Origin of the sequence: Sphingomonas koreensis (assembly GCF_002797435.1) — a bacterium.
Taxonomy (GTDB): domain Bacteria; phylum Pseudomonadota; class Alphaproteobacteria; order Sphingomonadales; family Sphingomonadaceae; genus Sphingomonas; species Sphingomonas koreensis.
The window spans coordinates 2,012,835-2,122,311 of record NZ_PGEN01000001.1 but is presented as its reverse complement, the minus strand read 5'-3'; the positions used below and the strand labels follow the sequence as shown (position 1 = coordinate 2,122,311).

Annotated in this window: 121 protein-coding genes and 2 tRNA genes (2 of these 123 only partly in view); 54 read left to right on the top strand and 69 right to left on the bottom strand. The window is 67.2% G+C overall.

Translation table 11 applies throughout. The features are described from left to right. Together BDW16_RS09970 and BDW16_RS09965 are read left to right on the top strand one after the other, a co-directional pair. On the top strand, positions 1–1,642 hold the 3' portion of the coding sequence (locus BDW16_RS09970) for a dipeptidyl-peptidase 3 family protein (RefSeq protein ID WP_066581272.1). 17 nt of this gene lie to the left of the window's left edge; 1,642 of the gene's 1,659 nt are visible here — the last part of the coding sequence; its start codon lies off the left edge, out of view; the stop codon is at positions 1,640–1,642. A 52-nt stretch (positions 1,643–1,694) separates the two neighbouring features. After that, a complete protein-coding gene (locus tag BDW16_RS09965; RefSeq protein WP_066581274.1) occupies positions 1,695–3,113 on the top strand; it encodes a glycosyltransferase 87 family protein in 1,419 nt (472 codons plus the stop codon). Positions 3,114–3,119: 6 nt separating this feature from the next. On the opposite strand, the gene BDW16_RS09960 is transcribed toward BDW16_RS09965, so the two are convergent. Genes BDW16_RS09960 through BDW16_RS09950 form a run of 3 tightly spaced genes read right to left on the bottom strand, consistent with a single transcriptional unit; the run spans position 3,120 to position 5,781 of the window. After that, complete coding sequence (locus BDW16_RS09960; RefSeq protein ID WP_066581330.1) at positions 3,120–4,313, bottom strand: glycosyltransferase; 1,194 nt, start codon at positions 4,311–4,313, stop codon at positions 3,120–3,122. Positions 4,314–4,321: 8 nt separating this feature from the next. Further along, on the bottom strand, positions 4,322–4,846 hold the full coding sequence (locus BDW16_RS09955) for a DUF2141 domain-containing protein (RefSeq protein ID WP_066581276.1): 525 nt from the start codon (positions 4,844–4,846) through the stop codon (positions 4,322–4,324). Next, entirely contained in the window at positions 4,843–5,781 is a 939-nt protein-coding gene (locus BDW16_RS09950; protein WP_066581277.1) for a hypothetical protein, read from the bottom strand. Before BDW16_RS09950 ends, BDW16_RS09955 begins: the two co-directional genes overlap by 4 nt. Positions 5,782–6,004: 223 nt before the next feature. On the opposite strand from BDW16_RS09950, the gene BDW16_RS09945 reads away from it, so the two are divergent. After that, entirely contained in the window at positions 6,005–7,096 is a 1,092-nt protein-coding gene (locus tag BDW16_RS09945; RefSeq protein WP_066581281.1) for a glycosyltransferase, read from the top strand. Here the strand turns inward: BDW16_RS09945 and BDW16_RS09940 are convergent. Genes BDW16_RS09940 through pyrE form a run of 7 tightly spaced genes read right to left on the bottom strand, consistent with a single transcriptional unit; the run spans position 7,081 to position 13,492 of the window. Further along, positions 7,081–9,084, bottom strand: a complete 2,004-nt coding sequence (locus BDW16_RS09940; RefSeq protein WP_066581283.1) for a TonB-dependent receptor — start codon at positions 9,082–9,084, stop codon at positions 7,081–7,083. The two genes, BDW16_RS09945 and BDW16_RS09940, sit on opposite strands and share 16 nt — an antisense overlap. Beyond that, a complete protein-coding gene (gene maiA / locus BDW16_RS09935) occupies positions 9,081–9,707 on the bottom strand; it encodes a maleylacetoacetate isomerase (protein WP_066581284.1) in 627 nt (208 codons plus the stop codon). The genes BDW16_RS09940 and maiA overlap by 4 nt, the downstream gene beginning before the upstream one ends. After that, complete coding sequence (locus BDW16_RS09930; RefSeq protein WP_083954447.1) at positions 9,704–10,840, bottom strand: AI-2E family transporter; 1,137 nt, start codon at positions 10,838–10,840, stop codon at positions 9,704–9,706. Before BDW16_RS09930 ends, maiA begins: the two co-directional genes overlap by 4 nt. A 6-nt stretch (positions 10,841–10,846) precedes the next feature. Next, entirely contained in the window at positions 10,847–11,728 is an 882-nt protein-coding gene (lepB, locus tag BDW16_RS09925) for a signal peptidase I (RefSeq protein WP_066581285.1), read from the bottom strand. A 3-nt stretch (positions 11,729–11,731) separates the two neighbouring features. After that, the gene (gene acpS, locus BDW16_RS09920) at positions 11,732–12,136 is read right to left on the bottom strand and encodes a holo-ACP synthase (RefSeq protein ID WP_066581287.1); all 405 of its coding nucleotides are present in this window, start codon (positions 12,134–12,136) and stop codon (positions 11,732–11,734) included. Between the two features lie 43 nt (positions 12,137–12,179). Beyond that, the gene (locus tag BDW16_RS09915) at positions 12,180–12,911 is read right to left on the bottom strand and encodes a pyridoxine 5'-phosphate synthase (protein WP_066581289.1); all 732 of its coding nucleotides are present in this window, start codon (positions 12,909–12,911) and stop codon (positions 12,180–12,182) included. Continuing rightward, positions 12,908–13,492, bottom strand: coding sequence for an orotate phosphoribosyltransferase (pyrE, locus tag BDW16_RS09910; RefSeq protein ID WP_066581294.1), 585 nt, complete (start codon positions 13,490–13,492; stop codon positions 12,908–12,910). Before pyrE ends, BDW16_RS09915 begins: the two co-directional genes overlap by 4 nt. 232 nt (positions 13,493–13,724) lie before the next feature. Here pyrE and coxB point away from each other — a divergent pair, with 232 nt between their 5' ends. Together coxB and ctaD are read left to right on the top strand one after the other, a co-directional pair. After that, on the top strand, positions 13,725–14,885 hold the full coding sequence (gene coxB, locus BDW16_RS09905; protein WP_241230440.1) for a cytochrome c oxidase subunit II: 1,161 nt from the start codon (positions 13,725–13,727) through the stop codon (positions 14,883–14,885). A 3-nt stretch (positions 14,886–14,888) separates the two neighbouring features. Beyond that, the gene (ctaD, locus tag BDW16_RS09900) at positions 14,889–16,565 is read left to right on the top strand and encodes a cytochrome c oxidase subunit I (protein WP_066581295.1); all 1,677 of its coding nucleotides are present in this window, start codon (positions 14,889–14,891) and stop codon (positions 16,563–16,565) included. A gap of 60 nt (positions 16,566–16,625) precedes the next feature. Here ctaD and BDW16_RS21320 read toward each other — a convergent pair whose 3' ends face one another. Beyond that, positions 16,626–16,790 (bottom strand): hypothetical protein, encoded by a 165-nt coding sequence (locus tag BDW16_RS21320; protein WP_157081432.1) that lies wholly within the window; start codon positions 16,788–16,790, stop codon positions 16,626–16,628. Between the two features lie 120 nt (positions 16,791–16,910). Here BDW16_RS21320 and BDW16_RS09895 point away from each other — a divergent pair, with 120 nt between their 5' ends. The 9 genes from BDW16_RS09895 to BDW16_RS09860 all read left to right on the top strand — a co-directional run bounded on the left by BDW16_RS09895 (position 16,911) and on the right by BDW16_RS09860 (position 23,649). Further along, positions 16,911–17,594 carry a YoaK family protein gene (locus tag BDW16_RS09895; RefSeq protein ID WP_066581297.1) on the top strand — a complete coding sequence of 228 codons (684 nt, stop codon included), beginning with the start codon at positions 16,911–16,913 and terminating at the stop codon, positions 17,592–17,594. Between the two features lie 10 nt (positions 17,595–17,604). Next, complete coding sequence (locus BDW16_RS09890; protein ID WP_066581299.1) at positions 17,605–18,507, top strand: heme o synthase; 903 nt, start codon at positions 17,605–17,607, stop codon at positions 18,505–18,507. Beyond that, positions 18,504–18,650, top strand: coding sequence for a hypothetical protein (locus tag BDW16_RS21485; RefSeq protein ID WP_164513670.1), 147 nt, complete (start codon positions 18,504–18,506; stop codon positions 18,648–18,650). Before BDW16_RS09890 ends, BDW16_RS21485 begins: the two co-directional genes overlap by 4 nt. Further along, positions 18,647–19,186 (top strand): cytochrome c oxidase assembly protein, encoded by a 540-nt coding sequence (locus BDW16_RS09885; protein ID WP_066581301.1) that lies wholly within the window; start codon positions 18,647–18,649, stop codon positions 19,184–19,186. Before BDW16_RS21485 ends, BDW16_RS09885 begins: the two co-directional genes overlap by 4 nt. Before the next feature lie 80 nt (positions 19,187–19,266). Beyond that, positions 19,267–20,172 (top strand): cytochrome c oxidase subunit 3, encoded by a 906-nt coding sequence (locus tag BDW16_RS09880; RefSeq protein WP_066581303.1) that lies wholly within the window; start codon positions 19,267–19,269, stop codon positions 20,170–20,172. Next, complete coding sequence (locus BDW16_RS09875) at positions 20,135–20,572, top strand: DUF983 domain-containing protein (protein ID WP_083954448.1); 438 nt, start codon at positions 20,135–20,137, stop codon at positions 20,570–20,572. Before BDW16_RS09880 ends, BDW16_RS09875 begins: the two co-directional genes overlap by 38 nt. Then, the gene (locus BDW16_RS09870; RefSeq protein WP_066581306.1) at positions 20,569–21,213 is read left to right on the top strand and encodes an SURF1 family protein; all 645 of its coding nucleotides are present in this window, start codon (positions 20,569–20,571) and stop codon (positions 21,211–21,213) included. The genes BDW16_RS09875 and BDW16_RS09870 overlap by 4 nt, the downstream gene beginning before the upstream one ends. Before the next feature lie 43 nt (positions 21,214–21,256). Further along, complete coding sequence (gene thrC, locus BDW16_RS09865) at positions 21,257–22,657, top strand: threonine synthase (RefSeq protein WP_066581308.1); 1,401 nt, start codon at positions 21,257–21,259, stop codon at positions 22,655–22,657. Between the two features lie 122 nt (positions 22,658–22,779). Next, on the top strand, positions 22,780–23,649 hold the full coding sequence (locus tag BDW16_RS09860) for a class I SAM-dependent methyltransferase (RefSeq protein WP_066581312.1): 870 nt from the start codon (positions 22,780–22,782) through the stop codon (positions 23,647–23,649). Between the two features lie 5 nt (positions 23,650–23,654). On the opposite strand, the gene BDW16_RS09855 is transcribed toward BDW16_RS09860, so the two are convergent. Genes BDW16_RS09855 through BDW16_RS09840 form a run of 4 tightly spaced genes read right to left on the bottom strand, consistent with a single transcriptional unit; the run spans position 23,655 to position 25,574 of the window. Further along, positions 23,655–23,939, bottom strand: coding sequence for a hypothetical protein (locus tag BDW16_RS09855; protein ID WP_066581313.1), 285 nt, complete (start codon positions 23,937–23,939; stop codon positions 23,655–23,657). Positions 23,940–23,944: 5 nt separating this feature from the next. Next, entirely contained in the window at positions 23,945–24,589 is a 645-nt protein-coding gene (locus BDW16_RS09850) for a heme exporter protein CcmB (RefSeq protein ID WP_066581315.1), read from the bottom strand. After that, on the bottom strand, positions 24,586–25,170 hold the full coding sequence (ccmA, locus tag BDW16_RS09845; RefSeq protein ID WP_066581317.1) for a heme ABC exporter ATP-binding protein CcmA: 585 nt from the start codon (positions 25,168–25,170) through the stop codon (positions 24,586–24,588). The genes BDW16_RS09850 and ccmA overlap by 4 nt, the downstream gene beginning before the upstream one ends. Beyond that, a complete protein-coding gene (locus BDW16_RS09840) occupies positions 25,167–25,574 on the bottom strand; it encodes a metallopeptidase family protein (RefSeq protein WP_066581319.1) in 408 nt (135 codons plus the stop codon). The genes ccmA and BDW16_RS09840 overlap by 4 nt, the downstream gene beginning before the upstream one ends. Positions 25,575–25,613: 39 nt before the next feature. Between BDW16_RS09840 and BDW16_RS09835 the strand changes: the two genes are divergently transcribed. From BDW16_RS09835 to BDW16_RS09825, 3 genes are all read left to right on the top strand, one after another. Beyond that, a complete protein-coding gene (locus tag BDW16_RS09835; RefSeq protein WP_066581323.1) occupies positions 25,614–25,904 on the top strand; it encodes a 4a-hydroxytetrahydrobiopterin dehydratase in 291 nt (96 codons plus the stop codon). Positions 25,905–25,993: 89 nt separating this feature from the next. Then, positions 25,994–26,770 (top strand): SDR family oxidoreductase, encoded by a 777-nt coding sequence (locus BDW16_RS09830; RefSeq protein WP_066581325.1) that lies wholly within the window; start codon positions 25,994–25,996, stop codon positions 26,768–26,770. Between the two features lie 8 nt (positions 26,771–26,778). Beyond that, complete coding sequence (locus BDW16_RS09825; protein ID WP_066581326.1) at positions 26,779–27,354, top strand: hypothetical protein; 576 nt, start codon at positions 26,779–26,781, stop codon at positions 27,352–27,354. Here BDW16_RS09825 and BDW16_RS09820 read toward each other — a convergent pair. From BDW16_RS09820 to BDW16_RS09810, 3 genes are all read right to left on the bottom strand, one after another. Beyond that, positions 27,351–27,974 carry a class I SAM-dependent methyltransferase gene (locus BDW16_RS09820; RefSeq protein ID WP_066581327.1) on the bottom strand — a complete coding sequence of 208 codons (624 nt, stop codon included), beginning with the start codon at positions 27,972–27,974 and terminating at the stop codon, positions 27,351–27,353. The genes BDW16_RS09825 and BDW16_RS09820 overlap by 4 nt on opposite strands. A 20-nt stretch (positions 27,975–27,994) precedes the next feature. Further along, positions 27,995–29,230: a BtaA family protein gene (locus BDW16_RS09815; RefSeq protein ID WP_066581329.1), complete on the bottom strand. Its 1,236-nt coding sequence runs from the start codon at positions 29,228–29,230 to the stop codon at positions 27,995–27,997. A 187-nt stretch (positions 29,231–29,417) separates the two neighbouring features. Next, entirely contained in the window at positions 29,418–29,888 is a 471-nt protein-coding gene (locus tag BDW16_RS09810; RefSeq protein ID WP_198585786.1) for a hypothetical protein, read from the bottom strand. A 104-nt stretch (positions 29,889–29,992) separates the two neighbouring features. Here BDW16_RS09810 and rpiB point away from each other — a divergent pair, with 104 nt between their 5' ends. The 9 genes from rpiB (at position 29,993) to aguB (ending at position 38,600) form a co-directional block, all read left to right on the top strand. Further along, a complete protein-coding gene (gene rpiB / locus BDW16_RS09805) occupies positions 29,993–30,430 on the top strand; it encodes a ribose 5-phosphate isomerase B (protein ID WP_066579100.1) in 438 nt (145 codons plus the stop codon). A 13-nt stretch (positions 30,431–30,443) separates the two neighbouring features. Continuing rightward, the gene (gene glyA / locus BDW16_RS09800; protein WP_066579098.1) at positions 30,444–31,751 is read left to right on the top strand and encodes a serine hydroxymethyltransferase; all 1,308 of its coding nucleotides are present in this window, start codon (positions 30,444–30,446) and stop codon (positions 31,749–31,751) included. A gap of 121 nt (positions 31,752–31,872) precedes the next feature. Continuing rightward, the gene (gene nrdR, locus BDW16_RS09795) at positions 31,873–32,361 is read left to right on the top strand and encodes a transcriptional regulator NrdR (protein WP_066579140.1); all 489 of its coding nucleotides are present in this window, start codon (positions 31,873–31,875) and stop codon (positions 32,359–32,361) included. Then, positions 32,358–33,098 carry an RNA methyltransferase gene (locus BDW16_RS09790; RefSeq protein WP_066579096.1) on the top strand — a complete coding sequence of 247 codons (741 nt, stop codon included), beginning with the start codon at positions 32,358–32,360 and terminating at the stop codon, positions 33,096–33,098. The genes nrdR and BDW16_RS09790 overlap by 4 nt, the downstream gene beginning before the upstream one ends. A gap of 154 nt (positions 33,099–33,252) precedes the next feature. Next, positions 33,253–33,867, top strand: a complete 615-nt coding sequence (rpsD, locus tag BDW16_RS09785; RefSeq protein WP_066579094.1) for a 30S ribosomal protein S4 — start codon at positions 33,253–33,255, stop codon at positions 33,865–33,867. 127 nt (positions 33,868–33,994) lie between these two features. Beyond that, positions 33,995–35,647 (top strand): M28 family metallopeptidase, encoded by a 1,653-nt coding sequence (locus BDW16_RS09780; protein ID WP_066579093.1) that lies wholly within the window; start codon positions 33,995–33,997, stop codon positions 35,645–35,647. 6 nt (positions 35,648–35,653) lie between these two features. After that, positions 35,654–36,619, top strand: coding sequence for an agmatine deiminase family protein (locus tag BDW16_RS09775; protein WP_066579087.1), 966 nt, complete (start codon positions 35,654–35,656; stop codon positions 36,617–36,619). Between the two features lie 233 nt (positions 36,620–36,852). Then, positions 36,853–37,668 carry a hypothetical protein gene (locus BDW16_RS09770; protein ID WP_125958777.1) on the top strand — a complete coding sequence of 272 codons (816 nt, stop codon included), beginning with the start codon at positions 36,853–36,855 and terminating at the stop codon, positions 37,666–37,668. A gap of 77 nt (positions 37,669–37,745) precedes the next feature. Then, the gene (aguB, locus tag BDW16_RS09765; RefSeq protein WP_066579082.1) at positions 37,746–38,600 is read left to right on the top strand and encodes an N-carbamoylputrescine amidase; all 855 of its coding nucleotides are present in this window, start codon (positions 37,746–37,748) and stop codon (positions 38,598–38,600) included. Between the two features lie 335 nt (positions 38,601–38,935). On the opposite strand, the gene BDW16_RS09760 is transcribed toward aguB, so the two are convergent. Further along, complete coding sequence (locus tag BDW16_RS09760) at positions 38,936–39,592, bottom strand: uracil-DNA glycosylase (protein ID WP_066579137.1); 657 nt, start codon at positions 39,590–39,592, stop codon at positions 38,936–38,938. Between the two features lie 23 nt (positions 39,593–39,615). On the opposite strand from BDW16_RS09760, the gene folK reads away from it, so the two are divergent. Together folK and BDW16_RS09750 are read left to right on the top strand one after the other, a co-directional pair. Then, positions 39,616–40,083 carry a 2-amino-4-hydroxy-6-hydroxymethyldihydropteridine diphosphokinase gene (folK, locus tag BDW16_RS09755; RefSeq protein ID WP_066579079.1) on the top strand — a complete coding sequence of 156 codons (468 nt, stop codon included), beginning with the start codon at positions 39,616–39,618 and terminating at the stop codon, positions 40,081–40,083. Positions 40,084–40,257: 174 nt separating this feature from the next. Next, a tRNA-Lys gene (locus BDW16_RS09750) sits at positions 40,258–40,333 on the top strand. 26 nt (positions 40,334–40,359) lie between these two features. Here the strand turns inward: BDW16_RS09750 and BDW16_RS09745 are convergent. The 6 genes from BDW16_RS09745 to BDW16_RS09720 form a co-directional block, all read right to left on the bottom strand. Beyond that, positions 40,360–41,283, bottom strand: coding sequence for a helix-turn-helix domain-containing protein (locus BDW16_RS09745; RefSeq protein ID WP_100362744.1), 924 nt, complete (start codon positions 41,281–41,283; stop codon positions 40,360–40,362). Positions 41,284–41,415: 132 nt separating this feature from the next. Further along, positions 41,416–42,321 (bottom strand): hypothetical protein, encoded by a 906-nt coding sequence (locus BDW16_RS09740; RefSeq protein WP_125958778.1) that lies wholly within the window; start codon positions 42,319–42,321, stop codon positions 41,416–41,418. Positions 42,322–42,358: 37 nt separating this feature from the next. Beyond that, positions 42,359–43,876, bottom strand: coding sequence for an NAD(P)(+) transhydrogenase (Re/Si-specific) subunit beta (locus BDW16_RS09735; protein ID WP_066579073.1), 1,518 nt, complete (start codon positions 43,874–43,876; stop codon positions 42,359–42,361). 4 nt (positions 43,877–43,880) lie between these two features. Beyond that, positions 43,881–44,159, bottom strand: a complete 279-nt coding sequence (locus BDW16_RS09730; protein WP_066579070.1) for an NAD(P) transhydrogenase subunit alpha part 2 — start codon at positions 44,157–44,159, stop codon at positions 43,881–43,883. 24 nt (positions 44,160–44,183) lie between these two features. Next, on the bottom strand, positions 44,184–45,305 hold the full coding sequence (locus BDW16_RS09725) for an NAD(P) transhydrogenase subunit alpha (protein ID WP_066579063.1): 1,122 nt from the start codon (positions 45,303–45,305) through the stop codon (positions 44,184–44,186). A gap of 1 nt (position 45,306) precedes the next feature. Next, positions 45,307–45,495: an aa3-type cytochrome c oxidase subunit IV gene (locus tag BDW16_RS09720; RefSeq protein ID WP_255265771.1), complete on the bottom strand. Its 189-nt coding sequence runs from the start codon at positions 45,493–45,495 to the stop codon at positions 45,307–45,309. Positions 45,496–45,581: 86 nt separating this feature from the next. On the opposite strand from BDW16_RS09720, the gene BDW16_RS09715 reads away from it, so the two are divergent. Next, the gene (locus BDW16_RS09715; RefSeq protein WP_066579060.1) at positions 45,582–47,012 is read left to right on the top strand and encodes a sigma-54-dependent transcriptional regulator; all 1,431 of its coding nucleotides are present in this window, start codon (positions 45,582–45,584) and stop codon (positions 47,010–47,012) included. A 30-nt stretch (positions 47,013–47,042) separates the two neighbouring features. Further along, positions 47,043–47,798 (top strand): SDR family NAD(P)-dependent oxidoreductase, encoded by a 756-nt coding sequence (locus BDW16_RS09710; RefSeq protein WP_066579057.1) that lies wholly within the window; start codon positions 47,043–47,045, stop codon positions 47,796–47,798. A gap of 11 nt (positions 47,799–47,809) precedes the next feature. On the opposite strand, the gene BDW16_RS09705 is transcribed toward BDW16_RS09710, so the two are convergent. After that, positions 47,810–48,361: a cytochrome b gene (locus BDW16_RS09705; RefSeq protein WP_066579053.1), complete on the bottom strand. Its 552-nt coding sequence runs from the start codon at positions 48,359–48,361 to the stop codon at positions 47,810–47,812. 111 nt (positions 48,362–48,472) lie between these two features. Between BDW16_RS09705 and BDW16_RS09700 the strand changes: the two genes are divergently transcribed. After that, complete coding sequence (locus BDW16_RS09700; RefSeq protein ID WP_066579049.1) at positions 48,473–49,015, top strand: hypothetical protein; 543 nt, start codon at positions 48,473–48,475, stop codon at positions 49,013–49,015. Positions 49,016–49,053: 38 nt separating this feature from the next. Here BDW16_RS09700 and folP read toward each other — a convergent pair whose 3' ends face one another. Both folP and BDW16_RS09690 read right to left on the bottom strand, forming a co-directional pair. Further along, positions 49,054–50,142, bottom strand: a complete 1,089-nt coding sequence (gene folP, locus BDW16_RS09695) for a dihydropteroate synthase (protein WP_066579046.1) — start codon at positions 50,140–50,142, stop codon at positions 49,054–49,056. A 114-nt stretch (positions 50,143–50,256) separates the two neighbouring features. Beyond that, a complete protein-coding gene (locus BDW16_RS09690) occupies positions 50,257–51,405 on the bottom strand; it encodes a site-specific DNA-methyltransferase (RefSeq protein WP_066579042.1) in 1,149 nt (382 codons plus the stop codon). A gap of 343 nt (positions 51,406–51,748) precedes the next feature. On the opposite strand from BDW16_RS09690, the gene BDW16_RS09685 reads away from it, so the two are divergent. Further along, entirely contained in the window at positions 51,749–53,344 is a 1,596-nt protein-coding gene (locus BDW16_RS09685) for an isocitrate lyase (protein ID WP_066579039.1), read from the top strand. 209 nt (positions 53,345–53,553) lie between these two features. Here the strand turns inward: BDW16_RS09685 and BDW16_RS09680 are convergent, their stop codons facing one another. The 4 genes from BDW16_RS09680 to BDW16_RS09665 form a co-directional block, all read right to left on the bottom strand. Next, positions 53,554–54,177 carry a ribonuclease HII gene (locus BDW16_RS09680; RefSeq protein WP_066579133.1) on the bottom strand — a complete coding sequence of 208 codons (624 nt, stop codon included), beginning with the start codon at positions 54,175–54,177 and terminating at the stop codon, positions 53,554–53,556. Then, entirely contained in the window at positions 54,170–54,949 is a 780-nt protein-coding gene (gene thiD / locus BDW16_RS09675; protein ID WP_066579035.1) for a bifunctional hydroxymethylpyrimidine kinase/phosphomethylpyrimidine kinase, read from the bottom strand. The genes BDW16_RS09680 and thiD overlap by 8 nt, the downstream gene beginning before the upstream one ends. A gap of 313 nt (positions 54,950–55,262) precedes the next feature. Then, entirely contained in the window at positions 55,263–55,886 is a 624-nt protein-coding gene (locus tag BDW16_RS09670; protein ID WP_066579032.1) for an FMN-binding negative transcriptional regulator, read from the bottom strand. Positions 55,887–55,957: 71 nt separating this feature from the next. Continuing rightward, positions 55,958–56,851 carry an EamA family transporter gene (locus BDW16_RS09665; RefSeq protein WP_066579029.1) on the bottom strand — a complete coding sequence of 298 codons (894 nt, stop codon included), beginning with the start codon at positions 56,849–56,851 and terminating at the stop codon, positions 55,958–55,960. A gap of 92 nt (positions 56,852–56,943) precedes the next feature. Between BDW16_RS09665 and BDW16_RS09660 the strand changes: the two genes are divergently transcribed. Beyond that, positions 56,944–57,435, top strand: a complete 492-nt coding sequence (locus BDW16_RS09660) for an Lrp/AsnC family transcriptional regulator (RefSeq protein WP_198585785.1) — start codon at positions 56,944–56,946, stop codon at positions 57,433–57,435. Between the two features lie 7 nt (positions 57,436–57,442). On the opposite strand, the gene BDW16_RS09655 is transcribed toward BDW16_RS09660, so the two are convergent. The 4 genes from BDW16_RS09655 to glmM form a co-directional block, all read right to left on the bottom strand. After that, the gene (locus BDW16_RS09655; RefSeq protein WP_066579027.1) at positions 57,443–57,796 is read right to left on the bottom strand and encodes a DUF6463 family protein; all 354 of its coding nucleotides are present in this window, start codon (positions 57,794–57,796) and stop codon (positions 57,443–57,445) included. Positions 57,797–57,800: 4 nt separating this feature from the next. Next, entirely contained in the window at positions 57,801–58,025 is a 225-nt protein-coding gene (locus tag BDW16_RS09650; RefSeq protein WP_066579025.1) for a DUF1272 domain-containing protein, read from the bottom strand. A 4-nt stretch (positions 58,026–58,029) separates the two neighbouring features. After that, positions 58,030–58,737 carry a DUF4253 domain-containing protein gene (locus BDW16_RS09645; protein WP_157926338.1) on the bottom strand — a complete coding sequence of 236 codons (708 nt, stop codon included), beginning with the start codon at positions 58,735–58,737 and terminating at the stop codon, positions 58,030–58,032. A gap of 143 nt (positions 58,738–58,880) precedes the next feature. Further along, a complete protein-coding gene (glmM, locus tag BDW16_RS09640) occupies positions 58,881–60,221 on the bottom strand; it encodes a phosphoglucosamine mutase (RefSeq protein ID WP_066579129.1) in 1,341 nt (446 codons plus the stop codon). A gap of 71 nt (positions 60,222–60,292) precedes the next feature. On the opposite strand from glmM, the gene BDW16_RS09635 reads away from it, so the two are divergent. After that, positions 60,293–61,624 (top strand): dicarboxylate/amino acid:cation symporter, encoded by a 1,332-nt coding sequence (locus tag BDW16_RS09635; RefSeq protein ID WP_083629285.1) that lies wholly within the window; start codon positions 60,293–60,295, stop codon positions 61,622–61,624. A 3-nt stretch (positions 61,625–61,627) separates the two neighbouring features. Here the strand turns inward: BDW16_RS09635 and BDW16_RS09630 are convergent, their stop codons facing one another. Next, positions 61,628–61,966 carry a cupin domain-containing protein gene (locus BDW16_RS09630; RefSeq protein WP_066579021.1) on the bottom strand — a complete coding sequence of 113 codons (339 nt, stop codon included), beginning with the start codon at positions 61,964–61,966 and terminating at the stop codon, positions 61,628–61,630. 11 nt (positions 61,967–61,977) lie between these two features. Further along, positions 61,978–63,324, bottom strand: a complete 1,347-nt coding sequence (gene gor / locus BDW16_RS09625) for a glutathione-disulfide reductase (RefSeq protein WP_066579020.1) — start codon at positions 63,322–63,324, stop codon at positions 61,978–61,980. Positions 63,325–63,477: 153 nt separating this feature from the next. Between gor and BDW16_RS09620 the strand changes: the two genes are divergently transcribed. After that, positions 63,478–63,813 carry a hypothetical protein gene (locus BDW16_RS09620; RefSeq protein ID WP_100362743.1) on the top strand — a complete coding sequence of 112 codons (336 nt, stop codon included), beginning with the start codon at positions 63,478–63,480 and terminating at the stop codon, positions 63,811–63,813. A gap of 142 nt (positions 63,814–63,955) precedes the next feature. On the opposite strand, the gene BDW16_RS09615 is transcribed toward BDW16_RS09620, so the two are convergent. Together BDW16_RS09615 and pgi are read right to left on the bottom strand one after the other, a co-directional pair. After that, entirely contained in the window at positions 63,956–64,255 is a 300-nt protein-coding gene (locus BDW16_RS09615; protein ID WP_066579015.1) for an alkylphosphonate utilization protein, read from the bottom strand. Continuing rightward, positions 64,252–65,745, bottom strand: coding sequence for a glucose-6-phosphate isomerase (gene pgi, locus BDW16_RS09610; RefSeq protein ID WP_066579012.1), 1,494 nt, complete (start codon positions 65,743–65,745; stop codon positions 64,252–64,254). The genes BDW16_RS09615 and pgi overlap by 4 nt, the downstream gene beginning before the upstream one ends. 115 nt (positions 65,746–65,860) lie before the next feature. Here pgi and lepB (BDW16_RS21625) point away from each other — a divergent pair, with 115 nt between their 5' ends. Then, entirely contained in the window at positions 65,861–66,727 is an 867-nt protein-coding gene (gene lepB / locus BDW16_RS21625) for a signal peptidase I (RefSeq protein ID WP_066579008.1), read from the top strand. Next, positions 66,724–67,389 carry a ribonuclease III gene (gene rnc / locus BDW16_RS21620; protein WP_066579006.1) on the top strand — a complete coding sequence of 222 codons (666 nt, stop codon included), beginning with the start codon at positions 66,724–66,726 and terminating at the stop codon, positions 67,387–67,389. Before lepB (BDW16_RS21625) ends, rnc begins: the two co-directional genes overlap by 4 nt. Here rnc and BDW16_RS09600 read toward each other — a convergent pair. Next, complete coding sequence (locus tag BDW16_RS09600) at positions 67,386–67,820, bottom strand: nuclear transport factor 2 family protein (protein WP_066579003.1); 435 nt, start codon at positions 67,818–67,820, stop codon at positions 67,386–67,388. The two genes, rnc and BDW16_RS09600, sit on opposite strands and share 4 nt — an antisense overlap. 93 nt (positions 67,821–67,913) lie before the next feature. On the opposite strand from BDW16_RS09600, the gene era reads away from it, so the two are divergent. Continuing rightward, positions 67,914–68,816 (top strand): GTPase Era, encoded by a 903-nt coding sequence (gene era / locus BDW16_RS09595; RefSeq protein ID WP_100362742.1) that lies wholly within the window; start codon positions 67,914–67,916, stop codon positions 68,814–68,816. A 155-nt stretch (positions 68,817–68,971) separates the two neighbouring features. On the opposite strand, the gene BDW16_RS09590 is transcribed toward era, so the two are convergent. Next, positions 68,972–69,688, bottom strand: a complete 717-nt coding sequence (locus BDW16_RS09590) for an NAD-dependent deacylase (protein ID WP_066578998.1) — start codon at positions 69,686–69,688, stop codon at positions 68,972–68,974. Beyond that, complete coding sequence (locus BDW16_RS09585; protein WP_066578994.1) at positions 69,681–70,010, bottom strand: YnfA family protein; 330 nt, start codon at positions 70,008–70,010, stop codon at positions 69,681–69,683. Before BDW16_RS09585 ends, BDW16_RS09590 begins: the two co-directional genes overlap by 8 nt. 63 nt (positions 70,011–70,073) lie before the next feature. Between BDW16_RS09585 and BDW16_RS09580 the strand changes: the two genes are divergently transcribed. The 3 genes from BDW16_RS09580 (at position 70,074) to pdeM (ending at position 74,203) form a co-directional block, all read left to right on the top strand. Further along, positions 70,074–72,482 (top strand): ligase-associated DNA damage response DEXH box helicase, encoded by a 2,409-nt coding sequence (locus BDW16_RS09580; protein ID WP_066578992.1) that lies wholly within the window; start codon positions 70,074–70,076, stop codon positions 72,480–72,482. Between the two features lie 76 nt (positions 72,483–72,558). Further along, positions 72,559–73,509, top strand: a complete 951-nt coding sequence (locus BDW16_RS09575; RefSeq protein ID WP_066578990.1) for a retroviral-like aspartic protease family protein — start codon at positions 72,559–72,561, stop codon at positions 73,507–73,509. A gap of 31 nt (positions 73,510–73,540) precedes the next feature. Beyond that, positions 73,541–74,203: a ligase-associated DNA damage response endonuclease PdeM gene (pdeM, locus tag BDW16_RS09570; protein WP_066578988.1), complete on the top strand. Its 663-nt coding sequence runs from the start codon at positions 73,541–73,543 to the stop codon at positions 74,201–74,203. 3 nt (positions 74,204–74,206) lie between these two features. Here pdeM and BDW16_RS09565 read toward each other — a convergent pair whose 3' ends face one another. The 6 genes from BDW16_RS09565 to BDW16_RS09540 all read right to left on the bottom strand — a co-directional run bounded on the left by BDW16_RS09565 (position 74,207) and on the right by BDW16_RS09540 (position 79,920). Next, positions 74,207–74,908 (bottom strand): head GIN domain-containing protein, encoded by a 702-nt coding sequence (locus tag BDW16_RS09565; RefSeq protein ID WP_066578985.1) that lies wholly within the window; start codon positions 74,906–74,908, stop codon positions 74,207–74,209. A 150-nt stretch (positions 74,909–75,058) separates the two neighbouring features. Beyond that, the gene (locus tag BDW16_RS09560; RefSeq protein ID WP_066578980.1) at positions 75,059–75,784 is read right to left on the bottom strand and encodes a head GIN domain-containing protein; all 726 of its coding nucleotides are present in this window, start codon (positions 75,782–75,784) and stop codon (positions 75,059–75,061) included. Between the two features lie 108 nt (positions 75,785–75,892). Further along, on the bottom strand, positions 75,893–76,426 hold the full coding sequence (locus BDW16_RS09555; RefSeq protein WP_066578977.1) for a CarD family transcriptional regulator: 534 nt from the start codon (positions 76,424–76,426) through the stop codon (positions 75,893–75,895). Positions 76,427–76,696: 270 nt separating this feature from the next. Next, positions 76,697–77,038, bottom strand: coding sequence for a ferredoxin FdxA (gene fdxA, locus BDW16_RS09550; protein WP_066578973.1), 342 nt, complete (start codon positions 77,036–77,038; stop codon positions 76,697–76,699). A gap of 103 nt (positions 77,039–77,141) precedes the next feature. Beyond that, on the bottom strand, positions 77,142–77,441 hold the full coding sequence (locus BDW16_RS09545; protein ID WP_066578971.1) for an RNA-binding S4 domain-containing protein: 300 nt from the start codon (positions 77,439–77,441) through the stop codon (positions 77,142–77,144). Then, positions 77,434–79,920 (bottom strand): helicase-related protein, encoded by a 2,487-nt coding sequence (locus tag BDW16_RS09540; protein ID WP_066578967.1) that lies wholly within the window; start codon positions 79,918–79,920, stop codon positions 77,434–77,436. Before BDW16_RS09540 ends, BDW16_RS09545 begins: the two co-directional genes overlap by 8 nt. Positions 79,921–80,131: 211 nt before the next feature. Between BDW16_RS09540 and BDW16_RS09535 the strand changes: the two genes are divergently transcribed. Both BDW16_RS09535 and BDW16_RS09530 read left to right on the top strand, forming a co-directional pair. Beyond that, complete coding sequence (locus BDW16_RS09535; protein WP_066578966.1) at positions 80,132–81,643, top strand: M23 family metallopeptidase; 1,512 nt, start codon at positions 80,132–80,134, stop codon at positions 81,641–81,643. Continuing rightward, a complete protein-coding gene (locus BDW16_RS09530) occupies positions 81,633–82,334 on the top strand; it encodes a LamG-like jellyroll fold domain-containing protein (RefSeq protein ID WP_083954320.1) in 702 nt (233 codons plus the stop codon). Before BDW16_RS09535 ends, BDW16_RS09530 begins: the two co-directional genes overlap by 11 nt. On the opposite strand, the gene BDW16_RS09525 is transcribed toward BDW16_RS09530, so the two are convergent. The 6 genes from BDW16_RS09525 to rpoZ all read right to left on the bottom strand — a co-directional run bounded on the left by BDW16_RS09525 (position 82,335) and on the right by rpoZ (position 88,722). Beyond that, positions 82,335–83,951 carry an ATP-binding protein gene (locus BDW16_RS09525; RefSeq protein WP_371836701.1) on the bottom strand — a complete coding sequence of 539 codons (1,617 nt, stop codon included), beginning with the start codon at positions 83,949–83,951 and terminating at the stop codon, positions 82,335–82,337. Between the two features lie 123 nt (positions 83,952–84,074). Then, complete coding sequence (locus BDW16_RS09520) at positions 84,075–84,797, bottom strand: TIGR02186 family protein (RefSeq protein ID WP_066579121.1); 723 nt, start codon at positions 84,795–84,797, stop codon at positions 84,075–84,077. Positions 84,798–84,883: 86 nt separating this feature from the next. Continuing rightward, a complete protein-coding gene (locus BDW16_RS09515) occupies positions 84,884–85,798 on the bottom strand; it encodes a sulfite exporter TauE/SafE family protein (protein ID WP_066578964.1) in 915 nt (304 codons plus the stop codon). A 60-nt stretch (positions 85,799–85,858) separates the two neighbouring features. Then, positions 85,859–86,863, bottom strand: coding sequence for a hypothetical protein (locus BDW16_RS09510; protein ID WP_066578963.1), 1,005 nt, complete (start codon positions 86,861–86,863; stop codon positions 85,859–85,861). Then, positions 86,860–88,233, bottom strand: coding sequence for a glycosyl transferase family protein (locus tag BDW16_RS09505; protein ID WP_241230557.1), 1,374 nt, complete (start codon positions 88,231–88,233; stop codon positions 86,860–86,862). The genes BDW16_RS09510 and BDW16_RS09505 overlap by 4 nt, the downstream gene beginning before the upstream one ends. Before the next feature lie 144 nt (positions 88,234–88,377). Then, entirely contained in the window at positions 88,378–88,722 is a 345-nt protein-coding gene (gene rpoZ / locus BDW16_RS09500) for a DNA-directed RNA polymerase subunit omega (RefSeq protein ID WP_066578961.1), read from the bottom strand. A gap of 124 nt (positions 88,723–88,846) precedes the next feature. On the opposite strand from rpoZ, the gene BDW16_RS09495 reads away from it, so the two are divergent. Beyond that, the gene (locus BDW16_RS09495) at positions 88,847–90,067 is read left to right on the top strand and encodes a phospholipase D-like domain-containing protein (protein ID WP_066578958.1); all 1,221 of its coding nucleotides are present in this window, start codon (positions 88,847–88,849) and stop codon (positions 90,065–90,067) included. A 30-nt stretch (positions 90,068–90,097) separates the two neighbouring features. On the opposite strand, the gene BDW16_RS09490 is transcribed toward BDW16_RS09495, so the two are convergent. From BDW16_RS09490 to BDW16_RS09470, 5 genes are all read right to left on the bottom strand, one after another. Further along, positions 90,098–90,421: a hypothetical protein gene (locus BDW16_RS09490; RefSeq protein ID WP_066578957.1), complete on the bottom strand. Its 324-nt coding sequence runs from the start codon at positions 90,419–90,421 to the stop codon at positions 90,098–90,100. Positions 90,422–90,482: 61 nt separating this feature from the next. Further along, the gene (locus tag BDW16_RS09485; protein ID WP_066578954.1) at positions 90,483–91,322 is read right to left on the bottom strand and encodes a metallophosphoesterase; all 840 of its coding nucleotides are present in this window, start codon (positions 91,320–91,322) and stop codon (positions 90,483–90,485) included. After that, positions 91,319–93,367, bottom strand: a complete 2,049-nt coding sequence (locus tag BDW16_RS09480; RefSeq protein WP_066578952.1) for an NAD(+) synthase — start codon at positions 93,365–93,367, stop codon at positions 91,319–91,321. Before BDW16_RS09480 ends, BDW16_RS09485 begins: the two co-directional genes overlap by 4 nt. After that, positions 93,367–93,879 carry a CinA family protein gene (locus tag BDW16_RS09475; RefSeq protein WP_066578951.1) on the bottom strand — a complete coding sequence of 171 codons (513 nt, stop codon included), beginning with the start codon at positions 93,877–93,879 and terminating at the stop codon, positions 93,367–93,369. The genes BDW16_RS09480 and BDW16_RS09475 overlap by 1 nt, the downstream gene beginning before the upstream one ends. Before the next feature lie 45 nt (positions 93,880–93,924). After that, on the bottom strand, positions 93,925–94,641 hold the full coding sequence (locus BDW16_RS09470) for a murein L,D-transpeptidase catalytic domain-containing protein (protein WP_066578948.1): 717 nt from the start codon (positions 94,639–94,641) through the stop codon (positions 93,925–93,927). A gap of 283 nt (positions 94,642–94,924) precedes the next feature. On the opposite strand from BDW16_RS09470, the gene BDW16_RS09465 reads away from it, so the two are divergent. Continuing rightward, positions 94,925–95,668: a L,D-transpeptidase family protein gene (locus tag BDW16_RS09465; protein WP_066578945.1), complete on the top strand. Its 744-nt coding sequence runs from the start codon at positions 94,925–94,927 to the stop codon at positions 95,666–95,668. Here BDW16_RS09465 and BDW16_RS09460 read toward each other — a convergent pair. From BDW16_RS09460 to BDW16_RS09430, 7 genes are all read right to left on the bottom strand, one after another. Then, positions 95,665–96,510: a lysophospholipid acyltransferase family protein gene (locus BDW16_RS09460; RefSeq protein WP_066579116.1), complete on the bottom strand. Its 846-nt coding sequence runs from the start codon at positions 96,508–96,510 to the stop codon at positions 95,665–95,667. The two genes, BDW16_RS09465 and BDW16_RS09460, sit on opposite strands and share 4 nt — an antisense overlap. A gap of 56 nt (positions 96,511–96,566) precedes the next feature. Beyond that, positions 96,567–96,989, bottom strand: a complete 423-nt coding sequence (locus BDW16_RS09455; RefSeq protein WP_066578943.1) for a Fur family transcriptional regulator — start codon at positions 96,987–96,989, stop codon at positions 96,567–96,569. Positions 96,990–97,110: 121 nt separating this feature from the next. Next, complete coding sequence (locus tag BDW16_RS09450) at positions 97,111–97,527, bottom strand: Ros/MucR family transcriptional regulator (RefSeq protein WP_066578940.1); 417 nt, start codon at positions 97,525–97,527, stop codon at positions 97,111–97,113. Between the two features lie 109 nt (positions 97,528–97,636). Continuing rightward, entirely contained in the window at positions 97,637–98,113 is a 477-nt protein-coding gene (locus BDW16_RS09445) for a GNAT family N-acetyltransferase (protein WP_066578937.1), read from the bottom strand. After that, on the bottom strand, positions 98,110–98,754 hold the full coding sequence (gene tsaB / locus BDW16_RS09440) for a tRNA (adenosine(37)-N6)-threonylcarbamoyltransferase complex dimerization subunit type 1 TsaB (protein WP_066578935.1): 645 nt from the start codon (positions 98,752–98,754) through the stop codon (positions 98,110–98,112). The genes BDW16_RS09445 and tsaB overlap by 4 nt, the downstream gene beginning before the upstream one ends. Then, positions 98,747–99,340: a malonic semialdehyde reductase gene (locus BDW16_RS09435; RefSeq protein ID WP_066578930.1), complete on the bottom strand. Its 594-nt coding sequence runs from the start codon at positions 99,338–99,340 to the stop codon at positions 98,747–98,749. The genes tsaB and BDW16_RS09435 overlap by 8 nt, the downstream gene beginning before the upstream one ends. Then, a complete protein-coding gene (locus BDW16_RS09430) occupies positions 99,340–99,912 on the bottom strand; it encodes a NifU family protein (protein ID WP_066578928.1) in 573 nt (190 codons plus the stop codon). Before BDW16_RS09430 ends, BDW16_RS09435 begins: the two co-directional genes overlap by 1 nt. A 152-nt stretch (positions 99,913–100,064) precedes the next feature. Between BDW16_RS09430 and infA the strand changes: the two genes are divergently transcribed. From infA to BDW16_RS09405, 5 genes are all read left to right on the top strand, one after another. After that, the gene (gene infA / locus BDW16_RS09425) at positions 100,065–100,283 is read left to right on the top strand and encodes a translation initiation factor IF-1 (RefSeq protein WP_066578926.1); all 219 of its coding nucleotides are present in this window, start codon (positions 100,065–100,067) and stop codon (positions 100,281–100,283) included. A 58-nt stretch (positions 100,284–100,341) separates the two neighbouring features. Beyond that, positions 100,342–100,911, top strand: coding sequence for a Maf family protein (locus tag BDW16_RS09420; RefSeq protein WP_066578923.1), 570 nt, complete (start codon positions 100,342–100,344; stop codon positions 100,909–100,911). Beyond that, complete coding sequence (locus BDW16_RS09415; protein WP_066578922.1) at positions 100,904–101,839, top strand: ribonuclease; 936 nt, start codon at positions 100,904–100,906, stop codon at positions 101,837–101,839. Before BDW16_RS09420 ends, BDW16_RS09415 begins: the two co-directional genes overlap by 8 nt. Further along, entirely contained in the window at positions 101,836–102,030 is a 195-nt protein-coding gene (locus BDW16_RS09410) for a DNA gyrase inhibitor YacG (protein ID WP_066578919.1), read from the top strand. Before BDW16_RS09415 ends, BDW16_RS09410 begins: the two co-directional genes overlap by 4 nt. A gap of 56 nt (positions 102,031–102,086) precedes the next feature. Further along, a tRNA-Phe gene (locus BDW16_RS09405) sits at positions 102,087–102,162 on the top strand. Positions 102,163–102,183: 21 nt separating this feature from the next. On the opposite strand, the gene epsC is transcribed toward BDW16_RS09405, so the two are convergent. Together epsC and BDW16_RS09395 are read right to left on the bottom strand one after the other, a co-directional pair. Next, positions 102,184–103,110 (bottom strand): serine O-acetyltransferase EpsC, encoded by a 927-nt coding sequence (gene epsC / locus BDW16_RS09400; protein ID WP_066578916.1) that lies wholly within the window; start codon positions 103,108–103,110, stop codon positions 102,184–102,186. A gap of 87 nt (positions 103,111–103,197) precedes the next feature. Next, entirely contained in the window at positions 103,198–103,686 is a 489-nt protein-coding gene (locus BDW16_RS09395; protein WP_066578913.1) for an asparaginase domain-containing protein, read from the bottom strand. A 169-nt stretch (positions 103,687–103,855) separates the two neighbouring features. Here BDW16_RS09395 and BDW16_RS09390 point away from each other — a divergent pair, with 169 nt between their 5' ends. The 4 genes in view from BDW16_RS09390 to BDW16_RS09375 are tightly spaced (at most 9 nt apart) and all read left to right on the top strand, a layout consistent with a single transcriptional unit that may run on beyond the window. After that, positions 103,856–106,015, top strand: a complete 2,160-nt coding sequence (locus BDW16_RS09390; RefSeq protein WP_241230558.1) for a polysaccharide lyase 6 family protein — start codon at positions 103,856–103,858, stop codon at positions 106,013–106,015. Beyond that, positions 106,012–108,186, top strand: coding sequence for a heparinase II/III domain-containing protein (locus tag BDW16_RS09385; RefSeq protein ID WP_066578911.1), 2,175 nt, complete (start codon positions 106,012–106,014; stop codon positions 108,184–108,186). The genes BDW16_RS09390 and BDW16_RS09385 overlap by 4 nt, the downstream gene beginning before the upstream one ends. Continuing rightward, positions 108,183–109,454, top strand: a complete 1,272-nt coding sequence (locus BDW16_RS09380) for an MFS transporter (RefSeq protein ID WP_083954317.1) — start codon at positions 108,183–108,185, stop codon at positions 109,452–109,454. Before BDW16_RS09385 ends, BDW16_RS09380 begins: the two co-directional genes overlap by 4 nt. 9 nt (positions 109,455–109,463) lie before the next feature. Continuing rightward, on the top strand, positions 109,464–109,477 hold the beginning of the coding sequence (locus BDW16_RS09375) for an SDR family NAD(P)-dependent oxidoreductase (RefSeq protein ID WP_066578905.1). It continues 739 nt past the right edge of the window; 14 of the gene's 753 nt are visible here — the first part of the coding sequence; the start codon lies at positions 109,464–109,466; its stop codon lies beyond the right edge, outside the window.

The window sequence follows — 109,477 nt, the reverse complement described above, 5'->3', positions numbered from 1 at the left end:
CGCCGCGCTGCTTCTCGCCACTGCCGCCTGCAATCAGACGCCGTCCGCTGGGAATGACGCCAGCGCCGCTGCCGAAAGCTACGACCTCGCCGCGCAGAAGGCGAAGCTCGCGGTGATCGAGATGAAGCCGGACACCAGCTTCCTCACCGATGAGGAGCGGCAGGTGGTCAATCTGCTGATCCAGGCGTCGGATATCATGTCGACCATCTATCGTGCTCAGCGCGACGCGAACTGGCAGGCGACGCGTGCGGGGATCGAGAAGCAGGGCGATGCGCTCAAGCTGGAGATGTACGACCGCAATTTCGGCCCGTGGGACGAGGTGGCGGACCTTCACCCCTTCGGCGGCGGCGCCAGGATGCCGGAGGGCGCGGGCTTCTATCCCGCCGATCTGACGCGTGAGGAATTCGACGCCTATCTCGCCAAGAATCCGGGCGAGAAGACCGCGCTGACCAGCCCCTATACCGTCGTCGTCCGCGACGGCGTGAAGCTCAAGGCGATCCCCTATTCGGTCGCGTACAAGACCGAGCTGACCCAGGCGGCGAAGCTGCTCGATCAGGCCGCGGCGATCACCACCAACGCCAGCCTCAAGAAGTTTCTGACGCTGCGCGCCAGGGCGTTCCTGACCGACGACTATTTCCAGTCCGAACTGGCGTGGATGGACCTTGAGGGCACCCCGATCGAGGTCGCGATCGGCCCATATGAGGTCTATACCGACCGGCTCCACGGCCAGAAGACCGCGTTCGAGAGCTTCGTTACGCTCAAGGACCCGGCCGAGTCGGCGGCGCTCGCCAAGTACAAGCGCTATCTGCGCGACATGGAAGGGAACCTCCCGGTCCCGGCCAAGTACAAGAATTTCCAGCGCGGCTTCGAGAGCCCGATCGCGGTGGCCGAGCAGATCCGCGGCGGCGGCGACAATGTCCCGGGCGTCCAGACCATCGCCTTCAACCTGCCCAATGACGAGCGCGTGCGCGAGGCCAAGGGCGCGAAGAAGGTGATCCTCTCCAACGTGCTCGGCGCCAAGTACGAGCGGATCCTGAGCCCGATGGCGCCGCTGGTGCTGGTGCCCGATCAGGCGAGCCTGGTCGCCAAGAAGTACATGCAGCTCGAAACGCTGTTCCACGAACTGTCGCACAGCCTCGGGCCGGGGACGATCGTCGTGGACGGCAAGCGCACCACGGTGAGCGAGGCGCTCAAGGACCAGGCGTCGGGGCTGGAGGAAGCCAAGGCCGACGTGATGGGCGCGTGGAACATCCTGTTCATGATGCAGAAGGGCGAGCTGCCCGCGTCGGAGAAGTCGCAGCTGTTCGCCACCTATCTTGCCGGCACCTTCCGCGCCATGCGCTTCGGGATCGAGGAAGCGCATGGCAAGGGTGCCGCGATGCAGTACGGGTATTTGAAGGCCAAGGGCGCGTTCGTCTGGGACGCCAAGGCCGGCCGCTACCGGATCGACGATGCCCGGTTCGAGCTGGGGCTGCGCGATCTGCTGCGCGACATGATCGTGCTCCAGGGCAATGGCGACTATGACGGGGTCAAGGCGTTCATGGCGAAATGGGCGGTGCTCGACGACAATGCCCGCGCCGTGATCGCGTCGATGAAGGCGATCCCGGTCGATATCGTACCCGTCTACCCGAACCGGGTATAGGCGGCGCGCGCCGGGAAGTGACAAGCTTTCGAGCGCCTTCTAAGGGGCCGCAATGATCACATCGGCTAACACGCGCCGCCTGGCGCTGATCGTGCTGGTTGCCGTTGCGGCGCGTGCGCTCGCGCTCGGCAATCCGATCGTCCAGGTTGACGAGCAATTCTATTTCTCGGTCGCGCACGCGATGTGGTCCGGCGCGGTACCCTTTGTGGATCTTTGGGACCGCAAGCCGGTCGGGCTGTTCCTGCTGTTCATGCCGGCGGCCCTTCTGCCGGGCATGGCCGGGGTCTGGGCGTATCAGCTGATGGCGCTGGCCGCGGCGGTTGCGACCGCATGGATCGTGGCCCGCTTCGCCGATCTGGCGCAATGGCAGAAGGGCGCGATCTGGGCCGCGATCGCCTATATCCTGTGGCTCAACCTGCTGGGTGGCGTGGGCGGGCAATCGCCCGTCTTCTACAACCTGCTGATGGCCTGCGCCGCGCTGCTCGCCAGCCGCCCGCGCGCCGACGGGCATGCCTGGCGGCGCGGCATGTGGGCGATGCTGCTGATCGGGCTGGCGCTTCAGGTCAAATATTCGGTGGTGTTCGAGGGGATCTTCATCGGCCTCTGGCTGATGTTCGTCGAGTGGAAGGCGACGCGCAGTCTCCGCTCGGTGCTGGTCTATGGCTGCGTGCTGGTCGCTATCGCGCTCGTGCCCACCGCGCTGGTGATGGCGTGGTACGCCTGGATCGGCGCCTTCGACGCATTCTTCTTCGCCAACTTCATGGCGATCTTCGCGCGCAAGCCCAACCCGATCGGCGAGGCGCTGGAGAATCTGGGCGTGCTCGTCGGCGTGCTGGCGCCGCTCGTCGCGCTCGGCCTGATGAGCTGGCGCAAGCGGCGCGAGGCCGAGCCGGACCTGCGCACCTTCCTGCTGCTGTGGCTGCTGGCATCGGCGTTCGGCGTGCTCGTCTTCGGCACCTGGTACGAGCATTACGGGCTACCGGTCGTGGTGCCGGCGGCGGCATGCGCGGCCGGGTTCATGGCGGTTCACCGCAAGTGGACGGTCGTGATCCTGCTTGCCGCCGCGATTGGCGGCCAAGTCAAGGTCGGGCTGGAGCGGATCAATCGCGGGACACCGGCCGAGTTTGCGCGCCTGATCGAAGCAGTCGGCAGCGGGCCGGGTTGCCTCTACGTCTATTCGGGGCACACGATGCTCTACACGCTGACGGAGCGCTGCCGGCTCACCGCCTATATCTTCCCGTCCTTCCTGATCCGCCCGCGCGAGAATGGCGCGATGGGCGTCGACCAATGGACCGAGGTCAAGCGCATCATCGCGCAGCGTCCCGAGGTGATCGTGATCAGTCCGCCCTATCGCGTCGAAACGCTCGATATCCGAGCTTATGTCGAGGAGATCGTCCGCCGCGACTATGACGCACCGGAGGTCGTCAAGCTCGGCAATGGCGAGGTGAAGGTCTACCGCCTGCGCCGGTAGCGGGCGCTACACCCTCTGGCGGCGCGCAACCCCGCCGGCACGCTCGGCGATCAGCTCGGAATAGAGATCCACCAGCGCGATCGCATGGTCGCGGTCGGACAGGACCTGTCCCGCCGCGTGCCGCGCTGCGGCGCGCAAGATGGCAGGCTCGCGCGCGAACAGCCGCCGGATCGCTGCCGCTGCCGATTTCGAATCGCCGCCCTGATAGGTTTCGGCGAACAGCGGATCGGCGACCTCGGCGCAGCCGCCGTCATTGGGGACGATCAGCGGCAGGCCCGAGGCGAGCGCTTCGGACGCGACCAGCCCGAACGGTTCCTGATCCGATCCGTGGATCAGCGCATCGGCGCTGGCCAGGATGCGGCTGAACCGCTCGCGGTCATAGACCGGACGGAACAGCCGGATATGGGTGTTGCCGGCGATCTGGCGTTCGAGTGCGGAGCGTTGCGGGCCGTCGCCGAGCAGCATGAGGCCGACCGGCATCTGCGCGCCTGCGCGCTCGACCGCGTCGATCACCACCGGCCAGCGTTTCTCCTTGTGGTGGCGTCCGAGCCCGATGAGCAAATGCCCCTCTGGCGGCAGATCGAGCTGTGCGAGCATCGATGCACGCAGCTCCTCGTCGCGCAGCCCGGGCGAGAAATGGTTGCGATCGATGCCGAGCGGCATCGCCGCATCAACATGGATGCCGCGGCGGCGATAGCGTTTCGCGAGCGCCGGACCGTTGGTCACGAAGGCGTCATAGCCCTCGAGAAACTTGTTCATGTAGCGCGTGTACCAACCGAACATCTGCTCGATCCGGTCGGGGCTGGCAAAGGGCGCCAGCCAGCGCTGCGGATAGGCGCCGATATTGTCGTTGTGCGCGAAAAAGACCTTGAGCGCGTCGCCCTGCCAGTTGCCGACGCCCCAGGCCGGGCGCCAGGGCGAGCTGTTCTCGACGACGTCGGGTTTCAGCTGATCGAGCAGCTGGATGACCGGTGCCATGTCCTTGAACAGCCAGTAGTTGCGGTCGACGATCAGCGGCGGTGCCTTGACCCAGTAGATGCGCCCGCCATCCGGGCGATCCTCGATCCGGTCCTCTTCGAACGGGGCGATGACGATCAGCTCATGGCCGAGCTCGGCCAGGATGCGCATCTTGCGGTCGAGATAGGTCCGCACGCCGCCGCCGGTGGGCGAATAATATTCGTTGACGTCGATGATCCGCATCGCGCGCTTCAATCGTTCGGATCATAGGGCGCGAAGCCCGAAAGGCCGCGCAGATACTGGGCGTGGATCGCGATCGTCGTCACGCCGGCCCCCACATTGATGACCGCTTCCTTGAGCTGCGGACGGCTGCGGCCGAGCTTGCGGTTGCTGGCGAAGCCGGCGCCGTCCTTCCAGAAATTGAACTTGTTCTTGCCGTCGCGGTCGTGGGTGAACAGCAGCGCGTAGCGGCCCGGGCGCGGCGCGCGGATGCACAGCGAGACCGCCCCTGCCTGCGGCGTCTGTGTCCACAGCCGGGCGAAGAACTTGCCTTCGTTCTTCAGCTTGGTGTCGTCCTTCAGGAAATCGTCCTCGGTCGCCGGATAGAGTTCGAGCTTGAGCCGTCCGCTGCGATCCTTGAGGCCGGTGATGTTCACGCGCACCGACGGGCTCGATCCGTTGCACATGGCCGCAGAGCCCTCCAGCAACTGCGCGGCGGCGGGAGAGATCGGCATTGCAACGGCGGCGAGAAGCGGGGCGGCGAAACGAATGGTCATATATCCTTCCTGATCAGTCCCAGCAGCCCGAAGCCGGCGAAGAGCACGACATGGACCAGCAGGGTGAGCGCCGCCGTGAAGGCGAGCAGCTCCGACAGGGCCTGACCCTGCCCGATCAGTATGATCGCGAAGTTGGCGAAAAGAAGATCCTTGTTGGGCACGAAGGGCAGGCGCGACACCAGCATGCGGGCCGCGGCCAGGATCAGCCACATGCCGATCGACACATCGGGCATCGCGAAATGCCAGGCCAGGGCGATCAGGATCGAGCCCACCACCAGACGCAGCGAATGGATGCCGAAGATCCACCAGAGCGTATTCTTCCGCAGCGAGAAGACGCGCTTCGAGAAGATCAGGAAGGGGACCGACATGCCGATCATGATCGCGATCGAGGCGAGCGCGGTGTTGAACTGCGCCGGGGTCAGCAATTCGGTGGCGAGCGGCAGCGCGAGCGCGAGCATCGCCAGCGTGATGGCGTTGCCGGCGATCGCCGAGAGAATCGACACGTCCTTCACCGCGCCGAACGGGGCTGCCACCATCTGGGTGCGCTGACGCGCCCAGGCGTAGAAATAGGCCTCGCCCGAATAGCCGAGCACAACCTCGTTCGCGATGCGCTTGCGGTGCAGAGCGACCATGCCCGAGGCGGGGATCTTCCACAGCTTGCGGAAGATCACATAATCGAAGGTCGGCGGGCCGAGATAGAAGAGCGCGAAGAACAGGTAGAAGACCCAGCTGCTCGGCGCCATTTGCGACAGGCCGGTCAGGCCCTTGTCGAACAGTTCGTTCGCAAGCCCGGCGATCATCAGCAGCGACAGCACCGCGCCCAGCAATGCGGGCCAGCGGCGCTTGATCTTCTGGATGGGCTCCAGTCCCGCGAGATCGGGCGCCGCGAGAGGCGCCGCAGCGATCGGGGCGGGATTTACGACAGACGTGCTCATTGAAGCTTCCGCTCCCGGTGGTTCAACATAGGCCAAACTGGTGCCCTTCTCCGGAAACGCAACGTTCTTGGCGCGCCTTTAGCTGAATCCGGGCTGAACCCCCAGAGTACAACATTTCCCCGTCAGGGGCCGCGCGCAGCCTGCCCCTGCCAGCAAAATACGGTTTCTTCCGGGAGTGATTTGGGCTTTAGCTGGGCAGCCTTCAACCCCACCCCGGATCGCCGTGCCCGATCAGCCCCCCGCCGCAGCGCATATTCTGAGCTTCGCCCAGACGCTCAAGGGCGGCGGCGTCGAGCGCGCGTTGCTGCGCATGGCCGATGGCTGGGCGCGCGCCGGGCGGCGGGTGACGCTGGTGATCGGCGATACCGGCGGTGCGCTGGCGCACGAGATTCCGCCGGGTGTCGAGGTGCGCGAGCTGGGCAGTACCGCATATCGCGCGCTGTTCGGGCTCCACGCCATCGTCCGTGAACTCAGGCCCGACATCGTCTTCTGCCCCGGCAATCATTACACCGGCGCCGCCTTCTGGCTGCATGCGCGGCTGGGCAAGGCCTGCCCGCCGATCGCGGGCAAGGTCTCCAACGCATTGGTGCGCCCCGATCTGCCGCGCGGTGCGGGGGCGGGCTATCGTAGCTGGTTGCGCATGCATCCGCGCTTCCTCGATGCCGTGGTGGCGATGACGCCGGCGATGGCAGGGGAGGCGGTCGGCGCGATGGGACTGCCTTCTTCGCATGTCCATGTCATCCCCAACCCACCGGCCCGGCCCATCCCGGGCGCGCCGCCGCCGGTGCTGCCCGAGGGGCGCTTCCTGCTTGGCGTCGGCCGGCTCGCGCCGCAGAAGCGCTGGGAGCGGCTGATCGCCGCGATCCCGCGTCTCCACGACCCCGACGTCAAGCTGGTGATCCTGGGCGAAGGCGAGGAACGCGCTACGCTCGAGCGGCTGGTCGAACGGTCCGGGCTGGAAGGCCGGGTGCTGATGCCGGGTCACGCGCCCGATCCGCTGCCCGCGATCGAGCGCGCGGCGGCGGTGGTGCTGACCAGCGAGTTCGAAGGCGTGCCCGGCGTCATCCGTGAGGCGATCGCCGCGGGGACCCCGGCCGTCGCCACCGATTCGAGCGTCGCGATCCACGAACTGATCGATTCGCCCGCGCGCGGCACGATCGTCCCGCCCGGCGACCGCGCCCGGCTGGTCGGCGCGCTCAACTACTGGCTGATGCCCGGCCGTGAGCGCCCGGAGCCCCGGCCCGAGAGCGGCCCGGATCCGGTGCAAGCCTATCTCGACCTGTTCGATGATCTCGCCGCTCACCGCCCCCGGTAGCTGAACCCGATCCACAGCGTGCGCGGTGTCGCGCGTTCGATGATGCCGCCGCCGGTGATGGCAGTTTCCACCCGGGCATCGGCGAGATTCTCGCCGCGTGCCTCGATCGCGAGACCTGCAGTCAGGGGCACGGCGATCCGCGCGTCGATCGTGAAGGCGTCGGCCAGCTCGCGCGCATTCTGGTCGTCCTCGAACTGCCTGTCCGCATAGCGGCCCGTGACCGAGACCAATGCGCCCTTTCGCGTCCAGCCGAGAGTCGCCGATCCCTGATGGCGCGCAACCTGGGCGGGCCGCATCCCGTCCAATGCCGCTGCGGGGCCCGATGCCTCGACGCGGGCATCGGTGAACGCCCAGGATGCGCCTGCGCGCCAGGGCCCGGACCGCCAGCGCAGATCGATCTCCGCGCCCTTGGCGGTGATCGCATCGAGATTGAACCGCTGGCGATTTGCCCCGCCGCCCGGAGCGGTGCTCAGCGTCACATTGCCGATCGCCCCGCGGATACGGTTCCAATAGCCGGTGGCGGCGAGCGTCAGCGTCGAGGCGAGGTCGAGGTCGATACCGGCTTCGGCGCCGGTCAGCCGCTCGGGATCGAGCAGCGGGTTCGCGGCGGTGGCGTCGGTGCCGGCGCGGAACGGGCGGTAGAGTTCGTTGAGCGTCGGCAGCCGCCAGCCGGTATAGGCAGCGCTGCGGATGGAGACCGCGGGTGCAAGCTTGACGGCAACCCCCGCCCGGCCGCTCGCTTCCCAGCCGCTGCGATCGGCGAAGCGCGTGTCGGTCAGAGCCGCGCCGCCCGCCAGCGGCGCTTCGAACAGCGAACCGTTCGAGATCGTCCAGCGATCGACACGCCCGCCCGCACTCAGCGTCAACGGCCCGCGCTCGACGCTCAGATCCGCGAACACGCCCCCGGTCAGGGTCTCGCCGCCTGCGGTGCGCCGTCGCGTCGGCCTGCCAGCGGAATAGAGATAGAGTTCCTGCGTCCGCCCCGATGTGTGGCGCAGATCGCCGCCCAGCCGCAGCGTCGCCCCGTTACCGACCGGCGGCTCGATCTCCACCCGCGCGCCCGCGCCGCTGGCGGGAACATGCTGATCGAGTGTAGGGGAAGCGCTTGCGCGCCCGGCGGCGATGCTGGCGAAGCCGCTCGAGAAATCGCGGTGTTGGAGATAGGCGAGCGCCGACCAGCGCCACGCGCCGCGCCCGACCAGCCGCACGCTGGCGTCGGCACCCTGGCTGGCGATCGGGGTGAAATCGGTGCCGCGGTCGCGTTCGTCGCTGAAGCCCGACAGGTTCGCTTGCAGTTCGATCGTGCCGCTCAGCGGAAACACCGATCGCAGCGCGAGGCTGGCCTGGCGATAGGGAGCGGCGCGATCGGCCGCGCCGCGATCCTCTGCGACGATAGGAACGAAGCCGTCGCCGCGCGCAAACTGCCCCGCCACTGTAAGCGATCCCGCGCCGAGCCTGGCGCCGCCCGTCGCCGTCAGGTCGATCGAGTCGCGGCTGCCGTAGAAACCGGTCAGCGCGAACGGCCCGAGCGTCGCCGCGTCCGCGCTGGTCAGCTCGACCGTTCCGGCAAGCGCACCCGCGCCGTGATAGCCGCTGCCGCCGCCGCGGGTGACGCGCACCGATGCCAGCCGCTCGGGCAGATAGGCGGGGAAGGGGACCCAGCCGCCGAACGGATCCGCCTGCGGCACCCCGTCGAGCAGTAGCAGCGCGCGGCTCGATGCGTTGCCGCCAAGGCCGCGCAGGGTGATGCCCTGCGCCGTCGGATGCGCCGATCGCGAATCCGCGCGGCGGAACTGCGCGGCGCCCGCGACGTCGCGCAGCACGTCCTCGAACCGCCCGCTCGCGCTCTCGGTCAGCCGGTCGCGGTCGATCTCGGCCACGGCATAGGCCGCCTCGCCCGGCGGCGCGTCGAGCCCGCGCCCTGTTACCACGATTTCCTGGGCAATGGCGGGAACAGGAAGGATCAGCAGGGCCCAGACGGCCCTCATTCGGGTTTGGCCCGGTCCGGATGCGCCGCGGCGAAAGGCGCGAGCGCGGATGCGGCGGCGTCGGCCGCGACCAGCCTGGGATAGGGATCGAGCGGCAGTTCGAACCGGCGCGCATTGTACATTTGCGGTACCAGCAGCACGTCGCTCACATCCGGCGCGCCGCCGCCAAGGAACGGGCCGCTCCCCGCCATCGCCTCCAGCGCCGCGAAGCCCTCGGCGATCCAGTGGCGGTACCATTCGCCCTTGGCCGCCTCGTCCGCGCCGAACTGGGTCTCGAGCCGCTTGAGGATGCGCAGATTGTTCACCGGGTGGGTGTCCGCGGCGATCGTCAACGCGCGCGCCATCGCATCGGCGCGGGCGAGCGGGTCGGCCGGGATCAGCCGCGGTTCGGGATAGACCGAATCGAGCCATTCGATGATTGCGAGGCTCTGGGTCAGGATATGCCCGTTGCCGATATCCAGCGCCGGGACGAAACCCTGCGGGTTGCGCGCGACATGCTCGGGCGAGCGCTGCTCGCCCTTGACCAGATGCACCTCGCGGCGCTCGGCCTCGACACCCTTGAGGTTGAGGGCGATCCGCACGCGATAGGCGGCGGACGAACGGAAATAATCGTACAGGATCATGCGGACTTCCGGGGAACGGCACGGCGCGCGCGCGGCCTTGACGGTGGCGGGACGGGGTCGGGTTCGGGATCGGCGCCGATCCCGGCGGCGACCGCCTGCTCGGACTTGCGCTCGAGCGCGACCTTGATCATCGCCACGATCGGGTCGGCGAGCGCAAGGCCGAGGAAGCCGAACAGCGTGCTGGCCAGAATCTGCGACGAGACGGTGAGCGCCGGCGGCATGTCCACCGTATGCTTGGCGACCAGCGGCAGCAGCACATAGCCGTCGAACGTCTGCACGCCGAAGTAGATCGCGATCGCCCACAGGCCCTGTTCGGGCCCGGCGCTGAAGCCGACCGCGACCATCAGCACGCCCGAGATGAACGCGCCGATATTGGGGATGAAGGCGAGGATGCCGGTGAGGATGCCCAGCAGCAATGCCATCGGCACGCCTGCGAGCGACAGGAGTATCCAGGTCAGCGCGCCTTCGAAGATCATGCCGAGGATACGCCCGGCGAGCAGAACGCGCATCGTCCGCGCCATGCGTGCCAGCGTGATCGCGAACTGGTCGCGAGACGCCATCGGAACCATCCATTGCAGCCCGCGCTCGTAGATGCGCGGCTCCATCGCGACGAACAGACCGATGACGAGCACGAGGAAGAAGCTGCCGATCGCGCCGATCGCGCCGCCGATGAACGAGGTCACCCGGCCGACCGAGCCGAGCGCCTGTTGGGCAAGGCCGGTCAGGTCCGATGCCGCCGGCATGATGCCGAGCTCGCTCAGCCATGCGCTGACCCGGTTCGCCTGCGCTTCCAGCGTCTGGCGCAGCTGTTCGGCCTGCGCGGCGATCTCGACCCCGGTGAGGTAGATGACACCGCCGACGAAAGCGATCACCAGCAGCACGGCGATCGCCAGTGCGAAGCCGCGCGGGATCGGCAGGATCTTGCGGATCAGACGCGTACCGCCGTCGAGCATCGACGCGACGACAAGGCCCGCGAAGATCAGCAGCAGCGGCTGGATCAGCAGCACCACCAGCGCGGTCGCGATGGCGAGCCCGAACCACACCGATGCCCGCCGCAACTCGGCGCGCATCACCGGATCGCGCATCTCGTTGGGGCCGGGTTCGCGGATGATCGAGACGTTGTCCTTGCTCATGGCCGGTTACTCCGCGGGGCGTTCGGGGTGGAGTGAGCTGCCCGCGCGGCCCGAGCGGAACGAGCCCGCCCAGCTCAGCGGATTCCAGCTCGCGCTGCCATCGAGGCTGAAGGTGATGAACTCGGCGCGTCCGCCGATATTCTCGATCGGCACTGCGCCGCCAAGGCCGTTCTGGGCGAGGGTCATGCGGCTGTCGGCGCTGTTGTCGCGGTTGTCGCCCATCAGGAAGACGTGGCCGGCGGGAATCCGGATCGGTCCGAAATTGTCGCTGCCGGTCATCGCAAGATCGATCGTGTCGTAGCTTGCGCCTTCGGGCAAGGTCTCGCGCAGGATCGGCACCTTGCAGAACTGCTTGCCCGACGCGTCGGTCACCACGCGGCCCTCATAGAGGTTGCGTTCGTCGGGTTGCGTATCGAGGCCGCAGCGGGTGTTGGCGTCGATGGGGATCAGCCGGTCGCCTTGCCGCGTGCGCGTCACCTGGCGCCCGTTGATATAGAGGATGCCGCCATGCATCTCGATCAGGTCGCCGGGCAGACCGATCACGCGCTTGATATAGTCGGTGCGCGCGTGGGTCGGCGTGACGATCACGATGTCGCCGCGCCTGGGCAGGCTCCCGAACAGCCGCCCCTTGATGAAGGGCAGGACGTGGAAGGTGGGGGTGACGTAGGAATAGCCATAGGGATATTTGGTCACCACCAGCCGGTCGCCGATCAGCAGCGACGGCATCATCGATTCGGAGGGGATGTAGAAGGGCTTGGCGACCAGGCTGTGAAAGCCGAGCACCGCCAGGATCAGCCAGAGGATGCCCTTGATCTCGCCCCACCAGTCGGTGCCAGCCTTGTCCGTCTTCAGGTCCGTCTTCGCACTCAACGCCAACTCCTCGGCCATTCGCTACGCCTCCGGCAGCGCTTCGATCACCACCAGTGCCTGCGCCCAGGGGTGATCGTCGGTCAGCGTCAGATGCACCTTCGCGACGTGACCGGCGGGCGTCATGGCGTCAAGCCGCGCCTTCGCGCCGCCGGTCAGCGCCAGCGTCGGCGCACCGGACGGGGCGTTGACCACGCCGATGTCGCGCATGAACACCCCGGCCTTGAATCCGGTGCCGACCGCCTTGGAAAAGGCCTCTTTCGCGGCGAAGCGCTTGGCCAGCGTGGCGGCATAGTTGAGCGGGCGCTTCGCCGCTTTGCGCAGCTCGACATCGGTGAAGACGCGCTGCTCGAAGCGCATCCCGAACCGGTCGAGCGTCGCCTGGATCCGCTCGATGTTGCAGAGGTCGGAGCCGATGCCGATGATCACGCTTGCTTGTCCGCTATCGCGGAGCCGCGCGCTTCAGCGCACATCACCGCGCCGCATCCATCAGCGCGCGCATCCTTTGCACCACCGGGGCGAGTCCGTCGAAGATCGCCTCGCCGATCAGGAAATGGCCGATGTTTAGTTCGGCAAGCTGCGGGATCGCGGCGACCGGCACGACATTGTCGAAGGTCAGGCCATGTCCGGCATGAACCTCGATCCCGTTCTTTGCGGCCAGCGCGGCGGCGTCGGCGATGCGGCGCAGCTCGGCGGTCTGGGCCTCGCCCTCCAGCTCGCAATAGCGGCCGGTATGCAGCTCGACCACCGGCGCGCCGAGCCGCACCGCCGCCTCGATCTGCGCGGGGTCGGGCTCGATGAACAGCGAGACGCGGATATTGGCGTTGCGCAGCTGGGTCACCATCGGCGCGAGCAGATTATGCTGCCCGCGCGCGTCCAGCCCGCCCTCGGTCGTGCGCTCCTCGCGCTTCTCCGGCACGATGCAGGCCGCGTGCGGCTTGTGGCGCAGCGCGATGCCCAGCATCTCCTCGGTCGCCGCCATCTCGAGGTTGAGCGGCACCGGCAACTCGGCCGAGAGGCGCGCGATGTCGTCGTCGGTGATATGCCGCCGGTCCTCGCGCAGATGCGCGGTGATCCCGTCCGCCCCGGCCTGCGCCGCGAGCAGCGCCGCGCGCACCGGATCGGGATAGCCGCTGCCGCGCGCGTTCCGCACGGTGGCGACATGATCGATGTTCACGCCGAGGCGCAGGTGCGGCGCGGTCATGCTCCCACGCGGCTCCCCGGCTTGATCGCCGGAATCGCCGCCAGTTCGGGCGGGAGCGAATCGGCTTCGTAGCTCGGCACGTCGAGTCGGATCAGCGGGAAGAAGGGAACGCCGAGATCGGCGGTGCCGTTGGACCTGTCGACCAGGCTCGCCGCGACGATCACCTCACCGCCAGCGTCCTCGATCGCCTTGATCGCCTCGCGCGACGACAGCCCGGTGGTGACGACGTCCTCCATCATCAGCACCTTCTGGCCCGGCGACAGGCGGAAGCCGCGACGCAGTTCGAAGGTGCCGGTGGGGCGCTCGACGAACATCGCATCGACGTCGAGGGCGCGCGCCACTTCCTGTCCGGCGATGACGCCGCCCATCGCCGGAGCGACGACCGCGCTGATCTGGGCCCGGAGCTCTGCGGGAATCTTCGCCGCGACGGCTTCCGCCAGCCGGCCGGCGCGCGAAGGGTTCATCAGCACGCGCGCACATTGCAGGTAGCGCGGGCTGCGCAAGCCCGACGACAGGATGAAATGACCTTCCAGCAGCGCTTCCGCGGCGCGAAACTCGTCCAGAACCTCTTCGTCAGTCATCCGTCATCCCACCTTTTTGCCCGGCTTCTTCGCGCTGTCCGCATCTAGGCGCGGCCTGCCTGCGCCGCAACCACGGCTTCTTCCGGCGGGGAGCGGGCTGGTACCGCGAGCTAAAAAGAGGCGCGACTAGCTTGAGACACGCGATCTTGCTGCTATAGGCCTGCGCCAACGGGCGAGTTGCGTCCGCACGACCGGAGACCCGGCGTGCCCTCGAAAGGGGGGTGAAGGAAACATGGGGTACAACGACAAGATGCGCATGCATGGATTGAAGGCGATCGTCCTGGCCGCTGGCCTCGCGCTCGCCGGCGGCATGGCCCAGGCCCAGACCGCCCCCGCGGCGGCTCCGAGCGTGCCGGCCGCCGAAGCGCCCAAGGCGCCCGCGCCGGTCGCGGTCGAATCGCCGGCTGCTGCTGCGGCGCCGGCTGCCGCCACCACCGAGGCTGCTGCGCCCGCCGCTGCGACTCCCGCGGACCCGACGCTCAATCCGGACGGCACGCACAAGAACGGCCCGACTCCGGGCATCGGCCAGCCGGTCGACAAGCATATCGGCATCCAGCCGCAGGTGACCAAGCTCGGCGAGAGCGCGGCGCATTTCCACAACTGGATCCTGCTGCCGATCATCACGATCATTTCGGTCTTCGTGCTGATCCTGCTCGGCTGGACGATCCTGCGCTATCGCCGCAAGGCGAACCCCAATCCTTCCAAGACCAGCCACAACACGCTGATCGAGATCATCTGGACCGTGGTTCCGGTGCTGATCCTCGCGGTCATCGCCTGGCCGTCGATCTCGCTGCTCGCCAAGCAGTTCAAGCCGGCGCCCGACAATGCGGTGACGATCAAGGCGATCGGCAACCAGTGGTACTGGAGCTACGAATATCCCGACCATGGCGCGATCTCGATCACCGCGAACATGCTCAAGGAAAAGGGCGATCCGACGCTGGCCAAGGGCGCGCGCTACCGTACCGACGTCGATGGCCCGCGCCTGCTCGCGGCCGACAACCGCATCGTCGTTCCGGTCGGCACCCCGATCCGCCTGATCGCCACCGCCAACGACGTGATCCACAGCTGGGCGATCCCGGCCTTCTGGATCAAGATCGACGCGGTCCCCGGCCGCCTCAACGAGACCAGCTTCATCGTCGACAAGCCCGGCGTCTATTTCGGCCAGTGCTCCGAACTCTGCGGTGCGCGCCATGCCTATATGCCGATCGTGGTCGAAGCGGTCGAGCCTGCGGTGTTCGCGCAGTGGGTCGCGGCCAAGGGCGGCAAGATGCCCGAAGCGGCCAAGCCCGCTGCTGCCGCGGCTCCGGCGGCCGCGCCTGCCGGCAACACGGCTGAAACGCCTGCCGACAACGCGGCCGAAGCGGCCGCCACCACCAATCAAGCGGACCAGTAAGCCATGACCGACGCAGCCCGCGACGCCCACGCCTTCACGGCGCATGACGACCACCACCATGACGCGGATCACAAGCCCGGCTTCTTCGCGCGCTGGTTCCTGTCGACCAACCACAAGGATATCGGCACCCTCTACCTGATCTTCGCGATCATCGCGGGGATCATCGGTGGCGCGATCTCGGGCGTGATGCGCCTCGAGCTCGCCGAGCCCGGCATCCAGCATCTCGGCTATATCGCCGAATGGGTGCATGGCGGTCCGCAGACCTTCGACGAAGCCCAGCATTTCTGGAACGTGCTGATCACCGCGCACGGCCTGATCATGGTGTTCTTCATGGTCATGCCCGCGATGATCGGCGGCTTCGGCAACTGGTTCGTTCCGATCATGATCGGCGCGCCGGACATGGCGTTCCCGCGCATGAACAACCTGTCCTTCTGGCTGCTCATCCCGGCCTTCGTGCTGCTGCTCGCTTCGCCCTTTATCGGCGGCGGCGCAGGCACCGGCTGGACCGTCTATGCGCCGCTCTCCACCTATGGCGAGCCGGGGCCGTCGGTCGATATGGCGATCCTGTCGCTCCACCTCGCGGGCGCCAGCTCGATCCTGGGCGCGATCAACTTCATCACCACCATCTTCAACATGCGCGCGCCGGGCATGACCCTGCACAAGATGCCGTTGTTCGTGTGGTCGGTGCTGATCACCGCCTTCCTGCTGCTGCTCGCGCTGCCGGTTCTGGCCGCGGCGATCACCATGCTGCTGACCGACCGTAACTTCGGCACCACCTTCTACGATCCCGCCGGCGGCGGCGATCCGGTGCTCTACCAGCACCTGTTCTGGTTCTTCGGTCACCCCGAAGTGTACATCATGATCCTGCCGGGCTTCGGCATCATCAGCCAGATCGTCGCGACCTTCAGCCGCAAGCCGGTGTTCGGCTATCTCGGCATGGCCTATGCCATGGTCGCGATCGGCGTGGTCGGGTTCGTCGTGTGGGCGCACCACATGTTCACGACCGGCATGAGCGTGAACGTGAAGATGTACTTCACCGCCGCGACGATGATCATCGCGGTGCCGACCGGCGTGAAGATCTTCTCGTGGATCGCCACCATGTGGGGCGGCTCGATGAGCTTCAAGACCCCGATGGTCTGGGCGATCGGCTTCATCTTCATGTTCACCGTGGGCGGCGTTACCGGCGTGGTGCTCGCGAACGGCGGCGTCGACGACTATATGCACGATACCTACTATGTCGTCGCGCACTTCCACTATGTGCTCTCGCTGGGCGCGGTGTTCGGCCTGTTCGCCGGCTTCTACTACTGGTTCCCGAAGATGTTCGGGAAGATGTACAGCGAGTTCCTCGGCCAGCTGCACTTCTGGGTGTTCTTCGTCGGCGTGAACGTGCTGTTCTTCCCGATGCATTTCCTGGGCCTGCAGGGTATGCCGCGCCGCTATCCCGACTATCCGGATGCCTATGCATATTGGAACGAGATCGCGAGCTGGGGCTATGTGCTGATGCTGATCGGCGTGGTGATCTTCTTCATCAACGTGATCTGGTCGCTGATCGCGGGCAAGAAGGCGCCGGCGAACCCGTGGGGCGAGGGCGCGACGACGCTCGAATGGACGCTGTCCAGCCCACCGCCGTTCCACCAGTTCGAAACGCTGCCTGTCATCGACGACGACAAGCACCACTGAGTTTTCAGCGACGGCTGAAACGGAGCGCCCCGGAGGAAACTCCGGGGCGTTTTCGTTAAGTCAGGCCGACGCAGCCATCCGCGCCTCGTGCGCCTTGCCCCAGTCCGACATGGTGCCGACCGCCGCGTTGAGCGACAGCCCGGTCGAAGCGCTGCCCGGTGCGATCTCGATGTCGATGGGTTGTCTGATCGAACGCGATTCTCCTCCGCCGGTAGCGATCCACAATCTGCACCGCGCCCCGCAATGGCTCGCGCTTGAGGCCTTCACCGGGCGGAGTGAGCAACAGGCTCCCGTCTGCTGGGTAGCTTGCTCGCGCACATGCCCTCCGCCAGCTATAGGGAACGCATGACCAGCCTCGATCGCCGCCGCCAGTGTGTTGCCATCGCCCTCTCCTTCCTGGCGGGCTATGTCGATGCGATCGCGTTCATCGCGTCGGGCGGCTATTTCGTGTCGTTCATGAGCGGCAACTCGACCCGCCTCGGTGTCGCCGTTGCGGGCGGGGAAATCGTCGGAGTTGTCTTGATGCTGATCGCGGCGTTCGTGAGTGGCGTCGTCGCGGCCACGCTGGTGGCAGGGCGGCGTCCCGGACGCAGGCGGCGGGTGATGCTGCTGGTCTTCGGCCTGCTCGTCTGTGCCGCGGCCAGCATCGGGCTGGTCCCGGTCCCGGTTACGCTCGCCTTTGCCGCCGCCGCGATGGGGGCGGAGAATGGCGTGTTCGCCGACGGCGGCGATGCGATCGGCCTCACCTACATGACCGGCGCGCTGGTCAAGATCGGCCAGCGGATCGCGCAGGCGATGACGGGAGGTCCACGGTTCGGGTGGCTGCCCTACGCGCTGCTATGGACCGGGCTGATCATGGGCGGAGTCGCCGGCGGACTCGCCTATGCCGCGGCGGGACTCCAGGCCCTCTGGGCGGCGGCTGGCTGCGCCTTGCTGCTTGTCCGTTTTGTCGGCGAAAGCGGGGCCATGTGCGTCCCGCATGGGATCGAGGTCCAGCACCCTTCCCCCGAACGTCAACCCGGCCTATAGGCCCGGGCAAATGTCCGTCGCCAACCACGCCCTGATCCTGCCCGCCGACTGGCGCGACTTCCTCGCGCTCACCAAGCCGCGGGTGATGACCCTGGTCGTGTTCACCGGGCTTTGCGGCATGCTTGCTGCGCCGGTTTCGATCAATCCCGTGCTCGGCTTCACCGCGATACTCTGCATCGCATTGGGTGCCGGCGCGGCAGGCGCGCTCAACCAATGGTATGAGGCGGATCTCGATTCGAAGATGAAGCGGACCCAGGGCCGCCCGCTTCCTGCCGGCCGCATGGACCGCCAGTCGGCGCTGCATTTCGGCGTCGGGGTGGCGGCGCTCTCGGTCATCCTGATGGGGCTTGCGGTCAACTATGTCGCCGCGGGCATTCTGTTGCTGTCGATCCTGTTCTACGTCCTCGTCTACACCGTCTGGCTCAAGCGCCGCACGCCGCAGAACATCGTCATCGGCGGCGCGGCGGGCGCCTTCCCGCCGCTGATCGGCTGGGCTGCGGCGACCGGCGACGTCGCGCTCCTCCCGGTGCTGCTGTTCGGTCTCGTCTTCCTGTGGACCCCGCCGCATTTCTGGGCGCTCGCGCTGTTCGTGAAGACCGACTACGCCAATGCCGGCGTGCCGATGCTTCCGGTGGTCGCCGGCGAGAAGGCGACGCGCGTCCAGATCGGGCTCTACACCATCCCGATGGCGGTCGCCGCGATCGCGCCCTGGCCGCTCGGCCTCACCGGCGCGCTCTACGGCATCACCGCAGTGGCGACGACCGCATTGTTCGCGCTCTTTGCGCTTCAGGTCGCGATGCGCATGGCCGGTGAGGGCGATACCATGAAGCCCGAAAAGCGCCTGTTCGCTTACTCGATCTCCTATCTGTTCATCCTGTTCGCGGCAGTCGCGGCAGACCGGTGGCTGGCATGACTCCCGAAGAAGAAGAAATCGTCCGCGCGCGGCAGAAGTCGCGTGCCCGTGTGATGGCGCTGTTGCTGCTCGCCTTCGTCGTGCTGGTGTTCGCGATCAGCATCGTGAAGATCAGCCAGGGCATCCCGTTGAGGGCGACATGAGGATCGACCGCAAGCTGCGTACCGCGCTGCTCGCGGTGCTGGGCGTCTGCACCATGACCGGCGTCGCCTTTGCCAGCGTGCCGCTCTATCGCCTCTTCTGCCAGGTGACGGGCTTCGGCGGCACCACCATGCGGGCCGAGGCTGCGCCGGGCGCGGTCGATGCCAAGATCACCGTGGCGTTCGACAGCAATGTCAGCCCCGCGCTGACCTGGAAGTTCAAGCCCGAAATGGCGTCGGACCAGATCGCGATCGGCGCGCGCGACATGGCCTTCTACACCGCGACCAACACCGGCACCGTGCCGGTCACCGGCACTGCGACGTACAATGTGACGCCCGAGGCGGCCGGAAAATATTTCAGCAAGATCCAGTGCTTCTGCTTCACCGAGCAGACGCTGAAGCCCGGTGAGACGGTGCGCATGCCGGTGATCTACTTCGTCGATCCCAAGATCCTGACCGATCCGGACACCAGGGATATCGAGAAGATCACCCTCTCCTACACCTTCTATCTGGCCGACAAGTCCCGACCGAAGGGCTGAGGGCGCTCAACCACCATTGCACCCGCCAAGCTCACCCCTTAGGGGAGGCTGGAAACACGCCATTAGAACAGGGACGGAAAATGGCCGGCGCCAAGAACCACGATTACCATATTCTCCCGCCCAGCCCGTGGCCGATGCTCAGCTCGCTCGCCGCTTTGTGGCTGGCGACCGGCGGCTTGATGTGGATGAAGGAGCATCCGCACGGCATGTGGGTGTTCCTGACGGGCCTTGCCGCCACCCTGTTCTGCATGGCGTCCTGGTGGGTCGATGTGATCAAGGAAGCCAATGCCGGCGATCACACCCCGGTCGTCCAGCTTCACCTGCGCTACGGCATGATCCTGTTCATCGCCTCGGAAGTGATGTTCTTCGTCGGCTGGTTCTGGGCGTGGTTCGATTTCGCGCTCTTCCCTGCGGCGATCGCGGTCAGCGGCGAGCATGCCAGCGTCGTCGAGATCCTCGAGGGCGCGGTCGCGACCTTCCCGCCCAAGGGCATGGAAGTGATGAACGCCTTCCATCTCCCGCTGCTCAACACCTTCATCCTGCTGCTGTCGGGCACCACCATCACCTGGGCGCATCACGGCCTGATCCACAATCAGCGCGGCGGCGAGATGAAGGGCCTGTGGGGCTTCATCGGCGTCGGCGAGAACGATGTGGTGAAGAAGGGTCTGTGGCTCACCATCATCCTGGGTCTGATCTTCTCGGCCATCCAGGCCTATGAATATGCCCATGCGCCGTTCGTGTTCGGCAAGTCGAACTATTCGTCGGCCTTCTACATGGCGACCGGCTTCCACGGCTTCCACGTCATCGTCGGCACGCTGTTCCTGATGGTCTGCCTGCTGCGCGCCTATCAGGGCGACTTCACCCCGCGCCAGCATTTCGGCTTCGAAGCCGCTGCCTGGTACTGGCACTTCGTCGACGTTGTCTGGCTGTTCCTGTTCGTCGTCGTCTATGTCTGGGGCAGCGCAGGCGCGCCGGTCCACGGCTGACGCGGACGATGAGCGAGAGCGAACGGTGAACGAGGCTGGGCCTCCGGTCATCGCAAGCGCATACAAAGGGGCGTGTCCGCGTTGCGGCGCGCCCTCTTTGTTTGCGGGCTGGGTGAAGTTTGCCCCGCGCTGCCCGGGCTGCGGGCTCGATTTTGCCGCGTTCAATGTCGGGGATGGCCCCGCCGCCTTCCTCACCCTGATCGTCGGCACGATCATCGTCGTTCTCTCGATCTGGCTTGAGCTCGCCGCCGGGCCGCCGGTCTGGGTCCATCTGCTGCTGTGGATTCCGCTGACGACCCTGCTCGTCATCGTTTCGCTGCGCTGGGCCAAGGGTGCGCTGCTGGCGCTCGAATATCGCAATTCCGCGCGTGAGGGCCGCATCAAGGAGCCGCACCCATGAAGCTCCCTGTCATCCCCACCGTCATCGTCGCACTCGCCATCGCCGCGATGATCGGCCTCGGCATCTGGCAGCTCGACCGGCGCGGGCAGAAGGAAGCGATGATCGCACGCTATGCCGGCAACAGCGCGCTGCCCGTCATGGCCTTTCCACGCCCGCCGGTCGGCGACGAGCATCTCTTCCGCCGCGCCAGCGCGATGTGCCTTGAGGTCACCGGATGGAGCGAACAGGCCGGCCGCGCCGAGAATGGCGCCAAGGGCTGGCGCCATATCGCCGAGTGCCGCACCGGCGTGGAGGCGCTCACCACCAAATTCGACATGGGCGTCAGCACGGCCCCGGGCGTCGTCCCGGTGTGGAAGGGCGGCGAGGTGACCGGCAGCATCACCCAGGCCCCCGATTCGACCCCGCAGATCGCCGCGTTGTTCGGCAAGCCTGGCCCGCGCACGCTGATGCTGGTCTCTGAGACCCCGGCTCCCGGTCTCGCCGAAAGCGCGCGGCCCGATCCGTCGAGCGTCCCCAACAACCACCTCGCTTATGCCGTCCAATGGTTCCTCTTCGCGCTCGCGGCGGCGGTGATCTATGTCCTCGCGCTGCGCTGGCGCGGTCGCAAGGCAGCGCACCCATCTGGCCCGCCGCAAAGCTAGACTTTCTTGCCGCCCGGCGCCCGCGCGGCTAACCGGCTCAGCCATGCGCTACCAGAGCACGCGCGGCACCGCGCCCGAACTCGATTTCCGCGACGTCACCCTTGCCGGGCTGGCCAAGGATGGCGGCCTCTACGTACCCGTGGAATGGCCGCGCTTCACGCCGGAGCAGATCGCGGACCTTGCGGGCCTGTCGTACGTCGAGACCGCCGTCCGCGTGATGGCGCCCTTCACCGCGGGCAGCCTCAGCGAAGCCGAGCTGCGCGAATTGTGCACCGCCGCCTATGGCCGGTTCAGCCACGATGCGGTCACCCCGCTCGTCCAGCTCGACCACCGCCATTTCCTGCTCGAGCTGTTCCACGGCCCGACGCTCGCCTTCAAGGACGTCGCGCTCCAGCTGCTTGGGCTGTTCTTCGAGCGGTTCCTCAAGGGCACCGACCAGCACCTCACCATCGTCGGCGCGACCAGCGGCGACACCGGCTCGGCCGCGATCGATGCGGTGGCGGGGCGTGAGGGGATCGACATCTTCATGCTCCACCCGAACAAGCGGGTGAGCGACGTCCAGCGCCGCCAGATGACCACGGTGCTGTCACCCAACGTCCACAACATCGCCATCGAAGGCAGCTTCGACGACGCCCAGGCGATGGTGAAGGCGATGTTCAACGACGCCGGTTTCGCCGGGCGGTTCCAGGTGACCGCGGTCAATTCGATCAACTGGGCGCGGCTGATGGCGCAGGTGGTCTATTATTTCTACGCTGCGGTCCGCCTCGGCGCCCCGAACCGCGCGGTCGCCTTTTCGGTGCCGACCGGTAATTTCGGCGACGTGTTCGCAGGCTATGTCGCGGCGCGGATGGGGCTGCCCGTCGCGAAGCTGATCGTCGCCACCAACGTCAACGACATCCTTCACCGCGCGCTGTCGGCGGGCGACTATTCGACCGGCACCGTTACCCCGACCGCGGCGCCGAGCATGGACATTCAGGTCAGCTCGAACTTCGAGCGGCTGTTGTTCGACCTTGCCGGCCGCGACGGTGCCGCGCTCGCCGATCAGATGCGCGGGTTCGAGGCGAGCAAGGCGATGCGCCTCACCAACGCGCAGCAGGAAGGCGCCGCCAAGCTGTTCGCGAGCGACCGGATCGATGCGGCGGAGATGGCGCAGGCGATGGCTTGGGCACATGCCCGCGCCGACGAGATCCTCGATCCGCACACCGCGATCGGCCTTGCCGCCGCGCGCCGCGCGGACATCGCCACGGATGTGCCGATCGTCACCCTTGCCACCGCGCACCCGGCCAAGTTCGGCGACGCGGTCGAGCGCGCCACCGGCATCCGCCCGACGCTCCCCGCCCGCATCGGCGATCTGTTCGACCGCGAGGAGCGCTACGACGTCCTCCCCGCAACCTTCGATGCGGTTACGGGCTATATCGCCGAGCGCGCCAAGCCGCGTTCCTGAGTCAGGCGGCACCGGCCCGCTCCCCCACCCGGCCACCCAGCGGTAGCATGATATGGGTGGCCGGGTGGGGGAGCGGGCCGGTGCGGCTTCCGCCGGAGGCGGAACCAAACTAAACGGGCGCCATGAACCTCGTCACCCTCACCGGCGAACCCTGGGCCGATTACGGCCTTGTCGACTCGGGCCACGGCCGCAAGCTCGAGCGCTATGGCGACTATCGCTTCATCCGCCCGGAACCCCAGGCGATGTGGGCGCCCGCGTCCGAGGGCTGGGACGCGCACGGCGAGTTCACTCCCGCGCCCGATGACGAGGGGGGCGGCCGCTGGGTCTTCACCAAGCCGGTCCCGCGCGAAGGTTGGCCGCTCGGCTGGGACCAGGTGCGCTTCACCGCGCAGACCACGCCGTTCCGCCATCTCGGCTTCTTCCCCGACATGGCGCCGGTGTGGAGCTGGATGCGCCAGCAGACCGCCGGAGTCGAAGCGCCCACCGTCATGAACCTGTTCGGCTATACCGGCGTCGGCACGCTGGCGATGGCGGCAAGCGGCGCGCAAATGGTGCATGTCGACGCCTCCAAGAAATCGGTCGAGGCCGCCAAGGGCAACGCCGCGCTCTCGAATATGAGCGACAAGCCGATCCGCTGGATCATCGACGACGCCGGCAAGTTCGTCGCGCGCGAGGTGCGTCGGGGCCGCCGCTATGACGGCATATTGCTCGACCCGCCCAAATATGGCCGCGGCCCGACCGGGGAAGTATGGCAGCTCGAGCAGGATCTGCCCAGCCTGATCGCCAATTGCCGCCAGCTCTTGGACGCCGATTCGCGCTTCCTGTTCCTCACCGTCTACGCGATCCGAATGTCCGCGCTGGCGATCGGCGAGCTGCTCAACCAGCATTTCGCAGATCTCGGCGGCAAGATCGAATGCGGCGAACTCGCCGTGCGCGAAGAGGCGAGGGGGCTGTTGCTGCCGACCGCGATCTTCGCGCGATGGAGTCGTTAGCGCGGCTACTCTAGCTCTTTCAGATGCGCGTTTGAGTAATAGCCAACCTTGTCGCTGGTCCGCTCTTTGGTCATCCTTTCGGCTAGAGCAACACCCTGCCGATCTAGCATCGACACGACTTCCGCGTCGTCGAAGCCAGCGTAGTGTGCGTCCTCATATCGCGAGAGCCATATCCGCAAATCATCGACTAGCGGAGACGAAAGGCCGAGTGCTTCGGGATCGATGTAGCCACCGTTGATGCGATCTCGAATCCCGGTTCCAGACATCATCCCGTCGATCAGTAATTGCATAGCCTCTAACCCCGCCCCATCCGCATCGCCGCGCCCGCGACGAACGGGCACCCCGCGACCAGCAACAAACTCACCGCGCCGAGCAGCTTGATCGCGCCCGGATCATTCCCCATCGCGCCTGCGCCGAAGATCAGCAGCGGTACCGCGAAGGGCAGCATCACCAGCCCCGCCACCGCGCCCGCACCGCGCAGCCCCGCCGTCAGCGCCGCGGTCGCCACGCCCAAAGCCGCCAGCCCCGGCGTGCCGATCAACAGCGCAACCAGCGCCGCGCGCGTCTGGTCGAGCGAGAGGTTGAGCAGCGCCGCCGCGATCACCGTCGCCACCAGCAAGGTCGGCGCGAAGCCCAGCCAATGCCCCAATGTCTTCGCCGCCGCCACGCTCGCATCGGTCCAGCCGCGCACCGCGAGCTGGTCGAGCACGCCGTTCTCGATATCAGGGTTCACCAGCCGCTCGACCGGCAGCAGCGCTGCGAGCAAAGCCGCCGCCCAGATCACCCCGCCGCCGATCCGCGCGAGCAGCTTGCCCTCCGGCCCGATCGCGAAGGGGAACAGGATCGCCACCAGCAGGAAGAAGGCGACCGGCAGCGTCAGGCCCCCGGCGGCCCAGGCCCGCCGCAGCTCGCGCCACACCAGCGAAGCCAAGCCGCTCATGCCGCGTCCCCGATCACCACGCCATGCGCGCCGGGGATGTGGATCGGCAGATGTGTTGCGACCACCACGATCCCGCCATTGAGGCGATGTTCGGAAATCAAATGACCCAACATGGCCACCGCCGCCTGATCCAGTCCATTGGCGGGTTCGTCGAGCAGCCAGATGGGCGCCCCGCTCGCCACCACGCGCGCGATCCCGACGCGCCGCCGCTGCCCGGTCGAGAGCAGCCGCACCGGCACCGGTGCGAGATGCGCCAGCCCGACCGCATTCAGCGCTGCCTCGGCGGCATCGCGCCGACCGTCAAGGCCCGCCCAGAAGCCCAACGCCTTGCCCACCGGCAATTCCGGATCGAGCGCTGCCGCCTCGGTCAGCAGCGCGCGTTCGCCCTCAACGGCCACGACACCCGCCGCCGGTTTGAGCAACCCTGCCGCGACCCGGATCAGGCTCGACTTGCCCGCGCCGTTGGGTCCGGTCACCAGCGCCGCGCCCCCTTCGTCGAGCGCGAAGCTCAGCCCCTCGAACAGCAGCCGCCCGCCGCGCAGGCACGCCACGTCCTCAAAGGCGAGCCGGGGAGGGGTCACCCGACGCTGTCCTCCAGCGCGTGCATGTCGTCGTCCGACAGGCCGAAATGATGCCCCACCTCATGCACCACGACATGGGTGACCAGCGCTTCCAGGCTCACGCCGGTCTCGACCCATTCGTCGAGCAGCGGACGGCGATAGAGGTGGATCGTGTCGGGCTGGGGCAGCTCGCCCAGGAACCCGTCCTTCTCGCCCACCGGCCGTCCCGAATAGAGGCCGGTCAGCTCGAACGGATCCTCCATCCTCATGTCGCGCAGCGTCTGCTCGTCGGCGAAGTCCTCGATCATCAGCACGACGTCCGCCAGATAGGCCGCGAACGGCTCGGGGATTCGTGCCAGCGCGGCGCGGGCGAGCGCTTCCATATCGGCAGCGCTGGGCGCGAAAGTCTCGGTTTTGTCAGCCATCGCCCTGCGCTATGCCCCACCCAACGAAGGAGTGGAAGAATGGTCGAGCAACTGAGCCAGGCGGAACGCGAAGAAGCGCTGGAGGGGCTGCCCGAATGGGATCATCAGGCGGAGCGCGACGCGATCACGCGCAGCTTCACCTTCGACGATTTCAGCCAGGCCTTCGCCTTCATGACCCAGGTCGCGCTGCTCGCTGAGAAGTCCGATCACCATCCCGAATGGTCGAATGTGTGGAACCGGGTCGATATCCTGCTCACCACGCACGACGCCGGCGGTCTGTCGGGCCGCGATATCGACATGGCGCAGGCGATCGACGCGCTGGTGGAGTAACGTCCGCTTGCAAAAGCGGGTTAGCTCTGCTCCCCTGTACCTGAAGCCGGTTTCGATGGATCGGTACGGCGAGTCTTAGGGGAGGGGTCATGCAGTCGATCTTCATCACCGGCGGTGGATCGGGCATCGGGCGGGCGGTTGCGGTCCTGTTCGCCTCGCGCGGCTGGCGTGTCGGCCTTGCCGATATCAACGACGCCGGCATGGCGGAAACGGCTCGGCTGCTCGGCGGCGCGCCGGTCACGGTCCACAAGCTCGACGTACGCGACCGTGCGGCCTGGGATGGGGCGCTCGCCGATTTCGTGGGCGAGAGCGGTGGCAGGCTCGACGTGCTGTTCAACAATGCCGGGGTCGGGGTCGGCGGCAATTTCGCCCAGACCACGGTCGAAGAGCTCGACCGCTGCGTCGACATCAATTTGATGGGTGTCGTCTATGGCGCGCATGCCGGCTATCGCTATTTGAAGGCCTCGGGCGGCTGCCTGCTCAACACCGCGTCGGCCGCCGGCATCTACGGCACGATGGGCGTCGCGATCTATTCGGCGACCAAGTTCGCGGTGCGCGGCTTCACCGAGGCGCTCGACGCCGAATGGCATGGCGAGGGCATCCGTGTCCGCGCGCTGCTGCCGAGCTTCATCGATACCGCGATCCTCGACGGCACGCCGGTAGGCAGCAACGAAACGATGCGCGATCGCGTGCGCGCGGCGCAGCTCGAATTCACCCCCGTCGAACAGGCGGCGCAGGCGGCGTGGGATGCCGTGCATGGCGACACGCTCCACACGCTGGTGGGCAAGACCGCGCGCCGCATGTGGTTCGCCGCGCGCTTCCTGCGCGGATCGATGCGCAAGCAGGCGCGCCGCGCGTCGAAGTGAGGAATGGGATGAAGGCTTTGCTCGCCCTTGCCGCGCTTGCGGCGCTGCCCGGCTTCGCGCCCAGGCCCGCGGCACCCGCCGACGCTTTCATGGCCCGGCTCGCGCCGCTGTGCGGCAAGGCATTCGCGGGGCGGGTCGTCACCAACGATCCCGCCGACGCCGCCTTCGCGAACAAGACGCTGGTGATGCACGTCGCTTCGTGTGAGCCGGGGCGGGTGCGCATCCCCTTTCATGTCGGCGAGGATCGCTCGCGCACCTGGGTCGTCAGCCGTACCGCCACCGGCGTCCGTCTCAAGCACGATCACCGCCATGAGGACGGCACTTCGGACAAGCTCACCCTGTACGGCGGTGACACGGCGGCGCCCGGCACCGCGGCTCGGCAGGAGTTCCCGGTCGACGCCGAATCGATCGCGCTGTTCCGGTCGCTGAATGCCGAGCGTTCGGTGACCAATGTCTGGGCGATGGAAGTCGATGGCACGCGTTTCGCTTATGAGCTGCGCCGCCCGGGCCGCCATTTCCGCGTCGAGTTCGACCTCGCAAAGCCCGTCGCGCCGCCCCCATTGCCCTGGGGCTGGCAGGGCTAGCCGCGCCGCAGGCTCCCGCTCCACGCATAGCCGCGCAGCAACGGCTCGAAGCCAAGCTCCAATCCGTTTGCCATCGCGGTGTGCCTGAGCGCGACCGGCAGCTCGCGCCGCGGGGTGACGTGGAAGCGTTCGAGCCAGGCGAACAGCGCCTGCCGCCACCATCCCGGCAGCTTCTCCTGCTGCCCGAAATCGACGACGCGCAGCGCCCCGCCGGCCGCCACCGCCTTGGCCGCCTGCTCGATCGCCGCGGTCCAGTCGGGGATCATCGACAGGGTGTAGCTCAGGAACACCCGGTCGAACCCGTCCAGGCCGAACAACGCCTTGGTATCGAACTTCGCCGCGTCGCCCTGCACCAGCATGATCCGGTCGGACAGTCCCGCGCTTGCCACCTTGGCCCGTGCGGTCGTCAGCATCGCCTCGGAAATGTCGAGGCCGTAGAAGCGGGCCTGCGGCCAGCGCCGCGCCGCCGCGATCAGGTTGCGCGCGGTGCCGCAGCCGACCTCCAGCACCGTGCCCCCGGGTGGCGGTGCCAGCTCGGCGATCAGCCGGTCGCGCCCGAGAAGGTAGTATTTGCGCGTCAGGTCGTAGATGTGCCGCTGCGCCGCATAGACGCCGTCCATCCGCGCAGCATGGCTCCCGCTCACGGCTTCAGGCGATAGAGGTGCACGCCGCCATAGATGGCCGAGCGGTCGCGCGCGGTGAAATCCAGCGACTCCGCCTCGGCATAGTCCCAGCGGTCCAGGATCGCGTCGGCGACGCGGCCGGGCAGCAGCGTCGGCGCCGCGGCGGTGCGGAACAGCACGCGCGCCTCGGGCTTGGCCGTCCGCGTGATCTCACCCCATAGCCGGTTGAGCTGTGCGTCGGTCATCCAGTCCTGCGCGTCGAGCAGGATATAGCGGTCGAGCGAACCCTCGGGCATCGATTCCAGATATTCGACGAAGTTCTGGTGCCGCACCTCGACGCGGTTTGCGCGCTCGCGGACGACCTCGTGATTCGCAGCGCGCAGATAGGGCGGCAGCGGCGCGTCGGCGCCTTCGCCATAGCCGCGCCCGAACGCCTGCCAGGCGAAGTAGTTGTCCGAAAGGTCGAAGTCGCAGGCGAGCTTCTCCAGCCGCCGCAACAGCACCGCCTTGATCCCGCGCGGATCGTCGGCGGCTAGCGCCTCGTACTGCGCGGGCGGGATGCCCAGGCCGAACAGCGAAGCGGGCTGCTCGATCAGCCAGCGCACGAACTTCTTGTCGAACACCGGCGCCAGCCGCCGTTCGAAGATTTCGCGCTGCTCCTCGGGGGTCTTCGCAGCGAGCAGCTCGCGCGGATCGATCCGATAGAGCTTGGCGAGCAGGTGCGCCGCGCCGATGAACCCGCCGAGCAGCCCGCGCTTGTAGAAGCCGCCGGCAAAGCCCTTGATCCGGCGGCGTCCGGCGAGGTCGCGGCCTTCCCAGTAACGCCGCGTGGTCTCGTCGAGATGCGGGGCGAGCGTCTCGCGATAGGCCGCGATATTCTCCGCCCGGTTGGCCTGGCCGAAGAAGCGGTGGAACGCGGCATGATCGGGCAGATGCTGCGCCGCCGCGACCTTGAGCTTGTTGAGCGCGATATGCGCGGTGTTGAGATCGACCGCGGTGATCTTCGCCGGATCGGCGGTCAGGTAGGACAGGACGTTGCACCCGCCGCTGGCGATTGTGACGAGATGGCAGTCGGGCGTGATCGCCAGCGCCTCCATATCGACTTCGGGGTCCTCCCAGATCTGGGCATAGACCAGGCCGCGAAACGCGAAGGTGAAGGCGCGTTCGAGCAACCCTTCCTTGCTCAGATGCTCGTGGCGGTGAACGGCGGTGCGCACCGCGCGGTTGCGCGGCTGGCTGGCAATCGAACCCATGGTCGTGGCTCCCGGGAATTTCCCGGCTCCTAGGTCGCCCGCATTTCAGTCGCGTGACGGCCGGCGTCACGTAACCGTCATGCTTCGCTGGGTTCGGCACCGGCCCGCTCCCCCACCCCGCCACCCATAGGATACTGGTGCTGGGGAGCGGGGGTGGGGGAGCGGGCCGGTGCCGCCTTTCATGCAATCAGTCCCGGCAGTATCCCTCGCCGACACCGACGGTCAGACAGTCCTTCTTGCCGTCGAGATACTTCAGGCCGGTCGCCGCGCCATCGGTCGCGCGGAGCACCTTGGCGCCGTCCGGCCGGGTGAAGGCGATACCCTCGTTGGTCGCGACCCCGGCAAAGGTCCCGGTCGCGCCCTCGTCGAGGCTGTAGGTGTTGATCAGGCGATAGCGGCCCGGCCCCGACGGATCCTTCTCGATCGTCAGCACCAGTCCCTCGACGCCCACCCATTTCCCCAGCCACGCGTCGCGGCTGGGCGCTTCCGCCGCCTTCTCCGCCTTTTCTGCTTCGGCCGTAACGTTCTCGGCGATCGCCTGCGCATTGGCGACGGCGTTCTCGACCAAGGCCGCCTGCGTCTCGTTGCTCATCTCGCCGCATGCCGAAAGCGCCGCCGCGCCCGCCAGCATCGTTCCAACCGCCCAAAGCCGCATCATGGCCTCCCCCAGGATAAGTTTCGCGCTTCTGGTGTAGCCTTTGCCGCGCCAAGCGCCTAGAGAGCCGGGCATCCGCTCATCTCAAGGAATGAACCGCTCTTCCAATGCGAATCGCCATCGCTTCGGATCACGCCGCCTGGGAACTCAAGTCCGCGCTCGCCGAATGGCTGCGCGGCGAAGGACACGAGGTGCTCGATCTGGGCACCGATGGCCCGGCGAGCGTCGATTACCCCGACTTCGGCCTTGCCCTGGGCAAGGCGATTGCGGAAAACCAGGCCGAGCGCGGCGTCGCGCTGTGCGGCAGCGGCATCGGCATCTCGATCGCGGTCAACCGCGTGCCGCAGGCGCGTTGCGCGCTGGTTTCGGAACCGCTCTCCGCCCGTCTCGCGCGCGAGCATAATGATGCGAACGTCATCGCCATGGGCGCCCGGCTGATCGGCCCCGAAATGGCCAAGGCCTGCATCACCGAATTCCTCGCCACCGGTTTCGGCGGCGATCGTCATCAGCGCCGGGTGGACAAGCTGACCAACCCGGCCCTCTGAAGGACCAGAGACCATGAGCACCAATCCGATTTCCGCCGTCCAGCCCGACGGGTTCTTCACCAATGATCTCGCCACCGCCGACCCCGCCGTATTCGCGGGCGTCCGTCACGAACTGGAGCGCGAGCGCTATCAGATCGAGCTGATCGCATCGGAGAACATCGTCTCCAAGGCCGTGCTCGAAGCGCAGGGCAGCGTCTTCACCAACAAATATGCCGAAGGCTATCCGGGCAAGCGCTATTATCAGGGCTGCCACCCGTCCGATGAAGTCGAGCAGCTGGCGATCGACCGGTCGCGCGAACTGTTCGGTTGCGACTTCGCCAACGTCCAGCCGCATTCGGGCGCGCAGGCCAATGGCGCGGTGATGCTCGCGCTCGCCAAGCCCGGCGATACGATCCTCGGCCTCAGCCTCGATTCGGGCGGCCACCTGACGCACGGCGCCAAGGCGGCGATGTCGGGCAAGTGGTTCAACGCGGTCCAGTATGGCGTGAAGCCCGACACCCATCTGATCGATTACGATCAGGTTGCGGAGCTCGCCCGCGCGAACAGCCCCCGCATCATCATCGCCGGCGGATCGGCCTATCCGCGCCACATCGATTTCGCGAAGTTCCGCGCGATCGCCGATGAAGTGGGCGCGATCTTCATGGTCGACATGGCGCATTTCGCGGGCCTCGTCGCCGGTGGCGTGCACCCGACCCCGTTCGGCCACGCACATGTCGTCACCACCACCACGCACAAGACGCTGCGCGGTCCGCGCGGCGGCGCGGTGTTCACCAATGACGAGGCGATCGCCAAGAAGATCAACTCGGCGGTGTTCCCCGGTCTTCAGGGTGGTCCGCTGATGCACGTCATCGCGGCCAAGGCGGTCGCGTTCGGCGAGGCGCTGCGTCCCGACTTCAAGAGCTATGCCGCTGCGATCGTCGAGAATGCCAAGGTGCTGGCCGCGACGCTTTCGGAGCGCGGCGCGGCCGTGGTCTCGGGCGGCACCGACACCCACCTCGCGCTGATCGACCTCACCCCGCTCGGCGTCACCGGCAAGGACGCCGACGAAGCGCTCGAGCGTGCGGCGATCACCTGCAACAAGAACGGCATCCCCAACGATCCGCTGCCCCCGGTCAAGACCAGCGGCATCCGCGTCGGTTCGCCCGCCGGCACCACCCGCGGCTTCGGCCCGGCCGAGTTCCGCGAGATCGGCAACATGGTCGCCGACGTGCTCGACGGGCTGCGCAAGAATGGCGAGGCTGGCGACGCGCAGGTCGAGGCGAACGTCCGCGAGCGCGTCCGTGCGCTGTGCGAACGCTTCCCGATCTACCCGGAGGCGTAAGCCTGATTTGATGCGCTGATGCGCATGCGGTGCCGGCCCACTCCCCCGCCCGGCCACCCAACGACATTATGATATGGGTGGCCGGGCGGGGGAGTGGGCCGGCACCGCCAAGGAACAAAGAATGCGCTGCCCGTTCTGCGGACATGAAGCCAGTCAGGTAAAGGACAGCCGCCCCACCGAGGATGGGGCGGCGATCCGCCGCCGGCGGCAGTGCGAGGCGTGCGCGGCGCGCTTCACCACCTTCGAGCGGATCCAGCTGCGCGAGCTGACCGTGCTCAAGTCGGAAGGGACCGGCGAGTCCCGGCGCGAGCCGTTCGAGCGCGACAAGCTGATCCGTTCGGTCTCGCTCGCTTGCCGCAAGCGGCCGATCGAAGCGGGGCAGATCGAAAAGCTCGTCTCGGGCATCCAGCGCCAGCTCGAAACGCTCGGCGATACCGACATCCCGTCCCAGCGCATCGGCGAGATGGTGATGGAAGGGCTGAAGGGTCTCGATTCGGTCGCCTATATCCGCTTCGCCAGCGTCTATCGCGATTTCCGCGAGGCGAAGGATTTCGAGGCGTTCGCAAGCAGCGTGACCGAGGTGGGCCACGAAAAGGCAAAGGGCGGATGAGCGGCTCCGCCCCCAACCCGGTCATCGTCCTCGTCCGCCCGCAACTTGGCGAGAATATCGGCAAGGCCGCACGCGCGATGCTCAATTTCGGGCTGACCGAGATGCGCCTCGTCACCCCGCGTGACGGCTGGCCCAACCCGTCGGCCGGTCCCGCGGCGAGCGGCGCGGACGTGGTGCTCGAACAGGCGCGCGTGTTCGGCAGCGTTGCCGACGCGGTCGCCGATTGCGAACATGTCTATGCCACCACGGTGCGCAAGCGCGGCGTGACCAAGCCGGTCGTGACCCCGGTCCAGGCCGCGGGCGAAATCCACGCTGCGCCGGGCCGCAGCGCGATCCTGTTCGGCCCGGAGCGTTCGGGGCTGGAGACCGAGGATGTCGCGCTCGCCCGTGCGATCCTGACCGTTCCGATCAACCCCGAGTTCGGCTCGCTCAATCTGGCGCAGGCGGTGATCCTCGTCGCCTACGAATGGTCGAAGGGGCGCGAGCTCGCCCAGCCGCCGCGCGTCGATCTCGATCCGCCCGCGCTGCAGGCAGAGCTGGAGGGGCTGATCGGTCATCTCGAGATGCTGCTCGAGGACAGCGGCTATTTCTATCCGCCCGATCGCGTGCCGACGACCAAGCTGACCTTGCGCAACCTGCTGACCAAGCCGGGCTGGACCGAACAGGAATTGCGCACCCTGCGCGGCGTGCTCTCGGCGCTGGAGGGCAAGAAGCGTGCACGGGCCGGCCAAACTTGACTCCGTGATCGGGTGCGGCTAGGCGCGCGCCTTCGCAATCGGCCCCGCACTCCGGTGAAGCGGCGGCCCTGCGTCTTGTACGCAGGCGATACCGGAATCGCGATCAGGCAGGAAACTGCCGGGTCAACGTCGTAGCAATTGTAAGGAAGTTCACATGTCGAAGCGCTCCAGCGCCAAGTACAAGCTCGATCGCCGGATGGGCGAGAACATCTGGGGTCGTCCCAAGTCGCCCGTCAACAAGCGCGAGTACGGCCCCGGCCAGCACGGTCAGCGCCGCAAGGGCAAGATGTCGGACTTCGGCATCCAGCTGCGCGCCAAGCAGAAGCTCAAGGGCTATTACGGCGACATCACCGAGAAGCAGTTCAAGCGCTCGTACGAAGACGCGTCGAAGATGAAGGGCGACACCGGCCAGAACCTGATCGGCCTGCTCGAAATGCGCCTCGACATGATCGTCTATCGCGCCAAGTTCGCGCCGACGATCTTCGCCGCGCGCCAGCTGGTCAACCACGGCCACGTCAAGGTCAATGGCGAGAAGTGCAACATCGGTTCGCGCCGCATCAAGCCGGGCGACACCGTCGAGCTGGGTGCCAAGGCGCAGGAAATGGCGCTGGTGATGGAGGCGCAGAGCCTCGCCGAGCGCGACATCCCCGATTACGTCGCTCCGGACGGCGCGTCGAAGGTCACCTTCACCCGCGTGCCGACCCTCGACGAGGTGCCGTATCCGGTGAAGATGGAACCGAACCTCGTCGTCGAATTCTATTCGCGCTAAGCTCCGGCTTCAGCCGAAACAGCAAAGGGCGGTCCCTCCGGGCCGCCCTTTTCGTTTGCGTCCCGCTTGCCCCGGCTGCCGCCCGCTGCCACAAGTCGCGCAATCATATTACCCGGAGACGGTGCCCATGCGTTTCGCCCTTCTTGCCCTGCTGGGCCTTGCCGCGTGCAGCGGCGGCCAGTCCGCTGCACCCGAGCCTGCGCTGCCCGCGATGCCGATGGAGACGATGAAGGAGGCGACCCGCGTCCTGTCTTCCGACGAATTCGAGGGCCGCGCGCCGGGCACCGCGGGCGAGAAGAAGACGCTCGACTACCTCGTCCAGCAATTCCAGAAGGCGGGACTCCAGCCCGGGAACAACGGCAGCTGGTTCCAGGACGTGCCGCTGGTCGCGATCACGGCGAAGAACGTCTCGCCGCTCAGCTTCACTGGCGGCGCCCAGCCGCTCAGTCTGAAATATGGCCCCGAATTCGTCGCAGGCACCTATCGCGTGACGCCCAAGGTCGCGGTCAAGGACAGCCCGGTCGTGTTCGTCGGCTACGGCATCAACGCGCCCGAAAAGGGCTGGAACGACTATGCCGGCATGGACGTGAAGGGGAAGACCGTCGTCATCCTCGTCAACGATCCCGATTGGCAGACGGCGGAGGCCAAGGGCGAGTTCAACGGCCGCGCGATGACCTATTACGGCCGCTGGACCTACAAGTTCGAGGAGGCCGCGCGTCAGGGCGCCGCCGCCGCGATCATCGTCCACCAGACCGAGCCGGCCGCCTATGGCTGGAACGTCGTCCAGTCGAGCTGGACGGGCGAGCAGCAGGTGGCCGACGCCGCCAACGGCCATGCCGATCAGTCGGCCGCGGTCGGCTGGATGCAGCTCGACAAGGCGAAGGCGCTGTTCGCATCGGGCGGACAGGATTTCGACACGCTCGCCGCGGCGGCGAAGGTCAAGGGCTTCAAGCCGGTCGCACTTGGCGACGTGAAGGCGTCGGTCAGCTTCGACAACGACCTCCGCAAGCACGCCTCGAAGAACGTCATCGGCATCCTCCCCGGCAAGACGCGCCCGCAGGAATATGTCCTCTACACCGCGCATTGGGACCATCTCGGCCGGTGCGAGGCGGCGCCGGACGGCGACGACATCTGCAACGGCGCGATCGACAATGCCACCGGCACTGCGGCGCTGGTCGCGCTCGCCGAGGCCAATGTGAAGGCCGGCGCGCCCGACCGCAGCCTCGTCTTCCTCGCCGTCACCGCCGAGGAATCGGGCCTGCTCGGCTCCAAATATTATGGCGACAACCCGGTCTTCCCGCTCGCGAAGACCGTGGGCGGCGTCAACATGGACGCGCTCAACCTGACTCCGCCGGCCAGGAACGTCGTCGTCGTCGGGAAGGGCAAGTCGCAGCTCGACGCCTATCTCGATCGCGCGCTGGCGACGCAGGGGCGCACCGCCAGCAACGAGCCGACGCCGGAGAAGGGCTTCTACTACCGCTCCGACCACTTCATGCTCGCCAAGCACGGCGTGCCGATGCTCTATTTCGATGCGGGCGACGATCTGGTCGAGGGCGGCACGGCGGCGGGCAAGGCCGCGGCGCAGGACTATGAGAAGAACCGCTACCACGGCCCCAAGGACGAGTTCGATCCGAACTGGAACTGGGCGGGTGTCGAGAAGGATCTCCAGCTTTATTACGCCGTCGGCCGCGCGCTCGCCTCGACCACCGACTGGCCCAACTGGAACGAGGGCGACGAATTCCGCGCCGCCCGCGACAAGTCACGCCAGGGAGCGAAGTAAGCGTATATGAAGGCGACGCCGCCGCCCGAATGGGCCAAGCACAAGGCCGTATGGATCGGTTTCCCCAGCCATCCCGAGCTGTGGGAATCGCTGAACGCCGCCCGGGCCGAGGTCGCCGCCTTTGCCCGCGCGGTCCATGCCGACGGTGCCGGCGAGCAGGTGCTGCTCGTCGCCGCGGACGAGGAAGCGGCGACGGCCGCGCGCCTGCTCGCGGGCGATGCAGCCAAGGTGGTCGTCGCGCCCTTCGGCGACATCTGGCTGCGCGACACTGGCGTGATCGTCGATAATCGGGGCGTCGGCCATGATTTCGAGTTCAACGGGTGGGGCGGCAAATATCATTACGAGGGCGATGTCGAGGTCGGCGCGCTGCTCGCCGACAAGCGCCGCATGGAGGTGCAGCCGCACGACTGGGTGCTCGAAGGCGGTTCGATCGACTGGGACGGCACCGGCCTCGTCGTCACCACCGAACAATGCCTGCTCAACCGCAACCGCAACCCCACCCTCTCGCAGCGCGAGGCGGAGGAGCGGCTGTACACCGATCTCGGCTTCGATCGGGTGCTGTGGCTCGGCAACGGCCTGGCGATGGATCACACCGACGGCCATGTCGACAACCTCGCCCGCTTCGTCGGCGAGAACCGGCTGGCGATCCCCGTGCCGGAAGAGAACGACCCCAACTGGCTGGTCTATGCCGACGCCAGGCGCCGTGCCGAGGCGTTCGGGGTCGAGGTCGTCCCGATCCCCTCACCCGGCCGCGTCATCCATGGCGATGAGGTGGTGCCGGCGAGTTACATGAACTTCTACATCGGCAACGCCGCGGTGGTGATCCCGGTCTATGGCCAGCCCAATGACCGCAAGGCGGTGGAAACGATCGGCGCGCTATTCCCCGGCCGCGAGGCAGTGGGCCTGCGCGCGGACCATATCCTGACGGGTGGCGGGAGCTTCCACTGCATCAGTCAGCAGATTCCGAAGTAACCCGCGCGCCTCCCACTTAAGCCCCTCCCGCTTGCGGGAGGGCTGGGAAGGGTCTTCTTCTTCATTCGCCACGTCAGCCCGGCCTTGAGCCGGGCCAAGGCTTCTTCTTCTTCGCGCTACGGGAGAGAAGAACAGCCCCGTCTCGGGTCGAGTTCGTAAGTCCGCTAGCTTCCACTTATTCGAAACCAATTCTCGATAGTCGGCGGAACCGGTCAGGGAGCGGCTAGACCGAGATGGTGAAGGCAAAAAAACAGTTTCGACTCTACGGGCTATCGATGGTGGGCATCGCATCGCTTGTAGCGGCATGCGATGAGAGCAGTAACGGCGCACGTCGATCAGGAAGCGCTCCTTCCGCACAAATCACCGGCTGTCCTGCCGCGGATCGAGCAGCAGTTAAGCAGGTCCAAGACCGCGCGGTCCGAATTCTCGACTTCGATGGCACAAAGATGTTCGTTCCGGCCCACTGGCTAAGGGGCTATGTCGACGACGGACGAAGCGAGTCAGACGGCGTTTTTCGAGCGATCGTTTCGGATGCCATCGACCCTCCCATCAACAGCAATGACTGTCCGGGGGTAGTTCATCGGTTCAAAGTTGGTGAGCGCGCATCCCGCTTTGGCGCAGTGGCATTCTCGATCAGTGGACCCTTGCCCCTTTCGCGAGCCGACAAGAAAGCGCATGACGGCAACGTCATCCAGATATTCGTGCGCGCGCGCACACGAGAGGCGACCGCACCACTTTGGCCGGACGAGGATGTAAGCATTGGGCCAGAAGGCTCTTGGGTAAAGTTTCGCCGGTATCAAATCTACAAGTATAACGGGGCGGCGGCAAAGCCGACCGGCGCGTGTACGGCGCAGTTCGACAATGTGGATAATGTTTGGCTGATATTCCGCTGGATAAAGCCCACGATCGGGATCGGCTTCGTTGTCCAAAGTGGCGCGAAAGAGCCTTTGTCCGATTGGCGCGAACTCTGCGGCATGGCGGATCGGTTCTACGAATGGGTCACGTTCGATCCAAAGCACCGGCAAGCTTCCTTCACGTTCGATTTCTGACTTCGCAATTTCGGCATGGTTTGTTGCCACCCCTCAAACCCCGTGCACTCCCGCCCGACTCCCCCTAAATACCCCACATGACCCAGATCACCGTCGCCGCGCTCCAGCTCGCCTTCTCAAACGACGTCGAGCAAAACATCGCCAACGTCACCGACCTCGTCCGCGAGGCGGCGAGCAAGGGCGCGCAGGTCGTCCTGCCCCCCGAACTCTTCGAAGGCGAATATTTCTGCCGGGTCGAGGATGAGGCGCTGTTCGCGACCGCCAGACCGCTCGCCAGCCACCCCGCGGTCACCGCGATGCAGGCGCTCGCGGCCGAGCTGCAAATCCACATCCCGACCAGCTTCTTCGAGGCGGACGGGCCGCATTTCTACAACAGCCTCGCGATGATCGGCCCCGACGGCAAGGTCGCGGGCGTCTATCGCAAGAGCCACATTCCCGATGGCCCCGGCTATGAAGAGAAATATTATTTCCGCCCCGGCAATACCGGGTTCAAGGTGTGGGACGGCCCCGCCGACGACGCGGCGCTCGGTGTCGGCATCTGCTGGGACCAATGGTATCCCGAAACCGCGCGCACGATGATGCTGATGGGCGCGCAATTGCTGTTCTACCCCACCGCGATCGGGTCGGAACCCTATGACGCCGATCTCGACACCAGCCGCATGTGGCGCCGCGCGATGATCGGCCATGCCGTGTCCAATGTCGTCCCCGTCATCGCGTCGAACCGCATCGGCACCGAGGGCGACCAGCGCTTCTACGGCCACAGCTTCATCTGCGACGAATGGGGCGACATCCTCGCAGAATTCGGCGCGGAGGAAACCGGCGTCCTCACCGCGACGCTCGACCTCGACCGCGCCCGCAAGCACCGCGCCGGCATGGGCTTCTTCCGCGACCGCAGGCCGGAGCTGTACCGGCGCATGGTCGAGGATATCTGACCTGCATTCCCTCTCGGCCGTACCGGCCATTGCAAAGTTGGAAGCGATTTGCTCCATCCTGATGGATGGAACGGACTTGTCTCTCAGCGGCGCGTGGCTCCAGGTGGCGTGGCCGTCGCGTCCGCGTCGCTCGGGTGTCGCGCAGCGGTAGCGTCAACGCACAGAACCGTCGCTTCGGTGTCTTGTGGATGGCGCGTCGGTGTCGCGATGCCGTCGCGCCGATGTCGTCCAGCTGTCGCGTCGGTGTCGCGTCGCAGTCGTGTCGCGGGCGCTTCCCGGTCGCGCTCGCTGAAAAAGCCTTCCGTTTCGTGAGCTTTGGTAACCGGCGCTGCGTTTCAGGCGGCTGCCCGCAGCGCCAGCGCCCTCGCGAACACCGCCTCGAACATCTCCGCCGTCAGCCGCCCGGTATTCTGGTTGTAGCGCGAGCAGTGATAGCTATCGATCAGCACGCGCCCGTCGGGCATTCGATGCTCGGCCAGATGCGCGAAGCGGCATTTGGGCAGTTTTCCGCCCAGGATCTTGACCGCGCTCTGGTGCGCGATCTGGCCGAGCGCGATGAAGATGCGTGCGGGGATCGCATTGGCCTGAGCGTCGGCAAAGGGGCGGCAGGTGCGCGCCTCCTCGGGCGTCGGTTTGTTCTCGGGCGGCAGGCATTTGACCGAGTTGATGATGATCGCGCCCTTGAGCTGAAGCCCGTCATCGGACCGCGAGTCATATTTCCCCTCGGTGAAGCCGAATTTGGCCAGTGTCGCGAACATCATGTCGCCCGCGAAATCGCCGGTGAACGGCCGGCCGGTGCGGTTGGCGCCCTGTTTGCCCGGCGCCAGGCCAATGATGCCAAGCCATGCCTGGGGATCGCCGAATGCGGGCACCGGCGCATTCCACCAGTCGGGATGCTCGGCCCGCAGGTCGTCGCGCAGCGCCACCAGCCGGGGACAGCGCGGGCAATCGCGCGGCGGCTCGGTTTCGGGAAGCGGGCTTGGCGGAACCATCTGCCAGCGATAGGCCGTGCGGCGTGACCAGCTCAACCCCTGCGCATCTCTATGTCATCGCCCTCGGCTCCAACCGCCGCGGCCGTCATGGCGCGCCCGAGGCGGAGCTGCGCGCGGCGCTCGCCGTGATCGGCGGGGTCGTTCGAGCGTCCCCGATCATCGCCACCGCTCCGCTCGGTCCGTCGCGACGCCGTTTCGCCAATGCCGCGGCGCTGATCGAGAGCGACGAGATGCCGCCCGAATTGCTGGTTCGCCTCAAGGCGATCGAGCGCGTCTTCGGCCGCAGGCGCGGGCGCCGATGGGACAGCCGAGTGATCGATCTCGACATCATCCTCTGGTCGGGCGGCGCCTGGGCCAGTCCCGGCTTGACTGTCCCGCACCCGCAGTTCCGCCGCCGGGATTTCGTGCTGCGGCCGCTCAACGCGATCGTTCCTGGCTGGCGCGACCCCGTTACGGGCCGTACGATCCGTCAACTCGCGGCGCAGACATAGGGAGCGCGCGATGCCGGCGGATTCCTGACCGGCATGAAGGCGGCAAGCGGGTCCGCGAGCCGCGCTTCTGCGAAATCAAGGGGACCATCGACAAGGGTGAGGAGCATGTCGCACGACGCTGTGCCGGTTGACCGAAGCGGATCGCGCCCTTAGGTGCACCCCACCCTCAAGTGCGGGCTCGTAGCTCAGTTGGTAGAGCAACGGACTTTTAATCTGTAGGTCTCGGGTTCGAGCCCCGACGAGCCCACCACTTGAGGCGTTCCCAATCCCGTCAGCTCAGGCCGGCACCAGCCCGGCGCGCGCCGCGGCGCCGAAATAGCCGCGCATCGCCGCTGCGGCGCGATCGGTCAGCGTGATATGCGCGCGGCGCTTGTCGGTGGGGTCGGCCTCGCGACCGAACAGATCGGCATCGTGCATCGTCCCGATCCAGCGCAGCGCCGTAGTCGGCGGCACCGCTGCGGCGATGCACAGGCTGGAGACCGATACGCGCCGCCCTTCCAGCCGCGCCGCATAGAGATCGAGCAGCATGTCCCAGGCGGGATCGGCAAACAGCTCCGACGCGAAATGCTGGTCGCGCAGGCGGCGTGCCCGAATCGCGGCACGCACGCTGCGCGGATCGGGATCGGGTTCCGTCACCGGCTCGGCACGATAGCCGGGGGTGCGATCCCGGACCCCGCCGGATGGTTCGGCGGTGAGCTGGCTCAGCACCTCCGCCAGCCGGGCGACCTCCTCGTTGAGCAGGCGCAGCCGCTCGGCCTCGCGCTCCCGAGTCGCGTCGTGGAGCCGCGTCGAACCGCCCGGCAGCGCGCCGGCCAGCGCCGAAACCACCTCGGCCGGGCTCGCGTCGCAGAGCAGGATCGCATCCGCCGCGAGCATCGGTCCGGCGACCACGTCGATCGATGCCGTGTCGAACAGCGCGACCGTCCGGCAGTCGCGCTGCATCATCATCCCGGCGATCCCGGCTGCGCTGTCCGCCGCGTCCTCGATCGAAAGCCCGCCTGCATCGAACATCAGCAGGTCGAGGTTGACCTGGTCTGCGAGCCGCGCCGCCGCCTGGCCGGGCGCCACCGTGCCGAGCAGGCGTATGCCGGCCGCTTCGACCAGCTGCTGCAGCGCTGCCACCCGCTCGGGCAGGGCGACGATCAGCGCGCCGCCGCCCAGTGCGGGCGAATAAAGGACAGGGGCGACCGTCTCGCGCATCAAAACCTCCGCTTTGCATTGCATTGCGGATGTTTCACCGGTTCGTGCCGCAGAGGTAAGCATAAATGCCTCCGTTCCCAATCCGTTTCGGATGAACTATCTCCGGAACGGATCAAGAACGCAAGCGGTAAGTCAGCCGAACACCTCTTCGGCATCGTTGAACTCGTCGGCGACCAGTAATCGGGCAGCGGTCGCTGCGCTGCCGCCGCTCAGCGCGATCCAGATTGCCGCCACCGCGCTGCCGCCGATCGACTGGAGAATCATCATCATGTTGAAGCTGCCGAGAGTCGCTGCGCGCTGCTCAAGGATGCGGACTCTGGTCCCGTCATCGGACGGGTCGCTCACCGCGGCGAGCACCTCGGCAAAATGGCTACCCGCCGAGATCATGTTGATCGCGATCGATGCCACGAAACCGATCACGGCCACTACGAGCGCAGCAGCGAACAGCTTCCAGAAATGTCCGCGGCTCAAACGCCACGCCTCCCCGATCGCGAACGCGCCGCGATGGAGGGTGAGGGGGAAGGCAAGCGAGAAGCGCACGACGAAGAATAGGACGATGACGAACACGGCGAGGACGACGAGGACCGACATGATTCCGGTGAACATCGCCGATTCGATGCTCGCGGCGATGCCACCGATGAACAGCGCCATCACCGTACTCGCGAGACCGAACAGCACGCTGCCGCCGATGATGAACAGCATGAGCAGGCCCAGCATGCGCAGTTCGTCCAGGCCCAGGCGAAGAAAGGCGATGCCGCCGGCGTCCGGCCGCAGCACCGATCGCATCGACGCGGTGTAGAGTACGACACCGACGATCCCCATCAGGAAGCCCAGCAGCCACACCGGCCCCATGGCCGACATCATCTGCGCCGGATCGGCCTGGGCGCCGGGGGCGAGCGCGCCTTGCATTATCGGCTGCATCACCAGCAGCAGGGCAAGGTTGCCGGCGAGGTAGATCCCGCCCCAGATCGTGACAGCGGTGAAATGCTCGCGGAAGACGCCGAACGCGCCCTCCAATATTCGTCCTACACTGATCATCGCCCCGGCCCCCCAAATGGCTGGCCGGGGCGCACGATCAGTCGAGAGACTTCACGATCTCTTCGACCATCTTCTTGGCGTCGGCCAGCAACATCATCGTGTTGTCCTGATAGAAGACGTCGTTGTCCACCCCGGCGTAGCCGACGCCGCCCATGCTGCGCTTGATGAACAGCACGGTCTTGGCCTTGTTCACGTCGAACACGGGCATGCCGTAGATCGGCGAGGACTTGTCGGTCTTGGCCGCGGGGTTCACCACGTCGTTGGCGCCGATGATGAAGGCGACGTCGGTCTGGCTGAACTCGGAGTTGATGTCCTCCAGCTCGAACACCTCGTCATAGGGGACGTTGGCCTCGGCCAGCAGAACGTTCATATGCCCGGGCATGCGCCCCGCGACCGGGTGGATCGCGTATTTCACGCGGACGCCATGTTCCTTGAGCTTGTCGGCCATCTCGCGCAGCACGTGCTGTGCCTGCGCCACCGCCATGCCGTAGCCGGGAACGATGATGACCTGTTCGGCCTGGCTCATCAGGAACGCCGCGTCTTCGGCGCTGCCGCGCTTCCACGGCCGGTCGGTCGCCGCCGCGGCCGCGCCGCCGCCGCTGTCGCCGCCAAAGCCGCCCGCAATCACGCTGATGAAGCTGCGGTTCATCGCGCGGCACATGATGTAGGACAGGATCGCGCCCGAGCTGCCGACCAGCGCGCCGGTGATGATCATCGCGGTGTTGCCGAGCGTGAAGCCCATCGCCGCCGCCGCCCAGCCCGAATAGCTGTTCAGCATCGACACCACGACCGGCATGTCCGCGCCACCGATCGGGATGATCAGCAGGAAGCCGATGACGAAGGACAGGACCAGCACGGTCCAGAACACCCAGTCGGGCGCGCGCAGCTCGACCGTCAGGAACGCAATCAGGCCGAGGATCGCGGCCAGCGTGCCAAGGTTGATGACGTGCCGTCCCGGCAACATGATCGGCGCGCCGCCCATGTTTCCGTTGAGCTTGAGGAAGGCGATGACCGATCCGGAAAAAGTGATCGCACCGATCGCGACGCCAAGGCCCAGCTCGATCCGGCTGACCGGCAGGATCAGCCCGGCGTCGGGCGACCCAGCGGGGAAGACGATGCCGAATGCTTCCGGGTTGAGATAGGCGGCGACGCCGACGAGCACCGCGGCAAGGCCGACGAGCGAGTGGAAGCCCGCCACCAGCTGCGGCATGTCGGTCATCTTGATCTTGCGCGCCATCACGATGCCAACGACGGCACCTACGGCGATTGCGATCAGAATCTCGCCAGCCGATGCGAAATCAGTCGCAAAAATTTCCGTGCAGAACGTATCCATGCCAGCCTGCGGCTGGATGTTGTCGCAGCTGCCGGTCGATTTGAGCGGCAGGTGCGTGACAAGCGTCGTCACCACTGCGATCAGCATCCCCGCCATGCCGAAACGGTTGCCGCGACGGCTGGTCGCGGGCGACGACAGGCCGCGCAATGCGACGATGAAACAGACGCCTGCGACCAGATAGGCGAGCGCGACCCAGGGGTTGAGCGGAACGGCCTCATGCATCGGCTCAGCCCTTCTTCTTGTACATGGCGAGCATCCGCTCGGTCACGGCGAACCCGCCGAAGATGTTCACGCTGGCCAGCGCGACGGCGATCAGACCCAGCCATTTCGCGGTCGGGCTGCCTGCCGCAGCGGACGCGATCAGCGCGCCGACGATGATGACCGAGGAGATCGCGTTGGTGACCGCCATCAGCGGTGTGTGCAGCGCCGGGGTCACCGACCACACGACATAATAGCCGACGAAACACGCCAGCACGAAGATCGACAGGATCGAGATGAAGTCCATGTCAGCGCCCCCTTGCGCAAATAATCAGGCGAGCAGACGCTCGTTCACTACCTTACCGTCCTTGGTCAGCCGGATCGCATCGCCGATCTCTTCGTCGAGCACCGGTTTGCCCGCTTCCTTGTCCCAGAAGGCGGAGAGGAAATTGTAGAGGTTGCGCGCGAACAGCGCCGAGGCGTCCGAGGCGAGGCGCGAGGGCACGTTCCTGTGCCCGACGATCTTCACGCCGTGCTTCTCGACCACCTCGCCAGCGACCGCGCCCTCGACATTGCCGCCGCTCTCGACCGCGAGGTCGACGATGACCGAACCCGGCCGCATCGATGCGATCTGCGCGTCGCTGATCAGGCGCGGGGCCGGGCGCCCCGGGATCAGCGCGGTGGTGATGACGATGTCCTGCTTGGCGATGTGCGAGGAGACGAGCTCGGCCTGCGCCGCCTTGTACTCGTCGCTCATCTCGGTGGCGTAGCCGCCCGAGCCTTCGCCCTCGATCCCGGCGACGCTCTCGACGAAGATCGGCTTGGCGCCGAGCGAGAGGATCTGCTCCTTGGTCGCCGAGCGCACGTCGGTTGCCGAGACTTGCGCGCCCAGGCGCCGCGCGGTGGCGATTGCCTGGAGGCCGGCGACGCCGACGCCCATCACGAACACCTTTGCGGCCGAAACCGTGCCCGCCGCGGTCATCATCATCGGGAAGGCGCGGCCATATTCGGCGGCAGCGTCGAGCACAGCCTTGTAGCCCGACAGGTTCGACTGCGAGGACAGGATGTCCATCGACTGCGCACGCGTGATGCGCGGCATGAACTCCATTGCCAGCGCCTCGATGCCCAGCGCGGCATAGGCGTCGACTCGAGCGCGCTCGCCGAACGGGTTGAGTCCCGCTGCCAACCAGGCGCCGGGCTTGATGCCGGCGAGGCTCGCCGGGTCTGGTCCCTGCACGCCGAGCACAATGTCGGCATCCGCGAGCACATCGGCGCGCGACCCGAGTTTGGCGCCGACGGCGGCAAAGGCGTTGTCATCAAGGAAAGCGGTGTCACCCGCCCCGCGTTCGACGACTACTTCAGCGCCGAGCGAGACGAACTTCTTGACCGTTTCCGGCGTCGCGGAGACGCGCCGCTCACCGGCGGCGGTCTCCTTGAGGACGGCGATCTTCACTTCAGGAAGCGATCAGCCAGACGACGAATGCGGCGATGATCACGGTGACGATGGTGCCGATCTTCATCATCCGCATGAACCCACCATAGGTGTTTTCATGTGCCTTCATGTCGGCGCTGTGTGCCATGCGTAGCTTCCCCTCTGACGCGTTGTTGGCAGCTTCATTAGACGGCGTATCCCCGCCCCTCAAGTCCCGCGCGCTTGGGCAGCCTTAAGCCGGTCTTTACCCAACCCGATTATCCCGAGTGACCGATTTAGGGACAACAGGGACAGAAGATGACGCGCAACAGCCAGCGCCTCCTGATGCTGATCGACGACGAACCGGCCCAGCGGCGGCTGGTGACGGCGATCGCCGCGCGCCGCGGCTGGCGTACCGTGTGCGCGAGCGACGGCGAGACTGCGCTCGCGACGCTGGGTACGCCCGACGGCATGGCATTGGATGCGATCGTGCTCGATCACTGGGCGCCCGATTTCGACGCGGCGGGGCTGATCGCCGAATTGCGCGCCAACCGGCCGATGCTTCCGATCCTGCTGCTCACCGCCAATGGCTCGGTCGCAGCTGCAGTCAGTGCGATGCGTGCGGGCGCGACCGATTTCCTGGTCAAGCCGCTCGCGCCCGAACGGCTGCTCGCCGCGCTCGACACCGCGGTCGGCGCCAAGGTTTCGGGGGAGCTGCGCCCGCTGACCGAGAAGATGGGCGTGAACCTCGCGTTCGACGAGATCGTCGGCTCGGCGCCGCAATTCCGTGCGGCCCTCGCCATCGCGGCCAAGGCGGCGCGCGCGCGGGTGCCGGTGCTGATCGAGGGCGAGAGCGGCGTCGGCAAGGAAGTGGTGGCCGAGGCGATTCACGCCGCCTCTCCGCGCCATGCCAAGCCGGTGGTGCGCGTGAATTGCGGTGCGATCCCGGCGAATCTTGTCGAATCCGAACTGTTCGGCCACGAAAAGGGCGCGTTCACGGGCGCCTTCGAACGCAAAATCGGCCGCTTCCAGGAAGCCGATGGCGGCACCATCCTGCTCGACGAGATCGGCGAGATGCCGCTGGAGGCGCAGGTCAAGTTGCTGCGCGTGCTGCAATCCGGCGAAGTGCACCCGATCGGCGCGCGGCACGTCAGCGAGGTGGATGTCCGGGTGATCGCGGCGACCAACAAGACGCTGCTGACCGAGGTCGAGGAAGGCCGCTTCCGCGAGGATCTCTACTATCGCCTCAACGTGGTGCAGGTGACGATCCCGCCGCTGCGCGAGCGGGCAGGCGACATCGCGCCGCTCGCCCGCCATCTGCTCGCGCGGATCGCCGAACAGCCGGGTCTGCGCCCGCTCGGCATCACCGACGACGCGATCTCGCTGCTCGCCGGCTATGACTGGCCTGGCAATGTCCGCCAACTTCAGAACGCGCTGTTCCGCGCCGCGGTGCTGTGCGACGGCGACGCGCTGACCCGAGCCGATTTTCCGCAGATCGCCCAGCTTTCGGAAGGCCGGCCGGCGGCGGGCGGGATGGCGCATGGCGGCGCGGCATCGGGAGCCGGGATCACATTGTTCCGGGCCGACGGCAATCTGCGCGCGCTCGACGAGATCGAGGCGGATGTGATCCGGCTCGCCATCGGCCATTATCGTGGGCGGATGACCGAGGTGGCGCGCCGCCTCGGCATCGGCCGCTCGACGCTCTATCGCAAGCTCGGTGAACTCGGGATCGACCAGAACGCGGCCTGACTCGCGCGATACGAACGGCTAAGGTCAGGCATGGCTTCGTTCAAGGGAAAGACCGCGCTGATCACCGGTGCGGCATCGGGCATTGGCCGCGCGACTGCCGAACATCTGGCGTCGCAGGGCGCGAAACGCCTGATCCTGGTCGATCGGGATGGCGACTCGCTGGAGCGGCTGGTGCTTCCCCCGTGCGAGACCAGTCTATGTTTCGGTGATGTGCGCGACGAGGCGCTATGGGATGCGGTCGAAGCCGAGCTGGGACAACTCGACCATGCCGTGATCAATGCCGGCGTCGCCGGTGCCTCGGCCATCGCCGATCACGATTTCGATCAGTGGCGCTATATCCTTTCGGTCAATCTCGACGGCGCGTTCCTGACACTGCGGGCAGCGATGCGAGCAATGAAGGGACGCGGCGGGAGTATCGTCCTGACGGCGTCAGCGGCCGGCGTGAAGGCCGAACCCGGCGTTGCCGCCTATGGCTGCGCAAAGGCGGCGCTGATTCATCTTGCCAAGGTCGCGGCCAAGGAGGGCGCGGCGGATGGGATCCGGGTCAACGCAATCGCGCCCGCCGGCGTCGAGACCCCGGTCTGGGACGCGGTGCCGATGTTCGCGCAGCGCGCGGCGGAGATCGGCCACGATGCCGCCTTCGCCGAGATGGCGCGGATCGCCACCCCGCTCGGCCGATATGCCAAGGCCGACGAGGTTGCCGCGCAAATCGCCTTCCTGCTCGGCGAGCACAGCGCGCTGACCACGGGTACGGTCTTGCTCAGCGATGGCGGCTATACGCTGTAGCCGCCGCACGCTCAGATCTCGTCGTCCATATGGCTTTGCCGCAGGCTCGGAAGCATGCGGTGGAACACCACATCCTCGTCGAAGAACTGGTGCTTCAGCGCGCCGCAGACGTGGATGAAGATCAGCAGCACGAGGACGTAGACGGCCATCTCGTGGATCGCTGCCAGATTCGCGCGCAGTTCGGGCGATTTGGCGACCGGAAGATCGAACCACTGGATGCCGCCGAACACCTCGCCCGTGCCGCCGCCCGCCGACATCGTCGCCCAGCCGAGCAGGGGCACGGCCAGCATCATCAGATAGAAGGCGAGATACACACCGCGCGCCAAGGCGCGTTCCCAGCCCGGTACGCTATCGGGAAAGCGCGGCCACGGATGGACGAGACGCCAGCCGATCCACACGATGGTGAGCAACAGCACGGCGATGTTGATCGACTTGTACCATGAGAACAGGTCACGATCGTTGGGCATCGTGATGGCGATCACGAGGTTGACGACCACGAGTGCGGCCACAGTCCAGTGGATCAGGATCGATACGTTCGAATAACGGTCATAGGCTTCGCGCATGGCTCCTCTCCTGACGACCTGTCGTCGTCAATCGCACGAAACGATGGATTGTTCCGGCGGCGGCACGCCATATCTGGCGAAACCCCGGCGGCTTCCCATATAGTGCCGACGATGCTTCGATTCCTGCTCGTGGTCGCCGCACTGGCGGCATTGGCCTTCATCGCCGTCACGCTGTTCGCGGTTGGCGCGGCAGGGCTTGCCCTGTTCTTCGGCGCGCGCAAGCTGCACCAGCGTCTGGCCGGCGCCAAGCTCAAGCGGATGAAGCAGGTGCGGCCCGCCGATCCGCTCGAAGCGGCATGGGCCGCGGCTGCCGGCGAGGCGGACTGGGCGGTTAGCCGGATCGCCGCGGCACGCACCAGCTGTGCGCGGCTGATTGCGATCGCCGACGCCGAGCCGCTCGCTGCCGATGCCGTGGACTGGGCCAATGTCGTGCGCCGCCGCGTGCCTGATCTGGTCGCGGCCTGCCTCAACGAAAGCCGCGATGCGACCGGCACCGAGCGCCGCCGCAACCTCGAGGATCTGGTCGAGAGTCTGGAGAAGATCGGCGCCGAGGCGGATCGCCGCCGTGACCGGTTCCGCGAGGCGCGCGTCAGCCCGTTCGCGGTGCAGCGCACCTATGTCGAGCAGCGTACCCGGCCCGACCCGCTGGGCTGATTTTTCAGCTTCCTGAAGCGGCGCCGCCGACCGGGTATCTAACGCCCTACCAGCGCTGCGTCGCGCATCCCGCGCCACACGCGCAATGCCTGAACCGTTTCCGGCACGTCATGGACGCGCAGCAGCTGTACGCCAAGCTCGGCGCCTTTGAGCGCCAGCGCCAGCGAGCCGCCGAGCCGCTGGTCGGCGGGCGCTTCGTTGGAGAGGGCGCCGATGATCCGCTTGCGGCTGGCACCCAGCAACAACGGCACGCCGAGCCCGTGGAACAGCGCGAGGCCGTTGAGCAGCGCAAGATTGTGCGACAGCGTCTTGCCGAAGCCGATGCCCGGATCGGCGATGATCCGCGCCCGATCGACGCCCGCCGCGACCACCGCGTCGATCCGCCTTTCCAGCCAGTCATAGACCTCGATCAGCGGGTCGCCATAGCCGTGCCCACCGTCCGCCCCCTGCTTCGGGTCGCCGGCATGCATCAGCACAACCGGGCATTGCGCGCGCACGACGATATCGAGCGCGCGGTCGTCCCACAGCAACGCCGACACATCGTTGACGATATGCGCGCCGGCGGCGAGCGCGGCTTCCATCACCCCGGCCTTGCGCGTGTCCGCCGAGACCAGCGTGCCGCTGCGTGCGAGCCGTTCGATCACCGGGACGACGCGCTTGATCTCGTCGCCCTCCCACACCTCCTTCGCGCCCGGCCGGGTGGATTCGCCGCCGACGTCGATCAGCGTCGCGCCCTCGGCGGCCATACCCACGCCGGCGGCCGCGGCGGCTTCGGGATCGTCGCTGTGCTTGCCGCCGTCCGAGAAGCTGTCAGGGGTCAGATTGAGGATGCCCATGACCTGGGGCTGGTCGAAACGCAGCACGCGCTCGCCGAGCGTGAGCGGCACGCGCGGCGCGGTGATGCGCGCGGCGAGCGCGTGGAGTCCTTCGTCATCGGGCAGGTCGGCGATCGGGATCGTGCGCTGGAGGATGCGCCGTCCGTTCTCGACCGCGATCAGCTCCCAGGCCGAGAACCAGACGAGCCCGCCTGCGAGCCGCGCGACCTCGCCATCGCGCTCGATCGGCGAATCGGCGAACTGGACGGGCCGGAGATAGAGGCGGGCGTTGCGAGGGAGGTCGAGGGTCACGGTTTCTCCGTCACCCCGGCCTCCGTGCCGGGGTCCACGGTGCGGCAAGAACCGCACGGACATGGTTCTGTGGCACCGTGGCTCCCGGAACAAGCCCGGGGTGACGGCTGAGGATCAGGGCTGGGTTGCGAGCAGATAGGTCTGGCGCAGCGCGTCGATCGGCTTGAGGCCGTTCTCCGCTTCATAGTGCCAGAAGGTCCAGCCGTTGCAGGAGGGCGCGCCCTGAAGCGTCGCGCCGACCTTGTGGATCGATCCCGCGGTGCCGCAATCGGTGAGCAGCGAGCCATCCGCCTTCACCACCGCGCGCCAGCGGCGCTTGGTGTCGCTCAGCACGGTGCCCGGCTTCAGATAGCCGGTCTCGATCAGCGTGCCGAAGGCGACGCGCGGCGCCTGGCGCGGGGCCATCATCGTGGTGACCGCGCTCTCGTCGAGCGGCAGCGCTGCGTCGATCCGCTCCTGCGCCGCTTCGATATAGGTGCCCTCGCGATCGATGCCGATCCAGTGACGGCGCAGACGCTTGGCCACCGCGCCGGTCGTGCCGGTGCCGAAAAAGGGATCGAGGATGACATCGCCCGGCTTGGTGCAGGCGAGCATCACGCGATAGAGCAAAGCCTCGGGCTTCTGTGTCGGGTGGACCTTGACGCCGTTCTTCTTCAGGCGCTCCTGCCCGCCGCAGATCGGGAATTCCCAGTCGCTGCGCATCTGAAGCTCGTCGTTGAGCGTCTTCATGCTGCGATAGTTGAAGGTGTATTTCGCCTTCTCGCCCATCGACGCCCAGATCAGCGTCTCATGCGCGTTGGTAAAGCGCGTGCCCTTGAAATTGGGCATCGGGTTGGCCTTGCGCCAGATGATGTCGTTGAGAATCCAGAAGCCGAGATCCTGGATCGCCGAGCCGACCTTGAAGATATTGTGGTAGCTGCCGATCACCCAGATCGTGCCGTTGGGCTTGAGGATGCGGCGCGCCTCCGCCAGCCAGGCGCGGGTGAACGCATCATAGGCATTGAGCGAATCGAACTTGTCCCATTCGTCGGTGACTGCATCGACGAAGCTGCCGTCGGGGCGATTGAGATCGCCGCCGAGCTGGAGATTGTATGGCGGATCAGCGAAGATCATGTCGATCGACGCGGCGGGCATCGCGCGCATCGCCTCGATACAGTCCTGCTGGATGATCGTGTCGAGCGGCAGGACGTCGACCCAGCTACGGGTGCGGACCTCTGCCCGTTCGCGCTGGCGCGCTGGCGCGACCTTCTCGATGACCCCCATTAACTACTCCATACCCCTGTTGAGGGGGCGAAACGCCATGAAAGCACGGACTCCGTCAAGCGAACATTAGTTAACGGAATTTCTTGGGATTCCGTTAACTTGGTGGAACATTTCGAGACTGGCCCAGATGTTGAGTCTGAAACTTATCCACAGGCCCTAGGGGTGGGGTGTGGCGCACAGGACTCAATTTGCGTCGAACTGAGTGGCGCTTTTTGTCATGAATTTACAAAGCTACATCACTTTGGTGATATCAGGCGACCCCTTCACCTCGTGATGTCACGGTTTTTCAGGCATCTCATGTGTAAAGATGAATAGACGCACCTCAAATCGAACGAGGTGTCCAATGACCTATCAAGACGAAATCGCCCGGGCCAACGCGCCCATCGCCGCCGAGAATGGCCGCTGGAACGGCATCGATGCTGAATCGGTCGCGCGGATGCGGTTGCAGAACCGGTTCAAGACCGGCCTCGACATCGCCAAATACACCGCGGGCATCATGCGCCGCGACATGGCGGCCTATGATGCCGATCCGTCCGCCTACACCCAGTCGCTCGGCTGCTGGCACGGCTTCATCGCGCAGCAGAAGCTGATCTCGATCAAGAAGCATTTCGGCACCACCAAGGGGCGGTATCTCTATCTGTCGGGTTGGATGGTCGCGGCGCTGCGCAGCGATTTCGGGCCGCTGCCCGACCAGTCGATGCACGAGAAGACCAGCGTCCCGGCGCTGATCGAGGAGCTCTACACCTTCTTGAAGCAGGCCGATGCGCGCGAGCTGGGCGGGCTGTTCCGCGACCTCGACAAGGCGCGCGAGGGCGGCAACGAGGTCGAGGCGGCGCGCATCCAGAATGCGATCGACAATTTCGAGACGCATGTCGTGCCGATCATCGCCGACATCGATGCGGGCTTCGGCAATGCCGAGGCCACCTATCTGCTCGCCAAGAAGATGATCGAGGCCGGCGCCTGCGCGCTGCAGATCGAGAACCAGGTCAGCGACGAGAAGCAGTGCGGGCACCAGGACGGCAAGGTCACCGTGCCGCACGAGGACTTCCTCGCCAAGGTCCGCGCCTGCCGCTACGCGTTCCTCGAGCTGGGCGTCGATGACGGGATCATCGTCACGCGCACCGATTCGCTGGGCGCGGGGCTGACCAAGCAGATCGCGTACTCGAAGGAGAAGGGCGATCTGGGCGACCAGTACAACGCCTTCCTCGATTGCGAGGAGGTGACCGATCCCGCGACGCTGCGTGGCGACGTCGTGATCGAACGCGACGGCAAGCTGATGCGGCCCAAGCGGCTGCCCAGCAACCTGTTCCAGTTCCGCGAGGGGACCGGGGCCGACCGCTGCGTGCTCGACTGCATCACCAGCCTGCAGCATGGCGCCGACCTGTTGTGGATCGAGACCGAGAAGCCGCATATCGAGCAGATCGCGTCGATGGTCGATCGCATCCGCGAGGTGATCCCGAACGCCAAGCTGGTCTATAACAACTCGCCGAGCTTCAACTGGACGCTCAACTTCCGTCAGCAGGTGTTCGATGCGTGGGAAGCGGCGGGCAAGGACGTGTCGGCGTACGACCGGGCGAAGCTGATGAGCGTCGATTATGACGGCACCGATCTGGCGGTGGAAGCGGACGAGAAGATCCGCACCTTCCAGAAGGACGCCGCGGCGCGCGCCGGCATCTTCCATCACCTGATCACGCTGCCGACCTATCACACCGCGGCGCTGAGCACCGACAACCTCGCCAAGGCCTATTTCGGCGACGAGGCGATGCTCGGCTACGTCAAGGGCGTGCAGCGCGAGGAGATCCGCCAGGGCATCGCGTGCGTGAAGCACCAGAATATGAGCGGGTCCGACATCGGCGACGACCACAAGGAGTATTTCGCGGGCGAGGCCGCGCTGAAGGCGGGCGGCGTCCACAACACGATGAACCAGTTCGCGGCGTAGGTTGCTGGATCCGGCTATCGCCGGATCGCGGCACCAGCCCGCTCCCCACCCGGCCACCCATATCATGCTACCGCTGGGTGGCCGGGTGGGGGAGCGGGCCGGTGCCGCAGTGCGCCGCAAGGCGCACGCAAGCGAACGAACAAGTTTCCTGGGGAGGAAAGGAGGCCCGTCGTCATGCCCTTGCATGGCGGCGGGCCTTTTCCGTCATGTCAAAGAGCGCGCACTGCCGGGCCGAAATCGAGTTCCGCCTGTGCGACCGGGGCGAAGCTGCGGCGGTGATGCGGGGTCGGGCCGAGGGTGCGCAACGCCTGCTGATGGACTTTCGCGGCGTAGCCCTTGTTGCTGGCCCAGCCATAGCCGGGGTGCATCGCGTCGAGCTCGATCATCAGCGCGTCGCGATGCTGCTTGGCGACGATCGAGGCGGCGGCGATCGACAGGCAGAGGGCATCGCCGCCGACCACCGCTTCGGATCGATGGTCCCAGTCGGGGCAGCGATTGCCGTCGACCAGCACGAAGCCCGGCGCGACGTCGAGCGCGGCGACCGCGCGGGTCATCGCCAGCATCGTCGCCCAGAAGATGTTGAGCCGGTCGATCTCCTCGACGGTGCAGATGCCCAGCCCCACGCGCGCGCAGCCGAGGATCGCGTCGTGCAGCGCGGCGCGCTTCGCCGCGGTGAGCGCCTTCGAATCGTCGATGCCCGGCGGCACGCAGGCGGGATCGAGGATCACCGCGGCGGCGACCACCGGGCCGGCGAGCGGGCCGCGCCCGGCCTCATCCACCCCGGCGACGGGGCCATGGATGCCGTGGCGGGTTTCGTAGAGGAGGTCAGGCATCGGGGTCGAGCCGGTCGAACGGGACGCTGCCGAGCGCATGGCCGATCGGGCCGTGGCCGGCACCGAGGCCGGGGGCGTGGCGGATCGCGGCGCGGACATAGCGGACGGCGCGGGTGAAGGCCTGGGCGACGGGCAGTCCGGCGCCAAGCCCGGTGGCGAGCGCACTGGCGAAGCTGCAACCGGTGCCGTGGGTGTGGAGGGTGTCGAAGCGCGGCTCGACCGTCTCGGCCACCCGCGCGCCGCCAGGGGCGAAGAGCTGGTCGTGGACGCACTCGCCCTCGGCATGGCCGCCCTTCTCGGCGAGGTGACAGCCATGGCCGAGTACGGCATCGCGGCCGCCCAGCGCTTCGAGCTCGGGCAGATTGGGCGTGACGACCGCCGCGAGCCGCATCAGCCGCTCGAACGCGGCGATCGTATCGGCATCGGCGAGGATCGAGCCGCTGGTCGCGATCATCACCGGATCGAACACGACCGGGACGCCGGGCAAGGCTTCGAGCCGGTGGGCGACCGCGTTGGCGATGTCGGCCGAGCCGATCATGCCGATCTTCACCGCGTCGACGCCGATGTCGCTGACCACCGCATCGATCTGGGCGAGGACCATGTCGACCGGGACCGGGTGGACGGCGGTGACGCCCAGCGTGTTCTGCGCGGTGATCGCGGCGATCGCGGTCATCGCGTGCCCGCCGAGCATGGTCACGGTCTTGATGTCCGCCTGAATGCCCGCGCCGCCGCCCGAGTCCGAACCGGCGATGATGAGGATGCGGGGAATCATCGTGCACCGCCATGGGTGGCAAAGTTCATGGATATGCGTGGTTCTCCGGCCGAAGCGACCGCGACGCGACGGGTTCGCGACCGTGACGCGACACCTACGCGACACCTGCGCGACCCGGGCGCGACAGTGACGCGACCGCGACGCGACGACGGCACGACATCCGCGCGACAGGCAAGCGACGGGTTCGCGACCGGTGCGCGACACGAAGACGACGAGGTGGCCGGAGAAAGGGTGGACATGTGCATCCACCGGCCATGGCACAGGCGGCGGGCGGTAGGAAAGTTCCACATGTGCAGGCGGCGTGGCGAGCCTGCTACTGGCGTGCCATCGCCGCGGCCATCGCCGAGCCGGGGTCGAGATCGCGCAACCCGGCGATGACGCCGTCGCGGTTGGCGGCGGGCTGGTTCTGGCTGGTCTTCCACTTCCCCTCGATCCGCTCGACCGCGATCTCGACGCCGGCGATGCCCCTGAGCTGCGCGGCGACATAGTCGTCGGGAGCGTCGGCGACGGCCCAGGGATCGTCGCGGCCGGCCTCCTGAAGCGTGGTCAGCGCGTCGATCTGGGCGCGGAGCCAGTCCGAATCGTCGGTCACCCGCGGCCGGCCATGCGCCTGGACGAGGATGTAGTTCCAGGTCGGCACGACCTTTCCATGTTCCTGTTTCGACGGATACCAGGACGGCGAGACATAGGCCTGCGGGCCCTGGAAGATCACCAGCGCCTCTCCGCCGGCGCGCAGGTCGGCAAGCTGCGGGTTCGCCTTGGCGAGATGGGCGCGGAGCAGGTCCGGGCCGTCCTCGCCGGGCACGAGCGTGAACGGCACGAGGTTGGCGGCGAGCCCGGACGGTCCGTGGGTGACCAGCGTCGCCAGCGGGTGCGCGCGGATCGCGGCGTGGAGAAGCTCGGGACGATCCTCGCGAAAGGCGGGGGGACGGTACATGGCTGGTCCTCTCTGGGCGGTTCCGCGCAGGATAGGACTGCGCTGCTACACCCGATCGGCGTGCGGTGCCATCATAGCGGCGCGGGTTCCTGCACCGCCGGCGTCTTGCTGCCGAGCGCCGCCCCGACCGAGGCGAAGACGACCAGCAGGATCGCGAACCACTGGAGCGGCGAGAGATGCTCGCCGAGCAGCAGGACGCCGACCATCGCGCCGATCGCGGGCTCGGCGCTGATCATCGTGCTGAAGGTGTTCGAGGGGAGGCGGCGGAGCGCGACCATCTCGAGCGCGAAGGGGATCGCGCTCGACGCGATGCCGACCGCGACGCCGAGCATCAGGATCTCCGGCCGGAGCAGCGCGGTACCGGCATGGGCGATGCCGACGGGGGCGGCGACGAATGCGGCGACGATCATGCCGCCGGCCACGGCGCCCGCGCCATGCTCCTCGCCCGCGCGCTTGCCGAGCAGGATATAGCCCGCCCAGCAGGCGCCGGCGATCAGCGCGAGGGCGATGCCGCGCCAGTCGAGCTGAGCCGTGCCGCCCCAGAGCGGGAGCAGGAGGAGCAGGCCCGCCACGGCGAAGCCGATCCAGACGAGGTCGGACTTGCGCCGCGAGGTCAGCACCGCGACGGACAGCGGCCCGATGAATTCGATCGCGATGGCGATGCCGAGCGGGATGAAGGTGAGCGACTTGTAGAAGGTCAGGTTCATCAGCCCGAGGACGAGGCCGTATCCGGCGAGCGAGCGCCAGCCGCCGCGCCAGTCGAGCCGCCAGGGGCGGAAGATCGCCGAGAGGATGAGCGCGCCGATGATGAGACGCAGCGTCGTCGCCCCCTCCGGCCCGACCGAGGGGAACAAGGTCTTGGCGAAGGACGCGCCTGCCGCGACCGAGACCATCGCGGCGAGCAGCGTCAGCAGGGCGAGGACATCGACGCGCGCGGGCGCCGGCCGGGAAGCAAGAACGGTCATGGGAGGTACTCGGTAAGCGTTGTCACCGCCTTCTATCCGGGGGTCTTTGACAAAGGCGCTCGATTTTGACGTTATGTCGATAATTTTTATCGATGAACTGGACGTTGGCGATGCGAAATGACGCGCTGGACGCATTCGACCTCAAGCTGCTCGAGCTGATGCAGCAGGACACGCAGCGGCCGATGGCGGCGGTGGCCGAGGCGGTCGGGCTGTCGGTGCCGGCCTGCTATCGCCGGATGCGGCGGCTGCGTGCGAGCGGGGCGATCGCGCGCGAGGTCGCGATCGTGCGGCCGAGGACATTGGGCTGGCCGCTGTCGATGCTGGTGATGGTGACGCTCGAGCGCGAGGACGCGCGGACGACACAGGAGATGATGGCGATCCTGCGCACCGAGCCCGAGGTGATCGAGGCGTGGAACGTCACCGGCGATTTCGACATCGCGGTGCGGATGATCGCGCGCGACATGGAAAGCTATGACGATACGGTGGTCCGGCTGTTCTCCGCCAACCCGCGAGTGCGCGCGTTCCAAACCCTTGTGGTGATCCGCGAGCTCAAGGAGCTGAGCCCGATTCCGGTGGCCGGGTGAGCCGCGTTCAGCGGCGCGCGCGCAGCAGCAGGGCGATCGCCGGCGGGAAGAGCAGCCAGGCGCCGGTGGCGGGCATCACCGCCACCATGACGATCAGCGTGAGCAGCAGCAGGAATGCGGCGCTGCGCGGAACGGGCAGATGACGAGCCTCCATCGCATCGATCAGCAATCCCATGACGGCGAGCGCCGGGGCGAAGGCGAGGAACCAATAGGCGACGGCCCGAGTGGAATAATCGTCGGCGGTCGCGATCAGGCCGGCGGCGGCCATCTCCCGTAGCGGTGCCCCGTAGAGGAAAAAGGCGGCGATGCCGTGAAGCAGCGCGACGGCGACGAACCAGCGGCGGGGATTGCCGGCTTCCACCCGTCTAGCCCTTGAACATCCGCTTGGTGCTTGCCGGATTGCGCTTGAGCGCGTCGCCGATGCGGGCGGGGCGGTCGAGCAGCTCGCCGCCGCAATTGGGGCAGACCTCGTCGAGTCCGTCGGCGCAATCGGCGCAGAAGGTGCACTCGAACGAGCAGATGAACGCGCCGCCCTGATCGGCGGGCAGATCGGTGCCGCAGCGTTCGCAATCGGGGCGCATCTCAAGCATCAGTCTAATCCCACCAGAAGAACCACCAATCGCTGGCCATCAGCGAGGCGGCCAGGGCGGACCGGCTGCCCACGCCCTGATCGATAATGTCGGGGCAGTAACGATACTGTTCATCGGCCAGAGCCAGCGCTTCCTCGCGGGATGCGGGCCGTCGCTTTACCCTGACATTCATCGTGTCGGCATCGATGCCGATCAACTCTGCCCCGAAGCGCTCATGCCAGCGTTTCAGGGCGGCGACATGATATTCGGCGGGAGGGCAGGCGTTCCAGTTGCCCCAGCGCAGATAGGCGGGAGCTTCCCAGGACGCGCGGGCGGGAAGCATCAGCAGATAGACTTCGGATAGCGGCTTACCCGTTGCCAGGTCAGTGGCGACCGTCAGGCCGGGACGATCCGCCTTGGGTATGGCGTCAGGCCGTTCTCCGAGCGCCGCCATGAGATCCGCATCGGTATAGGCACCCGGCCATTTCCCAAGGTCGCGCGGAAATTTCAGCTTCGATGCCGCGGCAAGGATGTCCGACACGGAAGGAGGGCGACGATTTCCGGAACCGTAGATGGTTTCATCGTCGATCGAGAACTGATCGGCGAGGCGTTCCAGCTGTTCCGCGTCTCCGATCACCACCGGAATCTTGCCGGGCAGGGCGGAACGCTGTTCCCATTCGGCAAGGGCACCGGACCCGGCTACGCGCACCTGTTCATAGGGGAATGCTGCCATCATCCGAGCGTGGCTCGCCTTGAACTGTTCGCGTTGTTCGGGCGTCAGTGCCGAGAGGTCCGAGGATGCCTGACCTGCTCTCAAGGAATGCGGCGCGATCAGCGATACCGCCGCCGCAACCCCGAACTCCCGTCGGGAGAGTATCACGCCGCCGCCGCGCGCACGGCGTCGCAGATGCGGTCGACCACCGCCTCGACCTGCTTGAGATCCTCGCCCTCGGCCATCACGCGGATCACCGGTTCGGTGCCCGAGGCGCGGATGAGCACGCGGCCGGTGCCGTCGAGCTCGGTTTCGGCAGCGGCGATCACTGACTTCACCGTCTCGTTCTCGAGCGGTTTGCCGCCCGAGAAGCGGACATTCTTGAGCAATTGCGGGAGCGGGTCGAACCGGTGCAGCACCTCGCTGGCGGGGGCGCCGGCTCGGACCAGCTCGGCGAGCACCTGAAGCGCGGCGACGAGGCCGTCGCCGGTGGTGGCATAGTCCGACAGGATGATGTGGCCCGATTGCTCGCCGCCAACATTATAGCCCGAGGCGCGCATCTTCTCGAGCACATAGCGGTCGCCGACTTTGGTGCGGACAAGGCCCAGGCCCTGCGCGGCGAGGTGGCGTTCGAGCCCGAGATTGGACATGACGGTGGCAACGAGGCCGCCGCCGCTGAGCCGGCCCTGGCGCGCCCAGCCCGAGGCGATCGTCGCCATCAGCTGGTCGCCATCGACCACCTCGCCCTGCTCGTCGACCACGATCAGCCGGTCGGCGTCCCCGTCGAGCGCGATGCCGATATGCGCGCCCGAGGCGACCACGGTCTCGCACAAGGTCAGCGGTGCGGTCGAGCCGACCTGATCGTTGATGTTCTTGCCATCGGGCGTGACGCCGATCGCGACGACTTCGGCGCCCAGCTCCCACAGCGCGGAGGGGGCGACCTGATAGGCCGCGCCGTTGGCGCAATCGACCACCACCTTCAATCCGTCGAGGCGAAGATCCTCGGGGAAGGTCGATTTGGCGAAGTGGATATAGCGGCCCTTCGCATCCTCGATCCGCTTGGCGCGGCCGATATCGGCCGCGGGAGCCAGCGGGATCTCGCCGTCGATCAGCGCCTCGATCGCCAGCTCGTCGGCGTCGGACAGCTTGTAGCCGTCGGGACCGAACAGCTTGATGCCGTTATCGGCATAGGGATTGTGGCTGGCCGAGATCATCACGCCCATATCGGCGCGCATCGAATGGGTGAGCATCGCGACCGCAGGGGTCGGCATCGGGCCGACCAGCACCACGTCCATGCCCACGCTGGTGAAGCCCGCGACCAGCGCGTTCTCGATCATATAGCCCGAGAGGCGCGTATCCTTGCCGATCACCACGCGATGCTTGTGATCGCCGCGGCGGAAATGCGCGCCGGCGGCCATGCCGACCTGCATCGCCATCGCCGCAGTCATGGGCGTGACATTGGTCTTGCCGCGAATCCCGTCGGTGCCGAAATATTTCCTTGCCATATCCGCCTGCTTTGCGACGTTGCCGCCTTTCTGGCAGGCGGTCATAGCGCCGCTTTTTCTCAAGGGCGAGTATGTCGCTGATCTTCCGAACTCTCGCCGCACTGGTCGGCATCGTGCTGGGGCCGTCGAACCGCGCGCAACCCGTCCGCATCCTGATCGCGCTGGTCGCCGCGCTGGTGATCGGGGTCGGTGCCGCGGCGACTGCGCCCCAAGGCGCGCTGGTCGCCGCCGACTGGATTGCGCCGGTGGGGACGATCTGGCTGCACGCGTTGCAGATGACGATCATCCCGCTGGTGGTGTCGCTGCTGATCACCGGCATTTCCGCCACGGCGGAGAAGGCGCGCGCGGGCCGGCTGGCGGGGCGTGCGTTCATCACCTTCATCGTGCTGCTGTGGTTCTCCTCGGCGATCGGCGGGGCGTTGACGGTCTTCTATCTCGACCTGTTCCCGCTGGCGTCGAGCTCGGCGCAGGCATTGCAGGGCGCGCTGGCCGAGAAGACGCCCGAGATCGGCACGGTGCCGCCGTTCGTCGACTTCATCGTCGCGATGGTGCCGTCCAACCCGGTGACGTCGGCGGCCAATGACGCGTTCCTGCCGCTGATCCTGTTCACCACCGTCTTCGCCTTTGCGCTGACGCGGCTGCCCAGAGAGCAGCGCGAGACGCTGACCCGCTTCTTCGAGGCGCTGGGCAACACCATGCTGGTCGTGATCAACTGGGTGCTGTGGCTGGGGCCGATCGGCGTCGCCGCGCTTGCCTATATGGTCGGGGCGCGGGCCGGGACGGCGGCGTTCGGTGCGCTGCTCCACTATGTCGCGATCCTGTGCGGCGTCGGGCTGGTCATGTGGCTGCTCGCCGCGCCGTTCGGGATCATCGCGGGGCGCGTCTCGCCGATGCGCTACATCCGCGCGGTGGCGCCGTCGCAGGCGGTGGCGTTCTCGACCCAGTCTTCGCTCGCCAGCCTGCCCGCGATGCTCAAGGCGACCGAGACCCTGGGCGTGCCCGCGGCGCATTCGGGCGTGGCGCTGCCGATCGCGGTCGCGATCTTCCGCTGGACCGGCCCGGCGATGAACTTCGCGGTGGCGATCTATGTCGCACACCTGCTCGGCATCGAGCTCGGGCCAAGCCAGCTCGCCGCGGGCTGGGTGGTCGCGGCGATCACGACGATGGGCGCGGTGGGCCTGCCCGGCACGATCAGCTTCGTCAGCTCGATCGCGCCGATCGCGACGGCGATGGGCGTGCCGCTGCCGATGCTGGGGCTGCTGGTCGCGGTCGAGACCATCCCCGACCTGTTCCGGACTTTGGGCAACGTCGCGATGGACGTGAGCGCGACCCGCGTGGTGAGTCTGCGCACCGGCGGCGAGGGTGAGCTGGAAGACGAGACCGACCGGCTGCTGCGGGAGTAGGCGCTAGGCGGGCGCCTCGACGCGTATTGTCGCGGCGTCGCGATGCTCGAAGGTCAGGTTGACGCTGCGTTCGCCGGCCGGGGCAGTGCGATGTGCGACGCCCCTGGGCACGGTATAGAGCTGGCCCGGATCGAGTTCGACCGCGTGATCGGCGAACTCGATCCGCAACCTGCCCTCCAGCACCAGGAAGCTCTCGTCCGAATCCGGATGGAGGTGCCAGTAGAAGGGCTCGGTCATCGTGCTGATGCGCACGACATGGTCGTTGACCGCCGCGACGGGGTGATTGTCGTACGCGCCGCCGCTCGCCTCCGCGCGCAGGTCGATGGGTTGGGCATGCGGCATCGAACGGCTCCCTATTTCATCAGCACCAGCTCTTCGGCCATCGACGGGTGGAGTGCGACGGTCTGGTCGAAGTCCGCCTTGGTCAGCCCGGCCTTCACGGCGATGGCGGCGGCCTGGAGGATTTCCGGCGCATCGGGGCCGATCATGTGGAGGCCGAGCACTTTCCCCGAATCCGCCTCGCATACCATCTTGTACAGCGCGCGCTCGTTGCGGTTGGCGAGCACATTCTTCATCGCGCGGAAATCCGAGGTGTAGACGCGGACCGAGCCGTATTTCTGCTTGGCCTGCCCCTCGGTCAGCCCGACGCCGGCGATCGGCGGGTGGCTGAACACGGCGGCGGGGATGCAGCTGTAATCGACAATGGTCGGCTTGTTGCCGAACACGGTGTCGGCGAACGCCTGTCCCTCGCGGATCGCCACGGGCGTGAGCTGGACGCGGTTGGTGACGTCGCCCACCGCATAGATCGAATCGACCGACGACCGGTTGTCCGCGCCGACGACGATCGCGCCCTTGGCATCGAGCTCGACCCCGGCCTCGGCCAGCCCCAGCCCCTCGGTATTGGGGACGCGACCGGTGGCGAAGAGGACGAGATCGACCTCGAGCGGCTCGTGATTGGTCATGCTGACCTTGAGGCTGCCATCGGCCTGCTTCTCGATCCCGCGGAATTCGGCGTGGAAGCGGAAGTCGATGCCCTTGGTCATGCTGATCTGGAGCAGGCGGTCGCGGATCTGCTCGTCATAGCCGCGCAGGATCACGTCGGAGCGGTTGATCAGCGTGACCTTGGAACCGAACTCGTTGAAGATGCCGGCGAATTCGTTGGCGATATAGCCGGCGCCGGCGATCAGCACGCGCTTGGGCAGCGCGTCGAGGTGGAACACCTCGTTCGAGGTGATGCCATGCTCGCTGCCCGGGCAGTTGGGAACGGCGGGACGCGCGCCGACCGCGATCAGGATCTTGCCCGCGGTGATCGTCTTGCCGCTGGCGAGGGTTACCTCATGCGGGCCGGAGACGGTGGCGCGCTCATGGACGATCTCGACCCCGTGATTGTCGAGCGTGTGGGTGTAGGCGCCGTTCAACCGGTCGACCTCGGCGAGGACATTGTCGCGCAGCACCGCCCAGTCGAAATCGCAATCGGGCACGTTCCAGCCGAAGCGGCGCGCGTCCTTCAGATCCTCGGCGAAATGCGCGCCATAGACGAGCAGCTTCTTGGGCACGCAGCCGCGGATGACGCAGGTGCCGCCGACGCGATATTCCTCGGCGATCGCGACCTTCGCGCCGTGCGCAGCGGCGACGCGGCTGGCGCGCACGCCGCCCGAGCCCGCACCGATGACGAAGAGGTCGTAGTCGTAATCGGCCATGGGGTGCTCCTGTTGGGTCGTCGGAGCGGGAGATAGGGGGCTGGGGTGGGATTGCCAACGGAGGGGGTGGGTTCCCGCAGTTCGGCTACCTTCGCGCAGTTGCTTGTGGAGATGATGGAAGGCTGTCAGTCACTGTCGGTCTGAGCGTCTCGCGTGGAGCAGTTTGAAGTGAAGGCACAAGCAATCCTTCTCGGCACCGCCTTCCTCTCCATCGTCTCAACCAATTCATATGCCCAAACGAAGGAGCAATTGCAGGCGGAGGGCGAGTTCGTTCGGACGTTGATCAGGGCGCGCGACGCCAAGGATTGCAGACTTCAACTTCGCTTGATCGACGAGCGGCAGACCGAATTGCGGTCGCAAGTGAAAAGTCTGAGGCATAGCAAACAGGCGGGTGTCCCGATCACATCAGGCGGAGGGACGAGGTACCTGCTGACCCAAATCGAAGGCCTGACCAACCGGCGCGCCATTGTCGCCCGCGAATGCAAATAGCACCGCGCGCTCGCAATATTCTCGTCACCCCGGACTTGTTCCGGGGTCCACTGTGCCGCGCTTCCGGCGCTTGAGCCTATTGCTTCGCGCCTCGCCTCGCGGTGGACCCCGGCACAAGGCCGGGGTGACGATGGGGGTGGGGTTAGCGTTTGCGGACGAATTCGGCGCGGAGAACGAGGCCCTTGATGCCGTCGAACTTGCAGTCGATCTCTTGGGCATCGCCGGTGAGGCGGATCGACTTGATCAGGGTGCCGCGCTTGAGCGTCTGGCCGGCGCCCTTCACCGTCAAATCCTTGATCAGCGTCACCTGATCGCCGTCGGCGAGCAGGTTGCCGACTGAATCGCGGACTTCGACCACATCGTCGGACGGTGCAGCGGCGAGCTGCGAGGCGGGCACCCATTCCCCGCTCGCCTCGTCATAGACGTATTCGTCGTCGCTCATCCGAACGCGCGCCGGATCAGGTCGTCGGTGGAGGGGTCGAAATCCTGGCCGCCTGCTTCCGCCGCCTTGGCCATTTCCTTGCCCAGCTCGACCCCGAACTGGTCGAACGGGTTGATGCCGAGCAGCGCGGCGCTGACGAAGGTGCGCTGTTCGTAGAAGGCGATCAGCGCGCCCAGCGTGCGCGGGTCGAGCTCGTCGAGCAGGATGGTGGTTGAGGGGCGGTCGCCGGGATAGGCGCGCGCGGGATCGGCGTTGGCGCGCCCGGCCATCAGCGCCGCGCCCTGAGCGAAGGCGTTGATCAGCAGCTGGCGGTGGTGATCCTCGGCGAGGTCGTCGCCCGGCTCGATCACCGCGACGAATTCGAGCGGGACGAGGTGGGTGCCCTGATGGAGCAGCTGGAACACCGCATGCTGCGCGTCGGTACCGACGCCGCCCCAGGTGATCGGCGCGGTCGGGCGGCCGACCGGCTGGCCGTCGGCGGTGACGCCCTTGCCGTTCGATTCCATCTCGAGCTGCTGGAGATAGGGCGGGAGCAGGCGCAGCCGCTCGTCATAGGCGAACACGCCGCGCGTCTCGCAATGGCGGTTCTGGGTGTAATAGAGGTCGGCGAAGGCGGCGAGGACCGGGGCGTTGCTCTTGAGATCGGTCAGGCGGAAATGGCGGTCCATCTCGGCCGCGCCCTCGAGCAGCGCCTCGAACGCGTCCCAGCCGAGCGCGAGCGCGGCGGGGAAGCCGATCGACGACCAGAGCGAGTAACGGCCGCCGACCGATTCGGCGAAGGGCAGGACGCGGGTCTCGTCGACGCCCCATTCGATCGCCTTGTCGGGCGCGGCGGTGAGCGCGATGACATGGCCATAGGGGTCCTCGACGCCATGTTCGCGCATCCAGTCGAGCGCGCTTTCGGCGTTGAGCAGGGTTTCGGTGGTGGTGAAGGTCTTGGACGCGACCGCGATCAGCGTGGCGTGCGGATCGAAATCGGCGATCGCCTCCTCGAGCGCGCAGCCGTCGACGTTGGAGACGATGGCGACGTCGTAGCGCCCGCCTTCACGGCCGAGCGCGTCGATCAGCAGCTCGGGCCCCAGCGCCGATCCGCCGATGCCGATGTGCAGGATGTGGCGGATCGGGCCGAGCGCCTCGGCCTCGATCGCGTCGATCAGGCCGCGCATGCGGGCGTGATAGGCGGCGGCGCGCGCGACGCTGTCGTCGGAGCCCTCGCCGCGCTCGGCGGTGTGTTCGGCCGCGCGACCCTCGGTGACGTTGACCTGCTCACCGGCGAACAGCGCCTCGCGCTTGCCAGCCAGGTCGGACGCCTTGGCGAGCGCGATGAAGGCGTCAAGCGCGGCGGCGTCGAGATGGGTCTTGGAGAAATCGAAATGGATGCCTGCGACATCGGTGGTAAGCAGCGCCAGACGGCTCGCATCGTCGGCGAAGAGCTGCTTGAGCGGAATGCGGGGAAGCGCCTCGATTGCCGTCCAGTCCGCTGTCGCCATCACCTGTCTCCCGTTGAATCGCGGCGCATGTAGCGTGCCATTCCGGGCACCACCAGATGCGACGACGCGTTCCACCGCCTTGACGCTGCCACATGGCCCGCGCAGAGCAGCGAATATGGACGATATCGCGCCCGCCGATTCCGGCACCAAGCCTGCCCACACCCCCAAGCCGCGCTCCGAATGGCGCGACACGCTGAGCTTCCTCGTCAAGCTCGCGATCCTGGTGTTCGTGGTGCGCAGCTTCATCTTCGCGCCGTTCAGCATCCCGTCGGGATCGATGCTGCCGCGGCTGCTGGTGGGCGACTATCTGTTCATCACCAAATGGAATTACGGCTATTCCAAACATTCGCTGCCGTGGAGCCTTCCGCTGATCCCGGGCCGCATCTTCGCCGAGGATCCGGCGCGCGGCGACGTGGTGGTGTTCAAGGCACCGCCGAGCAACGATACCGACTGGATCAAGCGCGTGATCGGCCTGCCCGGCGACACGGTGCAGATGCGCAACGGCCAGCTGATCCTGAACGGACAGGCGATTCCCAAGCAGCGGATCGGCGATTTCGTGATCCCGATCACCCCCAATTTCCCGGTCGAGGGGCCGGGCACGGGCGGCGGCTGCAACCCGATGTTCGTCGAGCCGGGACCGAACGGCACGCAGGTTTGCCGCATCCCGCGCTTCCGCGAGACGCTCCCCGGCGGCAAGAATTACGAGGTGCTCGACGAAGGCTATCGCCCCGACGCCGACGATACCGAGCTGTTCACCGTGCCTGCCGGCCACGTCTTCCTGATGGGCGACAATCGCGACGATTCGGCCGACAGCCGCTTCCCGCAGCCGCCCGAGGGCCAGGGCATCCGCTTCGTCCCGATGGAGAATCTGCAGGGCAAGGCGGTGGTGAGCTTCTGGTCCACCGATGGCGGTGCGCAGTGGCTGCTGCCCTGGACGTGGTTCAGCGCGGCGCGGTTCGACCGCATCGGGGAAGGCTTTTGAGCGAGACGCTGGCCGACTGGCTGGCGCGGGTGCTGGGCAACCCTGCTGACCATCTGGCGGGATATGAGCGCGCGCTGACCCATGGCAGCCAGGGCGCGGCCAATTACGAGCGGCTGGAGTTCCTGGGCGACCGGGTGCTGGGGCTGACGATCGCCGAATGGCTGTACGAGCGCTTCCCCGACGAGCCCGAGGGCAAATTGTCGCGGCGCTTCAACTCGCTGGTGACCGGGCAGGTCTGCGCCGAGGTGGCGCGCGAGATCGGCGTGCCCGCGCATCTGCGCCTCGGCAAGCAGGCGCGTGACGACGGCGCGGCGTCGAGCGACAATGTGCTGGGCGATGTGATGGAGGCGCTGATCGGCGCGCATTTCCGCGCGCACGGGTTCGAGCCGGCCAGGGCGCTGGTGCGACGGCTGTGGGACAGCCGGATCGACGCACAGGCCTCCGCGCCCAAGCATCCCAAATCGGCGCTGCAGGAATGGGCGGCGGCGAACAACCGCCGTCCGCCCGAATATGCGCTGGTCGAGCGATCGGGGCCGGGTCATGCGCCGCGCTTCAAGGTGCTGGCAAAGATCGGCAAGCTCGCCGAGGCCGAGGGCGAGGGCAGCTCGAAACAGGAAGCCGAGACCGCCGCTGCGGCGGCGTTGCTGGCGGCGGTGAGCTAGGCCACCAGCTTCCGTCCGGGTTCGTCGCCGAACATCTGCGCCCAGCCGCTTCGCGTATCCATATATTCGCGGACCTGCGCAATGCGGCCGTCCGCCACCACGAAGACGAAGCAGTAGGCGAGGTCGTAGCTTCGTCCGTTGACCAGGGTGGCGCGCATCCGCTCCTCGACCAGGACCAGATCGCCCGCCGCGGCCATGGTGCGGAAGTCGATCGCGACATCGGCGACGAACAGCTGGCTGAACTCATGGGCGATGAAGTGGGCGATCCGATCCGCGCCGCGCAGATGGTGTGGCCCGTCGAGTGCGATCGCCGTGGCGTTGCCCGGTGGGGCGATCCATTCGGCATCGGGCGCGAAACAGGCGGCGATGCGCGCCGCGTCGCGCGATCCGAAGGCGTCCCATGCCGCCTTGACGATGCTGGTGTTGTCCATGCCTCTCCCTTTCGCGATCGGGTGGTAGCGGCAGGCGTGGCGGCTGGCGTTCCGGAAGTTGCGGCCAAGGTTGCGCGCCGGTAGAGGCTGGCGATGAACATCGAACAACAACGTTGCGGCCTGATCGCCGTGGTCGGCGCGCCCAATGCCGGCAAGTCGACGCTGGTGAACGCGCTGGTCGGGCAGAAGGTGGCGATCGTCAGCCCCAAGGCGCAGACGACGCGCACGCGGCTGATGGGCATCGCGATCGAGGGCGACGCGCAGCTGCTGCTGGTCGACACGCCGGGCATCTTCGATCCGGCACGGCGGCTCGACCGCGCGATGGTTTCGGCGGCGTGGGAAGGCGCGAAGGATGCCGACCTGATCGCGCTGGTGGTCGACGGCAAGGGCGGGGTCGGGCCGAAGGTGCGCGGGCTGGCCGAGAGTCTCAAGGACCGGCGCGAACGCAAGCTGCTGATCCTCAACAAGGTCGATATCGCCGACAAGCCGCGCCTGCTCGGCCATGCCGCGACGCTCAATGACCTCGGCGCGTTTGACGACACCTATTTCGTGTCGGCGGCGACCGGCGACGGCATTCCGGAACTCAAGGCCGCGCTCGCCGCGAAACTGCCCGAGGGCCCGTGGCACTTCCCCGAGGACCAGGTGTCCGACGCGACCGACCGCATGCTCGCGGCCGAGATCACGCGCGAGCAGCTCTATCTCCAGCTCCATGCCGAGCTGCCCTATGCCAGCGCGGTCGAGACCGAACAGTATAAGGAGCGCGAGGACGGGTCGGTCGAGATCCACCAGCAGATCCTGGTCGCGCGCGAGACGCAGCGCGCGATCGTGCTGGGCAAGGGCGGTGCCCGCATCAAGGAGATCGGCGCCCGGGCCCGGGCCGAGCTGGCCAAGCTGATGGGGGTGAAGGTCCACCTGTACCTGCACGTCAAGGTGCGGCCGGGCTGGGAGGACGACCGCACTCTGTATCGCGATATCGGGCTGGACTGGGTCGATTAGGGCAGTTCGAGTTTCGGGTTTCGCCGGGCCTGATCGTCAACCGTCACCCCGGCCTTGTGCCGGGGTCCACCGGGAGGCGAGGGGTGCGAAGGCGGCTCCAGTTCAGTCCCGGAGGCTGAGTGGGCCCCGGCACAAGGCCGGGGTGACGAACCCGATCAAGATACCGCGCCGCTCTGACCGAGCAGCGAATCCACCCATTCGGGGACGAGCGTACCGGCGGGGCCGAGGCGGCTCTCGCCGAACCACGCACTTCCTTCGGAGCGGTCGAGGTTGAGCTCGAGCGTGTCGGCGCCGTGGTAGCGCGCGGTGCGGACGAAACCGGCGGCGGGATAGACCGCGCCCGAAGTGCCGATCGACACGAACAGGTCGGCGCGGGCAATGGCGGCGTCGATCGCGTCCATGTGATAGGGCATCTCGCCGAAGAAGACGATGTCGGGGCGCAGCGACGGTGCGCCGCACGTCGCGCATCGCGTGCGGGGCGGAAGCGTGTCGGTCCATGGCTTGCGCGCATCGCACTCGGCGCAGAGCGCGGCGTTGAGCTCGCCATGCATATGGATCAGCCGCTTGGAACCCGCCCGTTCGTGCAGATCGTCGACATTCTGGGTGACGAGCAGCAATTCGCCCGGCCATTGCGCATCGAGCCGGGCAAGTGCGTGGTGCGCGGCATTGGGCGCGACGGTGGCGAGCTTGGCGCGGCGTTCGTCGTAGAAGCGGTGGACCAGCACCGGATCGTGCGCGAGCGCCTGCGGCGTGCAGACATCCTCGACGCGGTGCCCTTCCCAAAGCCCGCCGGGACCGCGAAAAGTGGCGACGCCGCTCTCGGCCGAGACGCCCGCGCCGGTGAGGATGACGATGTTGCGGATGTCAGGCACTGGCGCTCCTCGGGCCGAACAGGATGATCGCGGTGCCGGCGAGCGCGACTGCGCCGCCGATCACGTCCCAGCGGTCGGGGCGGGCGCCCTCGACCGCCCAGAGCCAGAGAATCGCGGCGGTGATGTAGATCCCGCCATAGGCGGCATAGGCGCGGCCGGCATGGCTGGTCTCGATCCAGGTCAGCGCCCAGGCGAAGACGATCAGCGCGGCGATGCCGGGGACCAGCCACCAAGGCGACTTGCCGAGCCGCAGCCATGCCCAGAAGGCGAAGCAGCCGGCAATCTCGGCCAGCGCGGCGAGGACATAGGCGAAGAGGGTCATTGCCGGGGGGGCTTAGCGCAATCGGTAGCGAGCGCGTAGGGGGGATGGCTATATGGCAAGCGCATGAGCGACCTTCCCCCCGTCCTTGAGCACTGGTTCGCGTCGCGCGGCTGGACGCCGCGGCGGCACCAGCTCGACATGCTCGCCGCCGGGCGGGCGGGACGCCACGCGCTGCTGGTCGCGGCGACCGGGGCGGGCAAGACGCTGGCCGGGTTCCTGCCGACGCTGACCGAGCTGATCGAGCAACCGGGCGAGGGGCTGCACACGCTCTATATCTCGCCGCTCAAGGCGCTGGCGGTGGACGTGCAGCGCAATTTGCTGACCCCGATCGAGGAGATGGGCCTCGACATCCGGGTCGAGACGCGCACCGGCGACACGTCGCACGAGAAGAAGGTCCGCCAGCGCGCGCGGCCCCCGCAGATCCTGCTGACCACCCCGGAGTCGCTCAGCCTGCTCTTGTCCTATGAGGACAGCTTCCTGATGTTCGCGGGCCTCAGGACGGTGGTGGTGGACGAGGTCCATGCCTTTGCCACCGGCAAGCGCGGCGACCTGCTGGCGCTCGCATTGGCGCGGCTGCAGACGCTGGCGCCGGGGATGCGGCGCGTCGCGCTGTCGGCGACGGTGGCCGATCCCGACGGCTACCGCGCCTGGCTGGCCCCGCATGGCGAGATCGACGCGGTCGAGCTGGTGACGGGGGAGAGCGGCGCCGAGCCCGACATCGCGATTCTGCTGCCCGAAGGGCGGGTGCCCTGGTCGGGTCATTCGGGCCTCTATGCGATCCCGCAGGTGATGGCGGAGATCGAAACGCACAAGACGACGATCGTCTTCTGCAACACCCGCAGCCTGGCCGAGCTGGTGTTCCAGAATCTGTGGAAGGTAAACGAGCTCAAGCTGCCGATCGGCGTGCATCACGGAAGCCTGAGCCTGGAGGCGCGGCAGCGCGCCGAGCAGGCGATGGCCGAGGGCCGGCTGCGCGCGCTGGTCGCGACTGCGAGCCTCGACCTCGGCGTCGACTGGGGCGATGTCGATTGCGTGATCCAGATGGGAGCGCCCAAGGGCAGCTCGCGCCTGTTGCAGCGGATCGGGCGCGCCAACCACCGGCTGGACGAGCCGAGCGAGGCCGTGCTCGTACCCGGCAACCGCTTCGAGTATCTGGAGGCGCGCGCGGCGCTGGACGCGGTGGAGGCGGGTGAGCTGGACCCCGACATCTTCCGGCCCGGCGCGCTCGACGTGCTGGCGCAGCATGTGATGGGGCTGGCCTGCGCGGCGCCGTTCGATGCTGCGGAGTTGCTGCGCGAAATACAGGGTGCCTTGCCCTATTCGGCGCTGAGCGAGGATGTGTTCGAAGCGGTGCTGAACTTCATCGCCGATGGTGGGTATGCGCTGCGCGCCTATGACCGGTTCAAGCGGCTGACGCGGGACAAGGACGGGCTGTGGCGGGTGACCAAACCCGCCTTTGTTGCGCAGCATCGGCTGAACGCGGGGATCATCGTCGAGGCGCCGATGCTGGAGGTGCGCTTCAGGAACGGGCGGCGGCTGGGCCGGGTGGAGGAGGCGTTCGGCGCATCGCTCTCGCCGGGCGACCGTTTCTTCTTTGCGGGACTCGCGCTGGAGGTCGAGCGGGTCGAGGTGACCGACATCATCGTGCGCGCGACCACGAAGACTGCGCGGTTCGTGTCCTATATGGGCGCGCGCCTCGCGATCACCTCGACGCTCGCGGCACGGGTTCGGCGCTTCTTCGCCGAGCCGGAGACCTGGTCACGCTTTCCGGCGGATGTCCGCGAATGGCTGGAGGTGCAGGCTCATCGCTCGCGGCTGCCCGCGCCCGGCAAGCTGCTGGTCGAGACCTTTCCGCACGACGGGCGGCACCATATGGTCGCCTATTGCTTCGAGGGATGGAACGCGCACCAGTCGCTCGGCATGCTGGTGACGCGGCGGATGGAGGCGCTGGGCCTGAAGCCGGTCGGGTTCGTCGCCAACGATTATGCGCTGGCGGTCTATGGGCTGGAGAAGATCGAGGATCCCGCGCCGCTCTTCTCGCCGGACATCCTCGAGCATGAGTTCGTCGAATGGGTGCAGGGCTCAGCGCTGCTCAAGCGCGCCTTCCGCGAGGTGGCGATCATCGGCGGGCTGGTCGAACGCCAGCAGCCGGGGAAGAAGAAGACCGGCCGCCAGGTCACCTTCTCCACCGACCTGATCTACGACGTGCTGCGCAAGTACGAGCCGGATCATCTGTTGCTGCGTGCGGCCTGGGCCGATGCGCGCGCGCGGATGACCGATATCGGGCGGCTGGCGCGCCTGCTCGACACCGCGGTGGATCGGATCGAGCATGTCGATCTCGATCGCGTCAGCCCGATGGCGGTGCCGGTACTCATCATGATCGGACGCGAGACCGTAGCACAGGGTGCTGCAGAGGATGCGATGCTGATCGAAGCCGAAGCACTGGCGGCAGAGGCGATGCGGATCGACTAGCGGCTGCCGAAGCGCTGCGATCTTTCGACCAACGGCATTTGCTGCGCAGCATGAAGAGGCGTATCGTGCGCAGGTTATGCAGCTCCGCCTGTTGACGCCCTTGCTGATCGCATTCGCTGCGGCCCCTGCGGCGACACAGGAGACGCCTGTGCCCGCCGTTCCGGCCGCGGACGATGCGAGCGGCACGCTGGCGCTGGGCGCGATCGCCAATCGCATGACCGTGCCGGTGTCGATCAACGGCAGCAAGCCGCAACCCTTCATCATCGATACCGGAGCCGAGCGCTCGGTTATCTCGCGCCAATATGCAGGCGCCCTGAAGCTTGCGGCCGGGCCGCAGGTCACGCTGACGACGATGACGGGGAGCGCCAAAGTGCCGACGGTGGTCGTGCCCTCGCTCACCATGGGCCCGGTGCGCGACACGCAGGCCTTCAACGCGCCGGCGCTCGAGGCGGTGCATATGGGCGCTCACGGCCTGCTCGGGATCCAGCAGCTGCGAACGCACATGGTGTCGATCGATTTCGACAAGGAATTGATGACGGTGCGCCCGTCGCGCCGTGCAGGCGGAAAGTTCACTCCGCGCCCGGCCTTCAGCGACGAGATCGTCATCACCGCCAAGAGCCGGATGGGGCAGCTCATCGTCACCGAAGCGTGGTTCGAGGGGACCAAGGTAACGGTCGTGCTGGATACCGGATCGCAGATCAGCATGGGCAATCTGGCGTTGCAGCGGAAGCTGCGCCGCATCCGGATGAAGGGGCCGATCACGATGACGAGCGTCACCGGGGAGACGCTGACCGCCAACTATCATATCGCGCATCGCGTCGAGCTGGGCGGCATCGTCCTGAGCGAGCTGCCGGTGGCGTTCGCCGATGTTCCGCCGTTCGCGCGGTTCGACCTTGCGGATCGGCCGGCGATGATGCTGGGCATGGATGCGCTGCGCGGATTCCGCCGGGTCGAGATCGATTTCCCCGACCGCAAGGTCCGGTTCCTGCTGCCGCGCGCTGGCAGAACGGGAACGCGGCTCGATTGACCTGGCCGCGCGGTGCGGCGATAGCAGGGTCATGGTTCCCTTTTCGTTCGCCGATCATGCCTTGTGTGCGCTCCCCGAGGGCGCGATCTACTGGCCTGCGCGGCAGGCGTTGATCGTCGCCGATCTGCATTTCGAGAAAGCGAGCTGGTTTGCCGCGGGCGGACAGATGCTGCCGCCCTATGACTCGCTGGCCACGCTGACGGCGCTGACGGCGCTGGCCGAGCGGACGCAGCCGCGGGAGCTGTGGTGTCTGGGCGACAGCTTCCACGATGCGGACGGGTGCGACCGGCTGCCCGATGGCGCGCGCGCTGCGCTGGCGGCCCTGACGGCGGCGTTGCGCTGGGTGTGGATCACCGGCAATCACGATGCGGCGCTTTCCGGCGATATCGGTGGCGAGATCGTCGAGGAGGCAGAGGTCGACGGGCTGCTGCTGCGGCATGAGGCCGAGCCGGGCGAGACGCGGCCCGAACTGTCGGGGCATTTCCATCCCAAGCTGCGCGTGCGGCTGCGCGGCCGGCATGTCGCCCGGCGCTGCTTCGTCGCGACCCCGGCCAAGCTGATCCTGCCCGCATTCGGCGCGCTCACCGGCGGGCTCGACGCGCAGCATCCCGAAATCATCCGTGCCGTGGGGCGCGGCGCGGAGGCGCTGGTTCCGCTCGACGACCGGCTGCTGCGCTTCCCCCTGGCGGCCTAGGGTCTAGCGCCCCTCGGTCTTGCCCGCGCAGCTTGCCGGTCCCGGGCCGGCGATGCGGCACGCGGCATTGCCTTCGACCCGCGTCGATCCGGTGCCAAGCGCCGATATGACGGCGGTGAACCGTGCGGTGAAACGGCTGTCGCCCGCGCTTTGTGCATGTACGGTCAGATCGTTGACGGTAAGGGCGGAAGCCTCGATCGATCCCGCGCCATAGGAGGTGAATCGCGCGTTGCGGGCGGTTCCGCCGTTCAGGCGGACGATCCCGGTGCCGGTCAATGTCGTGACGAGCTGATCGGCGGCGAGGCGGGCTATGGTCAGCGATCCGGCGCCGTTGACGCCGAGATCGACCCGCTGGCCGGTGATGTCCGCAATCTCCAGCCTGCCGCCGCCATTGACGTTCGCGGCACGCAGCCTGGGCACGGTGACGCTGACCCGGGCCTGCCCTTCCTTGTCGCGCCAGCCGTCCCGCGTCGCGATGCTGGCGCTGATCACCAGGACGCCGCCTTCGCTGCGGACATTGACCCGTTCGATCGCCCGGCGATCGCCGGTCACGGTCGCGGCGGGCGATCCCGCAGCCACGCGCACCTCGAACGGTCCGTCGATGCGGATCCGGTCGAAGCCGGTGAGCATGACACGGCGCTCTTCAGCGGCCGGCGCGAACCCCGCGGCAAGAAGGGCGAACGGGATCAGCAAGGCGATGCGCATCGCCGGTGGATCGCATCAATCCACCGCGATGCGCAAGCGGCGCGGTTTGACGAGAAGAGGGTAACGCCCTCTGCAGCCTTTCCAACGATGCTGCGCATCCCCGGAGCCTTGGGCTGCTCCGCGAGCCGGCACCGCCTCGGCTACCCCCGTTCAGCTGCAGCGCGCTTCGCCCGAGCCCATTTTGCTGATCGAGCATTTGGCGCCGCCGGTCAGCTCGACATCGCCCGATCCGACGATCGAGATGTCCGCTTCGCCGGTCACCTGAGCGCGAAGGTTGCCCGACCCCGCGATCGAGATATCGCCGCGCGCCGCCTTGAGACCGGCTGCATCGATATCGCCCGAACCGGCGATCGAGGCGTCGATCTCGCTTGCCTGGCCGGCGGCGATCCGCAGGTCGCCCGATCCTGCGATCGACAGATCGGCCTTGCCGCCCGCGAACTGCGCGATGCTGAGATTGCCCGATCCGGCGATCGAGGCATCGAAATTGCCCTCGGCGCGATCGACGGTCATGTCGCCCGATCCGGCGACGCTGGCGCTGAGCAATTTGGGAAGCGTCACGACGATCTTCGCGCCCTGGCCGCCACCCCATTTCCAATCGCCGTCCTTGCGGCCGATGCGCAGCGTGTCGCCGTCCTTGCGGATTTCGAGCTGGTCGAGCAGCGCGCTGTCGCCCTCCGCCGTCACCTTGAAGGCGGGGCCGTTCCTGACCTCGACATTGTCGGCGCCGCGCAGGGACACTTCGGTGAATCCGGAAACGTCGAAGCTGCGGGTGGTGCCCGACCCGCTCGGCTTGACGACGTCTCCGCTCATCCCGTTGGCGAAGTTGCAGGCGGCCAGCGGGAGGGCGGCGGCAGTAATGGCAAGGGCGAGCTTCATCGCGACTCTCCTGTGTGTGTTGTCATGATAATACACTCGCCGGATCGGCGGCGCAAACGAAAAGGGCGGCCGTTGCCGGCCGCCCTTCCCGGTTCGACTCAGCAAGCCTTATGCAGGCGCCTTGTCCTTGTTGTAGATCGCTGCGGCGGCGCGCAGGATGTCGAGCAGCTTCTCGAGCGCGGCCTTCTCGTCGATCTGTTCCATCGCGGCGAGCTCGCGGGCGAGGCGCGACGCGGCGGCTTCGAAGATCTGGCGCTCCGAATAGCTCTGCTCGGGCTGGTCGTCGGCGCGGAACAGGTCGCGGACCACTTCGGCGATCGACACGAGGTCGCCCGAGTTGATCTTCGCTTCATATTCCTGCGCGCGGCGCGACCACATGGTGCGCTTGACCTTGGGCTTGCCCTTGAGCGTGTCGAGCGCTTCCTTGAGCGTCTTGTCGCTCGACAGCTTGCGCATGCCGACGCTCTCGGCCTTGTTGGTCGGAACGCGAAGCGTCATCTTTTCTTTTTCGAAGCGGAGCACGTACAGCTCGAGCTGCATCCCCGCGATTTCCGATTTCTGGAGTTCGATCACACGGCCAACACCGTGCTTGGGGTAAACGACATAATCGCCGACATCGAAGGACAGCGCCTTGGCAGCCATGTGTGGGAAGCCTTTCTAATCAACGTGGCCCCTTTGGGATTGCGCGCATCGCCCGGTGCGGTTACCGGGGTGAAGGCGGCAGTCGGGGCAAATCAACAACGGTCTCCAGTACCGAAACGCGATTCCTCGCGTCCGGCGCGCTGTTTAACACAGATGAAATAAAATTACCACCCCGGAATCCGCGGATTTCGGGATGCTGCGGCGCGGCAATGGGTGGGGGAGCGGGCCGGTGCCGCAGCCGGTCGTCAGGCCGGCTCAAACGGCGAGACCTCAGTCGCCGGCGCCGGGCTCCGGCGAGAAATAGGCGTCGTACTTGCCCTCTTTGCCCTTGAACTCGTCCGCATCGGCCGGGGTCTGGCCGGCGTTGCGCGTGACGTTGGGCCATTGCGCGGAGAAGGTGTTGTTGAGCTCGAGCCACTGTTCGAGGCCGCTCTCGGTATCGGGCAGGATCGCTTCGGCCGGGCATTCGGGCTCGCACACGCCGCAGTCGATGCATTCGTTGGGGTTGATGACGAGCATGTTCTCGCCCTCGTAGAAACAGTCGACCGGACACACCTCGACGCAGTCCATATACTTGCAGCGGATGCAGGCATCGGTGACGACATAGGTCATGGCGGTCTCAGGCCCCTAGAGCGCCCTGGCGGGCGGTGAACCTGTTCCTGCTATGCCCGCGTTCGGGGCGCGTCAATCAAGAGACGCTTTCTGCGATACATTCTCAATTTTCAGGCTTTTCCGCGGGTGCAGCCGGTCCCGGAAGCAATTCCTGATAGAGTGCGGCGGCTTCGGGCGCCGGACCCCGGCGACGCGGCAGCGCTTCGACGCGCAGTACCCGCACCCGGCCGCGCAGCGGAAAGGCGATGATCGAGCCGATACGGACCTGCGCCGACGATCGTTCGATCCGCCGCCCGTCCAGCCGCAGCGTTCCGGTTTCGGCCATGTCCTGCGCGGCATTGCGTGTCTTCACCAGCCGCGCGAACCACAGGAAGCGGTCGAGCCGCATCGTGCCGTCACTCATCGACCAGCTCCGCGAGCGCGGCGAAGGCCCGGCCCATCGACGTGTCGCGCGGCGGCGCTTTTGGCTTTGCGAGCGGGGTCAGCCCCTTCCACACCCAGCGCTGCGGTTCGCCCCTGGGCGTGCGCACGCTCTGGAACCCGATCTGCGCCATCAGCCGGGCGAGCGTGTCGGGCCCAAGGCCGATCGAAGTCGCGAGCGCCGGATCAGGCGTGAAGGGCGCGCGGCCCTTTCGCGCCTCGTGCGCGGCGTGCGCGATCCGTTCGGCGAGGTCGATCCGCACCGCCTGGGCGCCGAAGGGCCGGAAGCCGAACTCAAGCGCGGCCCCCGGGGTGGCGCGGGGGAGGACCGTGGCGCCCTCCGGCGGTGCGTCGCTGAGGCCGAGCAGGGCGCGCCGTGCTGCGGCGGCGCGAGGCTTGAGCAATGCGGGCACGAAGATGTCGAGCGTGCCGATCGTGACCCCGGCCTTGCGCAATCGCTTGCGGTCCTGCGGGTCGAGCGCCTCGACCTGCGCACCGGCGGCGCGCCGGGGGAGCAGTCCGCCCGCTTCGACGAGCAGGCCGGCGAGCGCGCGCGTGCGGCTGCCGGCCGCTTCGTCGCGGCTCAGCGCGTCGATCCTGGCGAGATCGGGGAGGTCGGCGGCGATGCGATCGGCGAACCAGCGTTCGATCCGGTCCTGCGCGGCGCCGCGGACCCGCGCATCGAGGACATCGAGCGCACGGTCGAGCCGGATTCGCGGGCGGATCGGATTGCCGGTCGCCTCGATCGTGGCGACGGGGACGCCGCGCCATGCGATCGCAGCGGCATCGAGTGCAAGTTCGTCGTCGGGCGCCGCGACCAGCGAATCCCCGCGCCGGCGCAATTCCGCGGCCAGGCCCCGTTCGGCGGCGGCGAGCAGCATGCGCTTGTCGGCTGCGCGTGCATCGGGATCGACCACGAAACGGAAGCCGTGGAGATGGCCGAGAACATGGTCCTCGACGCTGACCTCGCCCTCCGGTCCGACTTCGACCGGGAGGTGCGATGCGCCGGCACCGATCTGGCGCAGCAATACGGTCGTGCGCTTGTCGACGAAGCGCTGGGTCAGGCTGGCGTGGAGCGCGTCGGAGAGCTTCTCCTCCAGCGCCCGGGTCCGTTCGGCCCAGTGAAGCGGCTCGGCGAGCCAGTCTGATCGTTGGGCGATATAGGCCCAGCTGCGCGCCGCGGCGATGCGGCCTGCGAGCGTTTCGACATCGCCGTCCATCCGGTCGAGCCGGGCGATCTCGTCGGCGAACCATTGGTGCGGGATATGGCCGCTGCCTTCGCTGAGATGCTTGAAGACGCGCGCGATGAAGCGGGCGTGCGGGTCGGCGCCGAGCTTGCGGAAATCGGGGAGGCCGCATGCCGCCCAGAGCCGCGCGACCGCACGGTGCGAGCGGACGCGTGCGCGGACCCAATCCTCGCCCGCCAGCCGCTTGAGCACGCTCAGGTCCACCGCTTCGGGCGCGGCGCGCAGCACCGGCGAGTCGGGCTTGCGTTCCAGGCTGGCGATCAGCGCATCGATGCTGGCGAGATCGGGTTCGCCCTCGCGCCAGTACAGGTGATCGAGCGCGGGGACATGGTGATCCTCGATCGCGCGGATTTCCTCAGGGGTGAAGGCGCCCGGCCCTTCCTCGACCAGCGATCCGAAGGTGCCGTCGCGCTGATGCCGTCCGGCGCGGCCCGCGATCTGCGACATTTCGGCGATGGTCAGGCGGCGCTGGCGGTGTCCATCGAACTTTGAGAGCGAGGCGAAGGCGACATGGCCGACATCAAGGTTGAGGCCCATGCCGATCGCGTCGGTGGCGACGAGATAATCGACCTCGCCCGACTGGAACATCGCGACCTGTGCATTGCGAGTGCGCGGAGACAGCGCCCCCATCACCACCGCGGCGCCGCCGCGAAGCCGGCGCAGCGCCTCGGCCACGGCATAGACCTCTTCGGCCGAGAAGGCGACGATGGCGGAGCGCTTGGGCAGGCGGGAGAGCTTCTTCGCACCGGCATAGCTCAGGGTCGAAAAGCGCGGACGGGCGACGATCTCGGCCTCGGGCACCAGCTTCTTCAGCACCGGGCGCAGCGAATCCGAGCCGAGGATCATCGTCTCGTCGCGGCCGCGCGCATTGAGGATCCGGTCGGTGAAGACATGGCCGCGCTCGGGATCGGCGCCGAGCTGTCCTTCGTCGATCGCGACGAATCCCACCTCTCTGTCGGTCGGCATGGACTCGGCGGTGCACAGGAACCAGCGCGCGCCGGGCGGGACGATCCGCTCCTCACCCGTCACCAGCGCCACCTCCTTCGGCCCCTTGATCGCGACGACGCGATCATAGACCTCGCGTGCGAGCAGCCGCAGCGGAAAGCCGATCATCCCGCTCGAATGGCCCGTGAGCCGCTCGATCGCGAGATGGGTCTTGCCGGTGTTGGTGGGACCGAGCACCGCAGTGACCGGGCTGTTCGAAAAGCGGCTCATTACCGGCTCAAGATCGGGCGATGATGCGGGCCGCGCAAGGCCTGTTTGCCCGTTCCCGACAAGTGGCACGCCCTGCCCCCCTCTGCGCACGCCCTGTCGCAACTACCCATATTGAGAAGCCTGCTTAATTTGACTTTAGGGAGTTGGTTGCACAACGATTCGATCCGCTGCCGGGGGTCGGCAGCATCTAGGTTTCGGGGGGCAGCGCACCTTGTTCCTGCGCGGCGATCATGGGTTCGAACAGGCGGGCGGCACCAATGCCCGTTCGTTCGGCCGCGCGCTCGTGGTTCGCAAGGCCACGCTGGGCGACCGGTTGCGCGAGCGTTTTCCCGATTTCGACCCTGTTCCCGATCTTGGCTCGCGCATCGGCAGCGGCGAATGGTTCCGCGGTGTCGCGACCTGCGCGGCTCTGTGCGGGGCGGTGGTGCTGCTCTCGCCCGGCTTCGAACGGCCGATCTATGCCAGCGTCCCGGCGGCGCTGACCGGTACCGATGCCGATATCGCGCGCGCGCAGGCGATCGCGCCGATGGCGGCAGGATCGGCGACCGGCACGAAGCTGGCGGCCACCAGCCTCGTCGCCAACCTCACCGACACGCCGGAGCGCCCGATCCTGCAAAGCACGGTGACGCTGGGCAGCGGCGGTGCGCTGCAGGCGGCACTGACGCGTTCGGGCGTCGGCAAGGCCGATGCGGCACGCGCCGCCGATCTGGTTGCCGGCGCGGTGGCGCTGGGCGACCTCAAATCGGGCACGCAGCTCGACCTTACCCTCGGCCGCCGGGTCGACAAGGCGCAGCCCCGTCCGCTCGAGAAGCTGGCGTTTCGCGCGCGCTTCGACCTCAGTCTCGAACTGGTGCGCAGCGGCGGCGGGCTGGCGCTCAACGAAATCCCGATCGCGATCGACCATACCCCGCTGCGCATCCGCGGCCGGGTGGGCGAGAGCCTCTATCGCTCGGCGCGTGCCGCCGGAGCGCCCGCCAAGGCGGTCGAGGCCTATATCCGCTCGATCGCGACGCGCGTGCCGATCGGCCGCGTTGGTGCCGACAGCGAATTCGACATCATCGTCGAACAGGCACGCGCTGCGACCGGCGAGGTCCAGATGGGCAACCTCCTCTATGCGGGCCTCAATGGCGGCGCGGGCAAGCTCCAGCTGGTCCGCTGGGAAGAGGATGGCCGGACCACCTGGTATGACGGGCGCGGGACCGGCGAGCGCAAGGGGCAGATGGCGATGCCCGCGGCGGGCCGGATCAGCTCGGGCTTCGGGCTGCGGCGCCACCCGGTGCTCGGCTTCTCGCGCATGCACAAGGGGCTGGACATCGCCGCAGGCTATGGGTCGCCGATCCGTGCGGCCAATGACGGCACGGTCGCCTTTGCCGGGCGCAATGGCGGCTATGGCAATTTCGTGCGGCTCAACCACAGCGGCGGCATGGGCAGCGGCTATGGCCATATGAGCCGGATCGCGGTGCGCAGCGGCCAGCGTGTCGCGCGCGGACAGGTGATCGGCTATGTCGGATCGACCGGCATCTCGACCGGTCCGCATCTGCATTACGAGCTCTATCGCAACGGTGTCGCGATCAATCCGCGTTCGGTGTCTTTCTCGGTCGTTCAGGCGCTGAGCGGCGGCGATCTGCGCGAGTTCAAGGCAAAGCTCGCCCGGCTGCTGGCGGTGCCGGTGGGAGGGACGCGCGGCAACAAGCCCGGGACCGACAACGCCGGTGCGCGCTGACCGCCGGATAATACTGGTCGGCGGCGGCGCACTGCTGGCGGGCCTTTCACCCGCTGTGGCGAAGAAGCGCGATACCGAACTCTGGACCTTCGATTCGCTGAGGCGGATCGGTGGACTCAAGCCACGGATCGAGGGCGAGCCGAAGCTGATCGATAGCCCCTGGGGCAAGGCGGTGGCGTTCGACGGCACGAACGACGTGATCTTCCTCGACCGGCATCCGCTGGCCGGCGCGGCGCGCTTCACCTTCGAAGCGCTGTTCCGTCCCGATGGCGGGGCGTTCGAACAGCGCTGGTTCCACCTCGAGAGCGGCGCGGACACCGATCCGACCGCGAAGACCGGCACGCGGATGTTGTTCGAGATCCGGGTCGAGGGGAGCGAATGGTATCTCGACACCTTCATCCTCGGGCCCGGCTATCGCCAGCCGCTGATCGTGCCCGAGAAGCGCTTTCCCGTCGGCCGCTGGCACCATGTCGCGCAAAGCTATGACGGGACGACCTATCGTGCCTTCGTGAACGGCATGCTGCAGGCCGAAGCCGCGCTGGCCTTCACCCCGCAGGGGCCGGGCCGTGCTTCGGTCGGCATGCGGATGAACAAGGTCAGTCCGTTTCGCGGTGCCGTGCGCCAGGCGGCGTTCACGCGTGGCGAGGCGCTGGCGCCGGACCGGTTCGCGCTCGCTGTTCCGAAGAGGTGATCAGCGGCCCTGGGCGCGCCAGCGCTTGATCGTCCGCTCCAGGCTCGCTTCCTCGCCGCCGGAATGACGCCACAGCTCGGAGAAGAGCGGATCGTTGGAGGCGGGGCGCTTGGCTTCGTCGAGCGCATCGAACGCGACACGCACCGGGGTCGCGACGCCTTCGCCGACCATGATCGCTTCGCGGTTGCGCAGCGCCGGGATCGAATCGAGGAAGCCGCGCGCGCCTTCGGGCATCGCCGCGCGGACGAAGGCCTGATCGCGATCGTTGTTGAGGCGCATCGCGATGATCGTGCCGCACTGCGACAGCACGCCTTCGGCGAGGTCCGACGGGCGCTGGGTGATCAGCCCCAGCGACACGCCATATTTGCGGCCCTCCTTGGCGATGCGGCTGAGGATCCGGCCGACCGATGACCCGTCGGCGTTGCGCTCGTTCGGCACGTAGCGATGCGCTTCCTCGCAGACGAGCAGGATCGGGCGCTGCGCTTCGCCGCGCGACCAGATCGCATAGTCGAACACCATCCGGCTGAGCACGGCGACGACCACGGACGTGATCTCGCTCGGCACGCCCGACACGTCGATGATCGAGATCGGCTTGCCGTCGCCGGGCAGGCGGAAGATGCGGCTGATGAAGCTCGCCATCGTGTCGGCGACCAGCATGCCCGAGAACATGAAGGCGTAGCGCGGATCGGCCTTGATCTCGTCGATCTTGCCCTTGAGGCGCAGATAGGGAGCGGTATCGGTCGCCTTGTCCATCTTGCCCATCTCGTTCTGGATAATCTGGGTCAGGTCGGACAGGAGATAGGGGATCGGCGCATCGACGGTGAGCTTGCCGAACTCGGCGGCGAGCCGGTTCTTCTGCTTGGCCATCAGGATGCATTTGGCGAGGATGTCGCCATCGACCTGACGGTCCGATCCCGCGGTGGTCAGGAAGACCTCGCAATGCTCCTCGAAGTTCATCAGCCAATAGGGCATGGCCAGATTGCTGACGTCGAACAGCGCGCCATTGGTCTTGAACGCGGCGGAATATTCGCCGTGCGGATCGATCATCACGATATGGCCCTGCGGTGCGAGCTCGCAGATGCGATGAAGGATCAGGGCCGTGCTGGTCGACTTGCCGGTGCCGGTCGATCCGAGCAGCGCGAAATGCTTGCCCAGCATCGCATCGATATAAAGCGCGGCGCGGATGTCCCGGGTCGGATAGACATTGCCGACTTCAATGTGCGGGCGATCGTCGGCGGCGTAGATCTGGCGCAAGTCCGCGGTCGATACGGGAAAGACCCCGGTGCCGGGTGGGGGGTAGCGGGTGACGCCACGGCGGAAGCCATAGAGCTTGCCGGTCAGCTTCTCCTCGACGCCCTCGCCGAGAAAGTCGACCTGGGCGACGATCCGGCCGCTGGCATCGTCGAAGCGAAGTGCGCGGACATTGGCCACGAGCCAGCTCGGGCCTGAGCGCATCTTCACCTGGCTGCCGACGGTGCCGGCATTGGCGATCGCCGGATCGGCGCTGCCCGAAAGCGAGTCGAGCGCCGCGGGATCGAATACGATTTCGCTCGATGCGCCACCGATCGCGAACACCGCGCCGATGCCGGTAAGCGGCACGCCGGCAGGCTCCGCGATATCGGATGCCGGACGGATGGTCTCGAAACGCTGTCCGCCCAGATCTTCGGTCGTCAAGGCAAGCTCCCCCGGTTCAACCGAACCAGTATGGCGCATTCAAAGTAAAGAATCGGTTCGCAGTGCCTAGAAACGGCGCCAGATCGCACCTGCCGCCCAGCCGAAAAACACCGAGAGCAGCACCGCGGCGATCCCGTAGAGGACCGAGGAGCGCTCCGCGGCATCGGCGATCCAGCGCTCGAACCCCGACTTGCGGATGTCGATGTCGCGTACCGCAGCGGCGAGCACGCGGCCGTCGCGGATCAGGAAGGTTTCTGCGGTGAACCGCCCGACGGGGACGCGCGCGGGGATGTTGATGCGGCCGCGATAGAGGACTCCGTCCGAAATCTCGACCGAGCCCGGCGCCTCGTAATAGAGGCCGGTACGCTTCTTGAGATCGACCAGCCCGGCGTCGAACCGTGCCTGCACCGCCGGTACCGCGCCGGAGGCCGGCGAGAGCTGAAGGCTGTCCAGCCCGAGCTCGTAGATGGCGCGAGTCCGGGCATCGACGATGTCGCGGATGGGGCGTGAGGAGGCGACCGCATAGAAGGACGGGGCCGAGCGGTAGCGAGTGCGGTCGGCATTGACCCAGATGCCCGCGATCTTCTGCTTTTCGCGCACCAGCACCGACTCGGTCGGCCCCTTCACCACCACGACGATGTCGGCGGGCGGTTCGCCTGGCTGGGCGGCGCTGCCTCCGGCATGGATGATCGCGCCGAACAGCAGCAGGTCGGCGCCGGTGAAGGAATAGGCGATCTCGATCTCGCGCTGGGAGACGTCGGGAACGAGGACGGGCTTGGCCTGACCCATCAGCAGCGGCGCGGCGAGAGCCAGAAGGAGGGAGGTTTTGTGTGAAGGGCGTTTCAGCGAAGCTGAAACCAATGCGAACAGCTTCCTCATCCCGGCGTCACCGTGAAGATCTCGTCGGGACGCCAGGCGAGGCCAAGCACCATGCGCAGCGCGACCAGCAGCACCATCACGGCGAGGACGAGGCGGAGATATTCGGGCCTGGCCCTGGCGGCGAAGCGGGCGCCGAGCTGTGCGCCGACCACCGAGCCGAGCAGCAGCAGCACGGCGAGGACAATGTCCACCGCCTTGGTCGTCACCGAATGGACCATCGTCGCGGCGGCGCTGACGAAGAGGATCTGGAACAGCGAGGTGCCGACCACGACCTGTGCCGGCATGCCGAGCAGATAGAGCATCGCCGGAATCAGGATGAACCCGCCGCCGACACCGAGCAGCATCGTCAGGATGCCGGTCGCGAAGCCGAGCAGCAGCGGGGCGAGCGGCGAGATGTAGAGGCCCGAGCGGTAGAAGCGCCAGCGCAGCGGCAGCGCCGCGACCATCGGATGATGCCGCCGCCGCTTGGCCTTGGGCGCCACCCCGGTGCGCCGGGCGCTGATCGCGCCGAGCGACTCCGACAGCATCAGCCAGCCGATCGAACCGAGCATCAGGACGTAGAGGATCGCGATGACGGTATCGATCTGCCCGCTCGCCTGAAGCAGGCGGAAGAGCAGCGCCCCCGCGCCCGAACCCAGCACGCCGCCGGCGATCAGCACCGCGCCCATATGGAGGTCCACCCCCTGACGGCGCAGATGGGCGAACACGCCCGAAACGCTCGCGCCCGTCACCTGACTGGCCGAAGAGGCGGCGGCGACGGTAGGGGGGATGCCGTAGACGATCAGCAACGGCGTGGTGAGAAACCCCCCGCCCACGCCGAACATCCCCGACAGCAGCCCGACGCCCAGCCCCAGCATCACGATCACGACCGCGTTGACCGAAAGATTGGCGATGGGGAGGTAGAGGTCCATGGGCAGGCCATGCCTAACCCCTGAACGCGGCATGCGGAAGGCGTGAGCGGCCTGAATCGCCTAGAAATCGGCGCCGAGGCTGAGCGCGGGGCCGGAGCCGGGGCGCGCATCCCCGGCAACCCGCTCGCGCCAGTCGATCGCGACGCGCACCGCGCTCTCCCCGACCGGCAGGCTGGCGACCGCGGTCGGGCCGATATCGAGCCGCGTCGCGCCGCGTTGCGCCGCTCCCCAGGCCCCCGCGCCGACATCAAGCCGGGCTCGGCCGGCGGCGGCGATCTGGCGCGTGACGCGCAGCGCGCCGTCGGCAAAGGGATCGACGCGGTTGCGCACCACGGCACCCGCCTGGCCATAGGCTTCGAGGCTGAAGTCGAGCGGCAGCGGGACGGCGTAGACCCCTGCGACGACGCCCAGCGCCGGCCCGCCCGGCGCGCCGTCCAGGCCCGCGCGATACTCGGCAATCACGCGGACCGGTGCGGCGGTGGGCTGCCATTCGATTCCGGCCGTGGCTTCGCTGCCCCGGCCAGCGAGCGGTGCGGTCACCCGCGCAAACAGCGCGATCCTGCCGCTGCCGGGATGATAGGCAACACGCAGCCCCGCCTGGTCCCCGCCCAGCAGCGGCCCGTCCGCCGCGGCGCCGCGGCGGGTGACGAGCCATGCGCTTGCCGACCATCGCGAAGGCTGGGCGGCTTGGGGGAGTGCGGCCGCCGGCGCGCGCGGCGGCAAGACGCCGGGGGGGACCCCCAGCACTTCCTCACGCCCGAAGGCGACGAGGCCGAGCATGGCCAGGTTCACGCGCGCCGGGTCGCCGCGTTCGGCCATCGGGCCGGGCAGCAGGGGTGGAATGGCGGTCAATGGCGAGGTCGTTCGCCTGGCCGGGGCGGGGGATGCCGCGGCGCCCGTCCGCAGCACGGGTTGGGTGGCGGCCTGCGCCGGGCGGAGCGGGAATGCCGCTTCGATCGCTTGCGGGAGCGTCGCGCCTTCGGGCCAGAGCATGATCGTGCGCGCGCTCGCCCAGCCAAAGGCGACCAGCGCGACGAAGCGCAGCGGCCGCCCCCGTCCGGTCACGCGACACCGCTTTCGCCGGGGAAATGATGGGGGGTCTTGTCCCATACCGCGGGCTTGCCGCGCAGCGTAGGCAGATAGATCGCCATGGCCCGGCGCGCCGCCAGCAGCGCGACGAGGTTCGCGACGAACAGCCGCGGGATCGATAGCAGCGCTTCGACCGGCCCGAAGGCGCGTGCAGTGAAGAGCATTCGCATCGCAATACGCCAGCCGAGCAACGCGAAATTCGCGGCAAGCAGGGGCCGCAATGCGCCTTCGGGCGCTGGCGGCACGGTGCCGGCGGCAAGGTAGATGCCGAGCGAGATCCCCCAGGCGACGAGTGCGAGATAGGCGATGGCGAGAATCGGGATCGCGAGCGTCGCGCGGCGATCGCGCATCCGCATCCAGTGTTCGCCGATCGAGCCGCCCGCCGCCCAGCCGGTCCGGTCCCATCCGGCAAGCGCGATCCCGGTCATCCACCGCGCCTTCTGGCGCACCGCGGCGCCGAGCGAGGCGGGGAAATAGGCGCGCACCGCGACCAGCGCGCCGCGGGAATCGCGGGTGCGCACGAGCTTGGTCCGCCCGCCCATCGCCGCGACGGTGAGGCCCAGCTCATAGTCCTCGGTCAGGCTCGATTCGTCGAAGGGCACGCCGCCGCGCGTCGCAGCGATCTGCCCCAGCAGGACGCGATCGATCGCACAGCCGACTCCGGCGAAGGGCAAGGCCGCGCCCAGCGCCTCGCGTACCGGAAGCACCTTGCCATGCGCTTCGGCGAACTCGTCGAGATAATGGCCTGCGATCAGCGGCGAGCGTCGATCGGGGAGCGGCAGCACCGGAATCTGAACCGCCTGATGGTCGCTCAGCCAGGCGGCCATCAGCCCGAGTTCATCGGGATGAACTACGTCTTCGGCATCGTGGAGGACGATCGCGCGAGCGGCCCCTTCCACGGCTTCGTCGCGCAGCAGCGCGCGCCACAGGGCGTTGAGGCAATCGGCCTTGGTCGTCCCGCCCGGCCGGGGATTGACCACCATGCGAATGCGATCGTCCGTGACGGCGACTGCGCCGACGGCAGCGATGGTCGCGGGATCGTTGGGATAGACGCCGACATAGATGCGATAGTCGGCATAGTCGTACCGGCCGAGCGCGGTCCGCAGCATCGCGCCGATCACCGCAGCTTCGTCCCAGGCCGGAACGAACACTGCCATGCGGCCGCCGTCGCGCAGCGGTGCGCGCTGCGGATCGGGCCGCCGCCAGGCACGCAGGCGCGTGCTGAAATAGACCCAGTCGACCGCAAGATCGTCGATCCCGCCGATCAGGAATCCGATCGCGGCGAACAGCACAGCCTCGTGCGCGACGGCGCCGATCGCCGGAATGATCGCATCGATTGCCGGCAACGGCTTCCCCCCGAGTCGGATGGTTCATTGTCCGATTCGGAGCGGAAAGGATCAAGTGGTTGCTACGACCTCGGAAAATACGAAAAACGCCGGCATCCCCGAGGGATACCGGCGTCTGAATTCGCGAGATTGATCCGAAGCGGATCAGCCGTCGTAGTCGGCACCCAGGTTCTGGTTGCGCGGCGGCGCGGCGGCGGTGAGGCGCAGCGCCTCAGCCGAAGCCGCGAGCGAGCCGACCTCATCGGGTGCTTCCTCGTCGTCGATCTGCACGCGCTGCAGGCTGCCGACCAGCGACTCTTCGAGATTATCGGGACGGACGGTCTCTTCGGCGATCTCGCGCAGCGCGACGACCGGGTTCTTGTCGCGATCGCGCTCGAGCGTCAGTTCGGCGCCGCCCGAGATCTGACGCGCACGCTGTGCGGCAAGCAACACCAGATCGAACCGGTTCGAGACCTTGTCGACGCAATCCTCGACTGTGACGCGCGCCATGAAACGCTTCCTTCGGGCAGAGATACAGGAAAGGGGGCCAATTAGGGATACGCCCCGCCAGAGTCAAGAAAATCGGGAGCGCGGGGCTGGCGATGCCGGCGCGCTTGGTGCAATGCCTGGCGCGATGGAGCAGGCCGAACCGATCCAACCCGCAATTTCTGCCGGTCTGCCTGCCGAACCGCCGCCACAGCCGGTCTTCGCGATCGACGGCAACCGGCTGACCCTGCTCGACACCGGCCCGCGCCGGCTCGACACGCTGCTCGGCCTGATCGAGGGTGCGCGCAAGTCGCTGCGGCTGCTCTACTATATCTACACCGACGACGCCGTGGGCGAGCGCGTCCGCGATGCGCTGGTCGCCGCAGTGGCGCGCGGGGTCGAGGTGAAGCTGATCGTCGACGGTCTCGGCAGCGATCCCGCCTATGACAACGACTTCTTCGCGCCGTTGCGCGCGGCGGGCGGCAATGTCTGCTTCTTCGTGCCGCGCCTCGGGCGCCGCTATCTGCTGCGCAATCACCAGAAGGTCGCGCTGGCCGACGCCGAGACGGCGGACGCGCGCATCGTGATCGGCGGGTTCAACATCCAGGACGATTATTTCGAGGGACCGGGCAGCGACGGCTGGCGCGACCTGGGGCTGCTGGTCGAGGGGCCGGCGGCGGCGCGACTGTCGGGCTATTTCGACGCGCTGTGGCGCTGGGCAAGGCGGCCGCGTGCGCCGCTGCGCGTGCTGCGCCGGGCGCTTGCGGAATGGAGCGAGCCGGAGGGCAGATTGCGCTGGCTGCTCGGCGGGCCGACGCGCAGGCTTTCACCCTGGGCGCGCGCGGTGCGCCGCGATCTCAAGCATGCGCGGCGGATCGACATCCTTGCCGCCTATTTCTTCCCGAGCCCGGCGATGCTGCTGCGCCTGGGCCGCGCGGCGCGGCGCGGCGGGCAGGTGCGGGTGATCGTGCCGTCGATCACAGACAATTATCTGACGCTCTACGCGGCGCGCTTCACCTATCGCGGGCTGCTGCGGCGCGGCGTGCGGGTGTTCGAATATCTGCCGGCCAAGCTGCACACAAAATTGTTCGTGATCGACGAGGCGGTGCAGATCGGATCGGCCAATTTCGACATGCGCAGCCTGTTCCTGAATCTGGAGGTGATGCTGCGGATCGAGGACCGCGCCTTTGCCGCGCATGTCCGCTCCTATGTCGACGCCGAAGTGGCGCGCTCGCTGGAGATCACGCCCGCGCTGCATCGCGCCCGCACGGGCCTGTGGACGCGGATCAAGCAGGCGGCGGTGTATCTGGTCGTCGGCGTGCTCGACTATCGCGTCACGCGCTTCCTCAATTCCGGGCCGCGCGATTAGCCCGGGCGCGGTACGCCCGGGCAATCTGGCTTACTTGATCGCGGCGAGGTTCTTCTCGGTCTTGGCGAGTATTTCGGGCGTCAGCTTGTCCGCTGCGTAGCTCGAGAGCTGCTTGAGGCTCATGCCCTTGAACATCTCGTAGGATTCATGCGTGGACAGGCCGGGGAGATCGGCGTCGAGCACCGCCTTTGCCTTGGGGTCGGCGACCAGATCCTGGACCGGGGTGTCGAGGTTGAACTTGGCAGCGGCTGCGGCGGTGGCAGGCGCCGCGGCGGCCGGTGCCGGCGCGGTCTGAGCGAGCGCGGCAGGCGCGAGCGATACGGCCGCAAGCGCGGCGAACAGGGCAGTCTTCATGCGGAAAATCCCTCCCAACGGCGCGCGCGAATCGCGGCCGGCCCATGGGGCGGTGCAGAGCCTAGCGCGGCGATGCGACGCGCGCGAGAGGGCCGAGCGTGACCATCCAGAAATCGGGCGGCGCGCCGAAGCGGAAGGGCAGCACGCTGGTGCCGAGGCCCGCCGACACGATGGTGGTGCGGCCGGGCTCGCGGACCAATCCGCAGGCATAGCGTTCGCCATAGCGCGAGGCGGTGGCGAGGTAGCCGATCAGTGGCAGCACGATCTGGCCGCAATGGGTGTGTCCGGCCAGGACGAGGCCGAAGCGCTGGGGCAGGAGCGGGGCGATGTCGGGGCTGTGGCTCAGCACGACGGTGGGGCCGGGCAAGGCGGCTGCCGATCGCATCAGGGCTTCGACATCGGCGTTACGGGTGTGAATGTCATCGATGCCGGCAAGGGTGACCGGACCGGCACGCACCGCCTGATTGACCAGGACCGGGATTCCGGCGGCGGCGACCGCGTGTCTCATCGCGGGTCCATCGCGCCAGTGATCGTGGTTGCCGAGAACGGCATAGACGCCGAGCGGGGCCTTGAAGCCTTTGAGCGCGGCGGCGATCTCGGCCTCCGAATAGAGGCGGGTGCGCAGCGTCCGATCGCCGCTGAGATCGCCCGCGATCAGGATGAGGTCGGGCTTTTGCGCGTTCACCTGTTCGGCGATACGTGCCATCCGCTCGGGCCCGAGGTCCGGGCCCTGGATATGCAGGTCGGCGAGCAGCGCGACGCGGACCGGCGGCGTATCCGCGGGCCAGCTCCGGAAGGCGACATTGGCGTGGCGCACCACCGGATCGGCGGTGGCGTTGACATAGCCGAGCACCGGCACCGCCAGTGCGAGCAGCAGCAGGACGGCGAGGACGCGCTTCACTTGGGGACGTTGGCGTCCAGCTCGTCGAGCCAGGGCTTGGCGCTGCCGTCCGACGGCGCCCTCCAGTCGCCGCGCGGGCTGAGCGCGCCCCCCGGCGAGACCTTGGGGCCGTTGGGGATCGCGCTGCGCTTGAACTGGCTGGTCACGAAGAATCGGAACAGGAACTTCTCGAGCCAGCTCCGGATCGTCGCGAGATCATAGGCCGCGCGCGCGGCCGCGGGGATGCCGGCGGGCCATTCGCCCGCCGCGGCATCCTTCCAGGCGTGCCAGGCGAGGAACGCGATCTTTGACGGCGGCGCGCCCTGACGGATGGCGTAGTGGAGGAAGAAGTCGTTGAGCGCGTATGGCCCGATCTTCTCCTCGGTGCTCTGCAGCGCGCCGTCGGCGCCGGCGGGGACGAGTTCGGGCGAGATTTCCTGCGCGAGGATCGCTTCGAGCACCTTGTCGGTAGCCGGATCGAACTGATCGGTCGCGACGCACCAGCGGATCAGGAACTGGATCAGCGTCTTGGGCACGCCGGCATTGACCGCATAATGCGACATGTGATCGCCGACGCCATAGGTGCACCAGCCCAGCGCCAGTTCGGAAAGGTCGCCGGTGCCGACGACGAATGCGCCGCGCTGGTTGGCGAGGCGGAAGAGATAATCGGTGCGCAGCCCCGCCTGCACATTCTCGAAGGTGATGTCGTAGACCGGCTCCCCGTCCGCATAGGGGTGGCCCATGTCGGTGAGCAGCTGGTTCGCGGCGGGGCGGATGTCGATCTCTTCCCCAGTGACGCCGAGCGCCTTCATCAGCGCCCAGGCGTTGGCCTTGGTCCCGTCTCCGGTCGCGAAGCCGGGCATGGTGAAGCCGAGGATGTTGGCACGGGGCAGCCCGATCCGGTCCATCGCCTTGGCCGCTACGATCAGCGCGTGCGTAGAATCGAGGCCGCCGGAGATGCCGATGACGAGGCGCTGCGACCCGGTCGACTCGATGCGCTTGCGCAGCCCCTCGACCTGGATGTTGAAGGCCTCGTAGCAATCCTCGTCGAGCTTCTCGGGCGTGTTGGGGACGAAGGGGTAGCGGCGCAGCTTCCGGTGAAGCCCGATATCGTCGAGGCCGCCCTTGTGCGCGAAGCCGACGCGACGGAACTCGCTCTCGGGATGCCCGGTCGCGGCGGCGCTGTCGTTGAAGGTGCCGAACCGCATCCGCTCCTGCCGGATCCGGGCGACGTCGATATCGGCGAGGATCATCTCCTCCTCGACATCGAAGCGGCCCGATGCGGCGAGGAGCTCGCCCAGCTCATGGATCAGGCTTTGCCCGTCCCAGGCGAGGTCGGTCGTGCTTTCCCCCGGCCCCGAGGCGGAGAAGACATAGGCAGCGATCGCGCGTTCGGACTGCGCCGCGCACAGCATCGCGCGCTGGCGCGCCTTGCCGATCGTGACGTTGGATGCGGAGAGGTTGCAGAGGATCGCTGCCCCGGCGAGCGCGCCATAGGTGGACGGCGGGATCGGTGCCCAGAAATCCTCGCAGATCTCGGCATGGAAGACGAAATCGGGCAGATCGTCGGCAGCGAAGATCAGGTCGGGGCCGAACGGCACGGTCTGGCCGGCCAGCTCGATCTCGCCCGACAGGCCTAGGCCCGAAGCGAACCAGCGCTTCTCATAATATTCGCGATAGTTGGGCAGGAAGGTCTTGGGCACCACCCCCAGCACGCGCCCGCGCGCGATGACGACAGCGCAATTGTAGAGGCGGCCGTTGCGTTCGAGCGCAGCGCCCACGACCAGCACGGGCTTGAGCTTGGCGCTTGCGGCGATCAGCTTGGTCAGCCCAGCGCGGGTCGCGCGCAGCACCGCGTCCTGCAGATGCAGATCGTCGAGCGCATAGCCGGTGATGCCCAGTTCGGTGAAGACGAGCAGGTCGGCGCCCGCCTCATCGCCCTGCTTCGCCAGCGCGATGTGCGATTCGGTGTTGGCGGCGATGTCGCCGACCGTCGCGCGCGGGGTGCAGGCGCCGACGCGCACCAGACCATGGGAGTGGATCGAGTAGAAACGGTGCCTCGTCATCAGTTCCCCTTCACCGCTTCTGCGATCATCTCCAACGCCACCCGCATGCATTCGATCCGAACGGGTCCGCGGCCGATGTCGCCGAAATGCGCTTCGCGATGCGCGGTGTCACGCCCTTTCCGTGCGCAGGCGAAATGAACCAGCCCGGGCTCGTCGCCTGGTCCGGCGGGACCGGCGAAGCCGGTGATCGCCAGCGCGATGTCGGCGCGGGACGCGGCGAGCGCGCCGATGGCCATCGCCACCGCCACCTCGCGACTGACGGCCCCGCAACGCTCGACGAAATCATGGGCGATGCCAAGCAGCTCGCACTTGGCATCGACCGAATAGGTGACGAAGCCGCGCTCGAAGGTGGCGCTGACGCCCTCTACATCGGTGAGCAGCGAGGCCAGCATGCCGCCGGTGCAGCTTTCGGCGGTGGCTAGGCTGAGCTTTCGGGCGCACGCGGTTTCGAGCACGGCACGCGCGGCGCGATCGACTTCGTCGGGAAGGACCGGGGACAGGGTTTCCGTCATCGCTCGGTCTTAGCCGCGCCAGGCCGGGCGCGCCAATAACCCGGGTCAGGCGGTCTTTTCGGCGTAGATCATCCGGCCTTCGCCAAGCAGGGTGAAGACCTTGTCGAGCTCGTTCTGGCCGACCGCGAAACAGCCCTGGCTGCGGCCGAGCTTGCCGTGCCGAGCGATCATGTCGGCGTTCGAATACCAGGCGGCGTGGATCACGATCGCGCGATCGAGTGCGTTGTTGTTGGTCGAATCGAGGCCGATCAGCCGCTGCGAGAGCTGGTGCTTGCCGACATAATAGTTTGAGGCGAGGAACGCGCCCTCGCAGGTCGCTTCCGAATTCACCTCGTTCGAAAAGCGCTGGAGCATCCCGGTATGCTCGGGATCCGAACCAATGCCGTGCGAGACCAGCATCGAGCGCACCGCGCCATTGTGAAGATCGACGAAATGGAAGCGCAGCCGCGAGGAGGGCAGCGAGAAATCGGCGATGGCGATGCGATCCTGCTGGCGGATGCGGCTGCCGTGGCGCTGGAGCGCAGCCATGGCGCGCTCGAACAGTTCGGGGCGGATGCCGCGCGGGGCGGTGGAGAGCTGGGCCGGCTGAGCGATGGCCGTGGCGACCGGCGGGGGAACCGGGATGGGCGCAGCGGGGGCGGGGACCGCGGCCGTGGTGACGGTACGTGCGGCGCACCCTGCCAGTAGTCCTGTACCCGCGACCGCAGCCGCGGACTTGAGAAAAGCACGGCGCGAAGCCACCGCGTCGATCAGTTCATTCATGCGCTGCCTGCGCCCCGACTAAAACTCGCTCTGCGGCAGAATATAGCAAATGAATCTTCCGATTCGCCTGAACAACTCCCCGCAAAGCCACCGGTTCACCCCATCTGTGGCTCGGTTTGTCGTTGGGCAACGGCCGTAGCGGGATCGCGACGCCGATGGATTCAGCTTTTAAACCGGCGGTTTGCATGGCACCCGTTTGGGCAAGGCGTCGTTAACCATCGGCGAGTCGAGGCGGAGAATGGTCAGCGTGCGGGCAGGGTTGCGGGGGATTCTGGGGGGCGGAATGGGCATCGCGCTTGCTCTTGCGATCCCAGCCGCCGCCCAACAGATCCACGCTTCGGGCGATGAGGAACTGCTGCTGCGCAACGGCCAATGGGCCTGGCTTGAAGACGCGGTCTTGCAGAAAGCAAGCGGCCCGGCCGCGGTCTCGATCCTGATCAGCCTGCCTGGCCAGATCGCCTATGTCTATCGCGACGGGGTGCTGATCGCAGCCTCTACGGTCTCGACCGGCAAGCGCGGCAAATCGACCCCGGCGGGCGAGTTCACGATCCTGCAGAAGCGCGAATTCCACCGCTCCAACCTGTACAGCAACGCGCCGATGCCGTTCATGCAGCGGCTGACCTGGACCGGGATCGCACTGCACGCCGGGGTGCTGCCGGGTTATCCCGCCTCGCACGGCTGCATCCGCTTCCCGCGCGAATTCGCGCGGCGGCTGTTTGAGATCACCGAGCTCGGCGGTCAGGTTTCGGTCGTGAACTACGAGATCGAGGATCCGCGGGTGCGCCGTGGCGTGCCGCGACTGGTGGTGGCCGAACAGGTCGTGAAGCCGCCCGATCCGCCGCCTTTCCTGCGCACCGATCCGGCGATCTTCCAGGCCGGCGCGTTCGATCAGGTCACGGCCAGCAATGACGTCATCATCCCGGTGGTCGAGACGCGCGATGTGGTGAGCGAGGGCGGTGTCGCTTTCGCACCGCTGGAACCCGTGGTGCAACCGCTTCCCGGGAAACGCGCTGAAACCGACAATTAGTCGCTCGGCGGCGTGTAGTTCACCGGCCCTACCGGCCAGGCAAAGGGGCGCAGCGGCCCGCCGAGCGCGGCGACCAGCGCCTCCTCGATCCGGCGACGGCTTTCGGCGGCGATCGCCTTGCGGCCCGGAAAGTCACGCGGATCGAACGGCTCGAGGAAGTGGATGCGCAGCGGAAAGCTGTGCCGGCGGGCGAGCACGCGCCGGGCATTGTTGATCCCGCCTTCCTCGCCGACCCAGCCGATCTCTTCACCGACCGCGCCATAGTCGAGCAGCACCGGCTGGACCATCACGCCGGGCGGGGGCGGCTCGAGCACGCGCAGCATCGGCGTCTTGAACGGGAGCAGCGAGCGGCCGTCGGTGGTGGTGCCTTCGGGAAAGACGGCGATCGCCCAATTGTCGGTCAGCGCGTCGCGCAGCTGATTGATCTGCTCCGCGACACCCATCCGGTTCTCGCGCTTCACATAGACGGTACGATTGAGGCTCGCGAGCCAGCCGACGACCGGCGTCTCCCCGATTTCCGCCTTGGCGACGAAGGCGGTACCGCTGGCCCCGCCGAGCGCCAGGATGTCGATCCAAGACAGGTGGTTGGAGATGTAGAAGACGTCGCGGCGCAGCGGGATGCCGATCACTTGGACCCGCGCGCCCGCGATCCTCCCGACGCGGCGCAGGAACCAGCGCGGCCAGGGCGAGGGCAGGTGCAGCAGCCGCCACAGATAATGCATCGGCACATGGCTGAGCAGCGTAAGCAGCAGCAGCCCGATTCGCCGCCAGAAGCGGAAGGTTTCGGACGGGGTGAGTTGCGTCCGCTCGCCGCGCGCGGCGGCGATGCGGCGTTGCGTCAAGCTCTCCCCCCGGCCGGGCAGGTCAGCGGTGCCCGTCGAGGCTTCGGCCAACAGGCCTACGCTTTCCGGTCGAGGGCAACGCCGTAGAGTTCCATGCGGTGATCGACCAGCCGGAAGCCGAGGCGTTCGGCGATCTGCTTCTGGAGCAACTCGAGCTCGGGATCGACGAATTCGATCACCTTGCCGGTTTCAACATCGATCAGGTGATCGTGATGCGCTTCGGGCGCGGGTTCGTAGCGCGCGCGGCCGTCGCCGAAATCGTGGCGATCGAGGATTCCCGCCTCCTCGAACAGCCGGACGGTACGATAGACCGTCGCGATCGAGATGCCGGGATCGATTGCCGACGCGCGGGCATAGACTTTCTCGACATCGGGATGGTCCTCCGCTTCGGAGAGGACACGGGCGATCACCTTGCGCTGCTCGGTGATGCGGAGACCCTTTTCGTGACAAAGGGCTTCGAGATCGATCTTGCGGGCCATGGCGGTGATGTAGCGACAATCGGCCCGAGAAAAAAGGGACCAAGAACGAACAACGCCGGCCCGGGCCATGGCCCAGACCGGCGTTTCCGTTTGAGCGGCACCACCGCCCTATCAAGAAAACTCAGCGCTTGCGGCGCTTGGTGCCGAGGCCGATCTTCTTGGCGAGGCTGCGGCGCTGCTCGGCATAATTGGGTGCGACCATCGGATAGTCGGCGGGGAGGTTCCACTTGGCGCGATACTGTTCGGGCGTCATCTGATAGTGGGTCATCAGGTGGCGCTTGAGCATCTTGAGCTTCTTACCGTCCTCAAGGCAGACGATATAGTCGGGCTTGATCGAAGAACGGATCGAAACCGCCGGCTCCTGCTTCTTTGCTTCAGGTTCGGGCGCCTTGGTGCCAAGACCGGCAAGCGCGCCATGAACATTCGCGATCAGCAGCGGAAGATCCGAGACTGCGACACTGTTGTTGCTGACATGCGCAGCGACGATATCCGCGGTCAGCGTGACCAGCGTTTCCTGCATGTCGTTCTGAGCGTCCATGGTGATCCTTTCGTACTGATGCGACGGCCGCAAGGTTACACGCCGTGCTGCGCGCTATTGATCGGGAAACGATCGATTGCAAGTGCAGTTGCAGTGCTGTTCGTCGATTTCAGCGGATGTGTTTTGAAAACGTGTGTGCGTCGAACAGTTTACCGTCGTTTCCACGATAGTAATCGTGGCGCTCGCCGATCTTTTCGAAGCCTTCGTTTCGGTAAAGCCTGATCGCTTCATTGTTGGCGCGCACTTCCAGGTGCAGCATCTCTGCGCCGCGTTCGTGCGCGTCGGCGACGATCGAGCGGAGCAATGCCGTGCCGATGCCGCTGCGGCGGAATGCGGGCCGGATGGCGAGCAGCAGCAGTTCCGCTTCGTCCGCCACGGCGCGGGCCAGCGCGAAGCCGGCGGGCCGGTTGCCGCTCCAGGCGATGCTGAACCAGACGCCGGGCAGTGCGATCATCCCCAGACACTGGCTGGGGGTCCATGCCTCGCCGAAGCGAGGGTCGAACGCATCGGCCATGATGGCGTTGAGCATCGCGATATCGGCGGGTGTGCCGTGAACGATCTCGACGATCTGCGGCGCCGTGCTCATCTTGCCGGCGGGATGGCGGGCAGGGGTTTGGCGTCCGGCGCCCGGCCATAGATGGGACGGGCGGCCAGAGCTGTGAAGCCGGGGTCGATCAGCGCCACCCCGGCCGCGCGGGGCAGCGCCTCGCGCAGATCGAGCGAGGGGTCCAGCGCAGCGAGGTGGCGGATGCCGTTGCCCGCTGCGACGGCGCCGCCCAGCGCAGCGAGCGCCGCTTCGGGCTTGAGCGAAGCGAACGGACCCGTTTCGGTCAGCGGGCGGGTGAAGCGCTGCATGAAGACTTCACCATGTCCTCCTTCGAGGACGGCGGCAAGCGTGGACAATTCGGGGTCGGCGGCGAATGCGGCAGCGGCGACCAGCGGAAGCGACGAGAAGCCGGCGATGCTCGCGCCCCAGCCAAGCGCCAGGCCGCGCGCCGCGGCGATCCCGACGCGGATGCCGGTGAAGCTGCCGGGGCCGCAATCCACGAGGATATGGTCCGCGCGGCCGCCATCGGGCAGCTCGGCGATCATTGGGATCAACCGCTCGGCATGGCCGCGGCCGACCTCCTCATGCCGTTCGGCCACGACCGCGCCGCCGCGGATCAGAGCGACGGAGCAGGCGGCGGTGGCGGTTTCGATGACGAGGGTGAGCGGCGCGTCAGGCAATCTGGTTGAACTGCCCGAATTCAGGCCGCGGGCTGCGGCCGAAGATGCTCGCCGGATCGCCCTTGCCGAAGGTCGCGATGAAATTGGCGTGGACCGAGGGCTGGTCGGCGAAGAAGGCGGCGTCGACCTTCGCAGCGTCGAAGCCCGACATCGGCCCGGTATCCCAGCCCAGCGCGCGTGCGGCGATCAGGAAATAGGCGCCCTGCAGCGAGGAATTGCGCAGCGCGCCCTCGACCCTGTTCGCCTGCGGTCCCTCGAACCAGCTCTTCGCGTCGGTGTGCGGAAACAGCCAGGGCAGCTGCTCATGGAAATCATAGTCCATGCCGATCACCACCGCTGCGGGCGCGGCGCTGATCTTGGGCGCGTTCTTCTCGCTCGCGCAGGCGGCGAGCTTGTCCTTCGCCTCCTGGCTGAGGCACCAGACGAAACGTGCCGGCTGCATGTTGGCCGAGGTGGGCCCCATCTTGAGCAGGTCGTAGATGGCGCCGATGTCCGCTTCGGTCACTTCGCCCGGAAGATAGCCGTTATAGGTGCGCGCGGTACGGAAGATCGTGTCGAGGCCGGCCTCGTTCAGCGGCGTTCCCATCAGACGGCACGCACTTCGGTGACTTCGGGCACATAATATTTGAGCAATTGTTCGATCCCGTTCTTGAGCGTCGCGGTCGAGGAGGGGCAACCCGAACAGGCGCCCTGCATCTGCAGATAGACCTTCCCCTTGTCGAAGCCTCGATAGACGATATCGCCGCCGTCATTGGCGACCGCGGGGCGGACGCGCGTCTCGATCAGGTCCTTGATCTGGGCGACGATGTCTGCGTCCTCGGGATCGTCGGTAAAGCTTTCCTCGGCCGGAACCGAGAAGCCAGCCGCGCTTCCCTGCCGGAACAACGGCATGTTCGCGCTGAAATGGTCGAGCAGGATGCCGAGCACGTCGGGCTTGAGGCCCGTCCAGTCGACGCCGGGCGCCGCGGTCACCGAGATGAAATCGCGGCCGAAGAACACGCCGGTGACGTCGCCGAGGTTGAACAGCGCTTCGGCCAGCGGCGAGGCTTCGGCCTCCTCGGGAGTCGCGAAATCGCGGGTGCCGGCATCCATCACGGTACGGCCGGGCAGGAACTTCAGGGTTGCCGGGTTGGGCGTGGCTTCGGTCTCGATCAGCATGGCCCCCATGTGGCCCCGAATGCGCGTCGCATCAAGCGAACAGCGGGAAAGTCATTGTTGCCGTAACGCGACGCAAACTGTGCCGCTTTCCTTTTGCGTCAAGGAAGAGTAAGGCACCGCGTCTTTTTTCCGCTCCATCGCTAGAGGTTTGTTTGGCCAAGGAAGAACTGCTTGAAATGCGCGGCCGGGTTGTGGAGCTTCTCCCCAACGCCATGTTCCGCGTCCGGCTCGAGAATGATCACGAGATTCTGGGCCACACCGCCGGCAAGATGCGCAAGAACCGCATCCGCGTTCTGGTGGGCGACGAAGTGCTCGTCGAATTGACGCCCTATGACCTGACCAAGGGCCGCATCACCTATCGCTTCAAGTGATCGGCTGCGCGTCAGCCGATCATCCCCGCTCAGGCGGGGATCCATTCTAGAGAATCCCATGCGGCTCGTGCTCGCTTCCACATCGCCGCGCCGCCGTGACTTGCTCGTGCGCATCGGCGTCGCGCCCGATTCCATCGCCGCCCCGGACATCGACGAAGCACCGCTGAAGGGCGAGCTGCCGCGCGCCTATGTGCAGCGTATCGCGCTCGGCAAGGCGCAGGCGGTCGCGCGTGCGGACGACGAGATCGTGCTGGCGGGCGATACTACCATTGCCGTCGGCCGCCGCATCCTCGGCAAGCCGGAGGACGAGGCCGATCTGCGCCGCATGCTGGGGCTGTTGTCGGGGCGGCGGCACCATTGCCTGTCGGCCGTGTGCCTGATCGATGCGACCGGCAAGGCACGCATGCGGCTGTCCGATACCATCGTCGCGTTCAAGCGGCTGACCGATGCCGAGATCGACGCTTATGTCGCGAGCGGCGAGGGGATGGGCAAGGCAGGCGGCTATGCCATCCAGGGTCGCGCCGAGGCGTTTGTGCGTTTCCTGTCGGGAAGCCATTCGGGCGTCGTCGGTCTCCCGGTGTTCGAGACCCGCGCACTGCTGGAGAGTGCGGGCTACCCCCTTGGCTGAGTGGCTGTACGAGGCGGGGATCGGTGAGAACCGCGCGGCGCTGGTCGCGCGCGGGGTGATCTGGAAAGCGGCGATCGAACTGCCCGGCCTGCGCACCGGCACCGTCGCGCGTGCGCGCCTGATCGACCGGGTCACCGGCAAGATCCAGCTCGACAGCGGCGAGGAGGCGCTCTGCGACCCGCTTCCCCCCGGCATCACGCAAGGCGGGAGCTTCACTGCACGCATCGTGCGCGAGGCGATCGCCGAGATCGGGCGGGCCAAGCTTCCCAAGGCGGTTCCCGCCGATGCGCCGCCAATGCCCGGCCCCGATCTGCTCACCCGGATCAAGGCGACCGATCTGCCAGTGCGGCAGCTGCGCGCCCACGAACCCGATCTGCTCGAGGATGCGGGCTGGTCCGAGCTGCTCGAGGAAGCGGCGAGCGGCGAGATCGCCTTTGCCGGCGGCGCGCTGCGCATGGTGGTGACGCCCGCGATGACGTTGTTCGATGTCGATGGCGCCGCTCCGCTTGGCGTGCTCTCGATCAGCGCAGCGCATGCGATCGCGCAGGCGATGGAGCGGATGGAGATCACCGGATCGGTCGGGATCGACTTTCCGACGCTGGCCAACAAGAATGAACGCAATGCAGTGGCGGAGGCGATCGACGCCGCGCTGCCGCAGCCGTTCGAGCGGACGGCGATGAACGGCTTCGGCTTCCTCCAGATCGTGCGGCGGCGCCAGCGCATGTCGCTGCCCGAACAGCTGGCCGCCGATCCGGCGGGTGCCGCGCTGCGTGCCGAGCTGCGTCGGCTGGAGCGCCTTCCCCCGCCGGCACCCGATACCCATATCCTGCATCCGGCGCTGTTGCGCCGGTTGGAGCGCGAGCCCGAATGGGTCGCGGAGCTGCACCGCCGCACCGGCGGACGCACGAAGTTTGTGGAGCAAAAGTGAAACGCGACGATTGCCCGATCTGCGGCAAGCCGGGCGATCCGGCGTTCAAGCCCTTCTGCAGCCGCGGCTGCAAGGACCGCGACCTGCTGCAATGGCTGGGCGAGGGATATCGCCTGCCGGGTGCGGCGATCGACCCCGAAGATGCGGAAGGTGCGCAAAGCAGGCTGGACAGCGGCGAATCCCGCGACTAAGAGCGCGCCTTCCGGTTCAACCCGGAAGCATATACGTCCCCGGCTTCGCCGGTTGGGCCCGGGTAGCTCAGTTGGTAGAGCATGCGACTGAAAATCGCAGTGTCGGCGGTTCGACTCCGTCCCCGGGCACCACTTTCCCCAGGATTCGGCTGATCAATCGCCGAGCTGGCGCGTGCGCAGCGCGGGCAGCTCGACCAGACTGTCTTCGGGCACGTCGTCGCGCAGCCAGACATTGCCGCCGATCCGGCTGCGTGCACCGACATCGATCGGGCCGAGCAGCACCGCGCCTGGAAAGATCACGACATCGTCCCCGATCCGCGGATGCCGACGCGTCCGGGTGTCGCCGCGATGCGCAGCTCCCGCCGGGATCGGCTCGCCGCCCAGCGTCACGCCCTGATAGATGCGCACCCGGTCGCCGATCACCGCTGTCTCGCCGATGACGATGCCGGTGCCGTGATCGATGAAGAAGCTGCGCCCGATGCGCGCAGCGGGGTGGATGTCGATCCCGGTTTCGCCATGCGCCACCTCGGCGATCACCCGTGCCACCAGCGGCGCGCCGAGCGCGTGGAGGCGGTGCGCGAGCCGGTGGTGGATGATCGCGGCGATCGATGGGTAGGACAGCAGTACCTCGTCGACGCTGCGCGCGGCGGGATCGTTGGCATAGCCGGCCGCGACATCCTCATCGAGCAGGCGGCGGATGCCGGGCAGGCTCTCGGCGAAGTCGGTCAGGATATGCTCGACCGCATAGCCTTCCTCGATTCGCGAGATGCCGGGGCGGGCGATGCGCAACTCCAGCTCGATCTGCGCGCCGAGCTGGGAGAGAGTGGATTCGAGCGTCGCTTCGACCCAGGCGTTCTCGTTGCTCGCGGTCAATTCGGGCGGGCCGAGACGGAGCGGGAAGAGTGCGGTGCCCAGCTCGCGCAGCAGCCGCGCGAGCACCCGGCGTGACGGGAATTCGATGCCCTGCTCGGCATGGCGGTCGTGGCCCTGCCGCCATTCGCAGCGCGCGTCGCGCAGGCCGGCGACTAACCGCTCAAGATTGCGCGGATAGATTTCCACCATCGCCTGCTGCCTGCCCATGATCGATCTCCGTCTAAACTCCTATCTAATAGATAGGATATGATGCGGGCCGAAAGATAGTTCTGGTTCAGCGGCGCAAAGCCGGAGTCAGATTGGAACGAAGCTGTTGCGGCTGCGGTCCTTGCGCACGCTGCCCGCGGCGAAGACGGTGCCGTTCATCGCGATCCAAACGCCCGGTTCGGCCGCGACCTGCACCGTGGCGAAGGCCATGCCCAGGTTGAACGCGGCGTCGCTCTCGGCGAAGCGCGCGGGGGCGAGTGCGCCGAGCAGCGCGACGCGTTTGCCCGGAATGTCCTTCAGCGCGGCGGCGGTGTCGGTCATCGTATCGGTGCCGTGGGTGATGACGATGCGATCCTCGGGCGCATCGCGCACTGCCTGTGCGATCGACGCGCGATCCTCGTCGGTCAGCTCGAGGCTGTCCTTGCGCATCAGCTCGACCACGCGGACCTCAAGCGCCGAGCGGGCGACCGCGAGCAGTCTCGCCACGACGCTGTCGCCGATCTGATATTCGCTCAGCGCATCGAAATAGAGTTTGTCGATGGTGCCGCCGGTGGTGAGGATCAGGATGTCTGCCATGCGCGCGCCTATAGCGGGGCGAGGCGCTGCGGCAAAGCCGGACCGGCGCCCGGCGAGGCGAGCAATGACGGTAATATACCAATTCTGATAAGTGGTATAATCATCACTTGAACAGTTTATGCCACTTGGTTAGTCCAGTGTGCAGAACAGATCGAAAGGAGCGGACGGCATGCGGGCAATGGGGGCGCTGGTCACATGCGTGCTGCTGGCGCCGCTTCCTGCGCTGGCCGCCGATCATCTGGTGCGCGATCAGGCTGCCTATGCCGCCGCGGTCAAAAGGGCAGCACCGGGCGATCGTATCCTGCTTGCCGACGGCGAATGGCGCGATTTCCAGATCGTCTTTTCGGGCGAGGGGACCGCGGACAAGCCGATCACGCTCGCCGCGCAGACACCGGGCAAGGTCATAATTTCCGGCCAGTCGAACCTGCGCATCGGCGGCGCGCATCTGGTGGTGTCGGGTCTGATTTTCCGCAACGGCTTCTCGCCGACCAAGGAGCTGATCGCCTTCCGCCGCGACTCCAAGACGGTCGCGCGCAATGTGCGGCTGACGCAGATCGTCGTCGACCATTTCACCAACCCCGACCGGCGGGCCGAGGATATCTGGGTCGCGATCTACGGCACCGACAACCGGGTCGATCACAGCTGGTTCGCGGGCAAGGGGAATGCCGGGGTGACGCTGGCGGTGATCAGGCCCAAGGGGCAGCCGCAGAAGAATCGCGCGCGGATCGACCATAATTATTTCGGCCCGCGCCCGCCGCTCGGCTCCAATGGCGGCGAGACCATCCGTATCGGCACCAGCGACGAATCGCTGAGCGATTCGAACAGCGTGGTCGAGCGCAACTGGTTCGAGCATTGCGACGGCGAGGTCGAGATCGTTTCGATCAAGTCGGGCGCGAACATCATTCGCAGCAACATGTTCGTGGAGTCGCAGGGCGCGGTCGTCCTGCGCCATGGCAACGGCAATCTGGTCGAGCGCAATGTATTCATGGGGCGCGGCAAGCCCAGCACGGGCGGCATCCGGGTCATCAATCGCGACCAGATCGTCCGCGACAATTACCTCGAGGGCATCACCGGCACTTCGTTTCTGAGCGCGATCGCGGTGATGAACGGCGTGCCCAACTCGGCGATCAACCGCTATCATCAGGTCGCCAATGCCCGGATCGAGCGCAACTCGATCATCGAGGCGGCGCGCGTGACCTTTGGCGCGGGCGCCGACGCCGAACGCAGCGCCCCGCCGATCGACAGCTGGTTCGAGCGCAACCTGATCGCCAATGCCGACGGCAAGGATATCGTGCGCTTCGAGGGCGCCGTGACGGGCATGGCGTTGGCTGGAAACGTGAAGCAGGCAGTCAAGCTCGAGCGCGCCGCCAACGGCCTGCTCTATCCGGCCGAGCCGTCGGTGACCGCAGGCGCTCCGCGCGACCTCGTCGTGTTGAAGCGCGGCGAGGTGGGGCCCGCCTGGTACCCGAAGGATGCACCTGCGAGTGTGGCGGGACGCGAGATCGCGGCACCCGCCAGCGACGGCATGCTGGCCAAGGCGGTGGCGGGCTCCTCCGCCGGCGACACCGTCCGCGTCGCCGCCGGCATCCATCGCGTCACCGCACCGATCGTAATCGCGCACCCGCTGACGATCACCGGCCCGCGCGAGGCGGTGATCGAGAGCGCGTCCCCGACCCTGTTCCAGCTGCTTCCCGGCGGCAGCATCGTCCTTCGTGGCGCGACCTTCTCCGGCGCCGCCTCACCGGCTGCGGCGGGCAACGCACTGGTTCGCGCGCCGCAGTCGGTGAGCACTTCGAATTATCGCGTAACGCTGGAGGGTGTCGCGGTGCGCGACCTCAACGCGCCGGGCTTCGACGTATTCGCGGCGACCCCGGCGACGTTCGCCGACAAGGTCGAAGTACGCGGGTCGAGCTTTGCGAGGGTCAGCGGCGCGATCGTCGCCGCGGCGGCCGAGATCGGCGCCAAGGGGCTTTACAGCGCCGAGGCGATCGAGATTGTCGACAACCAGTTCGCCGATGTCGCGACCGTGGCGAACGTCACGCGGCTGGGCACGGACGAGAGCACGTTCGGCCCGCATTTCACGATGACCGGCAACGACGTGGCGCGCGGCGGCGCGGTACGGCTGTCAGGCGTCCAGCGGGTCGAGATCGCGCGCAACCGCTTCGCCGATGCCGCGGGGATCGAGGTGGCGAACAGTGTCGGCGCGCCGGTCGTGCGGATCGCCGACAACCAGTTTGCCGCGACGCCGGAGCCGCGCGTCACCAACCTCTACGAACAGGGCAGGCCAGATGTGACGCTGGCCGGCAACAGCGTGGAGGGCCGCCCGTGATCCGCGCCGGGATCATCGCCGTCTTGCTCGCCAGCACCGCGCCGGCATTGGCGCAGGATGCGGCGCCCGTGCTCGCGAGCACGGAGGCGTATCGCGCCATGGCGGCGGACGGCGCTCGCGCCCCGTTGTTCGCGCGCGAGCTGGCCTCGGCGAAGAAGGCGGTCGAGGCCGGCATCCGCGCGGGCATCGATGTGCCGGTGCCTAGGGATCGCGGCGGCGGGCCGACGCATGAGCGGCACAAGGCCAATTACAAGCTCATCCAGATGGCGGGAACGCTCTACCGGGTGACCGGCGACAAGCGCTATGCGGACTATGTCCGCGACATGCTGCTGGCCTATGCCAAGCTCTACCCCGGCCTCGGCAAGCATCCCGCCGCCGCCAATCAGGTGCCCGGACGGCTGTTCTGGCAGAGCCTCAACGACAGCGTGTGGCTGGTCCATGCGATCCAGGGCTATGACGCGGTGCGCGGCGACCTCACGCCCGCCGATCGCAGGACGATCGACGATAATGTGTTCCGCCGCATGGCCGCCTTCCTGACCGGCGAACCGGCGACGTTCGACCGCATCCACAACCACTCGACCTGGGCCAATGCCGGGGTCGGCATGACCGGCTATGTGCTGCGCGACAAGCTGCTGGTGGAACAGGCACTCAAGGGCAGCGACCGCAGCGGCAAGGTCGGCTTCCTGCGCCAGCTCGACCTGCTCTTCTCGCCCGACGGCTATTATGCCGAAGGGCCATACTATCAGCGCTACGCGCTTCAGCCCTTCGTCGTGTTCGCGCAGGCGATTCAGGACAATGAGCCCGAGCGGAAGATCTTCGACTATCGCGACGGCATCGTGCTCAAGGCGATCCGTACAGCGGTACAGACGACGTATGCGGGCTATTTCTTCCCGATCAACGATGCGATGCCCGACAAGAGCCTCAGGACCGAGGAACTCTATCAGGGCGTGGCAATCGGCTATGCCGCGAGCGGCGACGCCGGGCTGCTCGGCATCGCGGAGTGGCAGAACAAGGTCGCGCTGTCGCCGCAGGGCTTCGCGGTCGCGCGCGATCTCGCTGCGGGCAAGGCCAAGCCGTTCGCCTTCGCCTCGGCGCTGCTGCGCGACGGACCGGAGGGGAAGGACGGCGCGCTCGCCATCCTGCGCTCGGGCGCAGAGGACAAGGCACAGGTCGTCGTCGCCAAGAACACCGCCCAGGGCATGGGGCACGGCCATTTCGACAAGCTGAACTGGCTGCTCTACGACGATGGCAACGCCATCGTGACCGACTACGGCGCGGTGCGATTCCTGAATATCGAGGCCAAGGACGGCGGGCGCTATCTGCCCGAGAATGACAGCTGGGCGCAGCAGACCATCGCCCACAACACGCTGGCGGTGAACGAGACCAGCCATTTCAATGCGAAGCTCAAGCCCGCCGAAGCGGTGTCGCCGGTGCAGCTTGGCTTCAAGGGCGAGGGGCCGACCCGCTGGTCGATCGGCGAGATGGCGGGGGCCTATCCCGGCGTCACCTTCCGCCGCGCGCTGGTCCAGCTCGATATGGGCAAGAACCCGCCGCTGGTGCTCGACCTGCTGACCGTGAAGAATGCGGGGACGGCGACCTATGATCTGCCGCTGCACTTCGCCGGGCACATCATCGACACCGATCTCAAGCTCGCGTCGAACGTGACCACGCGGCCGGTGCTGGGCAAGGCGAACGGCTATCAGCACCTCTGGGTCGATGCGACAGCGCGGCTGGCCAACGGGCAGGGCCGGGTGACCTGGATCACCGGCGGCCGCTTCTACACCTATCGCATGGCCACCGCCGGTGCGCAGGTGATCTTGGCCGAAAGCGGCGCCAACGATCCGCGCTTCAACCTGCGGCGCGAGCCCGTGGTGATCCAGCGGATCGCGGGTGCGGGCGACGCCGCGTTCGTGAGCCTGGTCGAACCGCACGGCCGCTACGATGCATCGAGCGAGACCACGACCGGCAGCCGCAGCGCGGTGACCGGCCTGTCGATGAGCGAGGCGGGCGGCGCGCGCATCGCGACGATTTCGATGGCCGGCGGGCGGCAGATCCTCGTCGCCATCGCGGCGGATACGACAGCGGACAAGGCGCACAGCGTCACCGTGAACGGGCGCAGGCTCGAATGGCGCGGACCGGTCGGCCGGTTCGACGGAGAGGCAGGCAAATGAAATCGGGTTTCCGCTGGTGGATCATCAGCCTGATCGCGGTCGCGACCGTGATCAACTACATCGACCGCAACGCGCTCGCCGTGATGTGGCCCGCGGTCGCCAAGGACATTGGCGCCGGCAAGGAAGATTATGCGCTGCTGGTGACCATCTTCATGGTCTTCTACGCGCTCGGCCAGTCGCTGTTCGGCAAGATCTTCGACGTGGTCGGCACGCGAATGGGCTTTGCGATCTCGATCATCGTCTGGTCGCTGTCCATCGCAGCGCATTCGATGGTCCGGTCGATGGCGATGCTGGGCGTGCTCCGCGGCACGCTCGGCATCAGCGAGGCGGGCAACTGGCCCGGCGCGGCCAAGGCCAACGCCACCTGGTTCCCCCGCTCCGAGCGCGCCTTCGCTCAGGGTATCTTCAACGCGGGCGCCTCGCTGGGCGCGATCGTCTCGGCGCCGCTGGTGGCGATCCTGTTCGGCCTGGTCGGCTGGCGCACCGCCTTCCTGATCGTCGGCGTACTGGGCTTCCTTTGGCTGCTGCCCTGGATCTGGGTCTACAAGTCGGATCCCGACGCGCATCCCTGGCTGAGCAAGGCCGAGCGTGACCATATCCTGGGCGCGAACGAGCGTGTCGACGGTGATGCCAGGCCCGCCGGCTACGCCCCGTCGATGGGCCAGCTGCTGCGCCACAAACAGGCCTGGGCGGTAATGGCAGGGCGCTTCTTCCTCGACCCGATCTGGTGGCTGTTCGTCTCGTGGCTGCCGATCTACCTCAACGAAAGCTTTGGCTTCGACGTCAAGCAGATCGGCATGTTCGCCTGGGTGCCGTTCGTCGGCGCGATGCTCGGCTCGCTCTCGGGCGGCTGGCTGTCGGGCAAGCTGATCCAGCGCGGCTGGAGCGCGGACAAGGCACGCAAGCTCGCCATCACCTTGGGCTGCGTCATCATGCTGCCCGCGCTGCTGCTTACGGCAACCGCGTCCACGCCACTCTATGCGGTGCTGCTGATCGCGGCGATCCTGTTCGGTTTTCAGGTCGCGATCAACAACATCCAGACCCTGCCGAGCGACTGGTTCGGCGGCGGCGCGGTCGGCTCGCTCGCCGGGATCAGCGGCACCGCCGCGGTCGCGGGCACGCTGGTCACCACCTGGCTCGTGCCGGTGATGACCAAGACGAGCTTCGCGCCGATCTTCATCCTCGGCGCGGCGCTCGTGCCGCTCTCCCTCCTCTGCATCTGGCTCGGCGGCCGGATCGAACCCGTTCAACCCAAAACCGAAAACTAAGGGGCTTACATGCGTTTCAAGGA

Bases quoted from the DNA above. Each gene is read 5' to 3' on its own strand.
- BDW16_RS09965 (WP_066581274.1), top strand. From the start codon at position 1,695: ATGATCACATCGGCTAACACGCGCCGCCTGGCGCTGATCGTGCTGGTT.
- BDW16_RS09960 (WP_066581330.1), bottom strand. From the start codon at position 4,313: ATGCGGATCATCGACGTCAACGAATATTATTCGCCCACCGGCGGCGGC.
- BDW16_RS09955 (WP_066581276.1), bottom strand. From the start codon at position 4,846: ATGACCATTCGTTTCGCCGCCCCGCTTCTCGCCGCCGTTGCAATGCCG.
- BDW16_RS09950 (WP_066581277.1), bottom strand. From the start codon at position 5,781: ATGAGCACGTCTGTCGTAAATCCCGCCCCGATCGCTGCGGCGCCTCTC.
- BDW16_RS09940 (WP_066581283.1), bottom strand. From the start codon at position 9,084: ATGAGGGCCGTCTGGGCCCTGCTGATCCTTCCTGTTCCCGCCATTGCC.
- maiA (WP_066581284.1), bottom strand. From the start codon at position 9,707: ATGATCCTGTACGATTATTTCCGTTCGTCCGCCGCCTATCGCGTGCGG.
- BDW16_RS09930 (WP_083954447.1), bottom strand. From the start codon at position 10,840: ATGAGCAAGGACAACGTCTCGATCATCCGCGAACCCGGCCCCAACGAG.
- lepB (WP_066581285.1), bottom strand. From the start codon at position 11,728: ATGGCCGAGGAGTTGGCGTTGAGTGCGAAGACGGACCTGAAGACGGAC.
- BDW16_RS09915 (WP_066581289.1), bottom strand. From the start codon at position 12,911: ATGACCGCGCCGCACCTGCGCCTCGGCGTGAACATCGATCATGTCGCC.
- pyrE (WP_066581294.1), bottom strand. From the start codon at position 13,492: ATGACTGACGAAGAGGTTCTGGACGAGTTTCGCGCCGCGGAAGCGCTG.
- coxB (WP_241230440.1), top strand. From the start codon at position 13,725: ATGGGGTACAACGACAAGATGCGCATGCATGGATTGAAGGCGATCGTC.
- ctaD (WP_066581295.1), top strand. From the start codon at position 14,889: ATGACCGACGCAGCCCGCGACGCCCACGCCTTCACGGCGCATGACGAC.
- BDW16_RS09895 (WP_066581297.1), top strand. From the start codon at position 16,911: ATGACCAGCCTCGATCGCCGCCGCCAGTGTGTTGCCATCGCCCTCTCC.
- BDW16_RS09890 (WP_066581299.1), top strand. From the start codon at position 17,605: ATGTCCGTCGCCAACCACGCCCTGATCCTGCCCGCCGACTGGCGCGAC.
- BDW16_RS21485 (WP_164513670.1), top strand. From the start codon at position 18,504: ATGACTCCCGAAGAAGAAGAAATCGTCCGCGCGCGGCAGAAGTCGCGT.
- BDW16_RS09885 (WP_066581301.1), top strand. From the start codon at position 18,647: ATGAGGATCGACCGCAAGCTGCGTACCGCGCTGCTCGCGGTGCTGGGC.
- BDW16_RS09880 (WP_066581303.1), top strand. From the start codon at position 19,267: ATGGCCGGCGCCAAGAACCACGATTACCATATTCTCCCGCCCAGCCCG.
- BDW16_RS09875 (WP_083954448.1), top strand. From the start codon at position 20,135: ATGTCTGGGGCAGCGCAGGCGCGCCGGTCCACGGCTGACGCGGACGAT.
- BDW16_RS09870 (WP_066581306.1), top strand. From the start codon at position 20,569: ATGAAGCTCCCTGTCATCCCCACCGTCATCGTCGCACTCGCCATCGCC.
- thrC (WP_066581308.1), top strand. From the start codon at position 21,257: ATGCGCTACCAGAGCACGCGCGGCACCGCGCCCGAACTCGATTTCCGC.
- BDW16_RS09860 (WP_066581312.1), top strand. From the start codon at position 22,780: ATGAACCTCGTCACCCTCACCGGCGAACCCTGGGCCGATTACGGCCTT.
- BDW16_RS09855 (WP_066581313.1), bottom strand. From the start codon at position 23,939: ATGCAATTACTGATCGACGGGATGATGTCTGGAACCGGGATTCGAGAT.
- BDW16_RS09850 (WP_066581315.1), bottom strand. From the start codon at position 24,589: ATGAGCGGCTTGGCTTCGCTGGTGTGGCGCGAGCTGCGGCGGGCCTGG.
- BDW16_RS09840 (WP_066581319.1), bottom strand. From the start codon at position 25,574: ATGGCTGACAAAACCGAGACTTTCGCGCCCAGCGCTGCCGATATGGAA.
- BDW16_RS09835 (WP_066581323.1), top strand. From the start codon at position 25,614: ATGGTCGAGCAACTGAGCCAGGCGGAACGCGAAGAAGCGCTGGAGGGG.
- BDW16_RS09830 (WP_066581325.1), top strand. From the start codon at position 25,994: ATGCAGTCGATCTTCATCACCGGCGGTGGATCGGGCATCGGGCGGGCG.
- BDW16_RS09825 (WP_066581326.1), top strand. From the start codon at position 26,779: ATGAAGGCTTTGCTCGCCCTTGCCGCGCTTGCGGCGCTGCCCGGCTTC.
- BDW16_RS09820 (WP_066581327.1), bottom strand. From the start codon at position 27,974: ATGGACGGCGTCTATGCGGCGCAGCGGCACATCTACGACCTGACGCGC.
- BDW16_RS09815 (WP_066581329.1), bottom strand. From the start codon at position 29,230: ATGGGTTCGATTGCCAGCCAGCCGCGCAACCGCGCGGTGCGCACCGCC.
- BDW16_RS09810 (WP_198585786.1), bottom strand. From the start codon at position 29,888: ATGATGCGGCTTTGGGCGGTTGGAACGATGCTGGCGGGCGCGGCGGCG.
- rpiB (WP_066579100.1), top strand. From the start codon at position 29,993: ATGCGAATCGCCATCGCTTCGGATCACGCCGCCTGGGAACTCAAGTCC.
- glyA (WP_066579098.1), top strand. From the start codon at position 30,444: ATGAGCACCAATCCGATTTCCGCCGTCCAGCCCGACGGGTTCTTCACC.
- nrdR (WP_066579140.1), top strand. From the start codon at position 31,873: ATGCGCTGCCCGTTCTGCGGACATGAAGCCAGTCAGGTAAAGGACAGC.
- BDW16_RS09790 (WP_066579096.1), top strand. From the start codon at position 32,358: ATGAGCGGCTCCGCCCCCAACCCGGTCATCGTCCTCGTCCGCCCGCAA.
- rpsD (WP_066579094.1), top strand. From the start codon at position 33,253: ATGTCGAAGCGCTCCAGCGCCAAGTACAAGCTCGATCGCCGGATGGGC.
- BDW16_RS09780 (WP_066579093.1), top strand. From the start codon at position 33,995: ATGCGTTTCGCCCTTCTTGCCCTGCTGGGCCTTGCCGCGTGCAGCGGC.
- BDW16_RS09775 (WP_066579087.1), top strand. From the start codon at position 35,654: ATGAAGGCGACGCCGCCGCCCGAATGGGCCAAGCACAAGGCCGTATGG.
- BDW16_RS09770 (WP_125958777.1), top strand. From the start codon at position 36,853: ATGGTGAAGGCAAAAAAACAGTTTCGACTCTACGGGCTATCGATGGTG.
- aguB (WP_066579082.1), top strand. From the start codon at position 37,746: ATGACCCAGATCACCGTCGCCGCGCTCCAGCTCGCCTTCTCAAACGAC.
- BDW16_RS09760 (WP_066579137.1), bottom strand. From the start codon at position 39,592: ATGGTTCCGCCAAGCCCGCTTCCCGAAACCGAGCCGCCGCGCGATTGC.
- BDW16_RS09745 (WP_100362744.1), bottom strand. From the start codon at position 41,283: ATGCGCGAGACGGTCGCCCCTGTCCTTTATTCGCCCGCACTGGGCGGC.
- BDW16_RS09740 (WP_125958778.1), bottom strand. From the start codon at position 42,321: ATGATCAGTGTAGGACGAATATTGGAGGGCGCGTTCGGCGTCTTCCGC.
- BDW16_RS09735 (WP_066579073.1), bottom strand. From the start codon at position 43,876: ATGCATGAGGCCGTTCCGCTCAACCCCTGGGTCGCGCTCGCCTATCTG.
- BDW16_RS09730 (WP_066579070.1), bottom strand. From the start codon at position 44,159: ATGGACTTCATCTCGATCCTGTCGATCTTCGTGCTGGCGTGTTTCGTC.
- BDW16_RS09715 (WP_066579060.1), top strand. From the start codon at position 45,582: ATGACGCGCAACAGCCAGCGCCTCCTGATGCTGATCGACGACGAACCG.
- BDW16_RS09710 (WP_066579057.1), top strand. From the start codon at position 47,043: ATGGCTTCGTTCAAGGGAAAGACCGCGCTGATCACCGGTGCGGCATCG.
- BDW16_RS09705 (WP_066579053.1), bottom strand. From the start codon at position 48,361: ATGCGCGAAGCCTATGACCGTTATTCGAACGTATCGATCCTGATCCAC.
- BDW16_RS09700 (WP_066579049.1), top strand. From the start codon at position 48,473: ATGCTTCGATTCCTGCTCGTGGTCGCCGCACTGGCGGCATTGGCCTTC.
- BDW16_RS09690 (WP_066579042.1), bottom strand. From the start codon at position 51,405: ATGGGGGTCATCGAGAAGGTCGCGCCAGCGCGCCAGCGCGAACGGGCA.
- BDW16_RS09685 (WP_066579039.1), top strand. From the start codon at position 51,749: ATGACCTATCAAGACGAAATCGCCCGGGCCAACGCGCCCATCGCCGCC.
- BDW16_RS09680 (WP_066579133.1), bottom strand. From the start codon at position 54,177: ATGCCTGACCTCCTCTACGAAACCCGCCACGGCATCCATGGCCCCGTC.
- thiD (WP_066579035.1), bottom strand. From the start codon at position 54,949: ATGATTCCCCGCATCCTCATCATCGCCGGTTCGGACTCGGGCGGCGGC.
- BDW16_RS09670 (WP_066579032.1), bottom strand. From the start codon at position 55,886: ATGTACCGTCCCCCCGCCTTTCGCGAGGATCGTCCCGAGCTTCTCCAC.
- BDW16_RS09665 (WP_066579029.1), bottom strand. From the start codon at position 56,851: ATGACCGTTCTTGCTTCCCGGCCGGCGCCCGCGCGCGTCGATGTCCTC.
- BDW16_RS09660 (WP_198585785.1), top strand. From the start codon at position 56,944: ATGAACTGGACGTTGGCGATGCGAAATGACGCGCTGGACGCATTCGAC.
- BDW16_RS09650 (WP_066579025.1), bottom strand. From the start codon at position 58,025: ATGCTTGAGATGCGCCCCGATTGCGAACGCTGCGGCACCGATCTGCCC.
- BDW16_RS09645 (WP_157926338.1), bottom strand. From the start codon at position 58,737: ATGGCAGCATTCCCCTATGAACAGGTGCGCGTAGCCGGGTCCGGTGCC.
- glmM (WP_066579129.1), bottom strand. From the start codon at position 60,221: ATGGCAAGGAAATATTTCGGCACCGACGGGATTCGCGGCAAGACCAAT.
- BDW16_RS09635 (WP_083629285.1), top strand. From the start codon at position 60,293: ATGTCGCTGATCTTCCGAACTCTCGCCGCACTGGTCGGCATCGTGCTG.
- BDW16_RS09630 (WP_066579021.1), bottom strand. From the start codon at position 61,966: ATGCCGCATGCCCAACCCATCGACCTGCGCGCGGAGGCGAGCGGCGGC.
- gor (WP_066579020.1), bottom strand. From the start codon at position 63,324: ATGGCCGATTACGACTACGACCTCTTCGTCATCGGTGCGGGCTCGGGC.
- BDW16_RS09615 (WP_066579015.1), bottom strand. From the start codon at position 64,255: ATGAGCGACGACGAATACGTCTATGACGAGGCGAGCGGGGAATGGGTG.
- pgi (WP_066579012.1), bottom strand. From the start codon at position 65,745: ATGGCGACAGCGGACTGGACGGCAATCGAGGCGCTTCCCCGCATTCCG.
- lepB (WP_066579008.1), top strand. From the start codon at position 65,861: ATGGACGATATCGCGCCCGCCGATTCCGGCACCAAGCCTGCCCACACC.
- BDW16_RS09600 (WP_066579003.1), bottom strand. From the start codon at position 67,820: ATGGACAACACCAGCATCGTCAAGGCGGCATGGGACGCCTTCGGATCG.
- era (WP_100362742.1), top strand. From the start codon at position 67,914: ATGAACATCGAACAACAACGTTGCGGCCTGATCGCCGTGGTCGGCGCG.
- BDW16_RS09585 (WP_066578994.1), bottom strand. From the start codon at position 70,010: ATGACCCTCTTCGCCTATGTCCTCGCCGCGCTGGCCGAGATTGCCGGC.
- BDW16_RS09580 (WP_066578992.1), top strand. From the start codon at position 70,074: ATGAGCGACCTTCCCCCCGTCCTTGAGCACTGGTTCGCGTCGCGCGGC.
- BDW16_RS09575 (WP_066578990.1), top strand. From the start codon at position 72,559: ATGCAGCTCCGCCTGTTGACGCCCTTGCTGATCGCATTCGCTGCGGCC.
- pdeM (WP_066578988.1), top strand. From the start codon at position 73,541: ATGGTTCCCTTTTCGTTCGCCGATCATGCCTTGTGTGCGCTCCCCGAG.
- BDW16_RS09565 (WP_066578985.1), bottom strand. From the start codon at position 74,908: ATGCGCATCGCCTTGCTGATCCCGTTCGCCCTTCTTGCCGCGGGGTTC.
- BDW16_RS09560 (WP_066578980.1), bottom strand. From the start codon at position 75,784: ATGAAGCTCGCCCTTGCCATTACTGCCGCCGCCCTCCCGCTGGCCGCC.
- BDW16_RS09555 (WP_066578977.1), bottom strand. From the start codon at position 76,426: ATGGCTGCCAAGGCGCTGTCCTTCGATGTCGGCGATTATGTCGTTTAC.
- fdxA (WP_066578973.1), bottom strand. From the start codon at position 77,038: ATGACCTATGTCGTCACCGATGCCTGCATCCGCTGCAAGTATATGGAC.
- BDW16_RS09545 (WP_066578971.1), bottom strand. From the start codon at position 77,441: ATGAGTGACGGCACGATGCGGCTCGACCGCTTCCTGTGGTTCGCGCGG.
- BDW16_RS09540 (WP_066578967.1), bottom strand. From the start codon at position 79,920: ATGAGCCGCTTTTCGAACAGCCCGGTCACTGCGGTGCTCGGTCCCACC.
- BDW16_RS09520 (WP_066579121.1), bottom strand. From the start codon at position 84,797: ATGGGTCAGGCCAAGCCCGTCCTCGTTCCCGACGTCTCCCAGCGCGAG.
- BDW16_RS09515 (WP_066578964.1), bottom strand. From the start codon at position 85,798: ATGGACCTCTACCTCCCCATCGCCAATCTTTCGGTCAACGCGGTCGTG.
- rpoZ (WP_066578961.1), bottom strand. From the start codon at position 88,722: ATGGCGCGCGTCACAGTCGAGGATTGCGTCGACAAGGTCTCGAACCGG.
- BDW16_RS09495 (WP_066578958.1), top strand. From the start codon at position 88,847: ATGGAGCAGGCCGAACCGATCCAACCCGCAATTTCTGCCGGTCTGCCT.
- BDW16_RS09490 (WP_066578957.1), bottom strand. From the start codon at position 90,421: ATGAAGACTGCCCTGTTCGCCGCGCTTGCGGCCGTATCGCTCGCGCCT.
- BDW16_RS09480 (WP_066578952.1), bottom strand. From the start codon at position 93,367: ATGACGAGGCACCGTTTCTACTCGATCCACTCCCATGGTCTGGTGCGC.
- BDW16_RS09475 (WP_066578951.1), bottom strand. From the start codon at position 93,879: ATGACGGAAACCCTGTCCCCGGTCCTTCCCGACGAAGTCGATCGCGCC.
- BDW16_RS09470 (WP_066578948.1), bottom strand. From the start codon at position 94,641: ATGAATGAACTGATCGACGCGGTGGCTTCGCGCCGTGCTTTTCTCAAG.
- BDW16_RS09465 (WP_066578945.1), top strand. From the start codon at position 94,925: ATGGGCATCGCGCTTGCTCTTGCGATCCCAGCCGCCGCCCAACAGATC.
- BDW16_RS09455 (WP_066578943.1), bottom strand. From the start codon at position 96,989: ATGGCCCGCAAGATCGATCTCGAAGCCCTTTGTCACGAAAAGGGTCTC.
- BDW16_RS09450 (WP_066578940.1), bottom strand. From the start codon at position 97,527: ATGGACGCTCAGAACGACATGCAGGAAACGCTGGTCACGCTGACCGCG.
- BDW16_RS09445 (WP_066578937.1), bottom strand. From the start codon at position 98,113: ATGAGCACGGCGCCGCAGATCGTCGAGATCGTTCACGGCACACCCGCC.
- BDW16_RS09435 (WP_066578930.1), bottom strand. From the start codon at position 99,340: ATGGGAACGCCGCTGAACGAGGCCGGCCTCGACACGATCTTCCGTACC.
- BDW16_RS09430 (WP_066578928.1), bottom strand. From the start codon at position 99,912: ATGCTGATCGAGACCGAAGCCACGCCCAACCCGGCAACCCTGAAGTTC.
- BDW16_RS09420 (WP_066578923.1), top strand. From the start codon at position 100,342: ATGCGGCTCGTGCTCGCTTCCACATCGCCGCGCCGCCGTGACTTGCTC.
- epsC (WP_066578916.1), bottom strand. From the start codon at position 103,110: ATGGGCAGGCAGCAGGCGATGGTGGAAATCTATCCGCGCAATCTTGAG.
- BDW16_RS09395 (WP_066578913.1), bottom strand. From the start codon at position 103,686: ATGGCAGACATCCTGATCCTCACCACCGGCGGCACCATCGACAAACTC.
- BDW16_RS09390 (WP_241230558.1), top strand. From the start codon at position 103,856: ATGCGGGCAATGGGGGCGCTGGTCACATGCGTGCTGCTGGCGCCGCTT.
- BDW16_RS09380 (WP_083954317.1), top strand. From the start codon at position 108,183: ATGAAATCGGGTTTCCGCTGGTGGATCATCAGCCTGATCGCGGTCGCG.